Here is a 115343-nt window from a genome sequence, read left to right on the forward strand (position 1 = left end):
CTCACTTTGGCGCAGTTGTGGTATCAGGTAGGTTGAGTGGTAGACATACAGCGTCAGATCCCTGTCCCGCTCCTGATCCAGTACGCGCGCATAGTCCTCGTAGGCTGAGTCCAGTCCTTTCTCGATAACGCCCTTGATCAGGGTTGCTGGAATGTTGCCGGGGTCATTGCGCAAGGCCAGCTCCGCAGACTCCGCCGTGGCCGCAACCGTGGTAGCGAAGTCGGAATAAATGCCCATATACCCAAGACAGAAAGCCAGGTACCCATGCGCGCTCCAGTAGTTTGGATCCAGTGACAGCGCCTGTTGGAAGGCCGCCATTGCCGCGCCAAAATTCTGCTGGCTGGGATCCTGAAATGCGTAGCGGCCGCGCAGGTTCAGGTTGTAGGCATCCACATTCTTGGTGTCAGAAATAATAATGGGGCTCTCGTCCAGGGCCAGCGGACCGCGCAGGGCAACCACGAGTGAACGGGCCAGGTTTTCTTCGATGTCGAAGATGTCCTGGAATTCGCTGTCATAAGAGTCAGACCAGATCTGGAAGCCGGTTTCTACGTCGGTCAGCTGCGCGGATACACGAAGCCGCGCATCCTGACGGCGAATACTGCCTTCCAGGATTTGTCGCACGCCCAGCGCAGTACCGATCTCAGTGGCATCCATATCGCGGTACTGAGCGGCAAAAGAGGAGGTACGACTCGCCACCTGCAGACCGCCGTTTCGCGTGAGTCCATTGAGTACGGCTTCAGCGATGCCATTGCCCAGATACTGGTTCTCACCGCCTTCGCTGAAGTCGATAAAGGGCAGCACGGCCAGGGACGCTTCATCCACTAGTTCACTTTGCGCAGCGGGCAGTGAATTGCTGGTGCGCCGGTCGCCGAAGTCGAGAAAGAACAGGCCAATAACAATCAGCAGGGCGGCGACGATTAGATAGTCGGGTAGTGTGGCGGGCAGGGGTTCGCCCTGATCTTCCAATTCATCCGCACGTTTGATGCCGTCCGGTGTAATTTCGAAGGCCCACGCGATGATGAGAGCGATAGGGAAAAATAAAACCAAGAGCAGGGTCATGGTTTTGCCAATCCACTCGGGGGCTTCGAACATCGGCAGAACATTGGCCAGTATTTCGATCAGCACCCAGCCCACAGCGACGTAGATGCCGGCGATCCGAAATACGTGCCTGCGGCGCATCTCGCGCCAGAAGCTCATCATTGTTCAATACCCCCAGTGGCGCAGTCTGCGCTTGAACAAAAGCCATCTCAAGACTAACTTTCTTACCCAACAAATGCTATGTAGGTTTGTACACAACAAAACCAGGCGTAGTCCAATTGCAGGAGCACAGACGCCTTATCGCCAAACTACAAGGAAGCTTTGCGATGCATGTGTTGGGTAAGTTGGGCCTTTGGCTCATGGTTGCGGGAATCATTGCATTGGTTGCGATGAATTCGTTGTTCAGTCGCAGACGGATGTCACACGACAACGGTATGGTGTGCAGGGCGCGGATTAAAGTGCTGGATGATGTGGCGATTCCACCCAGCGCATTTTTCGCGCCGGGAAAGGAGTACCCCTGTCGATTCAGGCATGCGTCGGTGTCCTTTGCCGACGATGCGCGACTGGTAGTGCGCAGCGCCTCGCTCAAATTCTCCGATACTGATCATCAAAGCCCGTTGGACATCATGATGAACACGGGCACGGCCGGGCCTTTCTCCAATGCCTGGCACTTTCTCAAGTTTATGATTGCCACCATTCGTGGACGCGAGAAGCACATCAAACCGTATCTGGACCAGTACCCGGACCTGGCTAAGGGCATTACCCAGTCCATCTGCTACCCCGACACCTTTGCGCTGTTGAATTATCACAGTAAGACGGCACTGGGGTATCGCGACAGCAATGGCAAGGACTGGTACATCAAGTTCAAACTTGCACCCTGGGATAGGGGCCCCGACCGCGGCAGGCCGACCGACGAGGAGCTTGAACAGTTCTGGCTGCAGGCGCCCAAGGAGGGTGAAACACGCTCTCGCAACTTCCTGAAAGATGAATACCGCAGGCGCATAAAGCAGGGCCCGGTGAAATACCACTTGCAAGCACAGTTTCATCCCGTGACCCCGGGTGAGGACCGCATTGTGTTGGATTGCGGCGTGGCGTGGGACGAAGAAAGTCACCCCTGGCAGGACCTGGCCGAGGTTGAGGTGTATGAGGTGGTGCCTACCGATGAGGGCAATATCACCTGGTACGACGTGAACAATCACCCTCCCAATATGTACATACCGGAGGCGCAGTCCATTCTCGACCCGGCATCGATTAACTACCTGCGAGCCAAGGATGGTCTGGCAAAGCGCGCGAGAATGCAGGGCTACCAATGGTTTGGGCAGCTGCCACCACTGGTGGACGATCGGCAGGGCGGCCGCTGTGCACTGCCGCGGATCTGCTTGCCGGCTGACGAACCTGACGCCACGTCTGAAATGCGTGCTGATGAGTTAATCAGCCAGCGCGACATTTATGTGTTCAAATCCGATGACGGTTTACCGCCCTACGCGAAGTACTTACCGAAGAACGAAGAATTCACCACGGCAAAAAGCCGCGGGATGATTAAAACCATGGGCTACGGTCTGCTTAATGGTTTTATCTCTGAGTTTGAGGAGATCTTTGAGCGACGCCGTTCACTGGCCACCTTCGACCGCCACTACCCCCTATGGAAAAAGCCACCGGTCAGTGACCGCTTTGGCAGTGACCTGGAGTTCGGTCGCCAGCGCATGAACGGCGTCAATCCGGTACTCATCAAACGTTGCACGCGTTTACCGGACAAGTTCCCGGTCACCAATGACATGGTGAAGCCGCAGCTCGACGAGGGCGATACGCTGTCCAAGGCTGCACGTCGTGGCAGTCTGTATTTGTTGGACCACGAGGCTGTCGGGGGTATACCGATCAAGAACGGGTATCTGGCGGTGCCTATCAGCCTTTTCTATTGCAATGGGCGGGGCCAGCTTGTGCCGCTTGCGATTCAGTTGGAGCAACAATCAGGCCCGGATGTGCCCATATTTACGCCCAATGACCCCTACTGGTTGTGGACCACGGTGAAGGCCTACGTGCAAGCGGCCGATGCGCTATATCATGAGGTGGCATCTCACCTGTTGCGCACACACATGGTTATGGAAACCTTTGTGGTGGCCACTCACAGACAACTGCATCATCGCCACCCGGTACATCAGTTACTGCTGCCGCATTTCCACGCCACGCTTGCCATTAACCACTCTGCCAGAAGTGTCATGCTGGCGCCTGGCGGGCCTATCGACAAAACCCTCTCACTGGGCGCTGCAGGCTGTATGGAGCTGCTGAAATGCGAATACCAGAAGTGGGATTTCAGTCAGTGTCATTTGCCCTCGGACCTCAAAAATCGGGGTGTAGATGATGTCAAAAAATTGCCGCAGTACTTCTACCGCGACGATGGCCTGTTGATCTGGCAGGCGCTAGATCGATTTGTGGGATCAGTGCTGGCCCACTGGTATCCGGATGACGCGGCACTGGCTAGTGACGCTGAACTGCAAGCCTGGATTGCCGAACTCGCCGATCCTGAAGTGGGTAAGGTTAAGGGCTTGCCTGAAGGCGGTAAGCTCACGCAGCGTGATTCACTGCAACAGGTGCTCACCGCAATTATCTTCACCTGTACAGCGGAGCATGCCAGCGTGAATAACGGGCAATACGATATGTTCGGCTATCCGCCCAATGTGCCCGGTTCTATGTATGCGCCGTACCCCACCAGCAAAGCCAATGCCATGAGCGAGGAAGACTTTGTTGCCTGTCTGCCCAACCACGGCAAGTGTGATGCGCAAATGCAGATGGTGTATTTGTTGAGCCAGCCTACGCGCTGGCAGATCGGCAACTTTGAACAACCATACTTCCACGGCGTGCAGCAAATCTGGCACATGGTGAAGGACTTTCGCGCAGAGCTGGCGAGCATTTCTGCCACCATTCAGGAACGCAATCGCGGGGTGGAAGTCCCCTATCGATACCTCGATCCTGTGCAAATAGGGGAGAGCATCGCAATCTAGACTGCGATGCTTGGGGTTAGCTTGCTACGCGGAGGAAGTGCACGCTGAAGAGTTGTTCGGCATCTATCCAGGTATGCTGGTGTTGCAGGCCTGCCTGTCGCGCAAGTGCAATGAAGTCTTCCTCCGCGTACTTGTAGGAGTTTTCTGTGTGCAGCGTGTCACCTGACTCAAAAGTGATGGTTTGACCCTCGCTGGATTGTGACTGGGCGGTTAACGCTTCCAGGTGCATCTCTATGCGGCGTAGGTCCTCGTTGTAGAAAGCCCGGTGCGCGAACTGCTGTGGGTCGAAGCTGACGGACAATTCGTGATTCACCCGTTGGATAAGGTTGCGATTGAACGCCTCGGTGACGCCGTCGGTGTCGTTATAGGCGGCGTTAAGTCTTGGCGTCGATTTGTGCAGGTCTACGCCGATGATGGCAGCACCCTCCGGCTCCAAAACATCGCGCACCTGTTTCAGGAATCCGCAGGCCGCTTCCGGTTCCAGGTTGCCGATGGTTGAACCCGGGTAGAAAATCACGCGCCGCCCCGGCGGCAATGCCTTTGTGAAATCCCAGCTGCGATTGAAGTCCGCGCAGACCGCGTGCACTGATAGCCATGGCATATCCTGCGCCAGGGAGCGGGCTGATTGCTGCAGAAAATCGGCTGATATATCAACGGGCACAAATACCTTGGGTCTTATTGCCGGTAGTAACAGCCGCGCTTTCTCGCAGCTTCCGCTTCCCGGTTCTATAAGGACACAGTCAGGGCCGCAGAGGTCAGCGATGCCTGCGGCGTGATTTATCAGCAGCTGCTTCTCGGTCCGTGTTGGGTAGTATTCCTGCGTTCGGGTGATCGCATCAAACAGCTGTGAGCCAGCCTCGTCATAGAACCACTTGGGGCTGATGGTTTTTGGCGAAGCCACCAAGCCCGCGAGTAGTTCGGCGCGACCATCACCGGCACTGGGGTGATAGTCGGTGAACCGGTAATTGCCGGCACTGCGCGGGTCACTGGTCATGCGCATCTCCATTGAGCGCGCCCGAGTGCGCCAGGCGAATGCCGCTAAATTGCCAGCGATCGGGTGGGTAAAAGAAATTGCGGTAGGAACTGCGCAGGTGATCACCTACCGACACGCAGGAGCCTCCGCGCAAAACCCACTGATTACTCATAAATTTGCCGTTGTACTCACCGATGGCTCCGGAGGCCGGATTGAATCCGGGGTAGGGGCTGTACGCACTGCTGGTCCATTGCCAGCAGGCACCGTAAAGCTGATCGAGGGCCTGGCCGTTCTGAGCGGGGGCAGGGTGCAGGTATCCCTGTTCTATACCCGTGGGCACTGCGTTTGCCTGGTTCGCCGCGTATTCCCATTCTGCTTCTGTGGGCAGACGGTAGCCCGCCCAGCGGGCGTAGGCGTCCGCTTCATAGCCGCTCACGTGTGTCACCGGCGCCTCAGGGTGGCGTGGCTGCAGGCCATAGAGCGTAAACTCCATAGCCACTCCATTAACCTCGCGCCAATACAGCGGTGCCTCCCACGCCTGTGTTTGCACGGTGGTCCATCCATCGGCAAGCCAGAACTCCGGGCTTTGATAGCCGCCTTCGGCGACGAACTGACCGTATTCGCGATTGGTGACAAGGCGTTGTGCCAGGGCAAAAGGCTCTATCCATTGTTTGTGCGCGGGCAATTCGTTATCGAAGCAAAAAGCATCACCCCGGTAACCGATCGTTTCCAGGCCGCCATCATAATGATCAAAGGCGAGTTCATCGGCGTGGGCTGCCGCAGCAGTTTGAGGTGGCTCAGCAAAAGCGGGATAGAGTGGGTTAAAGGCAAAGGAGTATTTGATATCCGTGTACAGCAACTCCTGGTGCTGACATTCGTGCTCAATTCCCAAGCGGGTGCGCTCAGCGATCTGCTCGACGTTAGCGCTATCCATGGTGTGCAGTAGCTGAAGCATGGCGTCATCAACTTGTGCACGGTAAGTCAGTATGTCGGCCACGGAGGGGCGAGACAGTAGGCCACGCCTGGGGCGGGGGAACTGCTCTCCCACTCCATTGTAGTAGGAGTTGAACAATACCTCGTAGCGTTCATCGACACTGGTGTAATCGGTGGCGAAAGGCTTAAGCAGGAAGGTTTCAAAAAACCAGCTGGTGTGCGCAAGGTGCCACTTGGGTGGGCTGACAAAAGGCTCTGCCTGTAAGCCGTAGTCTTCTGCTGACAAGCCTACGCACATGGCCCTAGAGCGCGCACGGGTAGACTCAAATGCTCTAATGAGTGCTTCCACGTTCACAGCGGCTCTCTCGCTTTTTCTACCAGACCACCAATCCAAACCTGTTTATCGTCCAGGCGGCTGAGCAGTAGTCCTCCGCGGGGCGAGCATTGGTAGGCGCACAGGGTTTCTGCGCCGCGATGCTTGCGCCAGTACGCGGCCAGTAACCTTAGGGCCGAGCCCGTGGCGCTGTCCTCGGGGTTACCGTACTGCGGCGCAAAGTAGCGCAGCGCAATGTTGGTCTGAGTGCTCGTGGTATCCAGCAGGCAGGTGGCAATTATTGCACGCTGTGTGTGCTTGGTAAGATCGCCGTCTGGAGCGGTCAGTGACATCAGCGTATCCAGATCCGTGTATTCAAGTACCAGGTAGCCCTGATCGGGGCCACTGGCCTCTACCCGTACCGGTGCTTTGCCCAGCCGGTCAATCATCCAGCGATGTGTATTGCCTTCTTGGAGAGACGCGAGAGGCATTGCCACCCAGAACGTGTCGCCCTCACTGTCCACCTCGAAACGGCTGTTGCCCATATGCAGTGTATTGACGCTTGCATTAGAGTCTCGCCAAAAGGCGGCAGCACTCAATAAACCGTGTCCGCATAGCGAAATAGCGTTGCCGCGTTGCTGGCAGTCGACCTGCGCACGGTTGTCTCCCAGGTGCTGTGTGTGGCACTCGGCGAGATTACTGCTTGAAGTTGCTACTTGTTCGGTCGGCGCGGAAAACACTGCACAGGGGTTGCCTCGCAGTGCTCGCCCCTGCCAGGGCGTTTTTGCCACAAAGACGTTGTAGAGCGAAGCTGATGCTGTGGGGTAAGAGATCAGATCGTCCCTGATGTGATGTTGTTAGTTGTCAGACTAGCACTTTTTTGTGATAAGGCGCGCACTCAGGCCGGGATATCTCTATCCATTCAGCGTGGCTTCAGGTGTTGGGGGATTAGCCCGCGCTCGAGCAGCTCAAACAGCAGCTCCACGGCAATTGCCAGTAATGCCGCGGGGATGGCGCCTTCCAAGATCAGGCGCGAGTCGTTCAGGTTAAGCCCTGTGATAATCGGTTCGCCAAGGCCGCCGGCACCCACGAAGGCGGCTAGGGTGGCAGTGCCTATGCTGATAATGGCCGCGGTTTTCACTCCCGCCAGTATCGCCGGTAACGCCAGGTGCAACTCCACCTTGAGGAGTTGCTGGCGCCGACTCATACCCATACCGCGGGCCAGTTCCTTCAGTGTAGGATCGAGGGCAAACAACCCTGTGAGCGTGTTGCGCACGATGGGCAGCAGCGAGTAGAGGAACAGCACGGTGATGGCCGGCGCTAAGCCAAGCCCCATCACAGGTATCAGCAAGGCCAGTAAGGCGAGAGCAGGTATGGTCTGTAATAAGCCGGTGACGTATAGCAGTCCTCGCGCCAGCTGTTCACGATTTGCAACAGTAACAGCGAGCGGTATGGCTACCAGGCAGGCCAGCGCCAGGGCTGTCAGGGTCAGCTGAAGATGCACAGCCGTATTTCGTGCCACCCTGACCATCAACGTATCTCGCGCAGTGGCGTTAGAGGCTATATTGATTGTCTTCAAAAATTCACTGGCGGCCGTAGCAGGGGATACCTTGTCAACAGCGACGCGCCGGTTGAGCGCACGCATGGTGGGTTCATCCAGAGCGCCTTCCAGCGTCTGCAGTACCTGCGCAGCGTTGTCTGGTAGCTCCCGATTGGCCAGCAGCAGCGCGTCGTACCGTGGGAAAAATTCGCGATCATCCGTAAGCAGGCGCAAGTTGAAATTGTCCAGTTCGCCGTCGGTGGTGTAAGCGTCGGTGATGTCTATGCTGCCGCCGCTTAGCGCGCCATAGGCGAGCGCGTGTTCAAGCCCCACTGTTGCCTGTGTCAGTCCGTAGTGGCGTTTGAGCGCTGGCCAGCCGTCACCGCGATTCAGGAACTCATGGGAAAACCCTGCTGACAGGTCCGGATGTTGCGCCAGGTCGGATATCTGCGTCATTCCAAGCGCCTCAGCGGTCTCCTCCGTAACGGCCAGCGCATAACTGTTATTGAAACCCAAGGCCGCGACACTGACGAGGGACTCTGCTGCAAGCGCCGCCGGCAGTTGCTGGACGCTGAGGTTTCGACCGGAATAAATAGCTTGTAGCAGCGTGCCCGAATATTCCGGGTAAAGATGAATCTCGTTGTTCTTAAGCGCCTCCCAGGTGATCAGGGTGCCACCCAGGCCCAGCCGTCGTTCCATCGTGAAGCCATTTGCCTCAAGCAACTGTGCGCTGATCTCCGCCAGAATGAAGTTCTCAGTGAATGGCTTGGAGCCCACAACGATGGTTTGAGCGCTGGCATCAGCGGGGTAATGCCAGAGCATTGATGCCAGCATAAGTACCAGAGCCAGCCAGGAACGGCCACGCCGGTAAATGCCCGGACTATTCACTGCCAGCATCCAATAACTGAGCCAGAACCGCCTCTGGCGCCTGCCCGGGAAACTGCGCCTCGATCTGTGTTCGAGAGCGCTGCTTCACGATACGTCCGGCGTCCATCACTACCAGGTGTTGCGCCAGCGAGAGGGCTTCGCGGCTGTCATGGGTAACCAATACCGCAGTTGTTGGCTCGGCATCAAGCATGACAGAAAGCTGGTGTTGGACATCGGTCCGTGTGATGGGATCGATAGCGGCAAAGGGCTCATCTAAGAGCAGAATATCCGGCTTCAACATCATTGCCCGGCACAGGCCTATCCGCTGCTGTTGCCCGCCGCTGAGCTGATGGGGGTAGCGCTCCAGTAACTCCGGATCGACATGGGCCAGGGTGGTCAGCGTACTCACGCGATCCTGTATGTCTTCTGCGGGCCACTGCTCTAGCTCGGCCATCAGTATGATGTTGGCCCTTGCGGTCAGGTGGGGGAAGAGTCCGCTGCCTTGCACTGCATAGCCAATCCGTCGGCGAACTTTCGTCAAATCAGCCTGCGCCAGATCCTCGCCCAGGGCGTATACACAACCGCTGTCCGGCTGCAGTAGTCCGTTGCACAGCTTGAGCAAACTGGATTTGCCGCAGCCACTGCGCCCGACAATGGCGGTTAAGGCCGCGTTTGGGAAGTCGACACTGACATCGTCCAGTGCAGTGACATCCCCGTAGCGCTTGTTCACTGAAGACAGGGACAGCTGAGGCATGGCGCCATGTAAACACGAAGCCACAGTAATTGGCAGGGTTGGGGCCTTCTTCTATATTGGCGATTGAACGCGGAGGATTGCGAATGAAGATCACGGTTAATGGAAAGCAGCGCACGGTGGATGTCGAACCCGACACGCCACTGTTGTGGGTACTGCGCGACGAATTGGCGATGCGCGGCACCAAGTTTGGCTGTGGTGCGGGTCTGTGCGGCGCCTGCACAGTACACATGGATGGCAAAGCCATGCGCGCCTGCGTATTGCCCGTTTCGGCGGTAGGTGATGCCGAGATACGCACCATTGAAGGACTCTCTGAAGACGGTAGCCATCCGCTGCAGCAGGCATGGGCCGATCATAATGTGCCCCAGTGCGGTTACTGTCAGTCTGGGCAAATCATGAGTGCTGCCGCCTTGTTGGCCGTCAACGCGATGCCCAGTGATGAGGAGATCGATACGGCCATGGCGGGCAATATTTGCCGCTGTGGTACATACCCACGGATTCGTGCGGCCATTCGTCAGGCTGCGGAGGCAGAGCAATCATGACTGTCCTCGAGAAAATCAGCCGACGCGACTTCCTTAAGGCAACAGGCGTCTCCAGTAGCGGGCTATTGATAGGCGCTGCGCTGCCCACCACGCTACGAGCAGACGTGTTGCAGCGCCCTTCGGGCGATGCGCTCAACCTTTTCGTTAGTCTGCGTGAAGATGGCACCGTTGAGATTATTGCCCACCGCTCTGAGATGGGCACGGGTATACGCACCAGTCTCCCGCAGGTGGTTGCGGATGAAATGGAGGCCGATTGGGATCGCGTGACCGTCATCCAGGGATTGGCAAGCGCCGACTACGGCAGTCAGAACACTGATGGTTCGCGCTCTGTACGCAACTTTTATACGGTGATGCGACAAATGGGCGCGGCGGCACGCAGTATGCTGGAATCATCGGCTGCGCAGCGATGGGATGTGCCTGTTTCTGAATGTCGCGCTAGTAACCACCGGGTAGTGCATAGTGATGGACGCAGCATTGGCTTTGGCGAGCTGGCAACGTCTGCCGCAGAACAGCCGCTACCTGCGCTGGATAGCCTGCCCCTGAAGTCTGCCGCTGATTTTCGCTACATCGGTAAAGACGTGCCCTCTGTCGATCTCGCTGATATGACGACTGGCGCGACCACCTACGGCGTCGATGTTGCGCTGCCCGGGATGTTGTATGCCTCCATTGAGCGGCGCCCGGTGATGGGTACATCGATCGAGAGCTTTAGCGCCGATGCTGCAAAAAAGGTGCGCGGTGTAGTGGCTGTAGAAGTGATTAAAGGTACCGATCCCAATGGCTTTAAACCCATCGAGGGCGTTGCTGTGATCGCCGATAAAACCTGGTCGGCGATAAAAGGGCGTCAGGCACTCGCTGCCACCTGGACGGACAGTGCCCATAACAGTCACAGCGCAGATGTCTATTTGGACGAACTGATGGACGCGGTGTCCAGCAAACCCGGCGTGGTCGCCAGAGAGCGCGGTGATGTCGATGCTGCATTGGCGGCGGGCAAGCGCGTTAGCGCCAGCTATCGCACGCCTTACCTGGCACATGCGTCCATGGAGCCCCCCATGGCAACCGCCTACGTGACGGAGCAGGGGTGCGAGGTTTGGGCCTGTACTCAAACGCCCCAAGCCACGCAGCAAACCGTGGCGGAGGTGCTGGGTCTTGCGCCTGAGAAAGTTACCGTGAACGTGACCTTGCTCGGCGGTGGCTTTGGGCGCAAGTCCAAACCTGATTTCAGTGCCGAGGCCGCGCTGCTGTCACGCGCCGTTGGTAAACCGGTGCAGGTCGTGTGGACGCGCGAGGACGACATTCGCCATGATTATTTCCACTCCTGCTGTGCCCAGCATTATGAGGCGAGCATTGACGAATCAGGTGCGGTGACAGGCTGGCTGGCGCGGCAGGCCACACCGCCCATAGACACCACCTGGGACGCCTCCGCAGATTTGATGAGTGACGGTTCCCTGAGCCAGACCTTCGGTAGCATTCCATTCGCAATTCCCAACCTGCGCCTGGAGGGGCACCGCGCGCCGGCCCATGCCCGCATTGGATGGTTGCGCTCGGTGTACAACATTCCCTTCGGCTTTGGTGTGGGCAGCTTTGTCGATGAATTGGCTCACGCCGCGGACAAGGATCCCGCGGCATTCTGGATCGAGCTTATTGGTGAGGACCGCCTGCTGGACTTCGCCCCCGAGGGCTTCGAGTTCAGCAACTACGGTAAGCCACTCAGCGAATATCCCTACGATACGGCACGGTTCAAGGGCGTGATCCGTGAACTGACTGAAACTATCCCCTGGGGTGAATCGTTGCCCGCGGGGCAGGGGTGGGGTATCGCCGCGGCGCGCAGCTTCCTGAGTTATGTTGCCGTGGCCTGCAAAGTGTCGGTTGAGGGGGACCAGCTGAAGGTTTTGGAGATGCACAGCGTGATCGACGCCGGTCTGGTTGTGAATCCTGATCGCGTGCATGCCCAGATGGAAGGCGCCATGATTTTCGGCCTCAGTCTCGCACTGATGGGCGAGATTACCTTTGAGGGCGGCGAGCCGCAGCAATCGAATTTCCATGACTATCCCGTGGCACGCATCAACCAGGTTCCGCGCGTCATACGCAATACCATTACGGCGTCGGATGCGCCGCCGGCGGGGGTCGGCGAACCCGGTGTGCCGCCAGTAGCGCCGGCTATCGCGAACGCGGTGTTTGCAGCAACGGGCAAGCGTCACCGCACCTTACCGCTGAACAAGGCGTATCGGGTCTAGTACAATTGCCCCCTGAACTTTCAGGGGGAATGGAATGAATCCGCTTTCTTGGGGCCTGGTGCCCCAAATTCTGCTGGGCGTTGTGCTCGGCGCGTTGATGGGTGTTATTGCACCGGCTGCAGCAACCGACATCGGTCTGCTGGGCCAACTGTTCGTGAGTATGCTGAAGGCTGTCGCGCCATTACTGGTGTTGCTGCTGGTGATGTCCGCAATCGCCAATCGCCACGAATCCGGTAACGATGGGCGTAAGGCATTGGGTGTACTGGCCCTGTACCTGGTTGGTACTGTCAGCGCCGCGGTAGTGGCTGTTGGATTGAGTCTGCTCTTCCCTCAAACACTGGCGCTAACCAATGTGGCAGAGGGCAGCCCGCCCATCGCTGTGTCTGCTGTGTTGGCGGATGTGTTGTTCAAATTGGTGGATAACCCGATCAATGCGCTGCTCACCGGTAACTTCCTGGGATGCCTGACCTGGGCGATTTTGTTGGGGATCAGCTTTCGTCGCGCCTCCGATACATTCCGCAACCACCTGCAGACCCTGGCCGACGGCGTCAGCGATATCGTGCGCTATGTGATCCGTCTCGCACCACTGGGCATCTTTGGTCTGGTTGCCTTCACCGTGGCTACCACAGGCCTTGAGGCGTTGCTCAGCTATGCCAGCCTGGCGGCCTTGTTGGTGAGCGCAATGTTGATTGTGGCGCTGTTGATCAATCCCCTGGTTGCTTTTGCGGTGACACGCCGCAATCCTTACCCGGTTATCCTGCGTTGCTTGCAGGAGTCCGGCGTCACTGCATTCTTTACCCGTAGCTCGGCCGCCAACATCCCCGTGAACCTCAATTTGGCTAAGCAGTTAGGTATCAGCGAGGAGCTCTACAGTGTGACTATCCCGGTAGGTGCAACGGTGAACATGGCGGGGGCAGCGATCACGATAACAGTGCTGACGCTGGCCGCTGCCAATACCCTGGGTATCGAAGTGTCGCTAGTAACTGCGCTGGTGCTGTGCGTAATTGCCGCACTGTCTGCCTGCGGCGCCAGCGGTGTGCCGTCCGGCAGCTTGCTGCTGGTGCCCCTGGCCTGCTCATTGTTTGGCATTCCGCTCGATGTTGCTATGCAAGTCGTTGCAGTGGGCTTCATTATCTCAGTGATTCAGGACTCGGCCGAAACCGCGCTTAACTCGTCCACTGACGTGGTCTACACCTACGCAGTGGACAGCGCGGGCACTAAGGATTGAGCGGTGGCGGTTTCTGAACAGCAGCGAGCACAGGTTGCGCGACTAATCGGACGCGAGCCCCGTGGACTGGAGGCAATACCGGTGTCGGATGATGCCGGTGTTCCGCGCGTTATCCGCGTCGCCTCACTGGTGGATGGTAAGCCGTTTCCCACGCTGTTCTGGCTGGTGGATGCCGACCTTAACTACCGCATCGACGTGGTGGAGGCGGGCGGGCTGATCAAGCGGCTGCAGCAGCGTATCGACGAAGATCCTGAATTGCAGGCAGGCATGACCGCCGATCATCAATCGCACATACGACTGCGCGACAGCTTCATCACCGAAGAGCAGCGTCAAGCTCTAGCGGACGGGGGGTTTGCCAAGGCGTTGTCTGGCCGTGGTATTGGCGGTATCGCTGACTTTACGCGCATTCGCTGCCTGCATACCTGGTACGCGGCGCACCTGGTGGAGCCCAATACCGTGGGTCAAATGCTGGACGCTTACTGGCAGGCAGGGCAGCAACAATGATTGCTCGATGGTTGATTATCGTTGCCTTGATAGTTCTGGTCGGCTGTGGCGACGCCACAGAGAGTCAGTCCGGGGGCAAAAAACAGTTATTGCCCAGTGACCCCCTGTTGTCCTCCCTGTATCAGCGCAGTTGCCGAAACTGCCATGCCATCGTTGCCTCGGGCGCGCCTCAAACGGGCGATGCGCTGGCCTGGGAGCCGCGCCTCGCCAAGGGGATATCGGCGTTGGTGGATAACGTCATCGCTGGCTACGGCACCATGCCGCGCGGGGGATTGTGTCCGCAGTGCACCCGGGAGCAGCAGGCCGCATTAATCGAATTTATGGCAACACCCGCCCAGCCCGCTAACGCAGGGGCTTCCGAGTGAAAGCGATTGCACAGGATGTGCTCCAGCATCTGAGCCGATGGCTGAATGAGGAAAATGACCAGCCGGTCTGGTTGTGCACCATCGTGGCTACAGTGGGTTCCTCACCCCGGCCCGTGGGCGCCATGTTGGCCTGCAATCACCGGGGGGAACAGGTCGGTTCCCTTTCGGGTGGCTGTGTGGAGGATGACCTGCTGGCGCGGCTCGAAGCAGGGACCCTATCCGCAGAGCGCCCTACGATGATTGAGTACGGTGTGACTGCCGAAGAGAACGAACGTCTGGGTTTACCCTGCGGCGGCCGTCTTCATGTGCTGGTTGAAACCCTGTGTCACAGTGATCTCGATTGGGTCGAAGCCGTGTTACAGGCGTTGGAGGCTCGTCGTTGCGTTCAACGACAGTGCTCTCTTGCAAACGGCCATAGCGAAGTGAGCAATGTGCAACGCTTTCATCCGCTGAGCATGGATGAGAACGCGTTGACTCAGTGCTTCGGGCCCAGCCAGCGAATGTTGCTGGTGGGAGCGGGGCAACTCTCACAGTCGCTGGCTGAACTGGCGACGGCTATGGATTATGAGGTCATTGTGACCGACCCACGTCAGCGTATGCTGGACGCCTGGGAAGGTCCCGATGTGCAGCGTCAGGCGGGAATGCCAGATGATGCGGTCAGAGCGCTGGCAGATGACGATCACAGCGTCATTATCACCCTGACGCATGACCCTCGCATTGACGATATGGCGTTGATGGAGGCGCTTGAGACGCGTGCCTGGTATGTGGGTGCCTTGGGATCGGCGCGCACAACGGAAAAACGGCTACAGCGACTGCGCCAGCTCGACGTGCCTGAGTCAGCAATCGATCGCTTGCATGCGCCGGTGGGTCTGTCTATCGGCAGTAAAACCCCGGTAGAGATCGCGGTGTCCATCATGGCGCAGGTCACACAGCTGCGTGTGGCCCGCGAGCGCAGTGAATGACGGCTGGCATCCTCTTGTTGGCGGCTGGCAACAGTCGTCGTTTTGGGGATGCCGATAAGCGCGAAGCGCTATTGGCCGGAGAAACCCGCTTACTGGACGCAACGCTGAGCCGGTGCGATGCCAGCGGGCTGCCGCTTCAGGTGTGCCTCGGCGTCAATGATCAGGTATGGCTGCAAGAGCTTTCCCAACGCGGTGTGAAGGCAATGACATGCTCGAGAAGTCCTGAGGGTATGGGCGCTACCCTGTCACAGGGCGTGGCGCAGGTAAGCGACTGGCAGACCGCGCTGGTGATGCTGGCGGATATGCCGCGCATTACTCCCGAGACGTTGAGGGCGGTGGCCGAGCAGGCTGCTGTTGATCGCATTGTGGTGCCCGTTTTTAAGGGACAGCGTGGACACCCTGTGGCGTTTGGAGCCCGATTCTTCGGCCAACTGCGAACCCTGACGGGCGATGTGGGCGGGCGGCAATTACTTCGGGCCCACGCACGGGCGGTTATGGAATTGGCGGTCGAGGATGAGGGTGTGTGTCTGGATGTTGATACGCCGGCGCAGCTGGCCGCGCTGAACGCCAGGAACTAAGCCCGGCAAAAATAGGCCCGCTGCATTCGCGGTGGGGCAATAATCCTCACAGCACCGTGGGCAGGTCCTGCGTCCAAACCAGGTTCAGGTCACGACTGGCGTAGCACCAACGCTCAGCGGAGCGCACAATGGTGTCTTCGTAGCGAATGCCCATATCCAGTTTTCGCTGGGTGCCATCGCGTTCGTAGATATGGCTGGCAACGCACCAGGTTTCCCCCTGGTACCTATCATCGATCCAGTCTCCAAACTGATTACCGACCAGGTGAAATGTCGCTGAATAGTCATTGAGGATGGCGAGGCTCGCGATAAATTCATCACGGGAAGCGGATCCATAGCCGGGACCCTGCAGAGTGAATTCGGGCACCAGTATTTCTTCCAGCCGTTCAAACGCTCTGTCGTCGACGAAGCGGGCGTATTGCATGGCGAGTTGCTGTGGCGCTGTGTCCCGGGTCGTATTCATTTGTCGTTTCCCATGTGAGAAGGGGGCGTGCTTAATGCCATCGCCCCTGATTGTGACTGATACCTGCATTGGTGGTTGGCCACAGGTGCAGCACCGGTTTGCAAAAATTGGTGCCGCTAGAGCTTCCGACCCAGGCGCTTCTCAACCAGCTTCTTTTCCCAGTCGGTCCATCCAATCCGGATGACCTCAAATGCAATCAGCCCCTGCACTACAAGACCCGCGCCGACGCCCAGAAATACCCATAAAACAATGTCGGTATCGCCAAAGAACCAGCCATCAAGTGCGGCGATGGAAAAGACCAACGCAAGAATAACGAAGGCTGTCAGACCCTCATAGAATTCCTTGACCCGTTTGGCGTAACGGATGGCTTCTCGTTCATCGTCCTTCAAGGTGGGGGTGGGTGCCGCCGGGTGATCTGCAGCCTGCGGAGTGGGGGTTTTGGGTTCTAACTCAATGTGCGTCATATCGCTGTCCTCGGGTAAGAAAGTGGAAACATCTACCTCGAATACAGACGCCAGCGCTTTGGCCGACTCTAGACTGGCACTACCGCCGCGCTCAAGGCGCTGGATGGTTCTCACGCTGAGACCAGAGAGTGTTGCCAACTGATCTTGCGACCAGCCCTGTTGCAGTCTGAGTTTTCGGACGATCACCGGCTTGCTCCTGTTCGAGGTCGGGCCAGCATGGCGAGTGCTGCGGATAGCTGCCACGACAGCGGCCTGACGTCCACCTGACATTGACCTGACACGTCAGGCAAACAGCATAACAATCAACGGGTTAGAGTGGCCAGAGGAAAACGACTTGAGGGGTTGATCCATCGAGACCAACGGCTGGGAGAGCTAAGGGTTTACAGTGAGGGGGGTGGTTGGCGCCGGTAAGTTCAGGCGCCAACCTGTCAGCATCACCGCGTTAGAACTGCGGCAACAGCACGCTGTCGATGATCCAGACCAAACCATTGTCAGTGCGAACGCCGGTGCAAGAGACTTCAGACTGGTTCACGCGAACGCGACCGTTGTTGAAATCAAAATACACGTTGGCACCCTGGAGCGTGGGGCGCTCTACCGCGGTGAAGTGGAAACGAGGATCACGCAGTCCAGGTGACACGTGGTAGGTCAGTACGCTGGTCAGCAAATCGACATCACCGCCGATCGCATTGAGCACTGGCTCTGGAATGGCAGCGAATGCATCGTTAGTGGGCGCGTAGACGGTGATGTCCTCAGCAGTAGCCAGTGTCTCAGCCAAGCCAGCCGCCGTTACCAAGTCAACCAGTGTGCTCAGGGCCGGGGTAGCAACCGCTGCATCAACGATAGTGCCGTCGAATGTCACGGGTGCAGCCTGCAGGCAGGCAGCGAAGCCGTTAGCTTGCGCCTGTGTGCCAACAGTGGCGCTCGCGGCCATAACCAGTGCGGCAGAAAGTGATTTGAGTTTCATGTGTTTTGCTCCATGCAAGTAGGGGTAAGCAACCGGTCCCAGGGGGGCGGGCGTGGGTTGTATGAAAACTACGAAACGTTCTTTCGTGTGGATTCAGCACGCTCTGATTTGGCGCGTGCACAATAACTGCATTGAAAACAGTGGCTTATGTGGCTGCTCTAAGTGCAGGTCGAAAAATGACCAATGCCTGTCCATATTTAGGCGGAGGAAAACCAGGACTCTTTTCGGCGATACTGTGAAATATAACCCAGCAGAGGTAGTCCGCAGTGCCGGTCACTGCCGTAACCTTTGCAGGAGTAACTGGAGGGGTGCCCCCGGGCAGGCTTTGCTTAAGGAACGATGGCGATGGCAGTAGAACAGAAACAGGATCTGGAGAGTCAGGAAGGCAGTACGATGAGTGTGTTTGAGCGCACCTTCCACAGTGTGCTTGATGCGGGCCGGGAGATCCTGGCGCGCCGTCGTGCGGTCGCCGCTCCCGAGACATCCATTGACGCCCTTGTAGACAGCTGTGCAGCATTACTTGAGCACCGCGGTGAGGCCTCTGGTCTCGCGCTGGCCAGTGAGATTACCGCGGCGTATCAGAATCTCCCCGAATCCGACCGGCTGACTTTTTTCCAACAGCTTCTCACGCGCTTCGGCGTCAAGCGCGACGACGTACTCGATGTCGTAGAGCAATACCGCGGTGATGATGACTTCGAGCACCTGGCCGCCATTGCCCGTGCGGTAGAGGCGCCCCGGGTGAAGCTGTTCCGTCGCATCAACATGGCCCCAGAGGGCACGGCCACACTGGTGGCGATGCGTGGTCATCTGCTAAAACTGCTGCGTTCTAATCCCGAGCTGCGCGCCGTCGATGCAGACCTCAAGCACCTGTTCGTCTCCTGGTTTAACAAGGGCTTTTTGGAGTTGCGGCAGATCAGCTGGGACTCGCCTGCCGCAGTACTCGAGAAGATCATCGATTACGAAGCCGTCCATGAAATCAATGGCTGGTCTGATCTGCGGAGCCGGCTCAGCAGCGACCGCCGCTGCTTTGCCTTCTTCCACCCTGCGTTGGTGGATGATCCACTGGTGTTTGTAGAGATAGCGCTGACCGAAGACGTGCCCGGCGCGATACAACCCCTGCTGCGCCAGGATCGCGATACCAATAGTCAGGATCGCCCGTCGACGGTGGTGTTCTATTCCATCAGCAATTGCCACCCGGGTCTGGCCGGCGTCTCCTTCGGTAACTTCCTGATCAAGAACGTGGTCGAGGAGTTGCAGCGGGAAATGCCCTGGCTGAAGACTTTCGTCACTCTGTCGCCCGTACCCGGCTATCGCAAGTGGTTGTTAAAGGCTGACCTCAGTGAGTGGATCGATGCTTCGCTTGAGGGTGCCGTGAAAGAGCCCGCGGGCGCGGTGATGCGCTCTGAGGTGTACGACGCGCACCTGAAGTTGTGTGCGCACTACCTGTTGAACGAAAAATCCGGAGACGCACCGCGTGATCCGGTAGCGCGTTTCCATTTGGGCAATGGGGCTCGCCTGCACCGCATTCATGGCGGGGCCGATCTCTCGCCCAAAGGCCGAGAGCAGTCAGCCGGCATCATGGTGAATTATCTGTACGACCTCTCGAAGATCGAAGTAAATCACGAGGCATTCTTCGATCAGGGCAAGATCGTTGCCTCGCGCGGCGTGCAGAAAATGGTCGGTTAGACGTCGGGCTGCGTCTAGCGCTCACTGCCCAGAATCAGGGCGTTGGATATTCCCGGCGCCTCATACATGGTCCAGTGCCCGACGCCGTCAAGCACATGGAAATCACAGCCGCCGGGTGCGTCACTGAACAGCACTCGACGTTTTTCCAGGGCGTCGCGCCCGCCTGCAGTTGCATCCTCGCTTCCCCATATGGCGCATATGGGTACTGCCACTTGCTCCAAAGTCACAAGCAGGTCATCGGTACCGGCCAATCCGCGACTGCGAAACCGGTGTTTCGCTAGATTTTCTGAGTGAATACGAATGGCATTGATGTCGATCTTGTGAGGGTCGGCGATCATTAGGCGGGCCAGATTTTCCCGGTGAGTCACTGCTGCCTCGTCAAAGGGCGTGCCGGGCGCTGGCAGCGGCAGCAAATCTACCTGATGATGCAGGGCCCCGCAGCCGGCCGCGCCTATCACCGTTAGACGCTGGCATTGATGCCGGCAAGCAGCGGCCAGGCGCGCGCCTATCATGGCGCCAAACGAAAAAGCAGCAATCTCAAACGTACCCTCGGACAGACCAACACCGGCGAGCGAATGACGTAACAGGGTGGTGAAGTGTTCCAGTGTCTGGGGCTGTGGCATATCGCCGGATTCACCCAGACCGGGGAGATCTACCGTCCACACCTCCCGGCTCACACTCAGCGAAAGCAGGTTTTCCGCCCAGTGGGTCCAGCTGCCGAAGCCGCCGTGGATGAGAATCAGGGGTGGTGCCTCGGGGTTGGCTGGCGTCGGGACGGCGGCATCAGCACCTGACCACTGCCGCCAGGCAATACTGGTGGTCTCTACCGCCACCACATGCAGGCGGGAGCGTTCGGCCAGCTCCCTCAGATAAAGCTGTGATGGGCTCATGCGGGTTTACGCAGTCGTTCGAGCGCACTGGAGAAATCGCGGCTGCCATTGCCCGCCGCCTGGTGTCCTTCGTACAGCGATTGAGCCAATTGCCCCAGAGCATTATCTACCCCGGCATCCTTTGCAATGTCCATGGCAAGTCCCAGGTCCTTGACCATCAGGTCAACCATGAACCCGGGTTGGTAATCATTGCTGGCGGGCGCGTTCTCCATCACCCCGGGGTACGGGTTGTATACCTCCAGCGACCAATTGCGGCCAGAGCTTGCCAGCATGATCTCCGATAGTACGGCAGGATCCAGGCCGTTGCGCGCACCCATCTCCAGCGCCTCACAGGTGCCCAGCATATGAATCGCGAGCAGCATATTGTTGCAGCCCTTTGCGACCTGACCCGCGCCGTGGGGGCCGGCATGAAAGATATTCTTGCCCATGGCTGACAGCAATTCGCGCGCTTTCAGGAAGGTCTCTTCGCTACCGCCGCACATGAAGGTCAGGGTGCCGGCTGCCGCCGCTGCAACGCCACCGGATACTGGCGCGTCCATGAAGCCGATGCCCATTGCCTCTGCAGCGGCACCGACCTCTCTGGAGGTGGCTGCATCGATAGTGCTGCAGTCCAGCACAGTAACGTCACTGTTCAGTTGCGCGAGCAAGCCAGATTCGCCCAGGTAGGTCCCGGCCACATGCTTCCCCGCGGGTAGCATTGAGACCACATACTCGACGCCGTCAGTCGCTGCCGCCGCCGACGCGGCCACACTTGCGCCCGCGGCTTCCAGCGCCTCACAGGCCTCGGTAGACAAATCGAAGACGCAGACGGAGTGTCCCGCGGCCAGCAGGTTTTTAGCCATCGGGCCGCCCATGTTGCCTAAGCCGATAAACGCAACTGAAGCCATAATGCTTGTCTCTTTTTCTTTTTCTGGTTCATGTGGTGGCAGGGAGTGTACCCCGAAGGGCGGGGGTTCTGGCAGCCGTTCCGGCAGCGGCGCAGCACTATCTCCCTGGGTAACGCTGCAGTGCGCCAGCCGTTTAGCTGAGATCCGCCAGTGGATTGCTGTCCCAGGGGCTGGTGAAGAACCCCGCCAGCAGGTCCTCCGGAACGTCTCGAGATGCAGCGAATGTCCAGGCGGGATTCCTGTCCTTGTCGATCAACAGGGCACGAACGCCTTCAGCGAATTCGGGGTAGCGCACCACGTTGGTGGCCAGTTGAACTTCCGCCTGAAACACTTCGCGCAGCGACGCATGCCGGGTTTCCCAAAGCTGCCTGGCAATCCACAGCGCCGCCAGTTTCGAACCTTGCGCCAGACTATCGCGCGCGCGTGATAGCCAGCTGTCGTCGGTATCCAATGCCGTTATCTGATCGATGACATCGTGAATACTATCGCCGTCGCATAATTGGTTGATTACCGCCATGTGAGGTTCAACCTGGCCTTCAGGTTTGTCGCTTTCGCTGGCGGCGGCGAAGGGGCGCAACGCCGCATTCACAAGGCCGTGGTTGGTGTCGGCCTCGTTGCTGTATGTCGTGGATAGCAGGGCGTCCAGGACGGCCGCCTTGTGCTCGTTGGCAATAAAACGGTCTGCAATGCCGGTATAAAGTGCGTCACTGGCATTGATAGAGGCCCCTGTAAGTGCCAGAAACAAACCTGCTTCACCGGGCATGTGGTTCAGGAACCAGCTGCCGCCAACATCAGGAAACAGGGCGATGGTGACTTCGGGCATTGCTATGCGCGTACGTTCGGTGACGATGCGGTGAGAGCAGCCGGCCATAACGCCGAGTCCGCCGCCCATAACGATGCCGTGGCCCCAGCAGATTATGGGCTTGGGATACGTATGCAGCGTGTAGTTCATGCGGTATTCGCGTGCGAAGAACACTTCTGCGTAATCGCAGGGGCCGCCGGGCGTTGCTACGGCGGATGCGTGCAGAGCCTGCACATCACCGCCCGCGCAGAAGGCCTTTTCACCTGCCGCATCGATAAATACTGCGCGAATATCATCGTCGACCAGCCAGCTGTCTAATTGCTGCTGCAGCAGGTCTACCATTTCCAGCGTGAGTGAATTAAGCGTGGCTTCAACACTCAGCGTCGCGCGCCCGACTTTACCGGCACCAGCCGTCAGCTCTTCAAATAATACAAGTGCACTCATTAACGGTTCTTCCACTCTGGGGCGCGTTTCTCCAGGAAGGCATTAACCCCCTCGGCCTGGTCTTCGGTCGCAAATAGTTCTACAAACTTATCGCGCTCCGCCGGCAGCGCGGCGCCGATCGCTGTGTCGCGCGCGGCGTGGATCAACTGCTTCGAGTAGGCGACGGAAATGGGGCTCTGCAGCGCTGCCTGCTCGGCCAGTGCCAGGGCTCGCGTCAGCGATTCGCCATTGGCGACCACTTCTTCCACCAGACCAATGCGCTCGGCGGTTTCCGCTTTGACGCGTTCCCCGCAGAGAATCATTTTCTTTGCCCAGCCTTCGCCCACCAGCCATGACAGGCGTTGGGTGCCGCCTGCGCAGGGCAGAAGACCAACCTTTGCTTCCGGCAATGCCATCTGCGCCTGATGCTCTGCCACACGCAGGTCACAGGCCAGCGCCACCTCCAGGCCACCACCCATGGCGAAGCCGTTGATGGCGGCAATCGAGACTCCGCGGAAATCCGCCAGAGCTTCAAACGCGGCGCCAAAAGCATCGGCCATTTCACGCGCAGTGTCCGGGTTGCCGTCGGCAAATAGTTTGAGATCGGCGCCGGCAGAGAAGAACTTGTCGCCAGCACCGGTTAGCACTAGGGCGAAAACAGAGCGGTCGGCATTCAGTGCCTCAACGACCGTGCGCAGGCCAGGGAGGCTTTCGGTGTCCCAAGTGTTAGCTGCGGGGTTGTCGATAGTGATCAGGGCGGTGTGCCCGGTGATCTCGACCTTCAGTTTGTCCGAGGGACTGATGCTCATTGAATAACCTCCAGTGCGCCATCCATCAGCAGACGGCGAGAAATAATAACGCGCATGATCTCATTGGTGCCCTCGAGAATCTGATGCACCCGGGTATCGCGCACGTGGCGCTCCATCGGGTACTCGCGGATGTAGCCATAGCCGCCAAACAGCTGCAGTGCGTCGTTGCATACCTCAAAGCCCACATCGGTAGCGAAACGCTTGGCCATCGCACAATAGGTGGTGGCCTGGCTATCTTTATTGTCCAGTTTGCTGGCTGCGAGGCGCACCATTTGCCGCGCGGCGACCAGTTGCGTCAGCATATCCGCCAGCTTGAATTGGGTGTTTTGAAAGTCTGAAATGGCGCTGCCAAACTGCTGACGCTCTTGTACGTAGTCAGTGGCTTCCTTCAACGCTTGCTGTGCAGTACCGATGCTGCAGGTGGCGATGTTGATGCGGCCGCCGTCCAGGCCTTCCATCGCAATGGCAAAGCCCTGGCCTTCATTGCCCAGGCGATTTTCCACGGGTACGCGCACATTGTCGAAAGTGACCATGCGGGTAGGTTGGGCATTCCAACCCATCTTCTCTTCTTTTTTGCCGTAGCCTACGCCTGGTGCATCCGCGGGAATCAGCAGAGCGGTCACACCTTTCGGTCCCGCCCCACCGCTGCGTGTCATCACAACCAGTACATCGGTCTCGCCGGCGCCAGAGATAAACACCTTGCTGCCATTGACGACATACTCGTCGCCCTCGAGCGTGGCGGTAGTGCGTAGAGACCCTGCATCTGAGCCCGCCCCGGGTTCCGTGAGGCAATAGGAGGCGAGTTTGGTGCCCGCTACCAGCTCGGGACACCACTGCTCGATGACGGCATCGGAGCAGTAGCGACCGATCATGCTGGTTGCCATGTTGTGGATGGTCAGAAAGGCGGTGGTGGTGGTGCAGCCTTTAGCCAACTCCTCAACGATGAGGCTGGCATCCAGCCTGGACAGTGCGAGGCCGCCGGCGGACTCCGGGGTATACACCCCCATGAAGCCCAATTCTCCGGCTTGTGCCAGTGCTTCCTTAGGGAAGTGGGATGTGGCATCCCACTCGGCGGCGTTAGGTGCCAACACGCCTTCCGAGAAGGCGCGGGCGCTATCGATAAATGCGAGCTGTTCGTCGCTGAGTGAGAACTCCATGCCCTGTCTTAATTGAACTTGGCCATCACTGCATCGCCGAACAGGTCCTCATCACTGGGTATGACCTTCGTCTCTGTCAGTGGTTTGGATACCCACGTCTCGTTGATCAGGTCACGCCAGGTGATGTTGTTGTTAGTGGCGTTGCCGCCCCAGCTGCCACAGCCAAGCGAGAAGGTCTGTCGCATGCCATTCCACAGGTTGCCGCTGTTCGAAGCCGCCTGCGGCTGGTTGACCATGACACGCGAGGTACGCGTCTGGTCGGCGTACTTCATGATGTTGTCATCATTGTACGAATAGATGCCGCAGGAGTGACCCTGACCCTGGTAGGCCTGAATGCTGTTGGTTAGCTCGATAGCGTGATCAATGTCCTTCACGCGGTACAGCGCCATAGTGACGGAGAGCTTCTCACCGCTGAAGGGGTGATCGGGACCGGTACCCGTCTCTGGCACGATGAGGAACAGCTTGCCCTCGGGCAGTTCGATGCCGGCCATACCGGCAATCTTGTAGGCGGGCTGGGCCACGATGGCGGTGTTCAGGTGGCCGTCTACCCAGATAGTGTTCTGCAGCTTGAGCTTTTCTTCGTCGTTCAGAACGTAGCCGCCCTCATGTTCCAGCTTCGCGACCATCTCGTCGTAGATGCTGTCGAACAGCAGTACGGAATTGTCTGACGAACAGGACGCCGCCAGATCCAGGGTCTTGGAGACGCGGATCTTTTCGGAGGCCTCTTCAAGATTGGCGCTGTCGTCCACGGTGATGCAGGCGTTGCCCACACCTACACCCAGCGCGGGTGTGCCGCTGGAGTAGGCCGCATGCACCATGGGGCCGCCACCAGTGGCCAGCACGCGGTCGCACTGACGCATTAGTTCATTGGTGGTATCCAGGCTGGGTGTTTCGATGGCAATCACCAGATCGGCAGGTGCACCGCAGCGCTCGATAGCGTCGCGCATGTAGTCAACAATCTTTTTGTTGGTCAGCTTGGCGCGGGGGTGCGGCGCGATGATGATCGCGTTGCGGCCCTTCACGGCAGAAATAGCCTTGATTACGGGCGTCGCTTCGGGGTTGGTGGAAGGCGACAGTGCACCGATTACGCCAACGGGCTTGGCGATCTTGACGATGTTGCGCTCGGGCAGTTCCTCGATAACCCCCACTGATTTGTCATCGATGATGTCCATCAGTGTTGCGCGCGTCTTGCGGTGGATCTTGAGGTACTTGCCTTCATAGTTGCCCAGCTGGGTTTCTTCCACGGCGAAATGCGCGATTTCCTCGGCGCGGTCCTCGCGTGCCACGGTGTATACCATGGCGCGAATCAACTCATCGACCTGGTCCTGGCTGTAGTCTGCGATAGCTTCCTGTGCAACGCGTGCGCGCTCAATCAGGACGGCAACTTCCTGTTCGGGGGTCATGGATTCGGACATGGTGTACCTCACGGTGAATTCGGTCAAAAAATCGGCGGAATAATACCATTACGGGCAAAATCCCGACAGGGATCAGCCATACCCCCAAAGGAGGAGGCAGGGTTTATCGCAGCCTATTGGCTGCGATTTTTCACCGCGTTTTCCATGAGCTTGAAGATGCGTCGATACTCATCCAACCACGACTCCGGATGCACAAAGCCATGGGCATCCAGCGGGTAAATGGCGATCTCGAAATCCTCTTTCTTCATCTCGATGAACTTCTGCACCAGCAGTACCGAATCCTGGAAGAACACGTTGTCGTCCTGCATCCCCGCGGCGATTAGCAGGGGCTTGTTGAGGCCGGCCGCATGATTAATGGGCGAGCTCTTCTCATAGGCCACAGGATCCACCAGCGGGGTATTCAGAATGCGAGCGGTATATCCGTGGTTGTAATGCATCCAATCCACAACGGGACGCAGCGCTGCGCCGGCGGCAAATACTTCAGGGGTACGGAACAGGGCCATGAAGGTCATAAAGCCACCGTAAGAGCCGCCGTAAATCCCGATGCGATCGCGATCAACGCTGTAGCCATCGGCGAGAAAGTCGACCCCGTCCAAATAGTCTTCCAGCTCCGGGTGACCCATCTGCCGGTAGATACTGGTGCGCCAGTCGCGCCCGTAACCCTCGGAGGCGCGGTAGTCCATGTCCAGAACTATGTAACCGGCATCAGCCAATACCGTGTGGAACATGAACTCGTGGAAATAGTAGGGCCAACCCATGTGTGCGTTCTGGGTGTAGCCAGCGCCGTGCACAAACATCACCGCCGGGTAGCGCTTCGCCGGGTCATAGTCGCGTGGCAGGTAGAGCTTTGAGTAGATGGGCGCTTCAACGTGAGAGGAGGGGACCTCCACGATTTCCGGTACCACCCAGTCAACAGTCGCGAAAGCTTGGCTCACGGTATCCGTCAGCTGTTTGAGTGTGCCGCTGCCGTCGGCCGCGCCCAGGTACAGGTCGGGATGTCTGTCCATTGACGAGCGTGTGATCAGCAACTGCTTGCCGTCTGGCGATAGCGCCGCTGTGCTGACGCCGTCGATGTCGGCGACGCGCTCCAGCTCACCGCCAGAGGCCGCTACGCGAAAGATCTGCCAGTTCCCGGGATGGCCGCGATTACCTTCCAGATAGATGTACGACTCATCCGGCGCGACAATCGGGTTTCGCACCACAAAGTCGCCGCGGGTGATGGCGCGCACCCGGCGAGCATCGACCGTGGTGGTGTAAAGGTGTGCATAGCCTGATTCTTCGGACATCAGCCACAGTGTGCTGCTGTCCTGAAACCAACCGAAGTCGTTGTAAGCCCAGTTGATCCAGGCCTCGTCATTGAGCCGGTGTTGCAGCTGCAGCTCGCCTTCAGCATCCACAGTGGCCAACCAGCGATCCTTGTAGTCAGCGGCGAACAGCATGGCCGCCAGCGTGTTGCCATCGGGGCTCCACATCACCCGGATGTCGTTGATGCAACGATCATCGTCTTCCAATTGTTTGGCCACGGCGTCTTTGTCTGCCCCCTTAGCCACATGCCAGTCCAATGCTTCGCGGCGAAGGGTCTTGAAGGGATCGGATGACATACCCGGTAGTTCTGAGGTCTCGATGGTACTTAGCTCGCCATCGGTCACGTTTAACACTAGAAGATGCAGCTCGGGGTAGGCGTTAGCGCCGACACGTGCTCGTAGCTCTCTTGTGCTGGTGTAGCCGTCTTCGGTCACATAGTTCGGCATGATGCCGGCCCTGCCGGAATCTGCTCCGGCGTCTCGCACCACTAGGGCGAGCTGTTGTCCGTTGGGCGACAAGCTGCGCTGTACCACCTCATATTTATCGTTCAGATAAACGGGGTGGGGTAGCGAGCCCCGGGCGCGGCGCTCCTCGTCTTTCACGGCGCGTGCGCGGCGGCTGTCTTCAACAACGGTGGCGTAGCTGCGTTGCTGCTGCTCGCGCAGCACATTGAACTCTGGCTCGGCATCCGGGTCCTTGCCCGGTGCGATGTTTGTCACCTGTCGTAGCTGCCCGTTATCCAAACCGTAGGCGAAGAACTGTCCACCTGCCAGAAAGAAGAGTTCACTGTCATCGGCGCTGAATAGTGGTTGTGACTCATCCGAAACGGTACGCGTAATGGCCTTCACGTCGCCGGAGCCAAGCGCCTTAAGCATAATGTCGCCATGGTGTACCCAGGCGACATGAGTTCGATCCGCGGAGTAGACCTTCGCCCGCCCGGAATCCTCGGGCAGCTCTGCACGGTCTACTTGCTCGGGGTCTGATCCATCCAACGCCAGACGGTAATAGTCGCGGATATCCTCGCCTTCGCGTTTCTGCTGGTAGTAGATCGCACTGCCATCGTCCGCCCAGTAGGCGTTTTCAGGCGCATTCCCTATCCAGTCTGGGTCGGACATGACCCGTTCAAGGCCCGGTGAAGTTGCCGCCATAGCCAACAACGGCAGACCAGTGGCAATCAGTGCCAGGCCCTGGCGTGCGAAAAATGAAGTCACAGTGTTCTCCTAATCCAAAGGGCGAGCGCTGTGCAGGAACGCCCACGAGGCGTGCTATATTACGCGCCCGCCGCGGCCTTGTCCCCGGAGTAGAACTGTTGAGAGCGCGACTAATGCTATTGAACACTGATGACCTGAGAATCCAGAAAACCAACGAGTTGATCTCGCCGGAGCAACTGATCGGCGAGATTGCCGTGAGCGATGAGGCAGCAGCAACCGTGTCGGCGGCGCGTCAGACCATTCATCGAATTTTGACTGGCGAGGACCCTCGCCTACTGGTCATCGTAGGCCCTTGTTCGATTCACGACCCCGACGCCGCCCGTGACTATGCGGCGCGCTTGAAGGAGGCGGCTGCCAGACACGCGCAGAACCTGTTTGTCGTTATGCGCGTGTATTTTGAAAAGCCCCGAACTACCGTGGGTTGGAAAGGACTGATTAATGATCCTGATCTCAACAATACATTTCAGATTAACAAGGGGCTGCACCTTGCGCGGCAACTGCTGTTGGATCTGGCGGACATGGGCCTGCCGGCGGGGACGGAGTATCTGGATCTGATCAGTCCGCAGTATTACGCCGACCTGATCTCCTGGGGTGCCATTGGTGCCCGTACAACCGAGAGCCAGACCCACCGTGAACTGTCGTCCGGCTTGTCTTGTCCCGTGGGCTTCAAGAATGCGACCGACGGTGATATCCAGATTGCGATCGATGCCATTAAGTCCGCGTCTCAACCGCATCACTTTCTGTCAGTGACGAAGCAAGGTGGCTCGGCCATCTTTCAGACAACAGGGAATGAGGACTGCCACATCATCCTGCGCGGTGGAAAGCACCCCAACTACGATATGTTTTCCGTTGATGATGCCAGCGCCATGCTCACAGGTGCAGGCTTACCCGCGCGCATTATGATCGATGCCAGTCACGCGAACAGCCGCAAGATTCCCGCGCGCCAGATTGACGTCGCGAGCGATATCGCGACCCAGGTAGCCCGTGGCAGTCGCGCTATTTTTGGCGTTATGTTGGAGAGTAATCTGGTGGAAGGGCGCCAGAACGTGGTGGCGGGGCAGCCTCTTACCTACGGGCAGAGCATCACCGACCCGTGCATCAACTGGATAGACACCGAAGGTGTTCTCGCCGAGTTGTCGCAGGCCGCGGCACAGCGGAACGGCCGCTAGCGGTCACCATACTAAACCAGTGACCACCGGCTCCGGTGGTCCGCTGGTCGCCTGCGTCCCCGCGCGGTAGCGTTGCTGCAAACGATAATAGGGGAACACACCATGCACCTGGGCTTCAGTTCGATGAACACCGCCGATGATCCGGCGCCGGGCCTGCTGGCCAAAACGCTGGAAGACGCGGGGTTTGAATCCCTGTGGTACGGCGAACACAGTCATATTCCCATGTCCCGTCGAACGCCGTATCCGGCCGGGGGTGAGCTGCCCGAACCTTACAAGAAAATGATGGACCCCTACATCTCGCTGATGGCGGCGGCAGCGGCCACCAGCACCTTGAAAGTGGGCACCGGTATTGCGCTGTTAATGGAGCGGGAGCTGTTCTCCCAGGCGAAAACCATTGGGACTTTGGACAGACTGTCCAATGGACGGGTGCTCATTGGCTGCGGTGTCGGGTGGAACGAGGAAGAGTTTGAAAACGCTACCTCACTGCCCTGGAAGCGCCGCTACCTGGCACTCAAGGAAACGGTTGCAGCGCAGCGCGCCCTGTTCACTGACGAGGCGCCGGAGTACCACGGTGAGCTCGTCGACTTCGACAAAGTCTGGTTTGAACCCAAGCCGGTGCAGGCCGGTGGCCCGCCGGTTATTTTCGGTGCAATGGGCCCATTAGGGGTCAGGCACACGGCACAGTGGGCCGATGGCTGGATGCCGGTTGACGTAGCGATGGGCGATATACCGGCGAGCATCGCTGATTTCCGACGGCAAGTGGAAGAGTTCGGTCGTGACCCGGATGCTGTGGAGATCACGCTGGTGGTTATGGCTCCCGTGACCGCGGATTTGCTCAAGTCTTATCGGGATATGGGTATACACCGCTGCAACATTGGTGTGGGCATGGAGAACTGGGATAAGCCCGAGATCGTCATGCCCATGATTGAGAACTTCGCCAAGCTGATTCCCGAATTATAGCGTCACTGCTTACGGGCACGCTCGCGCGCTGCGGTCATCTGGTCGAGGCTGGTCAACATTTCCACGATGTGTCTGTCCTCGTTAAGAATACTAGTCTTACAGACGTCAAGCACCAGAGCCTGCGCTTAAGAGTCGTCCAGTTGCCCATAAAACAACCAGTCTGTGAGAAGCGCCGCCAGACGCAGATGTGGGCCGAATGTCGGAGTCGCGGTTTGACAGGTCGGGTAGGGTGAGGTGTTGGGAGCAGCATTCCCCCGCGCATAAGCAGAGGACAATAAAAAAGGGCGACCGAAGCCGCCCTTGTCTCAGTCGTAGGAGAAACCTCAACTAGCCTCCACCAAAGCGGTACTTCAATGTCACACCGTAAGTGGCTTGATCGCCGCGCGTGACTCGGTAGCCCTCTGAAGGGAGCGGTCCACCTACCGCAGCCGCAAAGTCGATAGAGCCGTTGTCACGATTACGTGAACCCTCCTGTAGATACTCCTCATCGAAGATGTTCTTGCCCCATAACATAACTTCCCAGCTCTCGTCAGCAGCGGTTATGCCGATCATGGCATTGATCAAGGTGTAGTCATCTGCCTTGAGGTCGGGATCAAGATCGGGGAAGAAAAAAAGCTCGTCGCGGTAAGCGACCTCACCACGAACCCACCAGGTAATGCCGTTACTAAAGCTATCTGTCCAAGTAGCGTTGATGTTGGCCGTCCACGGGCTGTTGTAGTTGAGATCTGCGCCAGATAGATCCTGGGTGCCGGTAACGGGATCACAGGCCTCGCGCTGATACTGCGCGCGTAAACACTCTGCATCTGCAAAGTCATCCCAGGTGGCATCGATATAGGCTAAATTGCCGTCGACCAGTAGATTCTCAGTCGCCAGCCACTGGAAATCAGTTTCTACCCCCCAAATCTCCGCAGAAGCCGCGTTCAGGATGGTATTGCCGATACCTTCTTCGTCCTGAACCTCGACCTGGTAGTCGTCATACGTCTGGTAAAAGAGCGCACCGCTCCAGTTGAAGGTCCCCCCAAATCGGCCCTTGAAGCCCACCTCGAAATTATCAGCAATCTCTGAATCAAAAGGGGCTGGGCAGAAGGGCTCGCCGTTATCTCCATCTTTACAGACGTCATGGCCGCCGGCTTTGAAGCCGCGGTCCCATCCTGCGTAAACAGAGAGGTCGTCGGTCAGGTAATAATTGGCTTTGAGTGTGCCGGTGACCTCGCTCCATTTGTCTTTCTGGCTGGGGATGTCATCAGCCCATTGGGTAGTAGGTACAAACGGTGAGTTCAAGTCTGCGATTGGTCCCACGCCAAGCAGTTGGCCTTTGATATCGTCTTTTTCGACTTCAGACCAACGCAAGCCGAAGGTCAATTCCAGTCTATCTGACACCGTCCAAATGTTGTGGTTGAAGATCGCGATTTCTTCATTGGTTTCTCTAATATCCGAAAGGCCTGCAGACTTGATGATCAAGGGCCCTGTCGGAAGAGGGAAAACACCAATAGCCTGCGAGAAAGGCGTATAGTTGTCTAGCTCTGTATCACCATAGAAGACACCTATCAGAGAGGACCAATCGTCAGACTCGTAGCTTAGTCGGAGCTCCTGGGTGAAACTTTCTGTGTCCAGCTCGTTGATGAAGTCGTTCAGGAAATAGGGACCGTATGTGGTGTCTGCTGTCTTAAACCCGTCAGGTGTTAGCTCACGCCCGTCCGCAATGAATTCCCAATCCTGCCACCCTGTTACGGAGGTTAAAGACCATTCGTCGTTCAGCATCCATTCCACGTTTAGGTAAACAAACTCGGTGGTGGCATCTCGCTCAGGAGGGTTGCTGTGGTCGGTTATATCATCGTAAGGATCAATCACGTTGAGCAGCGAGTTATCAGGATTTAGGCTGGCATCCAGCGTCTGATAGAGGTCACCGTACTCCTGCGCAACCGCTGTCGCACCTACCACGGTGCTGTCATGAAATTCGTAGCTGAGGATCGCGCTGAAATCAGCGCTGGGTTCGAACAAGACCCTGATCCGCCCGCCATCTTTGTCGTACTCGCCTTCCTCGCCGCCGGTGATGATGTTGTCCACCGTGGCGTCGCGCTCATTGTGATAGTAGCTTCCTCTGATAGCGAAGGTATCGCCCAGCGGCAGGTTGCCACCTACGCGGTACTCGGCGAGGCCGAGATTGCCAAAGTTACCTTCGATATAGCCGTCGACACCTGCCGTGTCAGGGCGACGTGTGGTCATCGCGATAGCCCCGGAAGATACCTCACGGCCGAACAGCGTTGACTGTGGTCCCTTCAATATCTCTATCCGCTCGATGTCCGACAGGTTGTTAAACGCTGTTTCAATTGATGCCAAGGGGACATCGTCGATGAAAATACCAACGGAGGGTCGGATCGCAGGTGCAAACGAGTTATTCCCAACACCGCGGATACGAATAATACCGCCAAAACCATCCTGGCCGCCGTTGATATTGACGCCTGAAGTGATCTTACCCAGATCCGTGAAATTGGTTGTGTTGGTTTGTTCCAGCATCTCCGCTGAAATAGCCGCCACGGAGGCAGGTACGTCCTGGATCGTTTGCTGCCGTTTCTGCGCTGTCACGATGACTTCTTCCAGCATTTGCTGTTGGCCAAAAGCCGGTGATGCCATGACTAGCGCTGATGCGATTGCGGTCCTGCGCAGGACGCGCGGAGTGAGTCGTGGATAACCCATACAGTACACCTCGTTGTTATAATAGAGATCGTGCGTGACGCGATTCTTCCCTGACCGGTTCACACGTATTCGTTATTTTCTCTTATACCCACCGGGGTGCTCTGGTGGGCATCTCTACCTCTGATAATACCGATTTGGCGGTCGGTGTAAATTTAATCAGGGGGGGGATTGTGGCGAGGAGGGGCCGCGCGCCGCGCAATGCCCCCGTGGTATATCAGGCTGTACCTCGTGCACAGCCTACGATGGACCTTACTGCTGGGGTTGCTGGTCCAGCCAGAGTACGAACAACTTATACAGGATAGAGAGTACGACGGCACCGGCAAACAGACCAATAATACCAGACGCGACCATGCCCCCGATGGCACCGATCAGGATCACTGGCATGGGTATATCCACGCCGCGACCCATCAGAATGGGTTTGAGGACATTGTCACTGGCGCCAGCCAGTAGTGACCAGACAGTGAAGATGATCGCGGGTGTTGTGTCGTAGGCAGAGAATGCGTAAGCAATGATGGGTAGCACCACAATCAGTGCGGGTAATTGGGCAATAGCAAGGAACAGTACGACGGCCGTCCAGATGGGCGCGCCCGGAATGCCCATGACCACAAAGCCGATGCCTACCAATATCGCCTGAATGACAGCGACACCTATGACTCCCTTGAGTACGGAGCGCACTGTCGCCACGGCCAGGGAGGCCCATTCGCCACCCGGCTGCAGCCCCCCCACACGCACGAAGAACCGGTGTGCCAGGCGTGCGCAACTCTCAGCATAGGCCATAAACCCGCCTGCGACGGCGATCGATACGACAAAGAGCAATACACCAGCGAGGCTGTTACCCACACGCTTCAGTAAGCCAGAAGTGTATTCCTGTATTTGCGGTGCCGACTTCAGCAGGACAGATTCCAGGTCCGCATTGGCGGAAGCCCAAGCGCTATAAAGCTTCTCGCCTACAAGAGGTAACTCGGCAATTTTGGGGGAGGGCGGCGGCACCTGCAGGGTGCCGTCCTGAATGGCAGTACTCAAGCCCTTCACGCTACCCATCAGCGCTTCTGTCACCTGCCAAGTCGGGATCACCAGCGCTAATATGAACAGCAGGCTCACCAGAGTCGCTGAGAGGCCCCGTTTGCCGCCCAGCTTTCCTTCAAGCCACTTCACAAGAGGGAAGGCGGCGATGCCAATAATCGCGCCCCAAATAATGGGTACGGTGAACGGCTTGATGATGTCGTAGGACATCGATAGCAGTATCAGCAGCAAACCAATACGCAGGAAGGACTCCACCATGTTGCGCACAAACAGCGGGTCGAAGGGGGCGCTCTGCTGCCCCTCGGGGGTCTCATTACTCATTGCGTGCTATTCCTGTAGATGCTGAAACATCGCAGTCTTATTAGATGTAATGACTATGAGTGTGCGACTCACTCAGTCGTCTTGTTCCCGTGAATTCGCCCTGGCGCCGACCATGGTGGCGACAACGACCGCCATATAAAACGCACCCGAGATTGCGGCCAGTATAGTCACCACCTGCGAAATAGGTTCAGCCGGGCTTATATCCCCATAGCCCAGACTGGTCATCGTCACGAAACTGAAATATACGGCAATGGAAAAGTTGTCGGCATAGTCCTGCGCCTCGATGCCGCGGAAGGCGTCGGGCGAGAAATGGAGAATGATCAGGAAGACGGTAGACCACACCAGGCCGATAAGCAGGTACATGGCCAGGGCGCCTACCATGATATTACGATCAATGCGTTTGCCTGACAGCAACACCCGGCGTGCGGCAAACCAGGATTCACCCAGGTAAAAGACTAAAAGAATAAGCAGGCTTGGGAGTGTGCGATCAAAAAGTCCTGTCGATTCTGCGCCAGCCACTGTTGCGATCCAGGCTACGACCAGGAACATCACGAAGCGGCGCCACTGGGTGCCGAAGTTGAGGCTCATGAAGGCAACGATAAAGGTGCCAAGGATAATGATATTCAGGAAGGTGTGCCCCATGCCGCCGGGCAATTCTTCCTGAATCGCTGCTGCGACCAGTAGCACGATCAATGCCATGGTCAGATAAATAAAGTTGTTCTTCTCGTGTATCTGAAGCATTGTCTCCGAGCCCTTCTGGCTGACAACTTAACGCTATTGAAACACAGCGAGCGTGCTTTCTCCTATGTCGAGTTGCCCGGTTCAGGCGCCCGCCTGTGCTATCCTCACTCCACCAGTTCAAGGCCGTCAATTCATGCGTTACCGAGTTAGCCGAAGTCAGTCCCTAAGCGCCGTTGCTCAAGCTTTCTTGCTGCTGCTTGCCCTGCTTACCGGCGCGAGCGTGTACGCGGAGAAGGCTGTTGATGAATCAGAAATTAATGAGCGCGTACAGCAACTGGATCGCACCATTGAGCGCGCCGGACTGTTGCAGAGTGAGTTGGACGTTGCCATACCGGCCGACAAGACTGCCCTTGAGTATCGCCTCGATGAGACATCGATTGAGGCCCTGAGGCTCATAGACCAGATTTCGGTGGGCATGGCGCAACTGCCCGAGGGCAATATCACACGTAACGCTTTGATGGAGCGATTCAGTGGGGGGCTGTTGGGGCTTGAGACAGCCCTGTTTGAGCGCCTCGAGAATCTCAACAAACGTATCCAGGATGCGGAGAGCATATTCATTGAGAGCAGTGGTACCGACCGAGTAGCCTCCCAGGCGTTCAGCTTTAATCTGAGAACCCTGCGTGTTCGCTACTACGGCGCTCTGGTCGACGTCATACACAGCCGCGAGGCGCTGGCGCTGGGTGTGGATGACTTGGAGCGTGTTGTTGGCCAGCGGTTACGACAGGAGGCGGAGCGCTCGGTGGCGCGCGTCGAATTGGCCGCTGCCGCATTTGCCGAGGTCAATCGCAGGCTCTCCGCAGGTACCGGCAACGCAGACCTGAGCTCGGCGCTCAGTCAACTCAAGATTAATCGTGATTTTCATCTGTCTATTCTGAGTGCGCTGGTTGACCAGATGGACCGTCTCGACTTGAATGTCGCCTCCTATCGCACGGTGATTGTGCGTGAAAGCAATATTGTCTCAGTGGGTTTGTTTGAGCAGGGTGTGCTCAGCCAAATGCTGACGGAAGGCTGGGCTAATCTGCGAGATGCCATCGTCAAAGGGGCGCCTGATACCATTTTGCAGCTTCTCATCTTTGTCATCATTCTGCTGGTTTTCCGATTGATTTCGCGTGTCACCAAGCGGGGCGTTGAGGCCGCGCTCGAACGCTCGAATACAAAGATGTCTGCCTTGCTCAAGGATATCCTGATCTCCGGTGTCGGCGGCACGATTATGATCTTCGGCATCATGGTCGCCCTGTCCCAGATAGGCATCACGTTGGGCCCAATGCTGGCTGGCTTGGGTGTTGCGGGTTTCATTGTGGGCTTTGCGTTGCAGGACACCTTGGGCAACTTCGCCTCTGGCGCGATGATTCTGATTTACCGCCCCTACGATGTGGACGACTTTGTCGAGGTCAACGGAGCGGCCGGCCTGGTGAAAAAAATGAACCTGGTGTCTACCACCATTGTCACTTTTGATAACCAGACTCTGGTTATTCCCAATAGCAAAATCTGGGGCGATGTAATCAAGAACGTCACACACCAGCGCGTTCGTCGCGTGGATATGGAGTTCGGTATCAGCTACGGCGACGACATCGAGCATGCCGAGCGCGTCCTGAAGGAAGTGCTCGACGAGCACGATTTGATTCTGCCCAAGCCGGAGCCTCTTATTGTGGTGAACAGTCTGGGCGACTCCTCAGTCAATATCGCAGTGCGCCCCTGGGTGCGCACTGAAGACTATTGGAAGGTGTATTGGGCGCTGACCAAGCAGGTAAAGATGCGCTTCGACAAAGAGGGTATCTCGATTCCCTTCCCACAGCGCGATGTGCATCACTACTCAGAGGACAAGAACAAGTACACGGGCGAGCGCGTCTAATACTCCCAGCCTATGCCCGTGGATACGCCGTAGTCGACTTGGTTGCCACTATCGGCCTTGTTATCGTAGGTTGCCCAAGCTGACACATCCCAGAACAAATCTTCGATGATCTCCCAGCGTATGCGAATGTCTGTGTTACTGCGCACACGCCCGGACTCCGTAAGGCTAGGGAACAAGGCGCCGGTCAGCGCAATGTCCATCTCCGGCGTATCGAACTGCCAGATGGCATACTCGCTGGAGATGAACAGTTCCAGCGATTGATCAGTGCCACTGGACTCTACCTGGCGCTCGGTCAGCGCCTGCAAACCAAAAGCGCCGCTGAATCGGTGGCGGTTGTTGTCGATAAAATATCGACCCAGCCCGGCGCCGACGGTGACGCGCCGGTCCAGACCCAATTCGTCGTTGTATTCCAGGTTGCCATAGAACAACCGGTACAGGCGTGCCCTGTCTGTCCACACCCGTCGTGCCAAGTCCACTCTGCCGCTGCTGGTGTCCTCATCCAGTGTGTTGGTGTTAACAACACGGCTGGTGAGCGAGGTCCGACTGTTCTCGTTCTCGTAGCCGATCTCGGTGTTGAAGGTGATCGACTGAACCGAACTGGCTTTGGTGTAGTTGTAGTTGGCCGACAAATAGACGTCGAGTCTATCTATCCACCGCTCCTCAATGGGGCGCAGTTCAACAATCGCGAGGCTATCTACAGAGTGGTCACCGTAGAGGTCTTCTACAACCAGCTCGCCGGGTCGGGTGTCGGAGTTCATTGTGCCGTAGTGACGTCGACCGTCACTGAGTCGTATTTCGTAGTTGTACTTGCTTTCCAGGCGCGCGATCTCTTGCCACTCGATTTTTAGGGTGCCCATGGCATCCGTGGACAGTTCGAGAATGCCGCCGAAGAGGGATTTGATCTCACCGGTAACGGTGTCACCGTTGTAGAGCGTAACGACATCTGTTTTGCGGCTAACGGCCTGTGCGGGCATGGCCAATGGCACGAGTAACAGGCCGGCCAGCAGAATTCTGATTATTTTCACCGAGTGCTCCAGCTTTGCCTCACAGCAGTTGATACAACGATCGCCCTAGCAGGATTTATAGCTACCGTGCAGCGTTGTGTCCTTGCAGTATAAGCTAGCCTGAGTGCTTCCAAAATGAGAGTAGCAGGCATTGGATAACACGTGACGAAACCTGTGCGACGTTGTATCGCCGGGAACTTGCGTGCTGGTTGAGGGGGGCGGGCTTTACGCCAGCCCCGAAACAGCATCATGGTTATCGATTGCGGCCTAATTTTTCGTGCGCGTCTACCCACTCATTAGTGCCCGTCTCTTTGTCGGTCCGCGTGGCGGACACAAGAGAAAGTTCGCCAGCAACCACCAGGCCAGCGGCAATCTCCAGCAGCTTGTAAGCCTTGCCCTTTCCATAACACCCCATGAGTTCCAGACATTCGCGCTGCGTGGCAAGGCCGGTGCCGCCGCCAAAGGTCGCCATGATGAGGGCGGGCAAGGTAATGGAATAGTACAGATCCCCCGCCTTGGTGACGTAGCTATAAACGCTGCATTGATTGGCCTCGCCAATATTGGCCATGTCCTGCCCAGTGGCCATGAACAGTGCGGCCAAACCATTCGCTGGGTGTGCGGCATTATTCGAGGCGCCACTCATGTAGGCCGCGAGGGTGTTAATACCATGGCTGTTGCGTAATTGCTCGGGTGTGGTTCGAAGTACGTTCTCGAGCACGGTCTTCGGCAGGGTTATCTCGGCAGTTACTTTCCGGCCGCGTCCCTTGAGCGAGTTGACGAAGGAGGTTTTCTTCTCCGTGTCCAGACCACCGGACAAGCCATAAGTGCGCAGCTTGGGATAGTTGGCTCGAATCCACTCGCATACAACAAACGTCGCCTTGCCAGTCATGTTCTGACCTGCAGCGTCGCCGGTGGAGTAATCGAAGCGCGTAAACACCATGTTGTGGTTGGGGTAGATCTCGATCTCCAGCAGCTTGCCGACCGAGGTTGTCGATTCAGCTTTCGCCTTCAACAGTTCGAAGTTGTCTCGCAGCCACTGGGCGAAATCACGACCGTCCCGGGCATTCTTAAACATGAAAACAGGGGCGCGCTGCATCGCTTCGCTCACCACGGTGGTTGTTACGCCGCCGGCTTCGCGAATCACGCGCATGCCGCGGTTATAACTGGCAACCAAAGTGCCTTCTATCGTGGCCATGGGTACGTAGAACTCGCCCTGTGCGTGTTCGCCATTCACCACCAATGGGCCGGCAACCCCGATGGGAAGTTGCGCCACGCCAAACAGGTGCTCACAGTTACCTTCCATTGAAGCCGGGTCGAAGGAAAAGTGTTTGGTGTGCTTGAGTTGAGCGCCGGACTTCCCTTCCAGGAAACGCTGGCGTTCCTCGATCATGGCGTCGGTGTAGTCGTTGTCGCTGCTGCGGGGTATTTTCGCGCTCATGGGAGTTTCCATTGATACGGTTGAGTCCGACACACCATAGCGACCCCGCTGAATGCAGTAAACCGCAGAACTGCGGCGTGCCCCCCGACAAAGGAGTTTAGTCGGCTTGGCGATAGATGAGGCAGATGCGACGCTGGCACCCGGTGGACTCGATCGTTTGCCGCTTGCCGCACGGTTCTGCCAGTTGAACCTGAGAGGGCAAACTCACGACCGCAGCACCGTATAAAAGCTAATTGCCGTTGCTGATGTTGTGGCGCCAGTGGCAGCGGTCTAGTCTCGACAGTTTTACGGAGACGGGGATAGGCGTGACACTGGTCGTAGAAGAGCTACTGGCAGCAGCCCGTGATGAGACGGGCTTATCGAATTTTGGCGATAACGGCTTTGTGGAGCCGCTGCAGCGCCTGGTCGATGCACTGAACACTGAGGCCCGAATGAATGATTTTGGTCGCATGCGTGCACAGATGACCCTCAATGCTGGCCTCACAAACCGTCTCAAGATTGAAGACTATATCGACGCCCATCCGCAGGTGCTCGAGCAGTCGATAGAGCGGCCGGTATTTATTGTGGGTTTACCGCGCACGGGCACTACTGCGCTGCATCATATGCTCAATGCGGATAGATCGAACCTCACCCTACGCCTGTGGGCGGCCCAGAACCCGGTCCCCCCGCCCGAAGCGGCCACCTATGAGACTGACCCGCGTATCGAGCAGCAGCGTCAGGGCGTGGCCCTCACGGAACAGTTCCTACCGGGCTTCCTGACCACGCACTTGCTTGAGGCTGAGGCCCCCGACGAGTGCTACATGCTGCTCAACCGTAATTTTATGTCGGTGGAGTATTCTGCCCTCTATCACATCCCCAGCTATGCCGATTGGCTCTACGCCAACCTGGTGAAGGCGGGCAGTTACGACTATCACAAGCGCCAGCTTCAGCTGCTGCAGTCGGCCAATCCGGGCAAGTGGGTACTCAAGGCGCCTTACCACCAGTTGGGTCTGCGTGAGATTCTTCGTCTGTACCCGGATGCCATCATTGTGCAGACCCACCGAGCGCCCGAAAGCTTCGTCGCCTCGGGGTGCAGTTTCAGTGAGCTGCTGCGCCGCAGCGGCAGCGACGCTATTGATAAGCATGAGATTGGCCGGGACTGGATGACCATGCTGCGCATTTATACGCAAACGTTTGAGTCGGATAGGGCGGAACTGGAGCCCCAGCACCCCGGTCAGTTCCTCGATATCTGCCATGATGATTTTGTTGCAGATCCGTGGCCGCACATTGAGGCGGTGTATGGCGCGCGCGGCGATCAACTGACATCTGAAGCTCGCGCTGGTATGCAGGCGTGGCTGGACGGGAATCCCAAAGGTAAACACGGCAAGCATGAGTATACGCTGGCAGAGTACGGTATCAGTGAGGATGAGGTGGATGAGCTGTTTGCCAGTTACAGTGAGCGCTATGGGCTCTAGAAGACGCGTGAGGAAAAAGTGATGAGTGATACAACGTCAGAACAACGAGTGATGGATGGGCGCGCCTGGGAGGAGTTTTGTGACGGCCTCAAAGAAGCGGGACAGCTGGTGTTCAGGGAGCAGGCGCCGGCCAATGCGTTTGACCGTGCGGAGGGTTATCGCTACCTGGCGCGGATGACGCGCGCAGGCCTTGAAAGCTTTCTAGAGGCAGGCGACCCCGGTTTCCCTGACCTGCGTTGCCCGGTTCACGAGACGATCAAGATGGGCGCCGACAATCCCGACAACTACTACCAGAGTGCACCCATTGATCCCGAATACGATTACAAAATAACGGGAACGCGCGGCACCGTGGACTACCTGGGATTTGGCACCGTGATTAACCGCTACAGCTCGGGTGGCGGCATGAAGACTGACGGTTTCCTCGACTCTCGCGAGATAGATCTGGGTGAGGGGGGTGAGATTGAGATCATCGTCAGCCAACAAGAGCAGCCCGGGAACTGGTTGCGTATGGGGCCGGAAACCAACGCCATCAATGTCCGGCAAACCTTTCAGGACAGACGCAAGGAGCGTCGTGCGGAGATCAAGATTCAACGCATAGGTGCTGAAAATGAGCGCCCGGCGCCACTTACGCCTGAGAAGCTCGACAAGGCGTTGCAGGGCACTGTGCAGTTCCTGAAAAACACAACCGGGTTGTTCGCGGGTTGGGCAGAAGGCTTTTTGCCGACAACTAACGAAGTGGCACCGGCAGATCAGGGCTTTTGCCAGGCTATCGGTGGCGATCCCAACATTTACTACTTCCACAGTGCCTGGTCACTGGCTGATGACGAAGCGCTGGTGATCGACGCGCCTGACATCCCCGATTGTCAGACCTGGAATTTCGTGCTGCAGAACTGGTGGATGGAGTCGCTGGATTATCGACACCACACCGTACATTACAACACGCACACGGCCAAGTATCGCCAGGACGGTGCCGTGCGCATCGTGGTTGCCCATCAGCAGCCGCCTGGCGACGATAACTGGGTGGAAACAGCGGGTCATAATCGCGGTACCCTGTGCTGGCGATGGATAGGCGCTGAGCGTCATCCGCCGGTGAACGCCAAGGTGGTGAAGTTCAGCGAGCTTTGATCCGCCGGGTAAGTTGGCGGCGTATTGATCATCGCTACCAAACCCTGCCCAGAGGACTGTATGAATAAGCAACATTACGCCGCATTGAGCCTGGTCGCGGCCTTTGCCATGAACCCGATAATCTCGCTGGCCGAAGAGGACGAGGCCAGCACTTCCGAGGAGGAATCCAAACCCGCCGCTGAAGCCAAGGTGGGCTATTTTCCCTTGGAGGTGGACCCTCGGGAATTCCTCTCGACGATTCAGTTGCCTGAGGGCTTCAACATCAGCATTTATCGCGACGGTATTGAAGCCGCGCGCTCGCTCGCCGTCAGCGACAGCGGCGCCGTGTTTGTGGGTAGTCGCACAAACAGGAAGCGGGAGCGTATCGGTAAAGTCTACGCCGTAACGCCCGGCGAAACTCCCGCCGTAGGCGGAGACGTGAAGGTGATAGCCTCAGACTTAAACGTGCCCAATGGCGTTGCATTGCGCAACGGCGATCTGTACGTGGCAGAGATACACCGCGTTATCCGAATGGATGCCATCGAGAACAATCTGGATTCGCCACCCGAGCCCGTGGTGATCAATGACAGCTTCCCGGAAGAGTTTCACCACGGCTGGAAGTACCTGCGTTTTGGTCCTGATGACAGATTGTATGTGCCCATCGGTGCGCCCTGTAACATCTGCGAGCCCGAAGCCCGTCAGGGCACCATCGTCTCACTGGCCGCCGATGGCACGGATGAACAAGTACATGCCTATGGCGTGCGTAACTCGGTCGGTTTCGACTGGGACCCGGCAACCGGAGACTTCTGGTTTACCGATAACGGCAGGGATCTCTGGGGGGACGACACACCGCCGGAAGAGTTGAACCACGCCCCGGTGGCTGGCGCCCACTTTGGTTATCCATACCGCTATGGCGCGGCGCTTGTCGATGACAGCTTTGATACGGAGCTGACTGACGAGGCGTTCACCGGTGCCGCACTGGAGTTTCCGGCACACAATGCGTTATTGGGCATGCACTTCTACACCGCACAGCAGTTCCCCGCTGACTATCACGGCGACATTTTCATCGCCTCGCACGGTTCCTGGAACCGCGAGCAGCCCGATGGTTACAAGCTGTTCAGGGTGCGTATGGCTGACGGTGAAGCGGTTGCCTGGGAAGAGTTCGCCACCGGTTGGCTGACGGAAGAGGGCAAGTTTTGGGGCCGTCCCACGGATGTGGCCATCGGAGCGGACGGCGCCCTGTTGGTGTCAGACGATTTCAATAATTTGATCTATCGCATCAGCTACGGGGATTCGTAACAGGCGGGAACGCCTTGACCACCTCGCGCAGCAAATCCCAGCGGTCAAACCCCTGTTTGCCGTAGTCTAGGCCCCGTCGCACGATCACCAGTTCGTGTGACGGCGCCACGATCACGAACTGCCCGCGGTTGCCCGCAGTGCTGTAGGCGTCGCCGGGTACCTCAGCCTTGCGCTCATCAGGCACCAGCCACCACTGGCCGCCATAGTCGTTGCCGCGCACCGCAGATGCGGGTGCTGGTGTGCGTGAGAATTCGATCCATTCCTCGGATATTAGCTGCTCTCCCTGCCATTTACCCTGGTTGAGATAGAGCAGGCCGAAGCGCGCCAGATCGCGCGCATTGGTATACACCTGGCTGGAAAAAATAAAGTCGCCGAATCGGTCTGTGCTGGCCAGCGTATTGTGCATGCCGATCTTGTCGAAAAGCGCCATACGCGGATAGTCGAGATACGCCTGGCCTGAGCCCAGCGCGCGCTTTAGTGCGCCCACGGCCAGCAGCGTGTCGTAATTCTCATAGTCCCAGAAGGTACCGGGCTGCGTGATAAGCCCTCTGTCGCGCATGTCTTTCTCAGAGCTGGCACCGGCCCAGTAGGAAAGGTCGGATCCGGTGGCGTACTCCATGTTAAAGCTGTCGATAGGGTATAAGCCGCTGCTCATGTTCAGGGCATGGCGCAGGGTGATGGCATCACGGGGGTCCGGTGCGTCGTGAGGTAGCGCGGGCAGCCATGTCTCGCCCAGCGACTCATCCAGTGCCAGGTTGCCTGCGTCTACCTGCATACCGATCAAGGTCGCCACTATGCTTTTGGCAGTGGACCAGGTGCGCGTGCGTGTCGTCATATCGACGCCGTCGGCATAGCGCTCGTACACCAGTTTGCCCCGGTGCACGATCAGCAGACTGAGGGTGTCTTGCTCATCGGTGTCGCGCTCAAAGGCCCAGTCCGCTGCGGCGGAGAGCGCCTGGGCTGATACATCGGCATCCGGCGCGATATCGCCGGTGAGGTCACCCTCGGGCCAGGGAATGCTTGCGGCTGCGGGCGATGTCGCTGGTACCACCAGTTCTGGCAACGAGCCGATGTCGGCCTCGCTCATATCCGGTGCCATAACGACACAGCCGATGCCTTCTCTGAATGCTGCACCGATGGCAACACCATCGTCGCCACCACCTACGTTGACGTAGCCTAGCTTTGTATCCACCCGGTAGTTGCCGCCCTTGGCTGTGCCGACTACCTTGCCCGCCAGGTAGGCCAACTCCTGCGCAAATACCTGATCCAGTGAACGCTTGGACGTGAACAAGCCGTTGCAGGTCAGCACCGCCTGCACCCCGTTGCGAATCATTTGCCGGTTGGCGCCGAAGTAGTCGTAATCCTCGGCGTGTGCGAGCGGCACGCCAATCGTCAGGGCGCAGAGTAGGGGAGCGACGAGGCGCATGGGAGTCTCCTTGACAGTGAGGTGTTGGCTGGAGGCACCCTACCATGCGGGTGGGGGCGCGCCCGGCGATACGATGTTGGTTCTAGTGAGTGGCGTCGTCGCCCCAGATGACTTTGAGGCGCTGATCGCGACCGCAATTCCAGCGGTAGTATTTGTAGCGAACAGGGTTCTTCAGGTAGTAGTCCTGGTGGTATTCCTCCACCGGCCAGAACCGGCTGGCAGGTAGAATCTCTGTGACCACGGCCTGGTCCGGGAAGCGTGTTTTAACCGCTTCAAGTGACTGCTTAGCCAGATCGGCCTGGGATTCGCCCTCGACGAAAATAGCCGCCTTGTACTCAAAACCTTTATCGCAGAACTGTCCGCGATCGTCGAAGGGATCGATATTGACCCAGTAATGATCCAGCAGTTGCTGGTAGGTAACTACCGCGGGATCGTAGGTGATCAGTACGGCCTCGTAGTGGCCCTGGTGATTGCCGTTATAGGTCGGGTTCGCGAGTGTGCCGCCTGTGAAGCCCGAAATAACATCGATCACGCCGTCCATGTCCTGGTAGTCACTCTCCATACACCAGAAGCAACCGCCGGCGAAGACCGCCGTTGCCTGCTCTGCCTGCGTTTGGCCGCAAAGCAGCAGTGCGGTCACGAGAATAAGGATTTTTTGCATGTGTCTGTGTCCTGGTTAAGTGGGTCTGTGAGACCACGTCGGTTCGCAACGGTTCACCGCGGCGTGCCAGATGACTGTCTATACTGCCATCAATACAAAGCAGATCAGGCCTGTGGTACGGCAAACATTATCATTTGCGCCGATGGCACATGGAACCGTCCGGAAGAAGATCTGGAGCGCGACTTTCCCACCAATGTACTCAAGTTATCCCGCGCCGTCAGACCGGCCAAGGCCTCGTGCCAGCAACAGGTGTTTTATGACTGGGGACTGGGCTCCTATCACGCGCAGGCCGTGGCGGGAGCGACCGGGCGGGGCATTCATAAGAACATTCTGGATGGCTACCGGTATCTGGTGCAGAACTGCGCGCCCGGGGACCGCATTTTCCTGGTTGGCTTCAGTCGCGGCGCATACACCGTGCGCGCCCTGTGCGGGCTGATTAATAACTGCGGCATTCTCAAGCGCACCGAGGCCCGGCGTGTCGAGCAGGCCTTCGCGCTCTACAAGAGCCCCTCCCAGGCCAACCACCCAGAAGGTGAGCGCGCAGTGGAGTTTCGCCGCCAGTACGCGCATCGAAGCCGCAAGGTCGCCTTTGTCGGGGTTTGGGATACTGTCGGCGCATTGGGCATACCCTTTAGCCTTATGGGGCTGCTGGATCGGCACGATGAGTTCTATGACACCAAACTCGGTCGCAACGTTGAGGTTGCCAGGCATGCACTGGCTATAGATGAGCAGCGCGAAGACTTTGAGCCGACGCTGTGGAGCGCACGCAGCGGCATGGACATCAAGCAAATGTGGTTCGCTGGCGTACACAGCGATGTTGGAGGCTCATACGGCCCCGATGATTCCGGCAATGAGGCCTCAGATGCACCGCTGGCCTGGATGCTGGATGAGGCCAGGGCACAGGGCTTGCAGTTGGAATCACACATTCGGGACGGCTTGACCGATGGGGCCGCCGGCGCCTTGCATCGCTCCAGGCGACACGTATACCGATTGCGCAAACCCCTGCACAGGCCGCTGCAGGTCCAAGGTTGTGAACTGTTGATTCATCCCAGTGCGCGCGCCCGCTACGAGCAGGACCCCGGTTACCGCCCCAAGAAACTGAAGGCGCTACTGGAGCAGGCCAGTTGGTCTGAATTGCCCGTGAGGGGTTAGTGAGCGCTGCTCCTGAATGAGCCGGAATTGCTGCCCAATTGAGCAAGAGCGAGCAAAATGATGCGCTTTGCTGTATGATGGTGGATTTTCACCAGCAGTAAGGCAGTTTTATGGCCGCAAAGCCACAACGAGCTCCGCTCACCCGCAAGTCCTCTTCCAAGAAGAAACAGCCCGCCGCAGTAGAAACCTCAGAATCGATTGATGAGCAGGTTCAGGCGTTCCTGAAGTCCGGCAAGAAAATTGAAGTGATCGAGTCAGGCATCAGCGCTCAACCGACTCTTGCTAAGCCCAAGTCGGCCCCTGTTCGCGAAGGCCGCTAACACCCTAACTCACTGTTCAAGTGCATCGGCACGGGAGGCGAAAGCGCTCCCGTGACCGAGTGTGCGCGCCCTTAACCGAACTGGTAGAAGGCGATCTTGTTGCCGTCTGCGTCGCGCACATAGGCGCCGTAGAACATGTCCGGGATACGTTGTCCGGGTTCGCCATCGCAGCTGGCGCCCAGCGCTATCGCCTTGTGGTAAAGCGTATCGACCATCTCCTTTGAACCTGGGTTGATGGCGACCATATTGCCGTTACCCGGGTGCGGCGCATCCTCGTCGTAGGGAACGCAAACGGCCAGCATGGGGCTATCCATTCCTGCACCGATGAATGCGATGCGGTCCATGTCGATCAATACCGACGCCCCCAGATCTGCCAGCAGGTCTGAATAGAAGGCCTTCGCCCTCTCCATATTCGTAACGCCCAATGTCACGTATCCAATCATGTGTGTGTCCTCAGTACAGGGTTGTGGTTGAACGCCCGGCCGTATGGCGGGCGATGGGTTATCTTAGAGTCAGTTGAAATTGCCGATTACCAGTGGTTAGTGCCTGGCTCGCCTTTAAAGGGGCCGGCTATGGCATCGGTGACCCACCCGCCATAGAAGCCGCCCGGTTGCGCTCTCACCGTTTCGCCATTGACCGTGCAGTGTAGCCTGCCGGGGTAAAAGGAGAGGTAGCCCGCCAGGTCCGAAAAAGCGGGTGTGGGATCGATGTAGGTCCAGGCAATCACTTCACCATCGCCGTCCGTCAATGCGAAATAACTGGCGGCCCCTTTCCATTCGCACCAGGAGCTCCCGGCGACCTCTGTGAGCGCGGCCATGACGATATCATCTGGCGGAATGTAGATGGTAGGGGGCGAGGCGGTTTCGAGTACACGCACACTGCGGCCGGTATCTGCGATGAGGGTGTGCGCACTCATCACGCGAACCCTGTGGTCACTGGCAACCAATGCAGGTGGGCGCGGGTAGTCCCAAACAGATTCCTGATGGGGCTTTGGCTCATCGGCAAAAGCCGGCCGCTGCTGCCCATGGTATTGCCACATACGATTATCTCCTATGCGCAAGCATCACCTTGCAATTCAAGCTGTCGTACCAGACCGCTCTGCGGCCGCACGATCGCTTGCAGTGCCGCTCGTGTGTTAGAGAATACGCATACGACCACCGCGGGAGATCAGTAGGATGATCACAGACAGCACAGTGAGCTCGGACGAGATTCTTATTCATGCACCTATTAAACTGGTTTGGGAAATCCTCGTTGATTTTGGCAACTATCGCGCCTGGAATGATTTCTGCCCGAAGTGTGAAGCCGAATTGACGCTGGGATCGCCCATTACCATGCAGGTGGATCTGGGTTTTGGGCTGCAGGAACAGGTGGAATACATCTGCCGAATCGAGCCACCGAGGGCCATTGCCTGGAAGATGAACACCCAGCCGGGCGACCCCGTGCACGCCCTGAGAACGCAGACACTGGAAGCTGTGGATGATGCGACTACCCGCTATGTGTCCATCGATGAGTTTTCCGGTGAGGGCGTACCTATGATGATGGAGACGCTGGGTGCTGCCGTTGAAACGGGTTTCAACCAGTGCGGCTATGGGCTCAAGAAGTACAGCGAACAGCGGTACGCGGCACAGGCCGCTGAAGGCTCAGCGAAGACATCGGAAGGGGAGAAGCAATGAGTGCGCAAACCACACACCAAGATGAGGTGCTGTTGATAGAGGCCCACGATGATGTTGAGTGGGTAACCATGAATCGTCCTCAGGCCGCGAATGCCATGAACGAGGCGCTGATTGTGGCCTTGTTAGAATACTTCGAGGGGTTGCGACACCGTCAAGGCGTTCGCATTGTTGTGTTGCGCGCCAATGGAAAACACTTCTGCGCCGGCGCGGATCTGAGCGGCGGTGCCTTCGACGATGAGAGCCGCAGTCCTCACAACGTGTGGCGGGCCCAGCGGCAGATTAGCGATATTTATCGCGCAATGCGCCGATGCCCTCAACCCATCATCGCATTGGTGCAGGGCGCTGCCTGCGGCGGGGGGTTCAGCCTGGCGCTGGCATCGGATATCCGCATCGCTGCTGAGAGCGCGAAGATGAATGCGGCCTTCATCAAGATTGGTCTTACCGGCGCCGACATGGGCAGCAGTTATTTTTTGCCGCGACTGGTGGGCAGCGCCGTCGCCTCTGAACTGTTGCTGACCGGGCGTTTCATACATGCCCCGCGCGCACTGGCAACAGGACTGGTGTCGGAAGTAGTCCCGGCTGATACGCTGGCGCACGCGGCACAGTCCTATATTGATGACATGCGACGCACATCCCCCATGGGGCTGCGCCTCACCAAAGAGGCGATTAATACCGCACTGGATGCCCCAGGCCTGGATGCGGCACTGGCGATGGAAGACCGCCACCAAACTTTGTTGATGATGACGGAAGACAGTCAGGAAGCTGCGCTGGCTTTCCTGGAGCAGCGAGAGCCTGCTTACCAGGAGAAGTAGCGCTAGTGGCAGGTAAAGCCGCCGTCGATCACCAGTTCTGAGCCGGTCATGTACTTCGATTCAGCGCTGGCAAGGAACAGGCAGCCGTTGGCGATATCCACGGGTTCACCCATGCCACCCAGTGGAACCTGCTCATCCAAGGCCTTTGCCATGGCGAGCTGCTCCTCTTCAGACACTTCGGCGAGTCCGTTTTCAAGCATCGGTGTCAGTATGAATCCCGGGTGCACCGAATTGACGCGGATGTTGTAGCCCTCGCGGGCGCAGTGCAGTGCGGCGGATTTGGTGAAAATACGTACGCCACCTTTACTGGCGTTATAGGCGGCAATGTTAGGTTCGCCAACGATGCCCTCTATGGATGAAATATTGATGATGGAGCCACCGGTGGATTTCATGCTGCGCACCGCGGCCTGTGTTCCCAGAAAAACCGCATCCAGGTTAACCGCCTGTGTTCGACGCCAGCTGGTCAGGTCGGCCTCTTCAACATTCCCGCGCTCCACAATGCCGGCATTGTTCACCAGCACATCCAACTTGCCATGGGCTTCGAGCATTTTTACCCGCAAGGCCTCCCATGCGGTCTCATCAGTCACGTCCTGATAGTGATGCTCGGCACTGTGTCCTGTCTGCACAATGTGCTCAGCTACAGATTTGGCGGCGTCCGCATTGATGTCAGTAACAATGACGTGTGCGCCTTCTTCGGCGAAGCGGATACAGGTGGCTTCCCCGAGGCCGGAGCCGCCGCCGGTGACCCAGGCGACCTTGCCTTGCAATCTACTGCCCATGACTTACTTTCCTTGTTGCAGAGTGTGATAACCGGTCAGCCTTGCTGCTAACCATTCCCTTGCTGACTCCCACAGCCAGCGATCCAGCAAGCTCCAGACGCGTGACTGGGCATCCATGAAGTATCCGGTGCCCCGTCCTGCGACAATTCGATCGATAGTGCCAGCCACATCCTCTGGCAGCACGGGAATATCGCCACTGCCACCCAATCCCAAAGCCGCCGCTTCGCCCATAGACGTTTTCACAATGGGCGGTTTAATGCAGCTGACCCGAATGCCGTGTTTGCGCCACTCCAGAGCCAGCGCCTCGGTGAAGCCGTTGACGTAAAACTTGCTGGCGCTGTACACCGCCAGCGTCGGTATGCCGTGTACGCTGGATACGGAGCAGAGGTTTACCAGCACCGAACCTGGCGTGGTTTTTAGCGCAGAGAATCCAGCTTGGGCAACCCGCGTGAGCCCCAATACGTTGATATTAATCATTCGCTGGCAGTCTGCGTCCGCCATATCGGCAAACTCGCCTGAGCTAAGCACCCCCGCATTGTTGATCAGTGCATCCATCCGGCCGCCGCTGTTTTGCATGAAGTGCTCAATCATGGCGCTTACCGAGTCAGTCTCTGTGACATCGCAATGCGCACCAAAACAATGGGACAGCGCCGGATCTTCAAGTACCGCAGCTACGGCTACCTGGTCGATATCGTAAAGGCCGACTCGCCACCCCAAGAGTGCAAAATGTTTCGCCGTTGCCAGGCCGATGCCGCCCACCGCGCCGGTGATTAATAGGGTTTTCATGCAAGCTGCTCCTGTGCTTTCTGTGCCGCCTGAGTGTAGCCCAGCCCGCGTTGCGTCACATCGTCCGCCAAAGAGGCAGATGCGGTTTGTCTGCGCCGGGTTTATGCTGCTGACCCGAGCCAATGATGGAGCACCGATGATGTTTGAAACGCTGCTGTATGCCGTGGAGGCGCGCGTCGCAACGATCACGCTTAACCGACCCGAACGCTTGAATGCGATCAATGATCAGCTCCCTGGCGAACTACGTTATGCAGTGGAGATGGCCGACGTCGATCCGGATGTCCACGTCATTGTGCTCACCGGTTCTGGCAAAAGGTTTTGCGGGGGCTACGACCTGGCACATTACGCCCAGCGTGAGGGTGAGATACCGGGCAGCCAGTCAATGCCATGGGATCCCACACTGGATTACCGCAGGATGTCCCGCAACACCGAGGATTTCATGAGTCTGTGGCGCTGCCACACACCGACGGTGTGTAAGATTCATGGCGCGGCATCCGCCGGTGGCAGCGACATAGCCCTGTGCTGTGATTTGATTTGATTGTGATGGCCGATGATGCACGCATCGGCTACCCACCTGCGCGCGTGTGGGGCATTCCACCACGATGATGTGGGTGTATCGACTGGGTCTGGAGAAGGCCAAACGCATGCTATTCACTGGTGACCTTGTTATAGGAAAAGAAGCTGCCGAGATGGGGCTTGTGCTCAAATCGGTACCCCGCGATGAACTGGACGCGGAAGTGGCTGCCCTCTGTGATCGCATCAAGGGCGTGCCGCGCAATTAATTGATGATGAGTAAGCTCAGCGTCAACCAGGCCTATGAGAATATGGGGCTGTCCAACGCGCAGATGATGGCGAATCTATTCGACGGCGTTGCGCGCCACTCTCCAGAGGGTCTGTGGTTCAGAGAGCGGGCGCAGGAAGTCGGGTTCAAGCAAGCGGTGGCTGAGCGGGATTCCGGGGAACCCATTGCGCCGGAGGCCAGCAAGCGCCCGCTGCCCCCCGAATAACGCCGCAGCGTCAAGGTCGCTTATTGCGACCCTAACAGCGCTTCGCTGACGCCTGGCACCTCGCCGCTACCGGCCATGACTTTCAGGCTGGAGGCCGTGAAGGCATTGCCAATTGGCTGCGAGCGGCCGCCCAGGCACTGGGCCAGGAAGCTCTCGGTAATCGCATTGAAGGCCATATTGTTTTCTGGCTTCTGGAAGCCGTGACCCTCATCCGGGAACAGCACATACGTCACAGGAATGCCCTTGCCCTGCATCGCTTCAACAATCTGGTCGGACTCGGCCTGCTTCACCCGCGGGTCATTGGCGCCCTGTCCGATCAGCAGGGGTTTGCTGATGGCATCCACGTAGTTGATGGGTGAGCGCTCGTTCAACAGTGCCGCGCCTTCCGGTGTCTCCGGATCACCCACCGCCGCGATCAAAGTACGACGGAAGCCTTCCCAGTAAGGGGGAATGGAAGCGAGCAGGGTGTTCAGATTAGACGGGCCGACGATGTCCACACCGCAGGCAAAGGTATCGGGGGTGAAGGTCAGGCCCACCAGGGTGGCATAACCCCCGTAGCTGCCTCCCATGATGGCGACCTGGGATTTACGCGTGATGCGGCGCTTGGTCGCCCATTCAACGGCATCAATCAGGTCGTCATGCATCTTGCCAGCCCATTCCAGATTGCCGGCATTGGTAAATGCCTTGCCAAAGCCGGTAGAGCCCCGAAAGTTCACCTGTAAAACAGCGTAACCCCGGTTTGCCAGCCACTGTACGGTGGGCGAATAGCCCGCGCCGTCCCGTGCCCAGGGGCCACCATGTACCAGCAGGACCATGGGCACTGGCTGCTCAGGTCGGCCATTGCCGTCCGGGTCCGTGCCCAGGGGTAGTGTCAGGTATGACACCAGGTTTTTGCCGTCCCGACTCTCTATAAAGACATTGCGCTTGGCCGCCAGAGGCAAGCCTTCAAGGTCTTCGTAGGTTGTGAACAAGTCGGTCAGGGTTTGGGTGTCGCGGTCATACACGGCGTAGCGCGCCGCGGCATCGGAGGCCCCTACATAGACGGTCCACTTCTCGCCATCCAGCGTTGTGGACAATATGTCCACATCACCGCCGGCGGCGTCTTGCAGGATCTGGAAGTCGCGAATGTAGCGTCCGTCCTGCACCTCCCACTGGCGCTGGTGAATGGTCGCCGCCACAGCGATCAGTTCATGAGTGCGCGGGTGAATCAGCGCATCGCTGATATCGGCATTGTCGGACATCGCCAGTGTGTTGGCTTCGCCGGTCTCAATATTGATGCGCACCAGTGCTCCAGTGTCGCGGCCCCGACTGTCCAGGGCGTAAAAGCTGTTGTTATCAGCGCCAAAACCAACAATGCCGGTGGTGTAGTAGTCCTCGGCGGCAATCTCCATCAGGGGTTCCCAATCCTCGCCCTCGCGGGTGTAGAGGTTGGCCCCGCCGCTCTCGGTCTGCTCCTGGGCCAGACGCACCTGAAGGTCATTGTCGACGTAAACGGCGCTGAACCCTTCGTTCTGTAGCAGCAGTTCCCGCTTTCCAGACTGCAAGTCGACGCGGTAAATGTCGTGCCAGCGTTGGTCGCGGTCGTTCATGCCCACAATGACCACACCCGGGTGGTCCTCACTCTGCGCGATGACCTCCGCGCGCACACCGGGGTAGGGCGTGAGGTCCTTGATCTGGTTGGTTGCCAGGTTAATGCGGTACAGGTGAAAGTTCTCGTCGCCATTCTGGTCCTCGATGTACAGCACACTTTCGCTGTCCAGTGCCCAGAAGTGGCTGGGAACGCCGCGGCCTGTGTTGCGAGTGACCGGCCGGGCTGCGTTGATGTCGCCGGCCGGTGCGACCCAAATGTTCATCACACCGTCCAGGGGTGCCCGAAAGCTCATCATTTCACCGTTAGGGCTGAGTCTGCCCTGGAAACGGGTGGGGTTGCCGAACAGTATCTGGCGGTCGATCAATTCGATCTCGGGGGTGGTGGCAATCTCTTGTTCGGGCGGTGCGCTGGTACAAGCTGCAACGAGAATGGCGATGGCGGCTATCAGGCCCGCCAGGGCTGAGCGTTGATTGAGCATGCGTCGATCCTTATGGGAGTCGTATGTGGTCTGCGATAGGGCGAGATCTTTCGCCCACCGCCACTCATCATAGACCACCATCGAATCGCTGGCAGCACAGTGTGGGGCGATATTTCCCGAAAGCCGGTTCAACTAATCGTCGACAGTGCGTTGACCTGTTGTGTTGGCGCTTTTAGGGTCACTCTCTTGCCGCAGAATATTCGAGAAATAGAGATTTGCCATGAATGAGTTACAGGGAAAGACCGCCGTCATTACTGGTGCCGGCTCAGGTATCGGTGCGGGCATTGCCCAGGCTACTGCGGCCGCGGGTATGCGCGTTGTGGTTGCCGATATCGACACTGAACGCGCCCAGTCGGTGGCTGATGAGTTGAGTGCTGGTGGTGCAGAGGCAATTGCCGTGCAGGTGGATGTCAGTGATTTGGCATCAGTGACGGCACTGCGCGAGCAAGCCTATGAGGCGTTTAATGAAGTCCATCTTCTGTGTAACAACGCAGGTGTCTGGGTGGGCGCGATGATGGCGGACGCGGACATCAAGGACTGGCAATACCAGATCAACGTCAACCTCTATGGCGTTATTCACGGGGTTAAGACCTTTCTCCCCGATATGCTTGCCCGTGGCGAAGGTCACATCGTTAACACGGCCTCTTTGGGCGGGTTGATATCGGGACCGCCCGAAGGCCTCTACTGCACGACCAAGTTCGCAATTGTCGGCCTGTCCGAATCGCTGCTGATGGAGGTCGCTGATAAGGGTGTTGGGGTTTCGGTGCTGTGTCCCGGACTGGTGAACACCGATCTCATCACCCAGTCAGAAAAGGTTCGTCCGGCGGCGGTAGACCCCGGAGTGCGCCATGATCAGCCCGCGCCCGACGTGGCGGCGGGCTTGTCGCCGGCAGTCGTGGGCGAGCGCGTAGTGGACAGCGTAAAAGACAATAATTTCTACATCATTACCCACGATGATTACCGTGAAGTGATCGAGATGCGACACGCGGGCATCTTAGCTGCCGTGGATGATCATGCACGGCGCTACGGTTCTACCAGCGGCAGGACCTTCTGAATACCATTGCCTCGCTGCCCGGTTCGAACCGGGCTAGGGCTCAGTTGCTGCTGGCGTGGGCTCTGAGAGCTTCCTGGGCGACAAGCAAGGCAGCACCGGAATCTACGCGTGAAGAGTAGGCTTCAATGAACAGCTTTCCGACCACGGTGCCATCGGGCGCGATAACTATCATGCCTGGATGTGGAATCCCGTATTGGCTGTCTCCCTGCGAGTAGTCCTCATTGAGGATGCCCAGGGTTTTGAAAGACAGCGCATTCAGATCAGACAGCACGGGAATCGTGATGCCGTGCTTCTCAGTGAAGGCCAGCTGTAGTTCGGGGGCATCATAGGTAATGGCCACCAGGCCAATGCCGGCGGCATCGTAGGCTTCCTTGGTTTCCTGCAATTGCACCAGTTGGCGCATGCAGTAGGGGCACCAGTCGAACGAACGGCTGGCAACCAGTACCGTGCCGCGATCACCGGCAAACTCATCCAGCAGCGTGATCACTCTGCCCTGATAGCTGGCCTGTAAACCGGGGAATCGAGAGCCAACGGCTGGACCCGGGTCGAAATCATCGGTGTCTGCCGGCACGAACATGTTTTCTGTGATGGTGTCGTAGGCGGCGTCCTTCAGCGGAGTCTGGAACAGGTACAGTGCGACGCCTGCCACCAGCACAATTAGCGCCAGTGCAATGAGAACTTTTTTCATCCGGGCTTTCCCGCTTCGATCGTTTGCGCCAGTGTAAACAGGCAGGGCTGTAACGTCAGTAGCGGTAGCCATAGGCGCGGGCTTAACAGTATGCTTGGCACTGGTTTCTGGGCCATCGGGTGCCATGTACGAACAACTGCTGATCTCAGCGCTCTTTATCTGGCTACTGTGCAGTCTGATATTCACCGATTGGCCGGCAGTCTGGGTGTTTGTTGCAGCCATGCTGGGTAGCTACTTCCTCGGCCTTGTCTCCACCGGTGAAGTGTTGGACAAGGTGTCTAACACCGGGCTGATTACGTTAGTGCTGTTACTGCTGGTGTCCATTGGTCTGGAGAAGCTGTCCTGGTTGGACAAGTTGTCCGGTCGGCTGATCACGCCGGGCTATGTGGCCAGTCTTCTGAGGCTGGGTTCGGTGACCGCGGTGTTTTCGGCCTTCGTGAATAACACGGCGGTCGTAGCCACACTTGCTCACACGGTGCGCAGCAACAAGTACCATGCGCCGTCCAGGCTGCTCATTCCCTTGTCCTACGCCGCGATTCTCGGCGGCACCATGACATTGATCGGTACCTCCACCAATCTGATCGTGAGCAGTTTCCTTGAAGATGCCACGGGTATGGGTCTGGCATTCTTCGACTTTCTCCTGATCGGCGCCTGCGCCACCGTGCTTGGTATGCTGACGCTGTTGCTCAGCGCGCGCCTGTTACCCGAGCACGGCAATGGGCGTATCGATATCAATGAGTACCTGATTGAGGCTGAGGTGTCAGAGGACTCCCAGCTAGTGGGTAAGAGCATCACTGCTAATCAGTTGCGCGACCTGGAAGATCTGTTCCTGGTGGAGATTGTTCGGGGCAATCGCCTGATCTCCCCTGTGGCTCCTCAGGAGATTCTTCAGCCCGGTGACAAGTTGATCTTCTCTGGTGATATCAAGCGCCTGGCGGTGCTGGACGATTTCGATGGCCTAAAATTGTTTGCCATGGATGAAGGGCTCCTCAGCGAAAACATGACCGAAGTGATTGTGATGCCCAATGCCGCGGTTGAGGGTCAATCGATTAAGGACAGTGGCTTCCGCTCCCTGTTTGATGCGGCGGTCGTTGGCATGCGTCGCGGCGGTAAGCGTCTATCGGGAAAGTTAGGCAGCATTACACTCCAGGCGGGTGACAACCTGGTTCTCGCAGTGGGCCCTGATTTCAATAACCGCAAGAACCTCGACAAAAACTTTGTCGTTATCGATGACGCAGTGACCGGTGCCGGTGTGACCACGGGTCAGAATCTTTTCGTGACTGCCGCCCTGGTGGGGGTGGTGTTACTGGCTTCAATGAACGTACTGCCCCTGATTAAAGGGTTGGCTTTCCTGCTGGTTTCCATGTTGGCACTGGGCATGGTGGGTGGCTCGGAATTGCGCCGTCGCTTTCCTTTCGAGTTGTGGTTGATCATTGGTTCGGCACTGACATTGTCTCAAGCCTTGAATAACTCCGGGCTGGTGGCGCTAGTGGCAGACTTCCTGCACACGAATCTGGTTAACTACGGCCCCTGGGTCGCTTTGGCCGGCGTTTATCTGGGCACCTTAGTGCTCACTGAGACCATGACCAATAATGCTGCTGCTGCATTGGCCTTTCCCATCGCGTTTGGCCTGGCCGAGAGCTACGGTTTGAATCCCATGCCTTTCGTGATGGTGGTTGCCTACGGCGCCAGCGCCAGTTTTTTAACGCCCTATGGCTACACCACGAATCTCATGGTTCAGAACTTGGGCCATTACACGCTGCGGGATTACTTTCGCAGTGGCCTGCCATTGTCACTCGTGTACTCAGCGGTGGTGCTCCTACTGGTACCGGTGGTGTTCCCCTTCGATGCGGTGCCACTCGCCAAATAGCTGAACTGGCCCCTCACTTTAAGCGCCGATAACGGTAAACCCGCTCTGGCTGAGCTAGTCTGTGACTACAGACTGTCTTTGGGGAGAATCCGGTGGGACGCTTAGCCGGCAAGGTGGCCATTATCACCGGCGCCAGTCAGGGTATCGGGGCGGCAACTGCACAGCGTTTTGCCGAGGAGGGCGCACAGGTCGTGCTTGCCGCGAGACGGTTGGATGCGCTGGAGGCCCAGTGCGCTGCCATTGCTGCGGCGGGTGGCGAAGCGATGGCTGTGGCGACTGACATTGCCGACGAGTCAGCCGTGGCGAATCTGGTCCAGTCCTGTTGTGAGGCCTATGGCGGCATTGATGTTGTGGTTAATAACGCCGTGCTCGCGAGGCCAGGCCTGATAAGCCAGGCTGACAGCGACACCTGGCGCAGTAACTTTACCGTGAGTCTGGACGGGGCGCTTTTCCTGATGCGTGAGGCGTATCCTGCCTTGAGCGCCAGCAGCGGTGCGGTGGTGAATGTTGCCTCCGTTTGCGCACTGCTGGGTACGCCCGGTATGGCGGCCTACAGCGCTGCCAAGGCGGGTATGCTTGCCCTGAGTCGCAATGCTGCGATCGAGTGGGGCAAGCAGCAGGTTAGGGTGAATAGCGTCATTCCTGGTGTATTCCTGACCCCGCCTACCGAGGGCTTGATGCCCGATGAAGCCAGTCAGGCAGCCACTGCCAGGAGCGTGCCCATCGGGCGCATAGGGGATCCTGTCGAGTGCGCCAATGCCATATTGTTCCTCGCCAGTGACGAAGCATCCTACATCACCGGGGCAGAGCTGGTGGTCGACGGCGGCAGGACGGCGGAGTTGAACACGGGCACGGCGAGTTTCGAATGAGCGACGATACACTGCTACAGCGGCTTGACCGGCTGGAGTCTCTGGATGCGATACGGCAGCTGGTTGCAAAGTATGCTCTGTCGCTGGATATGCGTGACCTCGATGCCCATGTGAACCTGTTTGCCGCTGACATCAGGGTCAGTCGTGATCGAGTGGGCCGGGCTCATCTCAAACGTTGGCTGGACGATACGCTGCGGCAGCAGTTCACAGGCACCTCACATCACCTTGGCAACCACATCATTGAGTTTGATGACCCTGACCATGCCCACGGCGTGGTCTACTCCAAGAATGAGCATGAAACACCGACAAAGGCGGGTGGCAGCGAGTGGGTCATCATGCAGATGTTGTACTGGGACAACTACGAACGTATCGACGGATGCTGGTACTTCCGGCGCAGACTGCCCTGTTACTGGTACGCGACGGACATCAACAAGCCGCCGGTGGGTGATGACAAAATGCGCTGGCCAGATCGCGAGCACTATGAGGGCGCTTACCACGAACTTTGGCCCAGCTGGAAAACGTTTTGGGCTAATCCACCGGGTGATGACGAACCCCAGGTCGCAGAACCCGCCCCCTTGGAGATGTTCCTGCAAACCATGCGTCGCGGTGCGCCAGACCCCAGCATTCGTGTGAGATAGGGCCTAGCGGCGGCGCTAACCCATTTTCGCGGTGGGTTCGAGTTTTATAGCCCTGCGACGTGCTCGATGTACGGCAGATACTTCACGTAGATGTCAGCATCTGGCCCGGCACCGCCCTCGGCAACGTCAGCGCCCAGGGTCCACAGAGCGTACTGGCCTTTAGAGCCACCGAAGGGGTCTACGTAGTACTGGTATCTATTGCCCCATGGGTCTGTGGGTACGGACTCGATAAAGGCTTTACCACTGGCGCCAGTGAGCACGCTCTGCCAGTCGGCGTCGCGGGGGTAGTACCCCAATTCACTCACCGCAGCCTCTAGCGCCTCACTCAGAGCAGTGAGGTCCGAACGGACTTGCATCAATGCGGTGTTGGACGATTCTACCGGCCCAATGCCCAGTTCAATCTGTAAGCTACTGGCTGGGTCTTCACTGCAGTAGATCGCGGTATCCAAGGGCTTGGCATAGGGCATCGCATCCTGGCCCACGATAACAAAGGGTCGCGGGCGGTTGCTTCCGCCGTAATCGTCTGCGGTTTCATACAGGCCGCAGACGACCTGCCCGGGGTAATAAGCGACTTCGCTTAAGCTGGAGTAGGAGCGAAGGGGTAGGGCATTCATGATGAGTTGCCGGGCCTCGTCGATACTGAGAGGCTGGGCAGCACAGCCGCCCAACAGGGTAATGGCACACAATGTGTAAGCCGCAGTAACTACCGCGCGGATCATGGTTTGGCTCCTGAATCTAGCGAAGGCATTATCCCCGTGCCCGTCAGGCTCGGCAAGATGGCTTAGCGCACGGCGCCGCCGCCATCCACGGATAAGATCTGCCCGGTGATAAACGATGCTCTTTCGCTGCACAGAAAGGCCACGGCCTCGGCGATTTCGCTGGGCTCGCCCAGCCTGCCCATCACGGCAGACTTCTTCAGCCGCTCTGCGATTGCAGGTTGTTCCTCAAAATACTTTTCCACGCCAGGTGTGCGAATCACCCCAGGTGATACCGCATTTATGCGTATGTTTTGGCTACCGTATTCGGCAGCCGACGACTTGGTAAGGATGTTCACGCCACCTTTGGCCGCGGCGTAGGCAGTGTTGTAGGCCTGGCCGCGTAGGGACGCATTAGATGAGATGTTCACTATGGCGCCGCCCCCGCCGGCCAACATGGCGGGGATTTCGTGTTTCATACACAGCCAGGTATTGGTCAGGCACATCTCCAGGGTTTGATCGAAGACCTCCCTCTGATACTCGTGTATCGGACCGGAGCCATGGCTTAGGGCTGCGCTGTTACAGGCAATGTTCAGACCTCCGAAGGCGTCTACTGCTGCCGCGACCATGGCTTCTACAGCGGGCTCGTCACTGACGTCACAGGGTTGGAATTGAGCGCGGCCTCCAGCGTTGTTGATCAGTTCACAGGTTTCCTCACCGGCGTCTCGGTTTACATCAGCCACCAGAATGGCCGCGCCTTCCCTCGCCAAAACCTGTGCGATGGCTCTGCCGATACCCTGGCCTGCGCCGGTTACAATTCCCGATTTTCCCGCCAGAAGTGTTTCGCTGTGTGTCGTCATAAAAGTTTTCCCGCCGAAGATCGATTCACGGTAGAGCACCGAACGACAGTCGCAAGCTACCGCTGCATAAAGCAGGGTATGGTCAACATTGTTGGTGTCAGTGGTGAGGCTCCGCTTTGCGCAGGACACGCCGCCTCAGTAGAATCGGGTAAGAGTTGACGTAGTGACCATTATGAGAATAAACGAATACCTCAGCAAAGAGGACGTGGCGCGGTTCACCGGCAAGAGCGATTTGCGCGCTTGGGCGCTGTTTCTAGCCAACTGGTTATCCATCATCGTTACCTTCGCAGTCGTGGGCCTGTACCCGAACGTGTTCACTGTGTTGGTCGCCTGGTTGCTACTGGCGGGCAGGCAGCTTGGCTTGTCGGTGTTGATGCACGATGCGGGGCACCGCACCCTGTTCAAGACACCCTGGCTCAATGACGTCATTGGCCAGTGGTTCTGCGGCCTACCCGTATTCAGTGATATGCCCAGCTATGCGCGGGGACACCTGCAGCATCATCGCAAGGCGGGCACCCATGATGATCCTGACTTGCCGAACTATGCCGCCTATCCGGTAAGCCGAGAGAGCTTCAAGCGCAAGGTGGTGCGTGACCTGTCCGGGCAGACCGGGATGAAGCTACTGATTTATATCGCCAAAGGCGCCTCCGGCATTATCAGTCACGAGCAAAGAGACAGCGCCAAGCCCTTTCTGCAAATGCTGTCAGTGCAGCTGGTCATGCTCATTGCGCTCGCAGCGTTCGGCATTGCCTGGGTATACCTGATCTGGCTGGGTGCCTTCCTGACAACCTTTATGCTGGTCATCCGGGTCCGCCAGGTGGCAGAGCACGCCGCCGTGCCCGATCTCTACGATACTGATCCGCGCATGAATACCCGCACCGTGGAAGCGCCCTGGTGGCAGCGCTGGCTCTTTGCACCGAACGGTGTGAACTTCCACATGGAACACCATTTCATGGCCAGTGTGCCCTGTTACCGTCTCAGTGCCCTGCATGAACACCTGCGCAAGAAGGGGGCCTTGGTCGGCGTGCCTGTGTTCAAGGGCTACGGTGAACTGCTGCGCCACGCGGTGCCAGCCTGATCAATAAGCCAATAAACAACACGATGCGTACCCTGCATGCGGCCGCCGCAGTAGCGTGTACGACACTGCTGGGAGCCGCGCCTGCCTGCGCCGAAGGCTTTGATCAACAGGTTGAAGCGCTGATCCGCCCGTTGTCTGATGCTCTCGCAGGGGCCGTTTTTTACCCCATCGATATAGCCGGCCAGCCGTTCCCATTGATCGTTTTGTGGTTGGCCGTGGCCGCTGTCTTCTTCACGCTCTATCTGGGCTTCATCAATGTGCGCGGATTTGGCCTTGCTATCCGGCACGTGAAGGGCGACTTCCATAATCCGCAGGCCCGTGGAGAGATATCACATTTTCAGGCCGTGGCCACGGCGGTCTCTGGCACGGTGGGTATTGGCAATATCGGTGGCGTGGCCGTCGCCATTGTTGTTGGTGGGCCCGGCGCTGCCTTCTGGCTGATCATTGCCGGCCTACTCTCCATGTCGACCAAGTTGGTGGAGTGCACGCTGGGCGTGAAATACCGACGCTACAACGCTGACGGGTCAGTGTCCGGCGGGCCCATGTACTACCTCGAGCAGTACTTGGCAGACCGCGGCCGCCCCGGGCTCGGTAAGTGGTTGGGTGGTTTTTACGCCCTGTCCCTGGTAGTGGGCTGCCTGGGTATTGGCAACATGTTCCAGTCGAATCAGGCCTACGTACAGTTCGTTGTTATCACAGGCGGTGAGCAGAGTTTCTTTGCCGATAAAGGGTGGCTCTTCGGTATTGCAATCGCCCTTGCGGTGGGTGCCGTTATCATTGGCGGCATTCGCTCCATCGCCCGTGTCGCGGCGCATATCGTGCCTTTCATGGGTGTGCTGTATGTGATCTCAGCGGTGATCATCATCGCCATGAGCTATCAACACATCCCCTATGCGATCGAGTTAATTGTCTCGAGCGCATTCAGCGTACAGAGCGTCACCGGCGGGATGATTGGCGCCATTATCGTGGGCTTTCAGCGAGCCCTGTTTTCCAACGAGGCCGGTATTGGCTCTGCGTCGATAGCCCACTCGGCTGTGCAGACCAACGAGCCAGCCTCTGAGGGGCTGGTGTCCCTGTTGGAGCCCTTTATCGATACCGTGGTTATCTGCACGCTGAGCTCGCTGGTGATCGTGACGACCGTATACCCCCATGGTTTGATGGATAGCGGCCTTGAGGGTATTGCACTGACCTCGGCGGCCTTCGCACACCACATCAGCTGGGCGCCGTACCCGCTGGCGGTGGCGGCACTGCTATTTGCGTTCTCAACCAGCATCTCCTGGTCGTACTATGGCCTGAAGGGCTGGACCTACCTGTTCGGTGAAGGGGCCTTAACGCAAAACCTGTTCAAGGTAGTGTTCTGTGGCTTTATCGCCCTGGGATGCATGATCCAGCTGTCTGCCGTGCTGGACTTCTCAGACGCCATGATCTTCCTGATCGCTATCCCGAATATCATCGGGCTTTATCTGTACGCGCCGGAAGTGAAGCGTGAGGTCAACGACTACATGCGTCGCGTACGTAGCGGTGAAGTGCCGCTGGCGGGCGAAAATCAGTAAGGCTTATCACCGTCGATGGTGATGCGCTCCATGCGCCGGTAGGCCGGAAAGTAGTCGTTGACCGGTTTGTGCTGTGTACTGCGGTTGTCCCAGATTGCGATGCTGCCCGGGCGCCAATTGAAGCGAACACTGAACTCCGGCGTCTGGATATGCTGGAACAGGAACTGCAGTAGCGCATCACTTTCGCTGCGGCGAAGACCCTCGATGTGTGTGGTGAAGAGAGCATTCACGAAAATGACCTTCTTGCCGGTTTCCGGGTGTGTGCGTATCACGGGATGCCGCACCGGAGGGTTGGTGGCCACTGCATCGGCCAGGCGTTCACGCCCACCGGGTTCTGCCAGGCTCTCCCGAAAGCCGTGACTGAAATCGTGTACAGCAATCAGGCCACCCAGAAAAGACTGCATGGGCGCGGAGAGCGCGTCGTACGCAGCGGTCATGCTCGCCCAGAGTGTATCTCCGCCGCGAGCAGGGCATTCGACGGCTTTTAGCACGGTGCCCAGGGGCGGGTGCTCGCGAAAGGTCATGTCGGAATGCCACTGTTCTATTTTACTGGGCTTTTCAGCGCTGGATTCCAGTATGGTGACTGCGGGATGACCCGCAACCGTGTCATAGGCGGGGTGTTGCTGCAGTGGGCCGAAGCACTGTGCCAGATCCGTTTGCTGCTGCGGTGAAATTGCCTGCTCGCGGAAGAAAATCACCTGATACTCATTCAGTAACTTCCGCAGCTTGCGCACGGTGTCATCGTTCAGCGCCTGGCTGAGGTCAATGCCACGTATCTCTGCACCCAGCGCGCCGGCAAGCGGCGTGATGTCCAGCATGGTTGCTTCCCAAATTGATTCAGCCGGCGAGTCTAGCACCCTTTTTGGATCGGATGGGATGGAAACTGGTCGCTACGGTCGTGTTGTTAGGCGCACGGTTTCTTCACACTACAACCGTCTGTTGAAGCGATGTCGCGAAGATGGAGGTGCACAATGCAGCGTTCCAATTTGAGTGTTCAAGCCATCGTTCCGGCGCGATCGAAGTGTTCGCGCTCACGCCGGTGGCGCCATGGCCTGCTGGTGGGTTTGCTTGTGGGCACGGCAGCTCAGGGAAGCGCCTCAACGCAGGGGCTGGCCAGTAACAGCGCGCTGGTCACCTGCTCCTCCGGGGGGCTATCCGCGGGCATGCTGATACTCATGCCAGAGGATGAGCCGCCTTCGGGGAGGGTGCGGTGTGCGCCGCGGTTCGCTCACTGGTAGTTGCTTTCGAGGGGCGTAGGGCGGCGCAGACAGTGGCCCGGCTTGCGGCTATAATGCGCGCCGCCTCATAGCCCATACGGAAACTGGCTCCATGGACTTCACCCTCAATCCCAGTATTGATCTCGATAACGTTGCTGCGGTCTACGCGCAGGACCGGCGGGTACGCTTGACCAATATCCTGCCCCGCGAGCAGGCCGAAGCGTTGTCTGACTACCTGGCGAACAAGACGGCGTATCGCCACGCCTTTGTTCTGGACGGCAAGTTCGGCGATGTGTCGGGTGCGGAGTTGCAGCAGTTGCCGGAAGAAGACCGGGCGCGGCTGATACAGGGTGTACTTAAGCAGGCGTCAGAGGGGGTTGGATTCTGGTACGAACGCCGTGCAGTGAATGCCACCGACGATAACCTGCTGGGGCAGTTTCAGCGTTGGCTGGCCAGCCCGGAGATGCATGCGACCATGGGGCGCATTACGGGCCAGGAAAACTACGGCAGCGCCGTCGCGCAGGCCACTCGGTTTAATCGCGGCGACTTTTTGACGCGGCATCAGGATGTCGTGACGGAAGAGCAGCGGCAGGTGGCATTTGTGTTTAATCTCTCTCCGGCATGGCACCCGGACTGGGGCGGTTTGCTGCAGTTTTTCCAGCCAGATGGTACGCCCCGCGAGGCTTGGTCACCTGACTTCAACACACTGTCTTTGTTTGACGTAGGCCACGTGCATTCAGTGACCTGTGTGAGTCCTTTTGCGCCGGCACCCCGGCTGGCCGTCAGCGGCTGGTTCCGGCTGCGCTGATTAGCTACCTGCGGTCGCGTCAGTGCCGACGGGTAGGGTGGCACTGACTCGCAATCCAGCTCCGGTGTTGGTGGCCGCCAGACTGCCGTTGTGCTGCTCTATGGCACGCTTGGCGATGGATAAGCCCAATCCATAGCCGCCGGTTTCACGGGTTCGATTGCGATCCACGCGATAAAGGGGATCAAAGATGCGCTCTAACTCTGATTCGGGTACGCCCGGTCCACAGTCTTCAATGGACAGGTGATAGTTCCCTTCGATGCGTCGCAAATCCAACGTGACCTGCGTACCAGATGGTGTATGGCTCAATGCATTGCGTACGACATTTTCAAAACACTTTTGCAACAAGTCGCCATGGCTCAATACCACCGCCTCATCGAGATCGGTAAACAGTGCGACGCGTTTGTCTTGGGACTTGCCTTCGAAGTCGGCGTCAGCGGCCATGTCCTGGAGTAGGGGCACAAGGTCGATGTGCGTATCCAGCGTGAGGGAGTCTGATTGGCTGGTGAGCAGTTGCCCGATCAGTTCGTCCAACCGCTCAGTTTCCTGCTCTATGCGCTTCAGGTATTGGCTATCCGGTTCAGGCTGCTCCTGAGCCAGCGCCAGGGCGATACGCAGCCGCGCCAATGGCGATCGCAGTTCGTGGGATACGTCCTGTAGCAGACGTTTCTGCCCCTGTATGCGTTGCTCCAATTCGCTGGCCATGTGATTGAACTGCCGCGCCAGCTCATCCGCTTCATCGCCACCACTGGCGGCTACGGGTATTCGCGCGGACAAGTCACCTGCCGCAAGCTTGCCCGCGGTGCTTTGTAGCAACTTTACGCGACGGGTCAGCAGCCGGGACAGCAAATAGCACACTAAACCGCTAATCAGGATCGCAATGGCAATGCGTAGCAGTGGATTGGCACCAAGCGTAGCAACCACAGCGCGGGGTTCCGGGAAGGCGATGACCGCTGCCATGCGCTCCCGCTCACCGCGAAACAGAGTGTGAGCAACGATTTGTCCCTGCGGGCTTTTCAGCATCGCCCGTCGCTTACTAGGAGATAGCTGGCGAGCAGCGCGCATCACTTGCGCGGGGACTTCCCTGTCCAGTAATTCCAAACCGTCCCTGCGTAGCAGGTAGATATCGATACCGTGTCGCTCAGAAGCGCGCTCTACAATGCCGGGCAATCTAGACAGGGGCTGGTTCTCAAGAGAGTAGATCAGCCGCAGCAGGTAGCGCGGCGGTGGGCCATCCTTTCGCAGTTCTGTTTGACCCCCGGGTAGCTCGTCGAAGTAATTGGCCAGCAGAATCCAGCTGCCCAATATGGACACCGAGATGAGCCAGAAGCCCAGGAATACCTTGATAAACAGGCGATTAGGCATGTCGGTTTACTGCGGCTTGATTATGCATGGGTAAAGATATCTCAAGCCTGCTCGGGCGTGCTGCTTGAAACCAGCTGGTAGCCGGCGCCTCGCACACTGAGAATGATGTCGGGTTTACCCTCTTGCGCCAGCTTGCGTCGAATCTTACTGATGTGCACATCGATACTGCGGTCGTAAGCGCCAAGGGGGCGGCCCAATGCTTCGATGCTCAAAGTGTCCTTATCCACAATTTGCCCCGCGCTGCGCAGCAGTAGCTGCATAATATTGAACTCTGCGCTGGTGAACTCTACGGGGGTGCCCTCGACCGTCACCTGCCGGGTGCCGGGATTGAGAACTACACCGTCAACGTCGAGCTGGTCGGGTTGAGGAGCATCAGCACTGCGCCGAAGTACGGCTCGCAGCCTGGCGGCCAACTCGCGCGGATTGCAGGGTTTGGGTAAGTAGTCGTCAGCGCCCAGTTCCAGACCGAGTATGCGATCGGTATCTTCACCGCGCGCGGTGAGCATGATGACAGGAACCCGGCTGGATTCCCTGAGTTTGCGCAATACTTCCAAGCCCTGCATGCCGGGCAGCATGATATCCAGGACGATGGCATCGGGCGACGAGCCAAGTGCCGCGCTCAGGCCTTGCGCACCGTCGTGCTCTGCGCTGATGTTAAAACCTTCCAGTTCGAGGAAAGTACCCAGTAGCTCACACAGCTCCTGGTCATCATCAATGATAAGTATCTGATGGGTCATGGGAGTAGTGTCGCGGTACCACTCGGCAATGTCACCCCATCGTTACCACTCCTCAGCTTTGTTTACATTTCTTTACGTCGGCCTAGAGTTCCTGAACCAGCAAGCCGCTGTCTTCAATCCGGCTTAAGTCTGCGTCGCGTTGCTTGGGGTTGGTGATCACAGCCGTGCTGGCATTCTCGGGGGTGAGATACTCGCTGGCTACGCGGCGTACATCATCCAGCGTGACCGACAGTATCTGCTGACGGAAGCGCTCCCGCTGCGCATGGCTGCGACCGAATAGGCCATTGTGGAAGTGTTGCTTGGCTTCACCGGCGGGAGAACTGGGTTTATCCAGGCTACCCACCACACCCAGAATGGCTTCTTCCAGCGGCTGTGAATCCAGATTTGTCTCGGCGATCCAGGCAATGCTGGCGTCGAAGTCTGCCAGTGTGTCCCAGAAGCGCGGATCGCGGTATGAGTAGAAGCGGAAGGCCGCTATACCGGAGTCCTGACTTGCGCCACCGCCATAGGCACCACCCTGTTCACGAATAGCACGGTGCAGGAAGCCATTACGCAGTATGGCACCCAATACGGTGAGGGGTGCGGCATCCGGGTGGCCAACGGGAACCGTTGGGTAGGCGCGGGCACAGAAATTCACCTGGGTGTTGGTTACCCACAGTTCATTGCGTGCTTCCCTGATCGCTGTGGGTGTCCACAAATCTGCGGAGCCATCCACACTGCTACCCGGCCAGCCCGCAAGAGCAGATTCTGTAACCGAGTCCATGTGCTCCGCCTCTGCAATGGCCAGGAGTTGTACCGGCATATCCGCCACGCGCTTGTGCAGGTCGGTGAACTGCTGCGACAGTGCCGCCAGGGCATCCGCTGAGCGTAAGTCTTCGTCGAGCTTACGCACACTGCGTATGCCGGCGAGGCCTGTCAGCTGGTGATTCAGTTGCGCCAGTGGGCTCATGCCCGCGCAGGCTGCAGCCATTGCCAGGCCGTGCCCATTGCCAGTAACGGACTGTTCGCGTCGTGCCCGTTGCTGGCTGATCATATCGCGGATTCGATCGGTCTCTTCGAAAGTTACGCTGTATAGCGTGTCGCGCATCAGGGCTATTTGTTCGCCGCTGTTGGCTGCCAGAGCTTTAGAGGACAATACTAGGTTTGCCGTCACTGCCTGCTCGCTGTTGACATCGCCCCGCATGGAGGTAAAAGCATTGATTGATCCGACGGTGGCCGATTGTCGGTTCTGGGTTTCCAGGTAGCTGCCGCCGTTAAGGCCCAGCTCTGTCATGAGGTTGGTGTAGTAGGGCATCAAGGCCTGTTGGTCAGCACTCAATTGCGGCAATGCCGCGATGGCCTGTTGGTACACCAGCCCGTTGGTGCCCTGTGCGTAGCGCGTGAGTGTGACTCCGTTGCGCTCTGTCTGTTCGCAGGTCAGCTCCGGCAGGGTGGCAGGCACATCCGCCAGGGTCACCTTGGGAAGAATGCTCTCATCGTCTACCTGGGCCTGACGTTGTTCCAGTTGGTGCGCCAATTCGATAACGCGTGCTTTCTCGTCGCTGTCCATCTGCGAAGCTATGTCGGCCAGACGCGCGCGCTCGGACTCGTCGCGTTGCTGCGACAGCGACTGGTCGGGGGACATCACCAGAGTCACCCGGTGTGGGTTCTCCAGCAGCAGTTTGCGCGCCAGCCTGGGAATAAAGTCCGGCTCTTTGATTTGCTCGCGCAGCTCGGCGATCACCGGGTCGAGGTTGAGAACTGCAATAGGGTCGCTGTAGTGCGTGGCGCAACCCAACGACTGCAGAATCAGCTGCAATCCATAGGGGTAGCTGTCGCCGCTAATTTCACGCTGGTGCAGTTCCAGTTGGTGCAACACGGCTTCCACACGTTCCTGCGCGACACCGTCCCTAGCAAGGTCCTCAATCACCTGTAGCACCTGAGTTTCAAAAGCGTCGCGGTGCTCGCTTTCGCTCCCTTCAATGCCGCAGCAAAACACCATTTCGCGCATGGAATCCTCGAGCCCGCAGAGGGGGGAGGGGGCTAGGCCTAGTTCGGTGGTTTCCAGTAGCCGCTGCAGGGGGCTGGCGCTGTTTTCCATTAATACGCTTGAAAGCAACTGTGCTTCCAGCAGGGCTTGCAGATCGCTGCTCTCACCAAGCAGCCAACCCATCACAATGTGGGTTTTCTGGGCCGTGCTGCCGGGTTCATCGAACGCGTAACTGTCGGCTATTTGCAGGGGCGAAGCGATACGCTGCTCCGGAGCGACAGCGATTTTTTCCTCCAGTCGCTCAAACTTGGCCAGCGCCAGCTCTTCAAATCGGGCTTGGTGTTCGGTGGCAGGTATATCCCCGAAGGTCATGAAGATGGCGTTACTGGGGTGGTAGTGCGACCGATAGAAGTCTGATAATTCGTCGTAAGACAGATCGGGAATGTGGGCTGGGTCGCCGCCACTGTTGTAGTGGTAGGTGCTGGTTGGGAACAGGTGTTCACACAGGACCTGCCACAGTGTTGAGCTCACTGAACTCATAGCACCCTTCATTTCATTGAACACCACGCCTTTGAAGACCAGATCACTGTCCGGATTGTCTCGCTCGGCAAACTCCACGCGATGGCCTTCCTGGGCGAAGTCCAGTGGATCCAGGCGCGAGAAGAAGACGGCGTCCATGTAGACATTGAGCAGGTTGTCGAAATCCTTGCGGTTTTGGCTGGCAAAAGGATAGGCGGTCCAGTCGGAGCTGGTGAAGGCGTTCATGAAGGTGTTCAGGGAGCGCCTGAGCATCATGAAGAAGGGGTCCCTTACGGGGAAGCGCTCGCTGCCGCAAAGCGCGGTATGCTCAAGAATGTGCGCAACGCCCGTGCTGTCATGAGGCACCGTGCGCAGTGCGACCAGAAATACGTTTTCGGGGCTGTCTGATGCCAGATGGTAGTGCACCGCGCCCGTGGCTTTGTGCTCATAGTGCTCGACTGTCAGGTTGAGGGAGTCAATGCGGGCCTCGCGCAGTGCGTCAAAGGCAGGGTGGGCGCGTAACGGGGATGCAACAGCCTGATTCATAGGGTGCTCAAACAGAAAATGAAGAGCGCGCTATTCTAGCGCGAATTGACGCGCTGTTGGTGTGAATCAGGGTGTGAATCAGCTGTGTGGTCGGGTGAGCAGGGGCGGCGGCGTGCTGGCTGGCTTCAGTTCAATGCGGTAGAGGTAGGGCCAGCGTTTGCCCGTCACCCAGATGCCCCCATCCCGGCGGTCAAAGGCGATCCCGTTCAGCACATCTGTGCCCTCACCATACTCTTCGGCGGGCAGCAGCCCGGAGAGGTCGATACTGCCTGTTACGTTACCCGTTGCCGGATCGATAGTGACTATCCGATCACTTTGCCAGACGTTGGCCCACACCTCGCCGTTAATCCACTCGAGCTCATTGAGCAGGCTCACCGGGCGGCCCGATTCTGTCACCTCAACAGTGCGTGCCAGCGAGTAGTCGCCGGGATTGACTACGCGCAACAGGTTGCTGCCATCGCTGTAGATCAGCTCTTTGCCATTATGGGTGATGCCCCAGCCCTCGCCGGGCAGGCGGAAGAGCTCCAGCGGTTCCAATGCCTCGCGTTGGTAAACCAGGCCCAGGCGGGCGCGCCAGGTGAGCTGGTAAACCCTGTCATTGAGTACAGTAACCCCCTCGGCAAACAATCGTGGATCCAGTGGGCGCTCCAGTTCCAGCTCGCCGCTATCGAAGTCGTAGCGACGCAAGCGCGACTGGCCGTACATGCCGGAGCTGAGATATAGCTTATCCCCGACAATCTCCAGCCCCTGCACGAAGTTGTCCCGCGTCTGCGGTTTCCTGTCCACCACCGTGAAGTCCCACTGCGTCTGCGCGGCGACCCCGCAACTCATCAGTGCAATAAGCAGTGCAAATCGGAAAACGGGCATATCAGCAGCGGTTTCTTTTCAGGTCCCGCACCAGGAAGCGCGCCGGGGCGAGATTGCGGTGAAAATGGCGGCCAAGCGGCAAAGGCTCGCCGCACAGTTGTGAGGCAATGAGCTCACCGCACAGGGGAGTTGAGGTAAGTCCACGAGATCCGTGCGCGGTGTTTACAAAGAGACCGGGAATCACAGGCGCCTTGTCGGTTTGAACCAGCTTGGCATTATCGCGAAGCCCTGCGTAGGTTTCCAGAAAGGCGGTTCTGTCGGGCAAGGGGCCCGCAACAGGCAGATAATCCGGGCTGGCGCAACGCAGGGCAGCGCGCCCCCCAAGGCTGGCAGTGTCCAGCTGATTGAGCGATTGCGAAAGGCCAGGCAGGGCTTTCGCGAGTGTTGCCAGATTGTACTCGTGATCATCCCGCGTCACGGTGGTGTCTGTATTACCGGGAGCGAAGCTTGCGCCGATGCAGTGTTGTCCATGGCGTGGCGGGGAGATGTAACCCTCGTGGCACATCACACTGCGTAATGAACGGGTTTGGTCAGCGGCGGGTAGCTGCGTGGTTTGGCCGCGGATGGGTTGCAGCGGTAGCCAGGCAGCCTGCGCAAACTGGTTGGTGGATACGCCACCGCATAACACCAGGGCGTCCGCTTCAAATATGCGCTTGTCGCCGGTCTCTACTTGCCAGCGCCTGACGTTGCCGGCTGAGGCAGTCACTTGGCCGCAGCCTGACTTCACGGTGATGCCAGCGCCGCTTAGCATTGCTTCGCAAACGGCCGGCGGGTGTAGCCAACCTGAATCGGGGAACCAATAGCCGGCCATGGGCTGCTCTATTCCCAGCAACTCACTGGCGGCTTCTGCCGATACCACCGAAGCAAGGCGGTGCGTACCTGCCAGTTTATCGGTGAGGTACGCCATATCTTCAGTAGCCGTACTCTGTTGGAAGTACCCGCATAACTGACCGTCCTCGCCGGCTTTCAATGCACCCGCACCGAACAGGCGGCGATACTGTGCAATGGCAAAGGTGTAGCTCTGCAGAGCGAAATCCGTGAGCGCAGAATGCTTGCGGGAAAGCCGCGTGTAGATAACGCCCTGGGCGTTGCCCGATGCAGCGCTGGCGACGGTGTGCTCCTCCAACACGGTCACGTTGATGCCGCGCCGTGCAAGTGCAGCGGCAGTCGAAGCGCCAGCGAGCCCAGCCCCGATGACGATTGCCGTTCGGATCCCCGGCTCCGGCTGTTGTGATATGTCCCAGGGCGTTATGCCTTTCGTTGTGGCTCGCGGGGTCCCGGGCGGCGTGGGTTGCGATGCTGAATCCTCGCCGGATGTTGCACCGGGTGGGGCTAATACAGCACGCAGACTGTCGCGCTTATGGCCAAATCCCGCGACCTTTTCAACATTGAAACCGGCTTCTGCCAGCCCCCGGCGTACGCTGCCTGCTGCGGTAAATGTTGCGACAGTCGCACCGCGGCGGCTGAGCGCAGCCACCGACCTAAAGAGGTCCGGCTGCCACATGTCCGGATTCTTTGCTGGCGCAAAACCGTCCAGATACCAGGCGTCAATCCACGGCCTGTCGAAACTCGCCATGTCGGCCAGCGCTGCGCTGGCATCTTCGACCCAGATATCCAGTGTCACCGCGCTCTCTTCAAAACTGAGCCGGTGCTGCCCGCGCAGGGCCGGCGGCCATGCCGACAGCAGCTGTTCACTGAGCGGTGTCAGAGCCTGCCAGTGCGACAGGGCCTTGGCGGCATCAGCGTGAACAAGCGGGTGGCGTTCAATCGATACAAAGTGAAGGCGAGGGCGCGGCTGAGGTATAGCTCTCCAGGCAGCCCAAGTCAGCAAAAAGTTAAGGCCAGTGCCAAAGCCGGTTTCTGCTATCGCGAACTGCTCTGGGCTCGCGCCCAGCCGTTCGGCAATCCGATTTCCCTCGAGAAAGGTGTAGAGGCTCTCGTCCAGACCCTGACCTCGCTGGTAATACACATCATCATACTGCTGGGCGCGGGGCTCTTCACTGGCGGACCAATTGATGTCTGCAGTGGCGGCGGGCGCCCAGGGCTGGTTGTCTCGCTGAATCACGGTAGTAGAGGGCAAGGCATGGACCCGCGATGATAGCAGCACGGCATGATGGGGTGGGCATCTGGCGCCGCGCTGGCGCAGGGTTTAGACTGCCGCGCCCGCAGGAGGTAGAAAACCATGGCCCAAACCCAACGTACATCGATGTCGCAGGAACAGTTTCTGACCATCGCCGTGAACCTGATTAACCGAACCCTGCTGGAGGCGCAGCGAACAGAAGCCAAGCAGCTGTTCAAGCAACTCTCCCGAGGCAACGTGTTGCCTATTACCCAGGTGCGACTGGAAGACGAGTCGCTGGTGCGCTTCGATCTTGCCCTGGACCACAGTGAATTCGTCGGCAAGCTGAATTTTGGTGCCTTCAGGGGCAGTGTGGCGGTGCTTTTGGCGAACCTTGCCAATGCTGTTCAGGAGGGTCAGACCATTACCGTCTTCAGCGCGGAGCAGGACACAGAGTCAAAGATGTTCGGCATTACCGCGGCCACGGAAGAAGACGGTCAGGCCAATGTGATGGTGCTGGGCAGTGAGGCAGGTGGCGATCAGGCGCGCGTGTTGCTGCGCCTGATGTATTTGGATCCCAAACAGTTCACCGAGCAGGCGCAGGCCTAGGCGCCCAGCTGGGGTTTCGTCTACCTGTCCAACCCGGCAACGGTGATCTCGGGCAGGGCGGGTATGGCTGCCGATGCTGCCTCGGTGGCAACCATCACTTCAGAGGTGCCGGTCACAACGGCCTTGCCGTTCTGATTGGTGACTTTGCAGTCCAGCGTCGCTTTATTGCGCCTGTCCTCCTTCTCGGCAACGGTCATGGTCACGGTCACCGTATCTCCCAGCTTCACCGGGCGCAGAAACTTCATGGTTTGACCCAGGTACACCGTGCCCGGCCCCAACATCTTCATTGCCACGCAGGCTGAGATAAAGGCGCCCGAGAGCATACCGTGGGCAATGCGCTCCCCAAAGGCAGTACCTGATGCATAGCCCTCGTCCAGGTGGAGCGGGTTGAGGTCCCCCGATACTTCGCTGAATAAGACCACATCGCGCTCGGTCACTGTGCGGGTGTAGGTGGCACTATCACCGATCGCGATCTGGTCGTAGGTGACCGTCGTCAGGCTATCCATTCTTTGCTCCCTTTTCGTTTGCGCCAGCATACCCTAAACCGCGTTTTGCTTGGCTGGGCAAGGCTCTGTAAATAGCGTATGTTCGCCGCTTGCAAGCAACCGATAGTCAGGAAAGACAGACCATGGCTGAGGCCTCCGCAGAGATTCATGACCTGATCCGTATAACCAGCGACGCTCTGGGTATTGCTGCTCATGCTGACAGTGCGCGCTTCAGCGATGTGAACGCGGTGATCAACCATGCCTCTGGGCTGTTTGCTGACAAACCTGCCTTCAGTAGTCTTGGGCACAGTCTCACTTATGCCCGGCTTGATGAATTCTCGGGCCAGTTCGCCAGCTGGCTGCAGAACCATACGACGTTGGAGCCCGGTGACCGTATCGCCATCCAGATGCCCAACCTCATCCAGTACCCCGTGGTGCTTTTCGGTGCCCTGCGGGCCGGCATGGTCGTGGTTAACACCAATCCGCTGTACAGCGAACGGGAGATTGAGCACCAGTTCAATGATGCCAATGTGAAGGCACTGGTGGTGCAGGCGAATGTCGCAGCCAATACCGCGGCCGTGCTGCCTCGCACTGGGGTCAAGCACGTGGTGGTCACTGAGCTTGCCGATCTCCATCCCTTGCCGCAGCGACTGCTGATCAATACGGTGACCAAGCACGTCAAAAAGTTGGTGCCCCCGTTTTCTATCCCGGGTGCTGTCGGCCTTCGTCAGGCCCTGGTAATGGGGGCGCGAAAGCCCTATTCAGCGGTTTCTGTGGAGCGTAATGCACTCGCGATGTTGCAGTACACCGGCGGTACAACCGGTGTCGCCAAGGGCGCGATGCTTTCGCACGCTAATCTTGTCGCCAATGTGATGCAGGTGGATGCCATTTTCGAGACCCACGATTTTGGCGATGAAAATCTGGTGATGGCGCAGCCGCTGCCCGTGTATCACATTTACGCCTTTATGACGTGCGTCTACAGTATGGTGCGCGGCGGGCATCTGGTGTTTATTCCCAACCCCCGCGATCTGGACTCCATTGTCAAAGTCATGAGCAGTTATCGTCCCAGCCTGTTCTGCGGCCTGAATACCCTGTTTCTCTCCCTGTGTAACCACGACGCCTTCAAGGCCCTGGACTTCAGCCACCTCAGGGTCACCCTGTCCGGGGGGATGGCACTGACCCACGCTGCCGCCGAGCAGTGGCAGGCCATCACAGGCTGTGAAGTGTCCGAGGGCTACGGATTGACGGAGACTTCGCCGGTGGTTTCCACCAATCCCGGTAACTGCAAGCGCATAGGCACCATCGGCATCCCGGTGCCCGACACCGAAGTCCGTATCCTGGATGACGACAATGTGGAGTTGGGTGTAGATCAAGCCGGTGAGCTTTGTGTCCGTGGGCCGCAAGTCATGCTGGGCTACTGGCAACGGCCAGATGAAACCGCCAAGGTGATGGACAGTGAAGGTTGGTTTCGCACGGGCGATGTCGCCAAACTCCGCCCCGACGGTTTCTTGCAGATTGTTGATCGCAAGAAAGACATGATCGTTGTGTCTGGATTCAACGTGTACCCCAATGAGCTAGAGGATGTGCTGTACCAACATGACGATGTGTTGGAGTGTGCCGCGGTGGGTGTGCCCGACGATAGCTCTGGTGAAGTGATTAAAATGTTTGTTGTCAGCAAGTCCGGCACCCTCACGGCCGACGAGGTGAGAGAATTCTGCCGCCGCAGCCTGACGGCCTATAAGGTGCCTCGTTTGGTCGAGTTCCGTGACGAATTGCCGAAAACCAATGTTGGTAAGATATTGCGTCGAGAACTTCGAGACTCTGCCTGACATCACCTGGTAAACCTCTGTGAGTAGTACCAGCGCGCCTCTGCGCGAAATTCCGGACATCAGCTTTCCGCCCGAGCTGCCCGTCAGTGAGCGGCGGGAGGACATTGCTGCGCTGATCAAAGAGCATCAGGTGGTGATTCTGGCCGGCGAGACAGGCTCGGGAAAAACCACACAGCTGCCCAAGCTGTGTCTGTCGTTGGGCCGCGGCCTAAATGCACGAATTGGTCATACCCAACCGCGCAGGTTGGCGGCGCGTGCCGTTGCCCAGCGTATTGCCCAAGAGCTGGGCTGTGAGTTGGGGTCGGTGGTGGGCTACCAGGTGCGCTTCAACGATGAAGTCTCCGATGCCACCGCCATCAAGTTGATGACGGACGGCATCCTGCTCAATGAAATGCAGCGTGACCGGGATCTAAAGGCCTACGACACGCTGATTATTGATGAGGCGCACGAGCGAAGCCTGAATATTGATTTCATTCTGGGCTACCTCAAGCGCTTGCTGCCGCGTCGCCCCGACCTCAAAGTGATCATCACCTCCGCCACCATTGATGTGGAGAGTTTCTCCCGACACTTTGACGATGCACCGATTATTGAAGTGTCTGGCCGCACCTTTCCGGTTGAGGTTGCCTATCTAGGCGAGCCCGAAGACCGTGAAGAGGGGGTTTATGCCCAGGTAGAACGCACGGTTGATGAGATTGCCGCAGGCCGCTACGGCAAGCGCGGCGATACGCTGGTTTTTCTGCCCGGCGAGCGTGATATTCGAGAGCTTGCCAAGCGGTTAAGACACCACGAGGCGATCGACGTACTTCCCCTTTATGCGCGCCTGAGCGCAGGCGAGCAGGCCAGGGTGTTTCGTGGCACCGGTAGTTCGCGCATGCGGGTAGTGCTTGCCACCAACGTTGCTGAAACGTCAATTACCGTGCCAGGCATTCGCTACGTGATTGATCCGGGTGATGCTCGCATCAGCCGTTACAGTTACCGCTCACGGCTGCAACGGTTACCCATTGAGCCGGTCTCCCAGGCCAGTGCGAATCAGCGTAAAGGTCGCTGCGGGCGAGTGGCAGAAGGTGTGTGCCTGCGACTTTACAGCGAAGATGATTTCAGCAGCCGTCCGGAGTTCACCGACCCCGAGATCCATAGGACCAATCTCGCCGCCGTTATCCTGCGCATGCTGGAGCTGGGGCTTGGCGATATCAATCGCTTCCCCTTCGTGGACCCGCCCGACCCTCGAATGGTGCGTGACGGGTTTCGTCTTCTGCAGGAACTGGGTGCTGTCAGTGCGCGAAACAAGCTGACCAATCTGGGGCGCCGCATGGCGCGGCTGCCCATCGACCCCAGTCTGGCGAGAATGGTGCTGGCGGCGCAGGGGCAGGGATGCCTCGAAGAGGTGTTGGTTGTCGCCAGTGCCTTGTCCATTCAGGACCCACGCGAGAGGCCCTCGGATAAGCAATCCCAGTCTGATCAGTTCCACGCGCGCTTCAAGCATCCCAAATCTGATTTTATGGCGCTGTTGAATCTGTGGCGGTACTACGAAGAGCAGCGTCAGGCGCTGAGTCAGAATCAGTTGCGCAAGCTGTGTAAGCGCGAGTTTCTTGCGTATTTACGGATGCGTGAATGGCGGGACGTGCACACCCAGCTGACGATTGCATGTCGGCAGCAGGGCATCAAGGCCAAACGGGAGCTGCCCGAAAAAGAAAACTACGACGGTACGCACCGCGCGCTGCTGGCAGGATTGCTCGGCAATATCGCCCAGCAGGATGAGGGACGAGAGTTCCTGGGTGCGCGCAATCGTAAACTGCAGATATTTCCCGGTTCCTCGCAGTACCGTAAGCCGCCCAAATGGATCGTGGCTGCCGAGATCGTCGAGACCAGCAAGGTGTTCGCCCGGGTTGTGGCCGCTATAGAGCCCCACTGGGTGCTGGACGTGAATCCGGAGCTACTCAAGCATCATTATTACGAGCCACGCTGGCAGCCACGAGCCGGCCGGGTCGTGGCCTGGGAACGTATTGCCTTGTTCGGACTGACTGTCAGCGATCGCCGGTCGGTGCACTACGGCCCCATTGATCCTGAAACCTCGCGGGAAGTCTTTATCCGAGAAGCCTTGATTGCGGGACGCTACAAACGGCCACCTGTTTTCCTGCGCGCCAATCTCGCGCTGGTTAAGGAGGTGGAAGACCTTGAGTCGCGCACACGCCGGCGCGACATATTGGTCGATGAAAACGTGCTCTACGCGTTCTATGAGGAGCGCCTTCCCGCCACCCTCTATACCACGCGGCAACTCGCTAGCTGGTTGAAGCGTCACGCCGCTCAGGCGAAGGCGCTAGAGATTGATCGCGGATTGCTAATGGCAAGAGATCCCGGCGCAGAACTGGGACAACAGTTTCCCGACAGTCTTGAGTGGGAGGGTACGAACTACGCGCTGAGCTATCAGTTCGAACCGGGTGGCGAGTCCGACGGCGTGTCGGTAACGATTCCGATTGCGCTGCTTAATCGCGTTCCCCGCTTTCGTTTCGATTGGCTGGTGCCCGGCTTGTTGCGAGACAAGTGCATCCAACTGGTGAAGGCGCTGCCCAAGACCCAGCGCAAGCACCTGGTGCCGGTGCCGGATATGGTGGACCGCGCACTGTCAGCTCTGACGCCCGATAACACGGACTTACTGGCTGCACTGGCTGAGCAGTTCCGCCGAATGGCGGGTGTGAGGCTGGCACCCTCTGACTGGCAATTAGACAAGCTGGATAGCTACTACCGCATGAACCACCGCATCGTCGATGCGCAGGGCAAGTTATTGGCTCAGGGCCGAGATCTGGATGCGCTGGTAGGCCAGTTTCGTGATGGACAGCCAGAGGAGGTGGCCACCCGGCCCGACAACAGTCCGGCCCGCGACGGCATCAGCCAATGGGATTTCGACGAATTACCCCTGCAGTGGCAATTCAGTCAGGCGGGCGTCGATATCGTCAGCTACCCCGCTCTGGTGGATAAACAAGAAAATGTCTCGATCACCCTGTTTGACTACGCTGACGATGCATTGCTTGCTCATCAGCAGGGTGTGGCACGGTTGGCCATGCTCAGTCAGGGGCAGGGTGTGCGCTACCTGCGCAAGCAGTTACTCAGGGGGAATGACTACAATCTGGCGCTGGCCGGCAGTCAGCTGGACAGGTCGGCGTTGATCGATGACATGATTGCGGCGGTCTGCTTGCACGTCCTCGGGACGGAGCTGCCCAGATCGCGACAGGACTTTGAGCAACATATGACGGAGCTGCGTGCACAACTGGTGCCCCTAGTCACGGAATGGGAAAAGACGCTGTTCAATACCCTGCAATGCCTTGCACAGGTTCGCCAGCTGATGGCGGGGCTGCCTAAGGGTCAGTATGGAGATAGCCTCGATGATGTGAACGTTCAAATTTCGATGCTGTTTGCGCCGGGCTTTATCACCCGCGCTGGACATGAGTGGTTCTCGCAGTATCCGCGTTACGTAAAAGCGCTGGTGAACCGGCTGCAGCGATTGAGCGGGCAATACGACAAAGACCAGAAGTACACCCATGAGCTCGAAGCGCTGACTCTGCCTCTCACTGAATTACTGCTGCAGCGCCCCGGCGCGATGCAACTGGCCGAGCCTGTCTATCGCTATGCATGGATGTTGCAGGAGTTTCGTGTCTCACTATTTGCCCAGAACTTGGGTACGCGCCAGGCGGTGTCTACCAAGCGATTGAAGGCGCAATGGCAGGCGGTTACGGAGTGGCTGGCGGTCAATCCGCGCTGAATCGGAACCGGGACGTTCTTCGCTGTCAAAGCTCCCAATGTGCGGTGCGCCGAGGCGCCTGAATAGGGGAGTGCTTCACTTTGACAAACTGTGAATTATTACCAATGCTTATTCGCGTGACAGGAAACTTCACAGGTACTCACCGGTCATAGGTACCACGAACGCTGTCCGGGTTGTCCGGGATTCGTTATCAAGCAGTAAAACATGATTAGATGTACCAATAGAGTAACTACAGGGAACTGAACATGGCTCAATCAAAGAAACCTCTGGCTGCAGCGCTTGGCGCGGCATTTCTGGCAACGTCTCTCTCGCCCCTGGCGTCGGCCGATGTAAACCCGTTCTCAGCCCAGCAGCTCAGCGGCGGCTACGACCTGGCGAGCTTCGGCGGTCACGCTAAAGACGGCGAAGGCAAATGCGGTGAAGGCAAGTGCGGCGAAGGTAAATGCGGCGACGAAAAAGCTGAAGGCGAAGGCAAGTGTGGCGAAGGCAAGTGCGGCGGCGACAAAGCTGAAGGCGAAGGCAAGTGCGGCGGCGACAAAGCTGAAGGCGAAGGCAAGTGCGGCGAAGGTAAGTGCGGCGGCGCCTAAGCGATGGCTGACAACAACCGGGAATTCCGCGGCGCGGGTCTCGGTCTCAGGCGGGCCCTTCTGGGCCCGCTCTCGTCTATGGCCGATGAGGCTGTCGACTTCATGGAGTTAGCACCCGAGAACTGGATTGGTGTGGGTGGCCGCTTTGGGCGTCAGTTAAGAGCCTTGGCGGAGAAGCACACCATCGCGTTTCACGGGCTCTCTCTTGATGTTGGCGGCCCGGACCCCATCGACACTGACCTGGTAAAGGCGGTGCGGAATCTGATGTCGGAGCTTCAGGCCCCGATTTACAGTGAGCATTTAACGTACTGTGCGGCAGAGGGGCATCTCTATGACCTGTTGCCCATACCTTTTACGGAGGAGGCCGTGCACCACGTGGCAGCGCGCATCCGCCAGGTTCAGGACATTATCGGTGAGCCCATAGCACTGGAAAATGCGTCTTACTATGCGCAAGCGCACCACGACATGACGGAAGCGGAATTCATCACGGCGGTGCTGGAGGAGGCGGATTGTGGGCTTCTTTTGGACGTCAACAACATCTATGTAAACAGTATTAATCACCGCTACGACCCCGTGGCCTTTTTGGACTCGCTGCCACTGGACCGGGCGCGTTACATCCATATTGCAGGGCACTTCGACGAAGCGGACGACCTAAAGGTCGACACCCATGGGGCAGACATCATCGACCCCGTATGGCGCTTACTCGATCAGGCCTATGAGCGCGTTGGACCCTTACCCACTCTGCTGGAGCGTGACTTTAACTTGCCGCCCCTGTCGGAGTTGCTGACCGATATCGAACGCATACGCGCGGCTCAGTCGGCTGCGATTGGCAACGAGGCGCTGCGGGCATGAGCGCGAATAGCAACTTAAAAGCGCAGCAGATGGAGATGGCCAGTTTTCTGCGCGATCCCGAGCATAATGCACCGCCTGCCGGCATCGAAGCCCGGCGATTGAAGATTTACCAGGACCTCATTTACAACAATATTGAGGGCTTTATCAATAGCGGCTTTCCCGTGCTGAAAAGCCTATACGACGATTCGGACTGGCATGCGCTAGTGCGCCGCTTCATAGACGGACACCGCTGCCACACGCCATACTTCCTGGAGATTAGTCAGGAGTTTCTCCACTTTCTCACCGAAGACTACGAGCCTCGTGACTGCGATCCGCCGTTTATGGCTGAGTTGGCACACTACGAATGGGTAGAGCTGGGTTTAGACGTTGCGGAGGATGAAATCCCGCAGGACTGCCCTGAGGCCGACGTGTTGAGCCTGGTTCCCCGCTTGTCGCCCGTGGCTTGGGTGTTGGCGTATATATGGCCGGTTCATGAAATTGGGCCCGGACATCGACCGTCTCAATCGGAGCAACCCACCTTTTTGGCGGTGTATCGCGACCGCGAGGACAAAGTGCGCTTTATGGCGCTGAACCCTGCCATGGCCAGGCTGCTGGAGCTGGTGCGTGACAATGAGGGCGAATTGGCCACAGCACTTGTGGCGCAACTGGCAGCAGAGCTTTCCACAACCAACGAGGCTATCGCGCAGTTTGCCAGCCAGGAGCTGAACCAGCTGCGCTCCTCGGGCATAATTTACTGCGAGCCCAAGTCGTAGCAAAATAGCGGCCGCCAAGAGACTGAACGTCATACATGCCCCGTATTCTTTTTATCATTATCCTGCTGTTTTCCCCGGTACCTGCTGCACAAGAGGTGCTGGAGCCGGAGGAAAACGTTGATCCATTGGAGTGGTTCAATCGGCCAATGTTCGCCGTTAACGACCAACTGGATCGCTTCCTGCTCAAGCCGGTGGCAACGGGTTATGATTTTGTGATGCCGGACCCGGCGCAGCGCGGTGTAGGTAATTTTTTTGCCAACCTGTATGACTTTAACGCTGCCATTAACGCGGTGTTGCAAGGCCGGTTTTTGGGCGCCGCACAGGGCGGTGGGCGTTTCCTGGTGAACTCCACCGTTGGGCTGCTGGGGCTTTTCGATGTCGCAACACCCCTGGGAATCCGGCCGTATCGCACCGACTTTGGTCACACCTTGGCGATATGGGGCGTACCCGAAGGGCCTTATGTGATGGTGCCCTTGTTCGGGCCGCGAACCTTCCGCAGCGGCACAGGTACCATTGTGGATACTTACACCTCGGTCCCCACCTATATCGATAATGTCGCCCTCCGGAACTCCATCTGGGGCACCGAGCTTATCGATGGGCGTGCCCGCTTACTCTCCGCCGATGAGCTGATCAGCGGTGATCGCTATATCTTCGTCCGTGATGCCTATATTCAACAGCGCCGCGCACTGGTGAATGACGGGGAAGTTGAAGATAGCTTCTCCGATTTTGGGGATGATTGGGACGACGAAGAGTTCTGATACCCCGGCCGTTAATGGGGCCGTTTTCAAAAGTGTGAATTCTTACCAAACCCGTCTGCGACCGGTTGTTTGACCGTGGCGTTGGGCGTAACGTGCCCGGAAATGAACAGTGGATATCGCCAGATGACGGTCAATGGCAATGTCCTCGTCATCGATGATGACGCCTCGCGCGCGCAAGAGCTGGCCCAGCTGGTGCGAGAGGGTGGCTACAGCGCCAATGTGGTCACAGACGTGAATAGCTCACATTACTCCCTCAGCACCGACAGTGAGTTGGACGTTATCCTGTGTGAGCTCAACCTCAAGGACGTATTCTGGAACGACGCCAGGCAAACTCTGCGTGAGATGGATGTGCAGGTACCTGCCATCATGTTCAGCGATGAGGCGGAGTCTGAGCGGATGATGACGGCGTTGCGCCTGGGTGCCAGCGATTTCTTCGTGCGGCCTGTGGAAGATCCTCAGGCGCTGCATGAGTCTATTGCTCGCTGTGTGCGTCAGCGGCAGATGCGGCGCGAGCTTCAGGATTCCCGGCAGCGGCTGGAAGCGGCCAATCTCGAGTTGCGAGGTACCGTCAAGGTGCTGGAACAGGACCAGCAGGCGGGCCGGCAGGTGCAGCTGGCGATGCTGCCCGAGTCGCCCATGGTGAGTGGCGACTTTGTGTTCAGTCACACAGTCATTCCCTCTTTGTACCTCAGTGGCGATTTTACCGACTACTTCACTGTGGGCGACCGCTACGTCACATTTTTTATGGCCGACGTGTCTGGCCACGGTAGCTCCTCGGCGTTTGCGACGGTGCTTTTGAAAAACCTGTTTGCGCGCAAGCGCTCGGATTTTCTGCGCAAAAACGACGACACTATTCTCAGCCCCGTGGGTATGCTGAAGCGGGCAAATCACGATCTGTTGGATCTGGATGTGGGGAAATTCGCAACCATGGTGGTGGGCGTGCTGGATCTGGTGAATAACAGCCTGCGCTATAGCGTGGCTGGGCACCTTCCACAGCCTGTGCTGATGTCCTCCGAGGGGGCACGCTACCTGCGCGGGGAGGGCTCAGCGGTGGGCATCATGGTGGATGCCCACTACGAAGAACACATGCTTGAGCTGCCCGCTCGCTTTACGCTGGCCCTTTTTTCCGATGGCATATTGGAAATTCTGCCGCCGCAAAGCCTGATTGAAAAAGAAAAGTATTTCCTGAACGTATTTGACGAAGCGGCAGAGTCACCTGAAGTCCTGGCGCATCGGTTGGGATTAAATACGGTGGAGACTGCGCCCGACGATATCGCAGCGTTGTTTATCAGCAAGCGGGGCGAAGATGTCTGAGGGGCGCGTGCTGGCGGCCAGCCACGATGGCGCCTACGTTATTCGCCTGCAGGGTGATGTGCGCCTGACACTGTGCACAACGATCGACGATTACATCCAGCACATGTTTGATGACCCTGAGTTTGCCAGTGTCTGGGTGGATTTGTGTGATGCGCAGGGTATTGATAGCACGACGCTAGGCCTATTGGCGAAACTCGCTATTCGAACCCGCGAACAGTTTGGCTTCAGCCCCGCTATTTACTCCTGCGAACCTGGAATCAACCGACTCCTAAAAAGTATGGGCTTCCAGCGGCTCTTTGAGCTGCATGAAGAGTCCTGCCACAGCGACGACACCGTCACCGACATTCCTGTGGTTGATGGCAGTGAGGCTGCGGTGCGCGAGAAAGTCATAGAGGCTCATCGTATTCTGATGGATATCTCGGATGAGAACCGCGCGAAGTTTCGTGATCTCATGACCGCATTGGAGCGGGGTTAGGGCGCAGCGGCGAGTTTGCTGCGAATGTAGTCCTGATGGGGCACATAGGTGAGTTCGGCGACACGCCGAATCAAGTGCTCTTCGTACTTATCCAGGTTGCTATCAGCGTAGGCCACTTTCCACATCAGGTCGATGAGCGCGAGTTTTTGCGCAGGGGTGTAGTGGTCATTGATAACGCGCGTGAATTCGTACAGCGACGTGGCCTCGTCGGCGCGCTGGTTGGCCAGTGTCACCAGTTCTTCAACCTGAGCTTTCGACAGCTGAAGTGTGTCGGCCAGCAGGCTTCTCAGCGCCACCTCTTCAGCTTCATCCCGATGAAAGTCTGCGCGAGCGGTTTCTATCAGCAGTGCCGCAGCGGCCAATTGCGTAGCTTGGCTGGCGTCCTCCGGCGAAGCCGCCTCAGGTAATTCAAATAGCGAGAGCAGCGACTTGATCATTGCCCGGCAATCACCTGTTCCAGTGTGATTTGGTCGGCGACGAAATTGCGAATCCCTTCAGCGAGTTTCTCTGTCGCCATCGCGTCCTGATTCAGTTCATAACGGAACTGTGACTCATCAGGCGGATTGAGCGAATCGTCTGAAGCAACTTCTCCGACACCCAGTTGCCGGGGCAGGGCAGTGCTGTCGTTACTCAACTCCTCCAATAGTGCCGGACTGATAGTGAGTCTGTCGCAACCGGCCAGTGCTTCAATCTCACCGACATTGCGGAAGCTGGCACCCATAACCACGGTGTTGTAGCCGTGTGCCTTGTAGTAACGGTAAATACGCGCAACCGATTGTACGCCGGGGTCGTCCTGTGGCGTGTTGATTGCGAGGTCTGTGTTGGCCTTGTGCCAATCCAGAATACGACCCACGAAGGGCGAAATCAGGAATACGCCGGCGTCGGCGCAAGCTTTCGCCTGGGCGAAGCCGAACAGTAGTGTCAGGTTGCAGTTAATGCCTTCCTGCTCCAACTGGCGGGCCGCCTGTATCCCTTCCCAGGTTGAGGCAATCTTGATCAGGATGCGGTCGGGGCCTATGCCCGCTTCTTCATACATGCGAATGATTTTGCGTGCGCGTGCGATGGTCGCATCGCAATCAAACGACAGCCGGGCATCGACTTCCGTGGAAATACGCCCGGGAATCAGGGCCAGTATTTCTCGGCCCACATCCACGGCGAAGCGGTCGCAGCAGTTAGCCAGTTGTTCGCTGTCGCTGCCGCCCTGATCACCGGCCCATGCTTTGGCTTCACTCAGCAGCGTGGCGTAATGAGGCAGAGATGCGGCTTTGAGCAGAAGCGACGGGTTGGTAGTTGCGTCCATGGGGGTGAAGCGGGCAATAGCCTCTATATCGCCGGTGTCTGCGACGACATCGGTCATTGCCTTTAACTGCTCCAGCTTGCTGCTCATGTTCGGGTTCCTATGACGGTGATGACATTACGCAACCGCAGGGGGGCGCGTATGTTCCAGTGTTTCGCGTACCAATTGACAGGCGGTTGTGAGTACATTGATGCCCGCGTCTGGCTTGTAGGCATTTTCGCTAAGATGACGCCTGAACTTTCGCGCACCGGGCACGCCCTGGTACAGGCCCAGTATGTGACGCGTGATGTGGTTCAGGTGAGTGCCTTTGGCCAACTCGCGCTCTACGTAGGGAAGTAGAGCGCCTACGACATCATCTCTGCTGTGTGCAGGGTTGTCCATGCCGAACAGTCGTGCATCGACCTCCGCCAGTCGCCAAGGGTTGTGGTAGGCCTCTCGGCCCAACATAACACCGTCGACTTGCGCCAGGTGTGTCTCGCAGGCTTCCAGTGTGGTGATGCCCCCGTTAATCACAATCTGCAAATCGGGGAAGTCCTGCTTTAGACGATACACCCAGAGATAATTGAGCGGCGGTATCTCGCGATTTTCCTTGGGGGACAAACCATTGAGCCAGGCTTTGCGCGCGTGCACGATAAAAACCTCACAACCCGCCTCAGCAATCGTCGAGACGAAATCCACAAGCTTGCTGTAGCTCTCCATATCGTCAATGCCGATACGGTGCTTGACGGTTACGGGTAGTTCGCAGGCATCGCGCATCGCCTTGACACAGTCGGCGACCAGTTGTGGTTCTGCCATCAAGCAGGCACCGAAGCGGCCAGACTGCACTCTATCGGAGGGGCATCCACAATTGAGATTAACCTCGTCGTATTCCCACTGCTCGGCGAGCTTCGCACATTGCGCCAGTTCCCCGGTATCCGAGCCGCCCAGCTGCAGCGCTACCGGATGCTCATCCGCGTTGTAGTGCAGGAAGCGGTCGCGGTCACCATGCAGCAGCGCGCCGGTGGTGACCATCTCTGTGTAGAGCAGGGCCTGGCGGCTGATCAGTCGCCAAAAGTAACGGCAATGATGATCCGACCAATCCATCATCGGCGCTATGCAAAAACGCCAGGGTGATGGCTGATCTGTCTGTGGGGTTTGCGTATTCACGGCAAGGATGTCTGAACGCTGTCTGGCCAGTTATCGAAACGCGAATTCTAGCGAGTTTCCGCGCGCTTGTACCGTACGCGGTGTCTGCCCGCGCTGCGAACAGTGTTTCTGTAATGCAATGGGCGGCGTGCTCGCCGTTGCTGGGCGGGGCACGGGGTGTTCGTTGAACGCAAAAAGAGGCTGGCTATATACTGCTGTGCTGCGATAAATGACAACAAGAAGTGAAGGCACGGATTCGAGAATGACCCCAGAGAAGATGCAACTCACGGATATAGACCCCGAACTGCAAGGGGCGTTCTCAAAGATGCCCAACCTGCGACTGGATCGAGCCTGGGTGAGATGGCTAGTGCGTTGCGTGATGCGCCTGCAGCGCAAAACCCCGAAGCATCCGCAGGTTGAGTTTTCCAAACAGGCGCTGGGTGCTGCCGATATCCGCGTGTATAAACCGAAGTCCGGTGGCACTGGCGCTGGCCTGCTGTGGATTCACGGCGGCGGGATGATCATGGGCGATGCCAGCATGAACGATGCGGACTGCCTGCGCTATGCGGCAGAACTGGGTCTGACGGTGGTATCGGCCAACTACCGTCTTGCACCCGAGCACACGTATCCCGCTGCCATCGATGATTGCTTCGGCGCCTGGGAGTGGTTTTTGGAGAGCGCCGATCGCTTGGGTGTTGACCCCGCCAGGATTGCGATTGCCGGGCAGAGTGCGGGTGGTGGGCTTGCCGCTGCCCTATGCCAACGTATTGCGGATACGGGTGGGCACCAGCCTGCGGCGCAGCTGCTGATCTATCCCATGTTGGATGACCGTACTGCCACGCGCGAAGACCTCACGGCGATAGAGCACATTCTCTGGAACAACAGCAACAACCGCTACGGCTGGTCTGCCTATCTGGGGCGAGAAGCGGGTCTTGAAGACCTCGCTCCAGACTGGGCGGTGCCTGGCCGGCGTGAGTCGTTGGCCGGTTTGCCGCCGGCCTGGGTCGGCGTGGGTGACAAGGATCTATTTCTGGACGAAGACCGAGTGTACACACAGCGGCTGCGCGAGGCTGGCGTGCCTTGCGAGTTCCTTGTGGCGCCGCTGGCACCCCACGGGTTCGATGGTGTTGCGCCAACTGCGGCCGTGTCCCGCGACTTTATGAAGTCGTCCGATGCATTTTTGAAGCGGATATTAGGCATAGCCGAGTGATACGTCTGCCTCGCTGGGGTGTATTAACACGGTAAATACTGAAGGAGTGAGGTCATGACGGAATCAGTACTGTTTTTCGGGGCCGGATCGCCCGACGGCTTGGGTGGCGCCCTGGCGCGCAAGTTTGCCAGCGAAGGGCAGCATGTCATAGTGACGGGGCGCACCCTCGAGAAAGTACAGGCATCCGCCGATCTTGCGTCAGAGGACGGAGGCAGTTGCGAAGCGCTGGCTGTGGATGTAACCCGGGAAGAGGAGGTTGGCGCGGCCTTCGATCTCCTCGAGCAGCGGGGACATTCTGTCGCTGCGATCATCTATAACGCCGGCAGCAATGCGATTATTCCCTTCGAGGAGCTATCGGCCTCACAGTTTGAATCATTTTGGCGCATCGGGTGCTACGGCGCTTTTTTGGTGGCCAAGCGCGCGATGCGGCTGTTAGCTGCCCAGGGGCAGGGTTCTTTATTGTTTACCGGAGCCTCAGCATCCACGCGCGGTAAAGCGAATTTTGCGCACTTCGCATCCGCCAAGGCCGGACTGCGTAATCTGGTGCAGTCATTGGCGCGCGAGTATGGCCCGCAGGGTGTGCACGTGGCCCACGTGATCGTTGATGGCGTAATCAATGGCGACATTCTGCGCACGCGCTTCCCGCAATACCTCGAGCAGGTCGGGCCGGAGGGCTCGCTGGAACCGGCCGCTATTGCCGATGCATTCTGGTATCTCCACAACCAGCCCCGCAGCGCGTGGACCCATGAATTGGATCTCAGGCCGTTCAAAGAGAACTGGTAGGCCGGGGAACGTTGTGCGTAATCGAATTCTGTTAACAGCCGCTGGCTTGTCTGCTCTGGTGGTTGTGTTGCATGAGGTGGCCGGTGCGCCGATGGTGCTCCCCCCACTGAGCGAGGCAGGACTGCCACCGGAGGTTGTGGCGCTGCATCACTTCAGTTGGCACGCCGGCAGTGTGTTGGGCTTGCTGCTGGCGGCGCTGTTTTTTGTGGCAGCCCGTCGCGATGGTATGCAGGTGGTGGCGCGAGTTGCGACTTTCGCGGCCTGCGCCTTGGGTGCGGTTGCCGTCTCACTGGCTGTTACATTGTCGGACGCGCTTTGGGGCACGCCCGCGCCGTATGTCTGGTGGGCGGTTGGCGCACTGGGTGCCATCGGGAGTCGAACCAGTTTTGAGTGATAACCGCATCGACACCGATCATGATCAAGACCAGTTGAGTGAAGGGCAGGTCATACTGCTGGCCGTGGTGGCGGCGGTAGTAACGGCTAACGCGTATTACATACATCCGATCATTGCGCGGGTAGCTGAGAGCTTCGAGGTACGAGATGCCTGGGTAGGTCTGGTGCCTGCGGCTAATCAGATCGCCTTGGCGGTGGGTATTTTGCTCCTCTTGCCGCTGGGAGATCGCCTGAGTAATCGACGTATCATCACGTTATCACTTAGCGTGCAGCTCATTGCGCTTATGCTGATGGCAGTTGCAGAGTCATTTGCGGTGTTTGTCGCGGCGTCCACCGCGTTAGGATTCTTCACGATTACGCCCTACATGCTGCCGGCCTACATCTCCAAGCGGGTACCGGTTTCCAGAATCGGCCATGTGACCGGAGTGCTCACCGCGGGCATCATCACCGGCGTGTTGTTGTCGCGCACGCTGTCAGGCGTTGTCGGGGAGTATTTGGGATGGCGCATTACCTACTGGATCGCGACCGCACTCATGGTGGTTGCCTTATTCGCACTTCGGCGCATGCTCGACGATAAAGTGGTTACCCGTGGCACGGTGGAAACCGGTAGCTATTGGCGTCTTATCGGCACTATGTTGACCTTGGCGCGGCAGCATCCGCGGGTGCTGCTCTCCGGGTTTATCCAGGGACTGAGCTTCGGCATTTTCCTTTTGGTGTGGATGGGGCTGGGACTTCACTTCACCAGCCCCGAGATGGGCTTCGGCGTTGATGACGTGGGTTATCTGGGCGCCTTCTCGATTGTCAATGCCTGGACAACACCGCGACTGGGTCGATGGGCCGATCGTGTGGGGCCCGAGCAGGCGCGCATTGTGGTCGCGCTTTGGCAGATGTTCGGTATTGGCCTGCTGTGGCTGGTGGGGGCCAACTTCTGGTGGCTTGCCGTTCCTATCATCATCATGAGTGTGGCGGGACCTATGGTGGATGTGGCCGGCCGCATGACCTGCCTGGTCGGCGACCCCGCAGTGCGCACGCGGTTGATGTCGCTGTTCATCACGCTGATGTTCCTCGGCGGCGGTATCGGCAGCTGGGTGGGTACCATCGCGTACGACATCGGCGGTTGGGGATTGAATGTGACCTTGGCGCTCACCTTCTCAGCGGTGATTGTGCTGCTCTCGCTGCTGGCAAAGCGGTGGTACGCGCCATCCTGACGATCGCACTCTGACGGCGACATGAACTTTACGCCTGTGTCACTGCGAGACCTGGTACTGAAGCCTTGTGGTCGCTGCTACCCTAGGCATCGCGAAGAGAAAACTTTGGTTTCAAGGGATTGAGAGTTCAAGGGAGGGTAATTCATTCATGAAGTGCTCTGTTTTCATTGCTGCAAGTGCAGATGGCTAGATTGCCACCCTAGGCGGAGGCGTCGAGTGGCTGGATGCCGCCGGCAATGCCGAAAATGGTGATGGCACAACCATGGGAGACGGCGGCTTCGCTGACTTTCTGGGTACGGTGGACTGCCTGGTTATGGGGCGTAATACGCTCGAAAAGGTCGCCAGTTCTAACCTTTCCCCAGAGGAATGGCCGTACAGTGACTTACCTGTGTATGTACTTAGCAAAACGCTCTCAACGCTTCCTTAGGGATTGCCCGACACCGTGAGCCTGTTCTCTGGTGCTATTCCCGAGTTGATTGAGCGGTTGGAGGAGGGTGGCCTGCAGCACGCCTATGTCGATGGTGGCGCCACGATCACCTCTTTTCTCGATCATGGCTTAATCGATGAAATCTGCGTCTGGCAGGCACCAGTTCTGCTGGGTGGTGGACTTCCCCTGTTCGGACAACTGGGAAGCGCTGTCAGACTAAAAGGAGCGCATGCCACCGTGTTTTCTAATGACTTCATCCAGTGGAGATGTTCGGTAATTAAAGATCGCACCGCCGCAGGTTAATCGTCGGCTTGGCGTGCCTGCAATCGAGTCTGATAGCATTCACGCAAGTCGCTTAAGCATTAAGTGTTTTAGTAAGAATCCACAAGGAGGTGGTTGTTGGGTAGACATACCTCGTCAGGCGAGCGCTTCTTGGCCATAGTGATGGTTGCTTGCTGCTCGCTTTTGGCAGCTTGCAGTGTCAAACAGTCAAACTGCACCACGACGCCGGATCTGACGGTCGAGGTGGTGAAGGCGCTCTATAACGACAATGTCAGTGCACTCATCGCCGGCGCTTCACTGAGGCGCTTTTATCCCGCGTCACAATATCCAACGACGTTTCCAACACGGGATGACTTCCTCGTCGCTGCGATGGATATTGATCCAACTGATGAGACCCTACTGCAATCCCTCCACGTCTTTTGCAAATCTACTGAGGGCGTTGACCCCCAAACCCGCAAAGAGCTCTGCACTCAAATACCGATTCATGCACTGGCAGAGCTCAGGCCCGACAATGGGCTTTACCAGGCCTTCCTCGCCGTTCTACGTGTGGAAGAGGGCGATAATGATGGTGCGCTCGAGTACATGGAATCCGCTGCCCGTTCAGCCAACTTTGACGAGGGCTTTTTCCGTCAGGCGCTGAGTTTTGTGCCTGTCATAGACAAATACTTGCCAGGGCATCGCGCCTGTTCGCCTGTACTGGCTTCGAGCATCGCCGCTATGAACCTGCCGGAGTACCAAGGCATTATTGAGGTTTGCAAGCCGCGGGTAACGACAGACGAGCGCTGGCGCGAAGCTTGCCTCGATGTTAGCCGGAATATGGAAAAGCACGGCAAGGGGTTGGTCACCACGCAGGTAGGGTTAGGGCTCCACGCAGTGTTGCTCGACCAGATTCAACAGACAGACGAGGCGCAAGAAGTGCGTATGCGTGGAGATGAAAATCGCAATATTGCCAGCGACTACGGCCACAGCGCTCATGGCCGCAAAAACTCGAGAGAGACGGGTCTTCGTTTCCTGACATATGCTGAGCAATACGGCGAGCTTGAGGCTATGAGGCGTCTTTCAGACCGCCAGTGATTTGGTCAGTAGCGCTCGCCAGATAAAAATCATCCTCGACATGAGTGTTGGCAAAAATGAAAAATCTTAACTAATCGATATTTGGGCTCGCTGCAGCGCTGATCTTCTGTTACTCGGGCGCCATGGCCGCAGGAAAGATGGATAGTCAGAATATTTTTTCTGGTGCGCTGTCAAAAAGCGCTCCGATACACATACATCCTTTCAGTACTTCTGAGGCCGATTTGGGCAATCCAAAGTTTCGCGACACAGCGAACGCGATGGTGAAATCAGCCCCTCACCTCTTGGCCGCCGACATTGTTGAAAGCCTGCGCGATGCAGGGTTTACCTCAGTAACGCTGGATGAATCGGAAGGTGACATACCCATAGATGCTTTAAACGTGACTGGAAGGTTCACCAGGCTTGACCCGGGTCGTCAAAACCTCAGGGTTTGGATCGGATTTGGTACCGGTGAGAGTAAGGTATGTGTTTCTGGTGAGGTCGCTGACCCAGATGGCAATAAGCTCGCCGATTCTGCCGATTGTCGAAACGGATTGGGATGGGGTTCGAGTGGCCCGCAGGCAGACAAGGGTGCCGAGGTTCTTGGGGAGCGAGTGGCTGGATTCCTGATTGACTGGGCCGACTCCTAGGATCTTGAATGTTGTGCGGCGTCCTAAACCGTATCGGCGCTATAGATTGGCTGACTTCGCCGACAACTTGCTGACGGTCTATGCTTGTTGACGACCCTAACAGCAAGCGGAGTAGGCGATATGGAAGTGACGGCCGCCGATAAAATCAAGGATCGATTCTCAACCGTTCAAATCACGATTGTCAGTATCTTCCTCGGCCTGGCTATGGAGGATCTGTTCAGCAGGTTCTCGTCTATCGAGAGCCCTAGCTTTTTTGCCTATGTAATACTGGCGCTAGTTTCGCTGCTCGTTATCAATCTATGGGTTTCCTACTCCAGCATGGCGGTTTGTATCCGCCTTGTGCCCAAACCCATGGACGCGTTTATGGTGTTTGGCTCGATCATGGGTCTGTACATTCTAAATTTCATGATCACCCGGCCTGCTTACGAGTTCTTTTACGTGCACGGAGTCTTCAATCTCGGCGCCGCACTTGCGACTTTCTACAACGTTCACAGGGGGTTGTCCGACGACACAATCGATTACGATCCGGCCCTATTTAGGCCTGTTTATGCGCTGAATGTGGCAATTTTCATACTCAGTATGGCTGTTGGCTTAGTGCTGCATCTTCATCTTGTCGGTCAAGTACAAGAGGCACTGTTGGCTAGCATGGTTCTCATATGCCCTCCTGCGTGGTTATGGGTTTTCTGGGTTAACTTTAAGCAGGCGTTTCCTGTCTTTGCTCAATAGAAAATGTGCCCAGCATCAAGCTAGCGGGCTCTGCCGGTATAAACTTGCCCTTCGCGAAAAGCCGAACCTCGGTCTACGCTTATCCGAGTTAAGGATAATCTAGGGGTCTACAGGTGAGCTGGGACGCAATCGGTGCCGTGGGCGAGATTCTGGGCGCTCTCGCAGTGTTCATATCGCTAATCTATCTCGCGGTTCAGATCCGCCAGAACACACGATCGGTTAGCACGGCTGCAACACAGTCAGTACTCGAGAACTTGAATGCAGCCTTACAGATTGGCGCAGGCTCCAAGGCAAACGCCCGCGTGATAATTCTGGGAATGAATGATTTCGATGCGCTGGATCGGGATGAGCAGATGCAATTCACCCTTTGGCTATCCAGCTTTCTCCGGACCTTGGAACTCGCGCACATTCACTACGAAAGGAAATTGATCGACGAAGATGTGTGGGCAGGTTTCGAGGCCCAGTTCGCCGCTATCTTACAGTCGGATTCCGCGCAGCGGATATGGCAGGAGCGCCGAACCATGTTTGGAAAGCGCTTCAGAACATTTATCGAAGATCTACCCACCAACCCCGGCGTGCCAACGCACAGTGACTCCAGCCAGAAACTGTTTGGCCTGCGTCAGGAGCCCTAGAAGGGAATCCGCATAGCTGACACTCTTGATTACGCAACGTCCTGACGCTGCGTTTTCGCCTGCGTTCCCGGGCGTCGCCGTATTACAGCTTCTCTAACACCAAGGGCAGGTCATCCATCGGCTTGGCGAAGGGGAAGTTCTGGATCTTGCTGGGGAACTGTCCCTCTTTCGCGAAACGGATGCGGTAGGTCGAGAGCAGCTGCGCCAGGGTGCATTTAAACAGCATGTCGGCGAAGTGCAGGCCAATGCATTTGTGAGCGCCGCCACCGAAGGGGGCCCACAGGAAGGGGTGCTGCTTGTGCTCCTCCCTGGCAAAACGATCCGGATCGAAGACGTGAGGGTTGGTCCAGTACTCGGCCATGCGATGGGTGTACAGCGGCGACACCTGGATCATTGTGTGTGGCTCCAATTCGAAATCGCCGAGCTGCACGGGCTTTACGGTGCGCCGCATGAGCATGGGAACTGGCGGATTCATGCGCAACACCTCTTTGAATGCGTGATCCAGATTGGGCACGTTCTTGCCCAGATCGTCATACTCCAGCTCCGCGCGGCCCAGGCTTGCGGTTTCCTCGCGCAGCCGCTCTTGCCACGCCTGATCGTTCGCCAGGTAATAGGCTGCCATGGTTAGCGCGCTTGTGGTTGTATCGTGCGCCGCCAGGAGCAAGAAGATCAAGTGCTCACCCACGACTTTCTCGGAGAAGTAATCACCGTCTTCGGTGGTCTCATTGGCGAAGAAAGTGGCCATGTCCTTACCGTCTTTGCCGCGCCGCTCCGGCGTCAAATTGAAGAAGAACTCCTCAAGTTTGCGCCGTCCGTTCATGGCCTTGTGATAGGTCAGGCCCGGCCAGTCGCGGCGGATCAGTGCCACCGTCCCTTCATTCATATCCAGGAATGCCTGATTGAGGGCGTCCGTTTCCGGGCCATCCAGGTCCATACCCAAAAATACTTTGGCGCCCACATCCAGCAGCAGGGTTTTTACATTGGGATAAAACGTAAAGTCGCCAGGTGTATTCCAGCTCGCTAGCTGCTGACTGATGATGGGCTGCATCAGGTCGACATAGGTCCGCATGGCGTCGATCTTGAAAGCAGTTTGCATGATGCGCCGGTGGAACTTGTGCTCCTGGAAGTCGCGCATCAGCAGGCCGCCGGCAAAGAAGTCCCCCAGCGGTGCGTCATAGCCCATGCGCGCCGAGAATTCCTGTTTTGAATCCAGCATCAGCTGCTGAATAAACTCCGGTCCCAGCGCCACCACCATGCGCTGAAAGGTGAGGCTGGACTTAAAGACAGGGCCATACTGTCGGTAGGCCTGGTCCAAGCTATCGAAAGGCGCGGTGATGAAGCCGAAGGTGTTGCCCAGTAAGGGCAGTCCGTAACTGCCGGGGATGTGTGACAGGTCGCGGTTATCTTTGTGCTGGACGTATTCAGGGGCTGCAGCTTCCATAGTTACCTCGGCAAAGCTATAGACTAATAGGCATTAGTTTGGAGTATAACCAAGGTACGAAACCCTGACCACATCGGTTCAATACCGGCCAGTGAGGGCCAGTAGTGGTGAATATCGACACACGTCTGCTTAGCTGCGCTGATGCGGCTAGAAACAGGTGAAGATAACGATAAGTGAAGGTGTTGGACTGGCCAGTATTGCTCGTCGAAGTAAGGCCGCTGACACTTCAGAATCAATCCGCTTGGGTAGCTGTTGGCGTACTGGATTTAGCGCAATCCGCTGGCTAAGCTGCCGCTCTTCCACTATCCGGACGCCCCCTATGCTTCGACCTATATCTTTCGCCTTTCTCATGGCCCTGTGCACCGCGGTCACCGGGCTACGCGCTGAAACTGCTATGCCGGTGAGTTTCTCTGAGGTGACAGACCTTGCGGTGACTGAGGATTACCAAACAGTGCGCTATGGCGATGCACCTAGTCAGTTTGCTGAACTGTGGTTACCCGATCACGTGCCCGCACCGGGCATTGTGCTGGTGCACGGTGGTTGCTGGCTGAGTCAGTACGGTGTAGACCATATTCGTCCGCTGGCATCTGCGCTGGCGCAGCAGGGTTATGTTGTCTGGGCTCCTGAATACCGCCGTGTTGGGGAGCCCGGTGGTGGTTGGCCCGGCACCTTTCACGACATTGCTGTTGCAATTGAGGCATTCCCGGAAGCGGCAGCAGCGGCACTGGATGCTGATCGTATAGCGTATGCCGGCCACTCTGCCGGTGGCCATCTGGCGCTTTGGGCCGCAGCGAGGCAGCCCGGTAGCGACAGCTCACCGGCCCCGTCGAGTGTAGTGGCGCCCAAGGCTGTGCTGGGTTTTGCCGCGATTACAGATCTGGAGAGCTACGCGCGCGGCGATAACAGTTGCCAGCAGGTGGTAGTCGACCTTATGGAGGGACTGCCCGAGGATCAGCCGGCGCGTTATAGCGACGTGTCACCGGCACGCCTCACGTATCCGGCGCCACCTGTGCTGATCCAGGGCGAGGCAGACCCCATTGTGCCGGCCGCGCAGGCTGCGGCTATCGTGGGTGCCAAACGCGTGAGCATCCCTGACGCTGGACACTTTGATGTTATTCATCCTGATACGGCAGCCTTCGCCGTGCTCCTGAATGCCATAGGCGAGGCGCTAGCCCCATGAGTACAAACAGTCTTGAAGCGCTGGATTCAGCCGATGCATTGGCACCGTTGCGAGCACAGTTTGATCTGCCGGCGGGCGTGACTTACCTCGATGGAAACTCACTCGGGGCATTACCGCGAGCCGTGCGTGAGGCGTTAAATCAGACGGTCGACACGGAGTGGGGCAGTGACCTGATCGCCAGCTGGAACAAACACCGATGGATCGATTTACCGGTGACCGTTGGCGAGGCCATAGCGCCGTTAGTGGGTGCCGCACCCGGGCAGTTGGTCTGTTGTGACAGTATTTCCGTCAATCTCTTTAAGCTCCTCGCAACGGCGCTGGCACTCAGGCCCGGGCGTCGTGTAATCCTGTCGCAGGGTGATAACTTTCCCACCGACCTGTACATGGCGCAGGGTCTGGAAAGCCTGTTGGGGCAGCAGCGCTGTGAGCTGAGAACGGCCTCCAGTGACGGCTTGCTAGAGGCGCTGGATTCAGACGTGGCTGTGATGATGCTGACCGAGGTGAACTTCCGCACCGGGGAGAAGCACGATATGCGTGCGCTTACGCAAGCCGCGCACGATGCAGGTGCACTGGTACTGTGGGACTTGGCACACAGCGCCGGTGCGATGCCGGTTGCACTGGATGCCTGCAATGTCGATATGGCGGTTGGCTGCGGCTACAAGTTTTTCAATGGCGGACCGGGTGCGCCCGCCTTCCTGTATTTGGCCAAGCGTCATCAGAACGCAGTGCAGCAACCGCTCACGGGCTGGATGGGGCATCGTAACGGTTTTGAGTTCTCCCCGCAGTACACGCCGGGTGTCGGTGTCAGCCAATACTTGGGCGGTACCCCGGGAGTATTGGGTATGCGTGCGCTGCAGGCGGCGCTGTCGCTGTTTGAATCGGTGTCGATGTCGGCCGTGCGCGACAAGTCATTGGCTCTCACCGAGACATTTATGGCACGGGTGGCGGAACAGCCATCCCTGGTAGCCTTCAAATGCCTGACGCCCGTAAGCCCCGAGCAAAGAGGCTCGCAAGTTTCCCTGGCGCACCCCGAGGCCTTCGCCATCTCGCAGGCCCTGATTGATCGGGGCATCATCGTCGACTTCCGCGCACCCGACATAGTCCGCTTCGGTTTTGCGCCCCTGTACAATCGCTTTGCGGACGTGGCGAAAGCCGTTAGCGTATTGGAAGACGTGATGGAGTCGCGCCACTATGAAGATCCCAAGTATCAGGTGCGCGCCAAGGTGACGTGAGGGCAGGGGTATGCATTACATTTTTGAGGTGCGAATCAGGCCAGACACCGACTACACAGCAGAGGACTACGCCGAAGCCTGGGAGCGAGCCAGTGCCTATATCCAATCGGCGGCGGGTGCGCAGGGCACACGGCTGCACCGGAAAATTGGCGATCCCAGCGTCCTACTGGCCATAGCCACATGGGAATCAAAAGCAGCCCGTGATGCGATGGAGGCCAAGCTGCCCGATGCCGTAGCCGACATTATTGCGGAGCAAACCCCTCACGTTGATATTCATTTTTTGGGTGAGTTTGAATCACCCGAGTGGGAGGTGTTGCCGCCCACGGCATAAGCAGGGGGTTTGTTAAGCCCGTGTAAAGTTGGCCCGCTTGGCCTACACTCAATTCGCGTTCGGTCGCCGCCAGGAGGGCACAATGACAGCGCAAATGCAGGAAGCAACACCCAGACGAGCCGCCACGGTCTCCCTGGACGAACAGCGGGTCAAACGCATCGTTGCGGGCATCCGCGCCGAAGACCAAAGGCTGCGCGCCAAATACCCCATCCTTCAGCGTCAGAACGCCATCGGCCTGTCCATATTGCTGTTTTCGCTGGCAGGCATGATCGCCAGCGGACTGGCCTGGTACCTCGGTTATCTCTCGGCTTGGATAAGCATCCCTCTCTCTGCACTGTTTGCATCGCTGTCCCATGAGTTGGAGCACGACCTGATACACCGGCTGTATTTCCGCAAGCAGCCGCTGGTTCAGAACATCATGATGTTCGTGGTGTGGGTGATGCGCCCCAATACCATCAACCCCTGGTACCGTCGCGATATCCACTTTTTGCACCACAAGGTCTCGGGTAACCCGGAAGACCTGGAAGAGCGTCTGGTGGGGAATGGCATCAGGAACCCCATCCTGCGACTCGTTGTCATGGCCGATTCCTTCATGGGCATCCTGCTACGCGTGCGCGTATTCCAGCGTGAGACGCCGAGATTTGGTTTGGTTGAAATTGTGAATGCCTCGTTTCCGGTCTCAACGATGTACTACGTGTGCTGGTACGTGTTCCTTGGCTACCACGCCGTTATGGGTGGCACCGCGCTGCTGGGTGTATCGCTGTCGCTGCCCGCATGGACGGCCGAGGTGATGTCTGTGCTCAACCTTCTTGTTGTCGTTGTTATAGCGCCAAACGTGCTGCGCGCCTTCTGCCTGAACGTGATTACCTCCTACATGCACTACTACGGTGGTGTGTCTGGTTTGATGCAGCAGACGCAGATCCTGCGCCCCTGGTTCCTGTGGCCACTGCAGCTGTTCTGTTTCAACTTCGGGTCCACTCATGCGATTCACCATTTCGTGGTGAACCAGCCGTTTTATCTGCGACAGATGGTAGCGGGTGCGGCACACCGGGTGATGCGTGAAAACGGCGTGCGTTACAATGACCTTTCCACTTTTGTGAGCGGCAACCGATACCAGGCGATTCGGCACTAGCGCGCTCACGCAGCGATAGGAAGCCACTATGAATCCTCTGGGTAAGGTCGCCATTGTCACCGGTGCCAGTTCCGGCGTGGGCGCAGAAACTGCCGTCCAACTCGCAGAGCTCGGTGCCAGCGTTGTTATCAATTACGCCAATACACTGGCCGGCGCGGAGGAGACGCTTCGTCGAGTAGAGGCTGCCGGTGCCAAGGGTGTGATTTGCCAGGCCGATGTCAGTGATGAGGCTCAGTGTCGTCATTTGGTAGAGACGGCGGTGGCCGAGTTTGGCGGCGTCGACATTCTGGTGAACAACGCGGGCACCACCACCTATGTGCCCCATAAAGAACTCAACAATCTCAGCGACGAAATCTGGGAGCGCACCCTGGGCACCAACCTGATGGGGCCGTTCTATATGACGCGGGCGGTGGTGCCCGAGCTGATCAAACGTGGGGGCGGGGAGGTTGTAATGACCTCCAGTGTTGCCGGACTCACCAGTAATGGAAGTTCCATGGCCTACTGTTGCTCCAAGGCGGCTCTCAACAGTATGACCCGCAATCTTGCCAAAGCACTGGGCGAGCACAACATTCGGGTGAATGCGATTTGCCCGGGTCTGATCGACGGACGCTGGGCGGCCGAAGGGTGGGGCGAGGCCTGGGAAGATATCAAGGTGTTGGTTGAAGGCCAGACCCCATTGAGCGTCATTGCTACCCCCGCCGATGTCGCGCAGAGTCTGCTGTCTGTGATTACCGGCACCGATGTGATGACCGGTCAGATCATCACGCTGGATGGTGGCTTTACCATAAATTGATGCAAGCTGTGCACGCAGACGATAAAGACGTAGCGCTTGAAGTTATCTATCGCGACGATCGACTTATCGCGATCAATAAGCCGTCAGGGCTGTTGGTGCATCGCAGCAATATTGATCGGCATGAAACGCGCTTCGCGTTGCAGTTGTTGCGTGACCAGATAGGCCAGCGGGTGTATCCCGTGCACCGGCTGGATAAACCCACTTCCGGCGTGCTGCTATTTGGTCTGGATTCCGAGGCCGGCGCATCACTGTCCGGCCAGTTCGAGCGACGCGAGGTGCGCAAGACCTATCTGGCGGTGGTGCGTGGCTATTGCCCCGAGGGTGGGGAGGTTAATCATGGCCTTCGGGATAAGGCGGACGGTTATGCGAGCGCGACGCGGGAGCAGCTCGCTAGAGAGGCCATTACCCGCTTTCAACGCCTTGGGACGGTTGAGCTGCCCTACGCGGTGGATCGCTATCCCAGCAGTCGTTACTCCCTGGTGCAACTGCATCCCCTAACGGGCAGGAAGCACCAACTCAGACGGCATATGAAGCATATTGGCCACCCCATCATTGGCGATGCAAAGCACGGTAAAGGGGTACACAACCGCTTCTTTAAACTGCGCTACGGTTGCGACCGCCTCTTGCTGGCCTGTACGGGCATGGTCGTAACGCATCCTGACACCGGCAACCCCGTTGTTCTTGACGCACGACCCGGAGAGGACTTTGAGCGGTTGGTTCGGCAACTGGGCTGGGCTGATGCTTTAAACACAGCCGTATCCCGCTGATACAGCCTATGAAAGAAACATGAGTGCATACTTCGACCAGGAAGGGTGCCAAAACTCGGATCAGGCAAAGACTTATACCCAGTTACAGCCGGGTCCCGAGCGCAGTAGCCCCGATATCGATGCAGACTTTGACGTTCTGATGCGCGATGGCTATGTCATCATCGAGGGCCTGCTCAGCCGGGAGCAGTGCGCTACCATCAAAGCTGAGGGTCTGTCGTTGTTGGACAAAACAGGGCGTAATGCCTTTGAGGGGTACAAGACCCAGCGTGTTTACGACCTGCTATCAAAAACGCGGATCACGGACGCCCTGGCTACGCACCCTCGCATCATGGGGCTGATGGATAAGTTCTTTATGCAGGGTTATCTGCTGTCGCAAAGCCAGGTGATCAATATTCAGCCCGGTGAAGCGCTGCAATCGCTGCACTACGATGACAACTGGTACCGCATCCCCAGGCCTCGCCAACCGTTGGGCGCCGCTACGGTGTGGGCCATTGATGATTTCACCGCGGACAATGGCGCCACCGTTGTTATCCCAGGGAGTCACCAATGGGATGACCAGCGCCAGGGTAAACCAGCCGAAGCCACACCGGCGATTATGCCCGCTGGCTCGGTCGTGTTCTTCCTCGGTACTACCTGGCACGGGGGTGGTGAGAATCGGTCGGGTAATGCGCGCTTCGGCATTACTCATCAGTACTGCGAAGCCTATGTACGGCAGCAGGAGAACTACCTGCTGGAACTGTCGAAAGATCGCGTGCGTGACATGACCCCCGAACTTCAATCACTGGTGGGCTACAACATTTACGGGCCGTTTATGGGGATGGTGAACGGCATGCACCCTTTGCGGTTGATTAACGACTAGCGCGCACTGTCTCGCTACTTGCGACCCTCGCTTAAGTGCCGTCTTCGCCCCGGAGAAAACTCTCTATACTGCTCGTAGAAAATCAATAACACCAATAATGCCGATGCGCTGAGGATTGACCGTGAGCGACACCCTGTTTTCTGACCTGCTAGTGATCGATTGTGCGAGCTTCATCGCCGGACCCGCCGCCGCAACCATGCTGGCCGACATGGGGGCCAGGGTCATTAAGGTAGAGCCTCCGACCGGCGATGGTTACCGGCTGCTCAAACACCTGCCGGGGCTACCGCAGGGAGAAACTAACTACCCCTGGCGGCACACCAACCGCAGTAAAGAAAGCCTGTCGCTCGATTTGAAGAACGCTGAGCAACGCGCGTCGCTGGATAAGCTGATCGCCAAAGCCGATGTGTTCGTCACTAACTACCCCCTGGGTGTTCGCGACTCGCTCAACCTGCATTACGAAGATATCAAGGCGATCAATCCGTCGATCGTCTACGCCTCATTTACGCCCTACGGTGAAGAGGGGCCCGAGGCGGCAAGCACCGGATACGACGCTACCGCCTGGTGGGCAAGGTCTGGCTTGATGGACGCGGTGAGGGCAACCGGTGATACGCCTCCAGCGATTTCTATGCCCGGCATGGGCGACTATATGTCAGCCAATGCGCTGTACGGTGCCATCGTGACAGCGCTATACCGCCGGGAGAAAACCGGTGAGGGCGGTCGCGTCGGTAGTTCTCTAATGGCGAATGGCCTGTGGAGCAACGCTGTGTGCGTGCAGGCGGCGCTGGATGGTGCCGATACCAGTAAGCGACTGGAGCGTCACAAGCTCAGTGCCTTTTCCCAGACCTATCGGTGCAGTGATGATCGCTGGTTCTTGCTGACGGTCTTGCCGCAGGTGCAGGAAAAGGTTTGGCCTGCGTTAGCCGAGTGTTGTGGACACCCGGAGTGGATCACGGATGAGCGTTTCACGACGATAGAATCGCGCCGCGCCAACAACGCAGACCTCACCGCGGCGCTTGAAGCCGTATTTCTCGAGCACCCCTGGTCCTATTGGGAGCCGCGAATGGTCGAAGGGCACATCACCGCGGGCAAGATCGCGCGCCACAGTGATCATGCTGTGTGCGAGCAGGCGATGGCTAATCAGATGTTGGTGGGTTTTGAGGCTGAACAGGGCCAGCTCACTATCAACAGCCCATTTTACATTGATGGTGTAGAGAAGGTGTCACCGCGTGAAGCCCCCGAGGTGGGGCAGCACAATGCAGCGCTGTTCGCGGAGTTTGGCCTGTAAGCTGTGTACAGGGTGTGACTGTGAAAGCAGCCTTGTGTTGACAGGGCTGCGTTTACTTCGCGCCCTCAGCGGCATCAAACGTGACCTTATGTTTGATCTCGACACGCACCGGCAAGGCATAGCCTGGGGACACCTGCACGTGCCCGGGTGCATTGCAGCTGATGGTTTGGCCGTCAGGTAGCTGTAGGCTAACCAGCGAATGAGCACCCCTGAAATCCACGCTGGAAACCACCAGCTTGCAATTACTGGTTGCATCCACAATCACGTCATCGGGTCGCAGCAACACCTCCAGTTCACGGGATGACGGCAACTGCCCTAGCGCGCTGGCGAGTTCTGTGACAGGTGTTTTGGCACCGCCGGTACTATCGGTGCTAACGCGCAGTAATGTGCCCTGTCCGATGAAGCCAGCAACGAAACGTGTTCGTGGTTGGTGATACAACTCGTAGGGGGATGCGACCTGCTCGACGTTGCCGTCATTCATCACCGCCACTGTATCTGCCATGGTGAGAGCTTCCTGCTGATCGTGTGTCACTAATACCGCGGTCACGTTGCTTTCTTTCAGAAGTTGCGTCACTTCCAGCGCCAGCTGTTCACGAAGGCTGGTATCCAGACTGGAAAACGGCTCATCCAGTAACAGGATGTCGGGTGAGGGCGCCAACGCACGGGCAAGGGCGACCCGCTGCTGCTGCCCACCGGAGAGTTCGTGGGGCATTGCGCTCGCCCAGTCCCGCATACTCACCAGCTCCAGAAGTCTTTCGACGGTGGTCTGGCGATCGTTTGCATTCAGTGCCTGTAGTCCGAAAGCGATATTGCGACTGACACTCAGATGGGGAAAGAGGGCAAAGTCCTGAAACACCATGCCAATGCGACGCTGTTCGGGAGCTACCTGCAGCGCGGGGCTGCTGACCAATGTCTCACCCACTTCGATAGTGCCTTCACTGATGGATTGGAAGCCACTGATCGCGCGCAGTAAAGATGTTTTGCCGCAACCGGAGGGGCCCAGCAGGCAACCTATCTCGCCCGCTTCAAGGCGCAGACTGGCGCCCTGCACGGCGGTAACGTCGCCATAGCAGACGCTGGCTTTATCGATACGCAGCGACTTACCCATGCTGCTTTTCCCCCTCGGCGATAGCTCTAATGAGCAGGATGACCGGAATCAAACCAATGATAACAATGGCGAGCGCCGGCAGCGCGGCGTCTGTGAGGCGCTCGTCAGAAGCCAGCTCATACGTGCGTACGGCCAGCGTATTAAAGTTGAATGGGCGCAGTATTAAGGTTGCAGGCAGTTCTTTCAGTACATCCACGAATACCAACAGAAGTGCGGTGAGCAGGCTGCCTCGCAGTATGGGTAGGTGCACCCGCCGCAGCGTGGTACCTGCGCTTGCACCCAGAGTGCGTGCGGCGTCGTCCAGCGTTGGCTTTACCCGGGATAGCCCCGATTCAACACTTTGGAGGGAAACCGAGAGGAACCGCACGGCATAGGCAAACACCAGTGCGAGCAGGGTGCCAGAGAGAAGCAGCCCGGTGCTGGTGTCGAACCATTCCCTGGCCAGCGCATCGACCCGATTATCCAGCCAGGCCAGTGGAATGAGCACACCTACCGCAATGACCATGCCGGGGACGGCATACCCCAGGGCTGCAAGGCGCACCGCCGAGCGCTCTATCAGACCCGGTGAAAGACGCTGGCCGTAAGCCAATAGCAGCGACAAGCCCAAACACACCACGGCGGTGATGCTGGCCAGCGAGAAACTGTTCCACACCAGTTGCAGGAACTGATCATCCCAGGCACCGCGCCAGTGATTGATCGCCCACATCAGTAACTGCATGGCCGGTACCAGGAAGCCGGCGAGCACTATCAGAACCAGGGCGCCGCAGCACAGCGCTGAGCGCCAACCTGACAATTGGGTGCGCTGCGCACGTCGCTGCGATTGGTGGTAACGCATCCGTGCCCGTGAGGTGCGCTCTACAACGATCAGTACCAATATAAACAGCATGAGAAGCGCGCTGAGTTGCGCAGCAGTGGTCAGCTCACCCATGCCGTACCAGGTGCGGAAAATGCCGGTGGTAAAGGCGCTGACACCGAAGTAGTCCACGGTGCCAAAGTCTGCCAGGGTCTCCATCAGTGCCAGGCTCACGCCTGCCACGATAGCCGGGCGCGCCTGGGGCAGGGCGACCCTGAAGAACACCTGAGTTGGCGAGCGGCCCAGGCTGCGTGCAGCCTCGCGCATGGAGGCCGATTGCTCCATGAATGCAACCCTGGCAAGCAGGTACACGTAGGGATACAACACCAGTGACAGCATTGCGATGGCGCCGCCCAAAGAGCGAATCTGTGGGAAGTAGTAGTCGCCATAGCCCCAGCCGAAGTTGTCGCGGAGCGCGCTTTGCACAGGTCCGCTGAAGTCCAGTAAGCCCGTATAGGTGTAGGCGATGATGTAGGCTGGCATCGCCATCGGTAACAGTAGCGCCCAAACCAGCGCACTGCGCCCTGGGAATTGGTAGGCCGTGGTTAGCCAGGCGGCACCGACACCCAATACGGCCGTCCCTGCGCCCACACCCAGCATGAGCAGAGCAGATGTGCCCAGGTAATCGACGATAACTGTGTCCAGCAGGTGTCGCCAGGTGTCTGAAAAGGGAAGGGCCAGTGAGGCCGCGATGATGATGATCGGCAGCATTAATAATGCGGCCGTGATAACCAGCATCACCGGCCATCGGGAAAACCCGACCCCGGCTGTGCTGCCGGGGTTAGTGGATAGTGCCTGGAATAGTGTCTGGATTAACGCCAACCGGCCCGGTCCATCACCTTGACGGCATCAGCATTGAGGCGGCCCAGTTCTGAAACCGGTACTTCGTCGGCCTTGAATGTGCCCCAGGCGGCGAGAACCTCGCTGACCGGGATGCCATCACGCACTGGGTACTCATTGTTGGTTTCCGCGTACCAGCGCTGACTTTCGTCATTGGCCAGGAACTCGATCAGCTTTACGGCATTCGCCGTATTCTTCGCAGACTTAGTGACGCCGGCTCCGGACACATTGACATGGGTGCCGCGACCGTCCTGGTTGGGCCAAAAGATACCAACCTTGGCCGCTGCTGCCTGCTGCTCAGCATCACCGGAATTGATCATGCCGCCTAGGTAGTAACTGTTGACGATGGCCACGTCACACTGGCCTGCCGCCACAGCCTTGATCTGATCCCTGTCTCCGCCCTGTGGGGGGCGGGCAAAGTTAGCCACCAAACCTGTTGCAAAACTCTCAGCAGCGGCTTCGCCTTCGGTGGCGATCATACCGGCGATCAGTGACTGATTGTAAATGTTGCCGGAGGAGCGGATGCAGACTTTGCCCTCCCATGTGCTGTCGGTGAGCGCTTCGTAGGTGCTGAGCTCCGCGGGATCGACCCGATCTTTAGCGTACACGATGGCGCGGGCGCGCACGCTCAGTGCATACCACTGCCCGTCAGGGTCCCGCAGGTGGCCGGGGACTTCCGACATGAGCAGCTCTGAGCTGACGCTTTGCAGCACACCGGCTTCCTCAGCGCGGTAAAGGCGCCCGGCATCGACGGTTAGCAGGATGTCGGCCGGGGAGTTCATACCCTCACTGCGCAAACGCGTCAGTAGGGCATCGCCCTTGCCGGTGACCAGATTGATCTTGGTACCGGTTTGCTCGCTGAAACGGTCCAGCAAAGGCTTGATTAACGCTTCCTGGCGCGAGGAGTACACATTGACCTCGGCTGCGAGTGCGGCATTGCAGATGACGCCAGTCAGGGCAGTGAGGGCAGTGCCCAAAATGCGAATCAGTTGGGTTGGCATGGCTTCGTCCGATTCAGGTTGAAAGGAATAGTTATTATTCTCAATTAGCGGGTTATAGCAACCGCAATGATATACGCTGTGTCTACGCACCGCGACGGAATTGTCTCTATCTAGGCGCTCCCGCAGAGCCTCTTTCACCACGCGCGACGTGTGCGAGTCAGACTGGGTTAGCGGCACGTCGCGCAGCCATACGGTAAACTCACTGAAAATCTCATTGAACAGCAATGCATATGATCGAATTCGCTAAAGGGGTTTCAGCAGCGGCGTTGATGCTGTCACTCACCGCCTGCTCGCCCGATCCGGTATTACCCGCTGGAACTTGTGCAAACGCTTTGACGGATGATGAGCAGCGCGCCGGCTGGACATTGCTGTTCGATGGGCAGTCACTGGCGCAGTGGCGTACCTTCGGCAAAGACGAAGTGGATGACGGCTGGGCTATCGAGGGAGGCTGCCTGACTCGAGTGGGCTGGGCGGGTGACTTGATCACCCGGCAGCAATACAGTGATTTTGAGCTGAAGCTGGAGTGGCGGATTTCCGACGCGGGAAATAGCGGTATCTTTATTCGGGGTGATGAGTCTGGCGATGCCATTCATGAAACTGCGATGGAGATGCAGGTACTGGACAACGCAGGCCACTGGGACAGGCACGACCCCACCCACCGGGCGGGGGCCTACTACGATATGATTGCGCCGGCCGAGGATACCAGTCAGCCCGTGGGCACATGGAATGCCGTGCACATCATTGCGCGTGGCCCTTATGTAGAGTTCTGGCTCAATGGCCAGCAGACCGCTGCATTTGAGCAGGGTAGCGAGGCCTGGCTGGCGCTCTACCAGCAAAGCAAGTTTGCGGACAGGCCTGCCTATGGCTCATTGCTGAAAGGCCACATCGGCTTGCAGGACCACTGGGATAAGGTCTGGTACCGGAATATTCGCCTGCTGGATACCTCGGCTGGCGAGTAAGCCGCTACGCTCCCGCGATTGAGTCACACTGCCGGGCGCTCGCCGCGCGTTGCTCAGGGCTTGTTGAGATCCCAGTCGTATTCGTACCGCACTTTGCCGGCCCAGCCGCGTACTTCCTCAGCTGAACCTTCGGGCGCATAATCGGCAATCCAGGACAGCACCGCGGCTTTGCTATCACCAAAGTCCTCGTCAAACCATTTGAAAATGGTGGACACGGTGATGGCCTCGTCTTCAATAGTGAGACCTCGCGGGTGAGCGAGGAAAGCGCGGGCAGCGCTGTCCATCAGGGCATCCAGATTGTTAGCGGTAAACGGCACGGCCTGTAGATCGGGGCAGCCGAGGCTGGCGCAATTGACGGCAAAGTGCACCCGCGCATCACGGTACAGCGGGCGAAGAATTCTGTGTTCTATGTCGTTCAACGTGAGGGCCACACCATCCACGGTGACCAGTTCGCGATTCCAAGGCCCCAGGCTGAAAAAACCATCCTTGATGTCACGGATGCTGGCAACGCCGGGGTTGTCGACAATCAGCGCCACGGTCAGCGCGTTGTAGAGGTTTATCCAGTACGCCTGCTGTTGTTGAGCGGTAAGCCGCAGCACCGGCTGTGACGCGAGGTAGTCTACATAGCTCTGCAGCTGTTGACGGTCCGCGCTGGTGACTGCCGCATAGTCGAACAGGTAAATGCCCGAGTCGGTGCTTGTGTTGAGATAGCGCGACAGAACGTTGGCCCAGGCGCTGTGATCGAGCGTTATCGTCGCCACATCGGCAGCAGGGCGCCAACGCTCCCAGGCCTCGGATTTGGGCTCGAACAGGGCTCTCGCTGGTAAGGCTGTTACCAGCAGGAGTGCAAGCATGATGCAGCAGCTCACCGCTTTGCTGGTGTGGGTGTTGCGACGTCTGCCGTTCATGTTCCTTTTACCCCTGATAAAGACTATGCGATCGCTAAATGTGTCAAATAGTTCCCAACTGCCATCGTGGACCATCTACAGAGATGCAGGGTATTTCCCATCTCTAGGTCTACGACCTTCGTTAATGCGGTGCCACCATTGTTCGACATATACGCGACCGCTCGACCTCAAACCGGTTTCTGTTAGTGCAGAGGTAGCCCCTGGAGATGGCGCACGCGGCAAGTTAAAAACCGTTTGGACCGTTAGATTCCCAATCAAACGTCAAAGCATAATCGTTTGTAATGCGAACCACATGTTATTCGCGCATGAATCAGAATCGATGCTGAATTAAACACGCTCTCCGTCGTTTTGAGGCATTAATGCTCCAACAAGAAAAGCGTCATCTAAATCCGCCACGCTTATGTCCGTATCTCTTAAGTTCGCGCCGCCTAGGTAGGTGCCACTAAAATTTGCCCCGCTTAGTTTGGCGCCAGCGAGATTGACGCCACTGAGATTTGCATCGCTCAAGTCGGCGAACATCAGGTTGGCGTCACGCAGGTCTGCGCTGCTGAAGTTGGCTCCAATGAGTTTGGCAAAGCCTAGATTGGCGCCGCTGAGCTGGGCACCACTGAAATTCGCTTTAACGAGAGTCGCGTTGTTTAGATCAGCACTTGTGAGGCTGCCACCCGATAAGTTGCAGCTACACAGGTTGGCAGATGCCAAGTCCGCACTCGACAAGTCTATGCCCTTTAAGTCCGCCTCTTCGAGTGTAAGGCCCTTCAGGGATACGCCATCCTCGCACAGGTCCTGTAACGCGAGGAATCTGGCATTACTCGTTTTAACGTGAGCCGCGTGATCGATAGTGCTCCAAGCGTGGTAATGGAACTGCTTTTTACGCTCCGGTGTCTCACGTAGGTACAAAAAAAGCGCAAGTAATAAACTTAAAGGATTAGCAAAAATGGCCACCGATCGCATCTCAGGAAAGACGAAAGACAGCGATATGAGTCCAACGCCGATGACAGCCCAGAGTCCTACAAGGGTGGAAAATCGAACAGAGTAAAACCAGTGAGTAAACCTGTTCTCACTCCTTGGACGCGGAGAGCTCGCCGATGATTCCTTATCGCGATTTTGGCTAGCGTATGGGATTTTTGAATCAGTTAATTTGGGGGCGCTAGCTGAACTGGCGGTGGTGCCGGGAGCATCGTGCGCGCCATCAAGCATCAGCGTAATTACCTGCTCAATCGTTTCCGACCATGCGTCGGCTATATCCTTAGACCACGCTGTTCCCAAGAATCTTTCAAGCGTGGCCAGTAGGGCTTCTCCCACTAATGGGTAGCTTTCTGCGGTCGCACCGTATGCGATATGTTTCTTGCCCAGTGGCAGCAGTATTTTCTCGATCTCACCAGGTTGCCGTATATTCTCTACCAAGAGAACGAGGGCAGCATGAAGCTTTTTCCCCTGCATTTTGATGTCAACGCTCTCAAACAAGGGGCGAAGATGTGAGTTTCGCCGAAAGAGTTCGTTGTAAAACGCCTCCGTGAACGCTTCGTAATCTTCACCTATTTGAGCGAAGCTTACCTGCACTAACTGTGCGGTATCGGCGCTGCCGGAATTGCTTACGTACTCATATGACGTAGGCATTACGTTGGTTATTTGTTCGGGTACAGCGATACCCGCACCACGGAGCATAGTTGCGGTAACGTCCCTAAATGTATTTTCCCAAGCCCGGCTGAGTTCAGGTGTCCAGCGATCACCGAGAAAGAGTTGCAACGTTGCGGTGATACTCTTCCCAACCTTAGGGAAAGCCTCGGGAGTGGCGCCATAACCGACGTGTTTTTCACCCAGAGGTAGCAGAACTCTTTCAAGCTCTTCGGGGTGGCGTAAGTTCTCAACAAGTAAAACGAGCGCGGCGTAGAGCTTGCTACCTTGCCGGTCCATGTCTGTATTTGAAAAAAGCGGCTCGAGCTCGGGGTAATCCTTGAACAAGCGAGTATAGAATGCGTTAGAGAACTCCGCTTTGTGAATTTTAACCCTCTCAAAGCTATCTTCGATCAGGTCTATTTCCGCTCTGTCTCTTTGCAACGTGGTATACCTTTGTCGTCCTTGAATAGCGATGTTCTATCACATAACCGGCATTCACACTTCGTCAGGGTTTTAGTCATTGAATTGGTATTTCTCCTCAAGCTAAATCACGAATGTCTAGTGACGTTGTATTCGTGCCGGTCATATGCTGGAGATAGAACTCAGTGAAGCATACCTCTAAATTGTTCAAAGTCATCTTATTTAGATGACGTGCTACAGCCCACTTTTTTACGTATAACCTTCGCGACGGTTTGTGAGGTTGCCAGCAGTTTCCCGTCCGTATCCCGGAGCTCTCCCTCCAGGAAAGCGGTTTTGTAGGCCGCCTTGGTGATCTTACCGATAGCAATCAACTTGCCTGCACGCGTTGCCTCAAGGTAACGGGTAGTGATTTCCAGGGACGACAGATTGACAATGTCCTCACCGAGTGCAAACACGGCATGACTCATCGCTGCGTCCAGCATGGCTGTGACAAAGCCCCCCTGAACAATGTCCACGGAGTGACAAAAATCTTGAGAGACATTGAACTCGAAGGTGCAGGTTTGAGCTTCGAGGTCGATGGCGATAACCCGGCCGCCCAACATCTCGATAAAAGGCAGCGTGTGTTCATTAAGGCTATCGACGATCGGTTGTGTTTCCACAGAGTCTCCCTGCGTAGTCTGGGTGAAAATGAAGTGATTGGCCGCCGCTGACTAAAGACCGTCAAGCGGCGTGCCCTGCTGTTCAAGAAGGGGTCTAAGTTCACGATAAGCTGCCGGCGTCCGGTTCAGCGGTATGGCCGGGAACAGGTGGTGGACAAGATGGTACTCCATGCCGGCAGACAATACGGTACCTACCGGTGATTTCCAGCCTCGCGTGTCCTTGTAGCGCCCCTGGTCCCGCATGGGATGATGCGGCGCCCAGGAGAGGGTGACCGGAATGTAGATGCCGGCGATCTGACGCGGTACCCACCAGAGCAATAACACCTCCATGGCCATACCGTTCCAGGCCATGACCGCCATAACCAGCCAGCCAATCCGGGTGACAATCAGCGCCTCAGTGACCAGCCGCGTCTTCTCGGCGGAGTCGGGCAGCACGCCATCGGCGAGTCCTCCAACCCGGCCGGGCTGTTTGCTCAGGTAGGCGTTATACATGGCACCCCAAATCGTATCCGCACGCATATAGATATCCGGGTCGCGCTCATCATGATTGGTGTTCGCATGGTGTTTGAGATGGATGGCCCGATGCAGGCGATAGGGCAGCAGGATAGGAAAAATTGAAAGATGCCCAATGGTTTCGTTGAGCCAGCGCCAGCGTGTATTTGGCCGGCCAATATTGCCGTGCTGGGCCTCATGGCTGGGGAGGTAGCTATAGCACAGAATCACCGTTGCCAGCAGACAGCCCAGCCACATTGGGATGAACCCCAGGTGCACCAGGGGGAATAGCGCTACCCAACCCAGAAAGCCACCCAGGCCCCATATCACCATGAACCAGGGAAAGGGCCCGATATACTTTTGCGCGATGGCGCGTTCTTCTTTCATGCTCATAGCCAGCGGCCTCGCAGCAGGGCAATGACGCCCCAGCTCCCACCAACAACTAGCGAGGCCGTTAACGACGGCAGACCGAACACCTGTGTATAGCCCAGGTTCACAAGAACGCCATTGAGCATGGGCGCGAATAGCAGGAATCCAAAGAACACAGGCCCCAGCGCCAGTAGTCGGGTGAGTAATGTCTCCATACGCTATTCCTTCACTCCGTGTCAGTGGCGGTTTTTCTTAACGATTGCGGCCAAGCCGCTCGTGCGCATCTACCCACTCATTCACGCGGGTTTCTTTGTCCACTCGAGTGGCTGCGCCCAGCGATAACTCACCCGCCACCGTTAATGCGGCTGCTATCTCCGCCAACTTAAGCGCCTTGCCGGCACCGTAGCAGTCCATGATCTCCAGGCACTCTCGCTGTGTCGGCAAATTGGTGCCGCCACCATAGGTAGCAAGAATCAGTGCGGGCAGTGTGATGGAGAAGTAATAATCGCCGGCACGTGTGACCTTGTTGTAGGTGGTGCACTGATTGGATTCACCGATGTTGGCGATGTCCTGCCCAGTCGCGAGATACAGCGCTGCCAGGCCATTGGCGGGATGAGCCGCATTGTTGGATGAGCTGCTGAGAAAAGCACTCATGGTGCTGATGCCTTGCCCGTAGTGCATTTGCTCCGGCGTGATGCGCAGGTTGTCGATCATGACCTGCCGTGGGATGGTGATTTCCGCCGTAACCCGGCGTCCGCGCCCCTTTAGCATGTTGACGGAAGAGGTCTTTTTCTCGGTGTCGAAATTACCTGACAGCAAGTAGTGCGACAGGGCTGGGTATTGCTTACGAATCCATTCACAGGCGAAGAAGGTGGCACGGCTGGTCATGTTCTGGCCTGCGGCATCGCCTGTGCTGTAATCGAAGCGCGTGAAAATCATGTTGTGTGCGTGATAGTTCTCGATCTCTATCAGCTTGCCCACTGACGTAGTGGATTCTGCCTGCGCTTTGATGGCCTCAAAGTTGTCGCGCAGCCAGAGTTGGAAGTCACGGGCATCCCGTGCGTTGCGGAACACGAATACGGGGGCTCTCTGCATGGATTCGGCAGACACCGTGGTAATGACACCGCCCGACTCGCGGATGACTTTCATGCCACGGTTGTAACTGGCAAGCATGGTTCCTTCCACGGTTGCCATGGGTACAAAGAACTCGCCAGTGGCGTGCTCGCCGTCGATGAGCAGTGGGCCTGCAATACCGATGGGAATTTGTGCCACCCCAAACAGGTTTTCGATGTTGCCGGACATGGCCTCGGGATCGAAAGAGTACTGACGGGTGTGGTCCAGTCTGGCCGGGGTGTTCTCCTCGATGAACGACTGGCGCTCAGCAATGATTTCGCTTGAGTAGTCGTCCGGGCTGCGGGGTATGTTGGCTGACACAGGGTGCTCCTGGGTGAAACGGGTGAGGGCTGTAAAACTACGCCCCACGCACTAGCAGGTCAATGCGTTGGTCTTTACGACTGCGATGAAGACTTTTACAGTTTCCGATCATCAGAAATATAGGAAATGTATCCATGCTGCGTCTTTTATTCGTTGCCGCGCTGTTGTTGTCATACCGCGCGTTTGCTGCCGATCCTTTGAGCTCGGAGCCACCGCTGGATGAGGCTGCGCCTGCCGCGATTGTTGAGCTAACAATGACCAGCGATGGATCACGTATGCCGGGCCTAGCGTACCTGGCCAGCGGCGCCGGCCCACACCCCACCTTTGTCTTGCTACACGGCTTTCCCGGTAATGAGAAAAATCTGGACCTGGCTCAGGTGATGCGAAGGGCAGGATTCAACGTGGTTTTTTTTCACTACCGGGGCGCATGGGGTGCAGAGGGTGATTACCGCGTTACCCAGCTCCCTGATGATGTGGCTGCTGTATTGGCTTACCTGAGAGAGCCTGACAACGCCGAGAGCTTGCGCATCGATACCGACAAGCTGTCTCTGCTGGGACACAGTCTGGGTGGATGGACAGCGCTGGCCACCGGTAGCCGTGATTCAGATTTGCAGTGCATAGGCGCCATGGCGCCGGGCAACATCGGTCAATGGAAAGCCGGGGTTGCCGCAAATGATCCCAGTGCTACCCGTTTTCTGGATTACGCCGATACACTTTTCATGTTGAACAATTTCGACAGCGCAGTGTTGAAGCAAGAGCTGGCGTCAGCGCCCATGGAGTCGCTGGATATTGAAACATTCGGACCGCAACTTGCGGGCAAATCAGTGCTGATGGTGACAGGCGATACCGATCCGGTAACCCCCGGCGAAACCATCATAGTGCCGGCAGAGAAGGCTTACTCGGCCGTCGATAATCTGAAGGTGCGATCAATGATAATCAGCGGCGACCACTCGTTTTCCTGGAGTCGATTGGCCCTGTCGCGCATCGTGCTGGAGTGGGCAGACGCGGACTGCCGATAGTCAG

The 115343-nt window shown here is 57.7% G+C and carries 108 protein-coding genes (1 of these 108 only partly in view); 57 read left to right on the top strand and 51 right to left on the bottom strand.

The annotated features are described in order from the left end of the window. Window positions 1–1200, bottom strand: the 5' portion of a protein-coding gene (locus IE089_RS02450) for a tetratricopeptide repeat protein (protein ID WP_189474836.1). 591 nt of this gene lie to the left of the window's left edge; the window shows 1200 of its 1791 coding nt (coding positions 1–1200); the start codon lies at window positions 1198–1200; the stop codon falls past the left edge of the window. A 164-nt stretch (window positions 1201–1364) separates the two neighbouring features. On the opposite strand from IE089_RS02450, the gene IE089_RS02455 reads away from it, so the two are divergent. Beyond that, complete coding sequence (locus IE089_RS02455; RefSeq protein ID WP_189474838.1) at window positions 1365–4037, top strand: lipoxygenase family protein; 2673 nt, start codon at window positions 1365–1367, stop codon at window positions 4035–4037. A gap of 16 nt (window positions 4038–4053) precedes the next feature. On the opposite strand, the gene egtD is transcribed toward IE089_RS02455, so the two are convergent. From egtD to IE089_RS02480, 5 genes are all read right to left on the bottom strand, one after another. Further along, window positions 4054–5031 carry an L-histidine N(alpha)-methyltransferase gene (gene egtD, locus IE089_RS02460; RefSeq protein ID WP_189474841.1) on the bottom strand — a complete coding sequence of 326 codons (978 nt, stop codon included), beginning with the start codon at window positions 5029–5031 and terminating at the stop codon, window positions 4054–4056. Then, entirely contained in the window at window positions 5021–6298 is a 1278-nt protein-coding gene (gene egtB, locus IE089_RS02465) for an ergothioneine biosynthesis protein EgtB (protein WP_189474843.1), read from the bottom strand. The genes egtD and egtB overlap by 11 nt, the downstream gene beginning before the upstream one ends. Next, window positions 6295–6855, bottom strand: a complete 561-nt coding sequence (locus IE089_RS02470; RefSeq protein ID WP_189474845.1) for a PhzF family phenazine biosynthesis protein — start codon at window positions 6853–6855, stop codon at window positions 6295–6297. The genes egtB and IE089_RS02470 overlap by 4 nt, the downstream gene beginning before the upstream one ends. A 323-nt stretch (window positions 6856–7178) precedes the next feature. Beyond that, a complete protein-coding gene (locus IE089_RS02475) occupies window positions 7179–8693 on the bottom strand; it encodes a glycine betaine ABC transporter substrate-binding protein (protein ID WP_189474847.1) in 1515 nt (504 codons plus the stop codon). Continuing rightward, the gene (locus IE089_RS02480; RefSeq protein ID WP_189474849.1) at window positions 8677–9417 is read right to left on the bottom strand and encodes an ATP-binding cassette domain-containing protein; all 741 of its coding nucleotides are present in this window, start codon (window positions 9415–9417) and stop codon (window positions 8677–8679) included. The genes IE089_RS02475 and IE089_RS02480 overlap by 17 nt, the downstream gene beginning before the upstream one ends. A gap of 83 nt (window positions 9418–9500) precedes the next feature. On the opposite strand from IE089_RS02480, the gene IE089_RS02485 reads away from it, so the two are divergent. Genes IE089_RS02485 through IE089_RS02515 form a run of 7 tightly spaced genes read left to right on the top strand, consistent with a single transcriptional unit; the run spans window position 9501 to window position 15827 of the window. Continuing rightward, window positions 9501–9956, top strand: coding sequence for a (2Fe-2S)-binding protein (locus IE089_RS02485; RefSeq protein WP_189474851.1), 456 nt, complete (start codon window positions 9501–9503; stop codon window positions 9954–9956). Next, the gene (locus IE089_RS02490; protein ID WP_189474853.1) at window positions 9953–12190 is read left to right on the top strand and encodes a xanthine dehydrogenase family protein molybdopterin-binding subunit; all 2238 of its coding nucleotides are present in this window, start codon (window positions 9953–9955) and stop codon (window positions 12188–12190) included. Before IE089_RS02485 ends, IE089_RS02490 begins: the two co-directional genes overlap by 4 nt. Before the next feature lie 34 nt (window positions 12191–12224). Further along, entirely contained in the window at window positions 12225–13418 is a 1194-nt protein-coding gene (gene sstT, locus IE089_RS02495) for a serine/threonine transporter SstT (RefSeq protein ID WP_189474854.1), read from the top strand. A gap of 3 nt (window positions 13419–13421) precedes the next feature. Further along, window positions 13422–13922 (top strand): DUF501 domain-containing protein, encoded by a 501-nt coding sequence (locus IE089_RS02500; RefSeq protein WP_189474856.1) that lies wholly within the window; start codon window positions 13422–13424, stop codon window positions 13920–13922. Further along, window positions 13919–14287, top strand: coding sequence for a c-type cytochrome (locus IE089_RS02505; RefSeq protein ID WP_189474857.1), 369 nt, complete (start codon window positions 13919–13921; stop codon window positions 14285–14287). Before IE089_RS02500 ends, IE089_RS02505 begins: the two co-directional genes overlap by 4 nt. After that, window positions 14284–15249: an XdhC family protein gene (locus IE089_RS02510; RefSeq protein ID WP_189474859.1), complete on the top strand. Its 966-nt coding sequence runs from the start codon at window positions 14284–14286 to the stop codon at window positions 15247–15249. Before IE089_RS02505 ends, IE089_RS02510 begins: the two co-directional genes overlap by 4 nt. Beyond that, on the top strand, window positions 15246–15827 hold the full coding sequence (locus IE089_RS02515; RefSeq protein WP_189474861.1) for a nucleotidyltransferase family protein: 582 nt from the start codon (window positions 15246–15248) through the stop codon (window positions 15825–15827). The genes IE089_RS02510 and IE089_RS02515 overlap by 4 nt, the downstream gene beginning before the upstream one ends. Before the next feature lie 46 nt (window positions 15828–15873). On the opposite strand, the gene IE089_RS02520 is transcribed toward IE089_RS02515, so the two are convergent. The 3 genes from IE089_RS02520 to IE089_RS02530 all read right to left on the bottom strand — a co-directional run bounded on the left by IE089_RS02520 (window position 15874) and on the right by IE089_RS02530 (window position 17715). Beyond that, entirely contained in the window at window positions 15874–16287 is a 414-nt protein-coding gene (locus tag IE089_RS02520) for a nuclear transport factor 2 family protein (RefSeq protein ID WP_189474862.1), read from the bottom strand. A 116-nt stretch (window positions 16288–16403) separates the two neighbouring features. Further along, a complete protein-coding gene (locus IE089_RS02525; protein ID WP_189474864.1) occupies window positions 16404–16937 on the bottom strand; it encodes a helix-turn-helix domain-containing protein in 534 nt (177 codons plus the stop codon). A 256-nt stretch (window positions 16938–17193) separates the two neighbouring features. After that, window positions 17194–17715 carry a fasciclin domain-containing protein gene (locus IE089_RS02530; protein ID WP_189474866.1) on the bottom strand — a complete coding sequence of 174 codons (522 nt, stop codon included), beginning with the start codon at window positions 17713–17715 and terminating at the stop codon, window positions 17194–17196. Window positions 17716–18060: 345 nt separating this feature from the next. On the opposite strand from IE089_RS02530, the gene IE089_RS02535 reads away from it, so the two are divergent. Next, window positions 18061–19401: a malonyl-CoA decarboxylase gene (locus IE089_RS02535; protein ID WP_189474868.1), complete on the top strand. Its 1341-nt coding sequence runs from the start codon at window positions 18061–18063 to the stop codon at window positions 19399–19401. Between the two features lie 14 nt (window positions 19402–19415). On the opposite strand, the gene IE089_RS02540 is transcribed toward IE089_RS02535, so the two are convergent. The 7 genes from IE089_RS02540 to IE089_RS02570 form a co-directional block, all read right to left on the bottom strand. Beyond that, window positions 19416–20291, bottom strand: a complete 876-nt coding sequence (locus IE089_RS02540) for an alpha/beta fold hydrolase (protein WP_189474869.1) — start codon at window positions 20289–20291, stop codon at window positions 19416–19418. Then, on the bottom strand, window positions 20288–21178 hold the full coding sequence (mmsB, locus tag IE089_RS02545) for a 3-hydroxyisobutyrate dehydrogenase (RefSeq protein ID WP_189474870.1): 891 nt from the start codon (window positions 21176–21178) through the stop codon (window positions 20288–20290). The genes IE089_RS02540 and mmsB overlap by 4 nt, the downstream gene beginning before the upstream one ends. 133 nt (window positions 21179–21311) lie before the next feature. Beyond that, complete coding sequence (locus tag IE089_RS02550) at window positions 21312–22424, bottom strand: enoyl-CoA hydratase/isomerase family protein (protein ID WP_189474872.1); 1113 nt, start codon at window positions 22422–22424, stop codon at window positions 21312–21314. Further along, window positions 22424–23212, bottom strand: coding sequence for an enoyl-CoA hydratase (locus tag IE089_RS02555; RefSeq protein WP_189474874.1), 789 nt, complete (start codon window positions 23210–23212; stop codon window positions 22424–22426). The genes IE089_RS02550 and IE089_RS02555 overlap by 1 nt, the downstream gene beginning before the upstream one ends. Beyond that, window positions 23209–24369, bottom strand: a complete 1161-nt coding sequence (locus IE089_RS02560; RefSeq protein ID WP_189474876.1) for an acyl-CoA dehydrogenase family protein — start codon at window positions 24367–24369, stop codon at window positions 23209–23211. Before IE089_RS02560 ends, IE089_RS02555 begins: the two co-directional genes overlap by 4 nt. 8 nt (window positions 24370–24377) lie before the next feature. Next, window positions 24378–25784 (bottom strand): aldehyde dehydrogenase family protein, encoded by a 1407-nt coding sequence (locus tag IE089_RS02565; RefSeq protein WP_189474878.1) that lies wholly within the window; start codon window positions 25782–25784, stop codon window positions 24378–24380. A 113-nt stretch (window positions 25785–25897) separates the two neighbouring features. Beyond that, window positions 25898–28300 carry a prolyl oligopeptidase family serine peptidase gene (locus IE089_RS02570; protein ID WP_189474880.1) on the bottom strand — a complete coding sequence of 801 codons (2403 nt, stop codon included), beginning with the start codon at window positions 28298–28300 and terminating at the stop codon, window positions 25898–25900. A gap of 113 nt (window positions 28301–28413) precedes the next feature. Between IE089_RS02570 and IE089_RS02575 the strand changes: the two genes are divergently transcribed. Then, on the top strand, window positions 28414–29469 hold the full coding sequence (locus tag IE089_RS02575; protein ID WP_189474882.1) for a 3-deoxy-7-phosphoheptulonate synthase: 1056 nt from the start codon (window positions 28414–28416) through the stop codon (window positions 29467–29469). A 102-nt stretch (window positions 29470–29571) separates the two neighbouring features. Further along, window positions 29572–30429 carry an LLM class F420-dependent oxidoreductase gene (locus IE089_RS02580; RefSeq protein WP_189474884.1) on the top strand — a complete coding sequence of 286 codons (858 nt, stop codon included), beginning with the start codon at window positions 29572–29574 and terminating at the stop codon, window positions 30427–30429. A gap of 327 nt (window positions 30430–30756) precedes the next feature. Here IE089_RS02580 and IE089_RS02585 read toward each other — a convergent pair whose 3' ends face one another. From IE089_RS02585 to IE089_RS02595, 3 genes are all read right to left on the bottom strand, one after another. Then, a complete protein-coding gene (locus tag IE089_RS02585; protein ID WP_189474886.1) occupies window positions 30757–33063 on the bottom strand; it encodes a TonB-dependent receptor in 2307 nt (768 codons plus the stop codon). 312 nt (window positions 33064–33375) lie between these two features. Further along, window positions 33376–34470 carry an AI-2E family transporter gene (locus IE089_RS02590; RefSeq protein WP_189474888.1) on the bottom strand — a complete coding sequence of 365 codons (1095 nt, stop codon included), beginning with the start codon at window positions 34468–34470 and terminating at the stop codon, window positions 33376–33378. 72 nt (window positions 34471–34542) lie between these two features. Continuing rightward, window positions 34543–35211: a potassium channel family protein gene (locus IE089_RS02595; protein ID WP_189474889.1), complete on the bottom strand. Its 669-nt coding sequence runs from the start codon at window positions 35209–35211 to the stop codon at window positions 34543–34545. A gap of 133 nt (window positions 35212–35344) precedes the next feature. On the opposite strand from IE089_RS02595, the gene IE089_RS02600 reads away from it, so the two are divergent. Then, window positions 35345–37063 (top strand): mechanosensitive ion channel family protein, encoded by a 1719-nt coding sequence (locus IE089_RS02600; protein ID WP_189474890.1) that lies wholly within the window; start codon window positions 35345–35347, stop codon window positions 37061–37063. Here the strand turns inward: IE089_RS02600 and IE089_RS02605 are convergent. Both IE089_RS02605 and IE089_RS02610 read right to left on the bottom strand, forming a co-directional pair. Continuing rightward, window positions 37060–38088 carry a DUF481 domain-containing protein gene (locus tag IE089_RS02605; RefSeq protein WP_189474891.1) on the bottom strand — a complete coding sequence of 343 codons (1029 nt, stop codon included), beginning with the start codon at window positions 38086–38088 and terminating at the stop codon, window positions 37060–37062. The genes IE089_RS02600 and IE089_RS02605 overlap by 4 nt on opposite strands. A 232-nt stretch (window positions 38089–38320) precedes the next feature. Then, complete coding sequence (locus IE089_RS02610) at window positions 38321–39505, bottom strand: hydroxymethylglutaryl-CoA reductase (protein WP_189474892.1); 1185 nt, start codon at window positions 39503–39505, stop codon at window positions 38321–38323. 305 nt (window positions 39506–39810) lie between these two features. Between IE089_RS02610 and IE089_RS02615 the strand changes: the two genes are divergently transcribed. The 3 genes from IE089_RS02615 to IE089_RS02625 are packed head-to-tail and all read left to right on the top strand — an operon-like array spanning window position 39811 to window position 43362. Next, window positions 39811–40959, top strand: coding sequence for a sulfotransferase family protein (locus tag IE089_RS02615; protein WP_189474893.1), 1149 nt, complete (start codon window positions 39811–39813; stop codon window positions 40957–40959). Window positions 40960–40980: 21 nt separating this feature from the next. Beyond that, entirely contained in the window at window positions 40981–42084 is a 1104-nt protein-coding gene (locus IE089_RS02620) for a DUF1214 domain-containing protein (protein WP_189474895.1), read from the top strand. A gap of 60 nt (window positions 42085–42144) precedes the next feature. Beyond that, entirely contained in the window at window positions 42145–43362 is a 1218-nt protein-coding gene (locus tag IE089_RS02625) for a PQQ-dependent sugar dehydrogenase (protein ID WP_189474897.1), read from the top strand. On the opposite strand, the gene IE089_RS02630 is transcribed toward IE089_RS02625, so the two are convergent. Both IE089_RS02630 and msrA read right to left on the bottom strand, forming a co-directional pair. After that, the gene (locus IE089_RS02630) at window positions 43343–44788 is read right to left on the bottom strand and encodes a serine hydrolase domain-containing protein (RefSeq protein ID WP_189474899.1); all 1446 of its coding nucleotides are present in this window, start codon (window positions 44786–44788) and stop codon (window positions 43343–43345) included. The genes IE089_RS02625 and IE089_RS02630 overlap by 20 nt on opposite strands. An 82-nt stretch (window positions 44789–44870) precedes the next feature. Beyond that, the gene (gene msrA / locus IE089_RS02635; protein ID WP_189474901.1) at window positions 44871–45449 is read right to left on the bottom strand and encodes a peptide-methionine (S)-S-oxide reductase MsrA; all 579 of its coding nucleotides are present in this window, start codon (window positions 45447–45449) and stop codon (window positions 44871–44873) included. 63 nt (window positions 45450–45512) lie between these two features. Here msrA and IE089_RS02640 point away from each other — a divergent pair, with 63 nt between their 5' ends. Beyond that, window positions 45513–46601: a T6SS phospholipase effector Tle1-like catalytic domain-containing protein gene (locus tag IE089_RS02640; protein ID WP_229802544.1), complete on the top strand. Its 1089-nt coding sequence runs from the start codon at window positions 45513–45515 to the stop codon at window positions 46599–46601. A gap of 110 nt (window positions 46602–46711) precedes the next feature. Next, window positions 46712–46921, top strand: a complete 210-nt coding sequence (locus tag IE089_RS02645; protein ID WP_189474903.1) for a hypothetical protein — start codon at window positions 46712–46714, stop codon at window positions 46919–46921. Between the two features lie 71 nt (window positions 46922–46992). Here IE089_RS02645 and IE089_RS02650 read toward each other — a convergent pair whose 3' ends face one another. After that, entirely contained in the window at window positions 46993–47364 is a 372-nt protein-coding gene (locus tag IE089_RS02650; RefSeq protein WP_189474905.1) for a VOC family protein, read from the bottom strand. Window positions 47365–47450: 86 nt separating this feature from the next. Continuing rightward, window positions 47451–47960, bottom strand: a complete 510-nt coding sequence (locus IE089_RS02655) for a DUF427 domain-containing protein (protein ID WP_189474907.1) — start codon at window positions 47958–47960, stop codon at window positions 47451–47453. A 136-nt stretch (window positions 47961–48096) separates the two neighbouring features. Between IE089_RS02655 and IE089_RS02660 the strand changes: the two genes are divergently transcribed. Together IE089_RS02660 and IE089_RS02665 are read left to right on the top strand one after the other, a co-directional pair. Next, window positions 48097–48594: an SRPBCC domain-containing protein gene (locus IE089_RS02660; protein WP_189474909.1), complete on the top strand. Its 498-nt coding sequence runs from the start codon at window positions 48097–48099 to the stop codon at window positions 48592–48594. Continuing rightward, the gene (locus IE089_RS02665; protein ID WP_189474910.1) at window positions 48591–49406 is read left to right on the top strand and encodes an enoyl-CoA hydratase/isomerase family protein; all 816 of its coding nucleotides are present in this window, start codon (window positions 48591–48593) and stop codon (window positions 49404–49406) included. Before IE089_RS02660 ends, IE089_RS02665 begins: the two co-directional genes overlap by 4 nt. Window positions 49407–49408: 2 nt before the next feature. On the opposite strand, the gene IE089_RS02670 is transcribed toward IE089_RS02665, so the two are convergent. Together IE089_RS02670 and IE089_RS02675 are read right to left on the bottom strand one after the other, a co-directional pair. Beyond that, entirely contained in the window at window positions 49409–50185 is a 777-nt protein-coding gene (locus IE089_RS02670; RefSeq protein WP_189474911.1) for a glucose 1-dehydrogenase, read from the bottom strand. Window positions 50186–50188: 3 nt separating this feature from the next. Then, window positions 50189–50971 (bottom strand): SDR family NAD(P)-dependent oxidoreductase, encoded by a 783-nt coding sequence (locus IE089_RS02675; protein WP_189474912.1) that lies wholly within the window; start codon window positions 50969–50971, stop codon window positions 50189–50191. Window positions 50972–51107: 136 nt separating this feature from the next. Between IE089_RS02675 and IE089_RS15750 the strand changes: the two genes are divergently transcribed. The 3 genes from IE089_RS15750 (at window position 51108) to IE089_RS15625 (ending at window position 51978) form a co-directional block, all read left to right on the top strand. Next, a complete protein-coding gene (locus IE089_RS15750; protein WP_268247972.1) occupies window positions 51108–51509 on the top strand; it encodes an enoyl-CoA hydratase-related protein in 402 nt (133 codons plus the stop codon). 64 nt (window positions 51510–51573) lie between these two features. Beyond that, entirely contained in the window at window positions 51574–51753 is a 180-nt protein-coding gene (locus tag IE089_RS15755; protein ID WP_268247974.1) for an enoyl-CoA hydratase-related protein, read from the top strand. A gap of 3 nt (window positions 51754–51756) precedes the next feature. After that, entirely contained in the window at window positions 51757–51978 is a 222-nt protein-coding gene (locus IE089_RS15625) for a hypothetical protein (RefSeq protein ID WP_229802545.1), read from the top strand. Between the two features lie 20 nt (window positions 51979–51998). On the opposite strand, the gene IE089_RS02685 is transcribed toward IE089_RS15625, so the two are convergent. After that, window positions 51999–54047, bottom strand: coding sequence for a S9 family peptidase (locus IE089_RS02685; protein ID WP_189474913.1), 2049 nt, complete (start codon window positions 54045–54047; stop codon window positions 51999–52001). A 220-nt stretch (window positions 54048–54267) separates the two neighbouring features. Here IE089_RS02685 and IE089_RS02690 point away from each other — a divergent pair, with 220 nt between their 5' ends. Continuing rightward, window positions 54268–55101 carry an SDR family NAD(P)-dependent oxidoreductase gene (locus tag IE089_RS02690; RefSeq protein ID WP_189474915.1) on the top strand — a complete coding sequence of 278 codons (834 nt, stop codon included), beginning with the start codon at window positions 54268–54270 and terminating at the stop codon, window positions 55099–55101. Window positions 55102–55141: 40 nt separating this feature from the next. Here the strand turns inward: IE089_RS02690 and IE089_RS02695 are convergent, their stop codons facing one another. Then, window positions 55142–55789 carry a redoxin domain-containing protein gene (locus tag IE089_RS02695; protein ID WP_189474916.1) on the bottom strand — a complete coding sequence of 216 codons (648 nt, stop codon included), beginning with the start codon at window positions 55787–55789 and terminating at the stop codon, window positions 55142–55144. Between the two features lie 124 nt (window positions 55790–55913). Between IE089_RS02695 and IE089_RS02700 the strand changes: the two genes are divergently transcribed. The 3 genes from IE089_RS02700 to IE089_RS02710 all read left to right on the top strand — a co-directional run bounded on the left by IE089_RS02700 (window position 55914) and on the right by IE089_RS02710 (window position 59166). Beyond that, a complete protein-coding gene (locus IE089_RS02700; protein ID WP_189474918.1) occupies window positions 55914–57659 on the top strand; it encodes an SLC13 family permease in 1746 nt (581 codons plus the stop codon). Window positions 57660–57751: 92 nt separating this feature from the next. Next, a complete protein-coding gene (locus tag IE089_RS02705; RefSeq protein ID WP_189474920.1) occupies window positions 57752–58528 on the top strand; it encodes an SDR family NAD(P)-dependent oxidoreductase in 777 nt (258 codons plus the stop codon). Continuing rightward, window positions 58525–59166 carry a nuclear transport factor 2 family protein gene (locus tag IE089_RS02710; protein ID WP_189474922.1) on the top strand — a complete coding sequence of 214 codons (642 nt, stop codon included), beginning with the start codon at window positions 58525–58527 and terminating at the stop codon, window positions 59164–59166. Before IE089_RS02705 ends, IE089_RS02710 begins: the two co-directional genes overlap by 4 nt. 44 nt (window positions 59167–59210) lie before the next feature. Here the strand turns inward: IE089_RS02710 and IE089_RS02715 are convergent, their stop codons facing one another. Continuing rightward, the gene (locus IE089_RS02715) at window positions 59211–59885 is read right to left on the bottom strand and encodes a type II secretion system protein GspG (RefSeq protein ID WP_189474924.1); all 675 of its coding nucleotides are present in this window, start codon (window positions 59883–59885) and stop codon (window positions 59211–59213) included. A gap of 62 nt (window positions 59886–59947) precedes the next feature. Next, on the bottom strand, window positions 59948–60721 hold the full coding sequence (locus tag IE089_RS02720) for an SDR family NAD(P)-dependent oxidoreductase (protein WP_189474926.1): 774 nt from the start codon (window positions 60719–60721) through the stop codon (window positions 59948–59950). 172 nt (window positions 60722–60893) lie between these two features. On the opposite strand from IE089_RS02720, the gene IE089_RS02725 reads away from it, so the two are divergent. Together IE089_RS02725 and IE089_RS02730 are read left to right on the top strand one after the other, a co-directional pair. Further along, the gene (locus IE089_RS02725) at window positions 60894–61799 is read left to right on the top strand and encodes a fatty acid desaturase family protein (protein ID WP_189474928.1); all 906 of its coding nucleotides are present in this window, start codon (window positions 60894–60896) and stop codon (window positions 61797–61799) included. A 23-nt stretch (window positions 61800–61822) separates the two neighbouring features. Then, window positions 61823–63352, top strand: a complete 1530-nt coding sequence (locus IE089_RS02730; RefSeq protein WP_189474930.1) for an alanine/glycine:cation symporter family protein — start codon at window positions 61823–61825, stop codon at window positions 63350–63352. On the opposite strand, the gene tauD is transcribed toward IE089_RS02730, so the two are convergent. Continuing rightward, a complete protein-coding gene (tauD, locus tag IE089_RS02735; protein WP_189474932.1) occupies window positions 63346–64170 on the bottom strand; it encodes a taurine dioxygenase in 825 nt (274 codons plus the stop codon). The genes IE089_RS02730 and tauD overlap by 7 nt on opposite strands. A 511-nt stretch (window positions 64171–64681) precedes the next feature. On the opposite strand from tauD, the gene IE089_RS02740 reads away from it, so the two are divergent. Next, window positions 64682–65377, top strand: a complete 696-nt coding sequence (locus tag IE089_RS02740) for a 2OG-Fe(II) oxygenase family protein (protein ID WP_189474934.1) — start codon at window positions 64682–64684, stop codon at window positions 65375–65377. Here IE089_RS02740 and IE089_RS02745 read toward each other — a convergent pair whose 3' ends face one another. The 5 genes from IE089_RS02745 to mnmC form a co-directional block, all read right to left on the bottom strand. Then, on the bottom strand, window positions 65378–66739 hold the full coding sequence (locus tag IE089_RS02745) for an ATP-binding protein (RefSeq protein WP_189474936.1): 1362 nt from the start codon (window positions 66737–66739) through the stop codon (window positions 65378–65380). It abuts the gene before it with no gap. Between the two features lie 41 nt (window positions 66740–66780). Next, window positions 66781–67476, bottom strand: a complete 696-nt coding sequence (locus tag IE089_RS02750) for a response regulator transcription factor (RefSeq protein WP_189474938.1) — start codon at window positions 67474–67476, stop codon at window positions 66781–66783. 82 nt (window positions 67477–67558) lie between these two features. Then, entirely contained in the window at window positions 67559–70510 is a 2952-nt protein-coding gene (locus IE089_RS02755) for an insulinase family protein (protein WP_189474940.1), read from the bottom strand. 78 nt (window positions 70511–70588) lie between these two features. Next, on the bottom strand, window positions 70589–71377 hold the full coding sequence (locus tag IE089_RS02760; RefSeq protein ID WP_189474942.1) for a glutaminyl-peptide cyclotransferase: 789 nt from the start codon (window positions 71375–71377) through the stop codon (window positions 70589–70591). Between the two features lies 1 nt (window position 71378). Then, window positions 71379–73457 (bottom strand): bifunctional tRNA (5-methylaminomethyl-2-thiouridine)(34)-methyltransferase MnmC2/FAD-dependent 5-carboxymethylaminomethyl-2-thiouridine(34) oxidoreductase MnmC1, encoded by a 2079-nt coding sequence (gene mnmC, locus IE089_RS02765; protein WP_189474943.1) that lies wholly within the window; start codon window positions 73455–73457, stop codon window positions 71379–71381. Window positions 73458–73559: 102 nt separating this feature from the next. On the opposite strand from mnmC, the gene IE089_RS02770 reads away from it, so the two are divergent. After that, window positions 73560–74045 carry a hypothetical protein gene (locus IE089_RS02770; protein ID WP_189474945.1) on the top strand — a complete coding sequence of 162 codons (486 nt, stop codon included), beginning with the start codon at window positions 73560–73562 and terminating at the stop codon, window positions 74043–74045. 20 nt (window positions 74046–74065) lie between these two features. Here the strand turns inward: IE089_RS02770 and IE089_RS02775 are convergent, their stop codons facing one another. Further along, on the bottom strand, window positions 74066–74551 hold the full coding sequence (locus IE089_RS02775) for a MaoC family dehydratase (RefSeq protein ID WP_189474947.1): 486 nt from the start codon (window positions 74549–74551) through the stop codon (window positions 74066–74068). 122 nt (window positions 74552–74673) lie between these two features. Here IE089_RS02775 and IE089_RS02780 point away from each other — a divergent pair, with 122 nt between their 5' ends. From IE089_RS02780 to IE089_RS02815, 8 genes are all read left to right on the top strand, one after another. Continuing rightward, window positions 74674–76359, top strand: a complete 1686-nt coding sequence (locus tag IE089_RS02780) for an AMP-binding protein (protein ID WP_189474949.1) — start codon at window positions 74674–74676, stop codon at window positions 76357–76359. A 19-nt stretch (window positions 76360–76378) separates the two neighbouring features. Further along, the gene (gene hrpA, locus IE089_RS02785; protein WP_189474951.1) at window positions 76379–80116 is read left to right on the top strand and encodes an ATP-dependent RNA helicase HrpA; all 3738 of its coding nucleotides are present in this window, start codon (window positions 76379–76381) and stop codon (window positions 80114–80116) included. 245 nt (window positions 80117–80361) lie between these two features. Continuing rightward, window positions 80362–80703: an HvfA family oxazolone/thioamide-modified RiPP metallophore gene (locus IE089_RS02790; RefSeq protein WP_189474953.1), complete on the top strand. Its 342-nt coding sequence runs from the start codon at window positions 80362–80364 to the stop codon at window positions 80701–80703. A gap of 3 nt (window positions 80704–80706) precedes the next feature. Beyond that, window positions 80707–81555: an HvfB family MNIO-type RiPP peptide maturase gene (locus IE089_RS02795; RefSeq protein ID WP_189474955.1), complete on the top strand. Its 849-nt coding sequence runs from the start codon at window positions 80707–80709 to the stop codon at window positions 81553–81555. Then, window positions 81552–82307 (top strand): HvfC family RiPP maturation protein, encoded by a 756-nt coding sequence (locus IE089_RS02800; RefSeq protein ID WP_189474956.1) that lies wholly within the window; start codon window positions 81552–81554, stop codon window positions 82305–82307. Before IE089_RS02795 ends, IE089_RS02800 begins: the two co-directional genes overlap by 4 nt. Window positions 82308–82342: 35 nt before the next feature. Beyond that, window positions 82343–83065 carry an MlaA family lipoprotein gene (locus IE089_RS02805; RefSeq protein WP_189474958.1) on the top strand — a complete coding sequence of 241 codons (723 nt, stop codon included), beginning with the start codon at window positions 82343–82345 and terminating at the stop codon, window positions 83063–83065. A gap of 102 nt (window positions 83066–83167) precedes the next feature. Next, a complete protein-coding gene (locus tag IE089_RS02810; RefSeq protein ID WP_229802546.1) occupies window positions 83168–84379 on the top strand; it encodes a PP2C family protein-serine/threonine phosphatase in 1212 nt (403 codons plus the stop codon). After that, complete coding sequence (locus tag IE089_RS02815; protein WP_189474960.1) at window positions 84372–84854, top strand: STAS domain-containing protein; 483 nt, start codon at window positions 84372–84374, stop codon at window positions 84852–84854. The genes IE089_RS02810 and IE089_RS02815 overlap by 8 nt, the downstream gene beginning before the upstream one ends. Here IE089_RS02815 and IE089_RS02820 read toward each other — a convergent pair. Genes IE089_RS02820 through dusA form a run of 3 tightly spaced genes read right to left on the bottom strand, consistent with a single transcriptional unit; the run spans window position 84851 to window position 87297 of the window. Continuing rightward, entirely contained in the window at window positions 84851–85291 is a 441-nt protein-coding gene (locus IE089_RS02820) for a tellurite resistance TerB family protein (RefSeq protein WP_189474962.1), read from the bottom strand. The genes IE089_RS02815 and IE089_RS02820 overlap by 4 nt on opposite strands. Beyond that, on the bottom strand, window positions 85288–86241 hold the full coding sequence (gene tal, locus IE089_RS02825) for a transaldolase (protein WP_189474964.1): 954 nt from the start codon (window positions 86239–86241) through the stop codon (window positions 85288–85290). The genes IE089_RS02820 and tal overlap by 4 nt, the downstream gene beginning before the upstream one ends. A gap of 27 nt (window positions 86242–86268) precedes the next feature. Beyond that, window positions 86269–87297, bottom strand: a complete 1029-nt coding sequence (dusA, locus tag IE089_RS02830; protein ID WP_268247975.1) for a tRNA dihydrouridine(20/20a) synthase DusA — start codon at window positions 87295–87297, stop codon at window positions 86269–86271. Between the two features lie 241 nt (window positions 87298–87538). Here dusA and IE089_RS02835 point away from each other — a divergent pair, with 241 nt between their 5' ends. From IE089_RS02835 to IE089_RS02875, 9 genes are all read left to right on the top strand, one after another. Then, window positions 87539–88486 (top strand): alpha/beta hydrolase, encoded by a 948-nt coding sequence (locus IE089_RS02835; RefSeq protein WP_229802547.1) that lies wholly within the window; start codon window positions 87539–87541, stop codon window positions 88484–88486. A 54-nt stretch (window positions 88487–88540) separates the two neighbouring features. Continuing rightward, entirely contained in the window at window positions 88541–89269 is a 729-nt protein-coding gene (locus IE089_RS02840; RefSeq protein ID WP_189474967.1) for an SDR family NAD(P)-dependent oxidoreductase, read from the top strand. A gap of 13 nt (window positions 89270–89282) precedes the next feature. Then, complete coding sequence (locus IE089_RS02845; protein ID WP_189474968.1) at window positions 89283–89663, top strand: hypothetical protein; 381 nt, start codon at window positions 89283–89285, stop codon at window positions 89661–89663. Next, entirely contained in the window at window positions 89656–90870 is a 1215-nt protein-coding gene (locus tag IE089_RS02850; protein WP_229802548.1) for an MFS transporter, read from the top strand. The genes IE089_RS02845 and IE089_RS02850 overlap by 8 nt, the downstream gene beginning before the upstream one ends. A 442-nt stretch (window positions 90871–91312) precedes the next feature. Continuing rightward, window positions 91313–91600, top strand: a complete 288-nt coding sequence (locus tag IE089_RS15630; RefSeq protein WP_229802549.1) for a dihydrofolate reductase family protein — start codon at window positions 91313–91315, stop codon at window positions 91598–91600. 96 nt (window positions 91601–91696) lie between these two features. Next, window positions 91697–92653 carry a hypothetical protein gene (locus IE089_RS02860; RefSeq protein ID WP_189474972.1) on the top strand — a complete coding sequence of 319 codons (957 nt, stop codon included), beginning with the start codon at window positions 91697–91699 and terminating at the stop codon, window positions 92651–92653. 137 nt (window positions 92654–92790) lie between these two features. Continuing rightward, window positions 92791–93279, top strand: a complete 489-nt coding sequence (locus IE089_RS02865) for a DUF4410 domain-containing protein (protein WP_268247976.1) — start codon at window positions 92791–92793, stop codon at window positions 93277–93279. A gap of 120 nt (window positions 93280–93399) precedes the next feature. After that, window positions 93400–94005, top strand: a complete 606-nt coding sequence (locus tag IE089_RS02870; protein WP_189474976.1) for a hypothetical protein — start codon at window positions 93400–93402, stop codon at window positions 94003–94005. Window positions 94006–94118: 113 nt separating this feature from the next. After that, entirely contained in the window at window positions 94119–94637 is a 519-nt protein-coding gene (locus IE089_RS02875; protein WP_189474979.1) for a hypothetical protein, read from the top strand. 82 nt (window positions 94638–94719) lie between these two features. On the opposite strand, the gene IE089_RS02880 is transcribed toward IE089_RS02875, so the two are convergent. Next, window positions 94720–96078, bottom strand: coding sequence for a cytochrome P450 (locus IE089_RS02880; RefSeq protein ID WP_189474981.1), 1359 nt, complete (start codon window positions 96076–96078; stop codon window positions 94720–94722). A 319-nt stretch (window positions 96079–96397) separates the two neighbouring features. Between IE089_RS02880 and IE089_RS02885 the strand changes: the two genes are divergently transcribed. The 8 genes from IE089_RS02885 (at window position 96398) to IE089_RS02920 (ending at window position 103657) form a co-directional block, all read left to right on the top strand. Continuing rightward, window positions 96398–97258 (top strand): alpha/beta hydrolase family protein, encoded by an 861-nt coding sequence (locus tag IE089_RS02885; RefSeq protein ID WP_189474983.1) that lies wholly within the window; start codon window positions 96398–96400, stop codon window positions 97256–97258. Further along, window positions 97255–98490 (top strand): kynureninase, encoded by a 1236-nt coding sequence (gene kynU, locus IE089_RS02890; protein ID WP_189474984.1) that lies wholly within the window; start codon window positions 97255–97257, stop codon window positions 98488–98490. The genes IE089_RS02885 and kynU overlap by 4 nt, the downstream gene beginning before the upstream one ends. A gap of 10 nt (window positions 98491–98500) precedes the next feature. Further along, window positions 98501–98821, top strand: coding sequence for an antibiotic biosynthesis monooxygenase family protein (locus tag IE089_RS02895; protein WP_189474986.1), 321 nt, complete (start codon window positions 98501–98503; stop codon window positions 98819–98821). Window positions 98822–98903: 82 nt separating this feature from the next. Continuing rightward, window positions 98904–99953, top strand: coding sequence for a fatty acid desaturase (locus tag IE089_RS02900; RefSeq protein WP_229802550.1), 1050 nt, complete (start codon window positions 98904–98906; stop codon window positions 99951–99953). Window positions 99954–99981: 28 nt separating this feature from the next. Then, window positions 99982–100746 (top strand): SDR family NAD(P)-dependent oxidoreductase, encoded by a 765-nt coding sequence (locus IE089_RS02905; protein ID WP_189474988.1) that lies wholly within the window; start codon window positions 99982–99984, stop codon window positions 100744–100746. Continuing rightward, window positions 100746–101513, top strand: coding sequence for a pseudouridine synthase (locus tag IE089_RS02910; RefSeq protein WP_189474990.1), 768 nt, complete (start codon window positions 100746–100748; stop codon window positions 101511–101513). The genes IE089_RS02905 and IE089_RS02910 overlap by 1 nt, the downstream gene beginning before the upstream one ends. A 19-nt stretch (window positions 101514–101532) precedes the next feature. Further along, a complete protein-coding gene (locus IE089_RS02915) occupies window positions 101533–102372 on the top strand; it encodes a phytanoyl-CoA dioxygenase family protein (RefSeq protein WP_189474992.1) in 840 nt (279 codons plus the stop codon). Between the two features lie 121 nt (window positions 102373–102493). Next, window positions 102494–103657, top strand: coding sequence for a CaiB/BaiF CoA transferase family protein (locus IE089_RS02920; protein WP_189474994.1), 1164 nt, complete (start codon window positions 102494–102496; stop codon window positions 103655–103657). A gap of 52 nt (window positions 103658–103709) precedes the next feature. Here IE089_RS02920 and IE089_RS02925 read toward each other — a convergent pair whose 3' ends face one another. The 3 genes from IE089_RS02925 to IE089_RS02935 are packed head-to-tail and all read right to left on the bottom strand — an operon-like array spanning window position 103710 to window position 107459. Then, complete coding sequence (locus IE089_RS02925) at window positions 103710–104765, bottom strand: ABC transporter ATP-binding protein (protein ID WP_189474996.1); 1056 nt, start codon at window positions 104763–104765, stop codon at window positions 103710–103712. Then, entirely contained in the window at window positions 104758–106440 is a 1683-nt protein-coding gene (locus IE089_RS02930) for an ABC transporter permease (RefSeq protein ID WP_229802551.1), read from the bottom strand. The genes IE089_RS02925 and IE089_RS02930 overlap by 8 nt, the downstream gene beginning before the upstream one ends. Beyond that, entirely contained in the window at window positions 106431–107459 is a 1029-nt protein-coding gene (locus tag IE089_RS02935; protein WP_189474998.1) for a Fe(3+) ABC transporter substrate-binding protein, read from the bottom strand. The genes IE089_RS02930 and IE089_RS02935 overlap by 10 nt, the downstream gene beginning before the upstream one ends. 230 nt (window positions 107460–107689) lie before the next feature. Here IE089_RS02935 and IE089_RS02940 point away from each other — a divergent pair, with 230 nt between their 5' ends. Then, window positions 107690–108418, top strand: coding sequence for a 3-keto-disaccharide hydrolase (locus tag IE089_RS02940; RefSeq protein WP_189475000.1), 729 nt, complete (start codon window positions 107690–107692; stop codon window positions 108416–108418). A gap of 53 nt (window positions 108419–108471) precedes the next feature. Here the strand turns inward: IE089_RS02940 and IE089_RS02945 are convergent, their stop codons facing one another. The 6 genes from IE089_RS02945 to IE089_RS02970 form a co-directional block, all read right to left on the bottom strand. Beyond that, the gene (locus IE089_RS02945) at window positions 108472–109326 is read right to left on the bottom strand and encodes a DUF547 domain-containing protein (protein ID WP_189475001.1); all 855 of its coding nucleotides are present in this window, start codon (window positions 109324–109326) and stop codon (window positions 108472–108474) included. A gap of 327 nt (window positions 109327–109653) precedes the next feature. After that, the gene (locus IE089_RS02950; protein WP_189475003.1) at window positions 109654–111387 is read right to left on the bottom strand and encodes a pentapeptide repeat-containing protein; all 1734 of its coding nucleotides are present in this window, start codon (window positions 111385–111387) and stop codon (window positions 109654–109656) included. 197 nt (window positions 111388–111584) lie between these two features. Then, window positions 111585–112025, bottom strand: coding sequence for a PaaI family thioesterase (locus IE089_RS02955; RefSeq protein WP_229802552.1), 441 nt, complete (start codon window positions 112023–112025; stop codon window positions 111585–111587). 51 nt (window positions 112026–112076) lie between these two features. Then, window positions 112077–112904: a fatty acid desaturase gene (locus IE089_RS02960; protein WP_229802553.1), complete on the bottom strand. Its 828-nt coding sequence runs from the start codon at window positions 112902–112904 to the stop codon at window positions 112077–112079. Window positions 112905–112906: 2 nt separating this feature from the next. Further along, window positions 112907–113101: a hypothetical protein gene (locus tag IE089_RS02965; protein ID WP_189475007.1), complete on the bottom strand. Its 195-nt coding sequence runs from the start codon at window positions 113099–113101 to the stop codon at window positions 112907–112909. Window positions 113102–113138: 37 nt separating this feature from the next. Continuing rightward, the gene (locus tag IE089_RS02970; protein WP_189475009.1) at window positions 113139–114320 is read right to left on the bottom strand and encodes a hydroxymethylglutaryl-CoA reductase; all 1182 of its coding nucleotides are present in this window, start codon (window positions 114318–114320) and stop codon (window positions 113139–113141) included. Window positions 114321–114454: 134 nt separating this feature from the next. Here IE089_RS02970 and IE089_RS02975 point away from each other — a divergent pair, with 134 nt between their 5' ends. Continuing rightward, complete coding sequence (locus IE089_RS02975; RefSeq protein ID WP_189475010.1) at window positions 114455–115339, top strand: alpha/beta hydrolase family protein; 885 nt, start codon at window positions 114455–114457, stop codon at window positions 115337–115339. Window positions 115340–115343: the final 4 nt, after the last annotated feature.

This window comes from Parahalioglobus pacificus, assembly GCF_014652275.1.
Classification (GTDB): Bacteria; Pseudomonadota; Gammaproteobacteria; order Pseudomonadales; family Halieaceae; genus Parahalioglobus; species Parahalioglobus pacificus.

Excerpts from the sequence above, each read along its gene's own strand:
- IE089_RS02455 (WP_189474838.1), top strand. The coding sequence starts at position 1,365 with ATGCATGTGTTGGGTAAGTTGGGCCTTTGGCTCATGGTTGCGGGAATC.
- egtD (WP_189474841.1), bottom strand. The coding sequence starts at position 5,031 with ATGACCAGTGACCCGCGCAGTGCCGGCAATTACCGGTTCACCGACTAT.
- IE089_RS02475 (WP_189474847.1), bottom strand. The coding sequence starts at position 8,693 with ATGCTGGCAGTGAATAGTCCGGGCATTTACCGGCGTGGCCGTTCCTGG.
- IE089_RS02480 (WP_189474849.1), bottom strand. The coding sequence starts at position 9,417 with ATGCCTCAGCTGTCCCTGTCTTCAGTGAACAAGCGCTACGGGGATGTC.
- IE089_RS02485 (WP_189474851.1), top strand. The coding sequence starts at position 9,501 with ATGAAGATCACGGTTAATGGAAAGCAGCGCACGGTGGATGTCGAACCC.
- IE089_RS02490 (WP_189474853.1), top strand. The coding sequence starts at position 9,953 with ATGACTGTCCTCGAGAAAATCAGCCGACGCGACTTCCTTAAGGCAACA.
- sstT (WP_189474854.1), top strand. The coding sequence starts at position 12,225 with ATGAATCCGCTTTCTTGGGGCCTGGTGCCCCAAATTCTGCTGGGCGTT.
- IE089_RS02505 (WP_189474857.1), top strand. The coding sequence starts at position 13,919 with ATGATTGCTCGATGGTTGATTATCGTTGCCTTGATAGTTCTGGTCGGC.
- IE089_RS02515 (WP_189474861.1), top strand. The coding sequence starts at position 15,246 with ATGACGGCTGGCATCCTCTTGTTGGCGGCTGGCAACAGTCGTCGTTTT.
- IE089_RS02520 (WP_189474862.1), bottom strand. The coding sequence starts at position 16,287 with ATGAATACGACCCGGGACACAGCGCCACAGCAACTCGCCATGCAATAC.
- IE089_RS02530 (WP_189474866.1), bottom strand. The coding sequence starts at position 17,715 with ATGAAACTCAAATCACTTTCTGCCGCACTGGTTATGGCCGCGAGCGCC.
- IE089_RS02535 (WP_189474868.1), top strand. The coding sequence starts at position 18,061 with ATGGCAGTAGAACAGAAACAGGATCTGGAGAGTCAGGAAGGCAGTACG.
- IE089_RS02540 (WP_189474869.1), bottom strand. The coding sequence starts at position 20,291 with ATGAGCCCATCACAGCTTTATCTGAGGGAGCTGGCCGAACGCTCCCGC.
- mmsB (WP_189474870.1), bottom strand. The coding sequence starts at position 21,178 with ATGGCTTCAGTTGCGTTTATCGGCTTAGGCAACATGGGCGGCCCGATG.
- IE089_RS02550 (WP_189474872.1), bottom strand. The coding sequence starts at position 22,424 with ATGAGTGCACTTGTATTATTTGAAGAGCTGACGGCTGGTGCCGGTAAA.
- IE089_RS02555 (WP_189474874.1), bottom strand. The coding sequence starts at position 23,212 with ATGAGCATCAGTCCCTCGGACAAACTGAAGGTCGAGATCACCGGGCAC.
- IE089_RS02560 (WP_189474876.1), bottom strand. The coding sequence starts at position 24,369 with ATGGAGTTCTCACTCAGCGACGAACAGCTCGCATTTATCGATAGCGCC.
- IE089_RS02565 (WP_189474878.1), bottom strand. The coding sequence starts at position 25,784 with ATGTCCGAATCCATGACCCCCGAACAGGAAGTTGCCGTCCTGATTGAG.
- IE089_RS02575 (WP_189474882.1), top strand. The coding sequence starts at position 28,414 with ATGCTATTGAACACTGATGACCTGAGAATCCAGAAAACCAACGAGTTG.
- IE089_RS02580 (WP_189474884.1), top strand. The coding sequence starts at position 29,572 with ATGCACCTGGGCTTCAGTTCGATGAACACCGCCGATGATCCGGCGCCG.
- IE089_RS02585 (WP_189474886.1), bottom strand. The coding sequence starts at position 33,063 with ATGGCATCACCGGCTTTTGGCCAACAGCAAATGCTGGAAGAAGTCATC.
- IE089_RS02590 (WP_189474888.1), bottom strand. The coding sequence starts at position 34,470 with ATGAGTAATGAGACCCCCGAGGGGCAGCAGAGCGCCCCCTTCGACCCG.
- IE089_RS02595 (WP_189474889.1), bottom strand. The coding sequence starts at position 35,211 with ATGCTTCAGATACACGAGAAGAACAACTTTATTTATCTGACCATGGCA.
- IE089_RS02600 (WP_189474890.1), top strand. The coding sequence starts at position 35,345 with ATGCGTTACCGAGTTAGCCGAAGTCAGTCCCTAAGCGCCGTTGCTCAA.
- IE089_RS02610 (WP_189474892.1), bottom strand. The coding sequence starts at position 39,505 with ATGAGCGCGAAAATACCCCGCAGCAGCGACAACGACTACACCGACGCC.
- IE089_RS02620 (WP_189474895.1), top strand. The coding sequence starts at position 40,981 with ATGAGTGATACAACGTCAGAACAACGAGTGATGGATGGGCGCGCCTGG.
- IE089_RS02625 (WP_189474897.1), top strand. The coding sequence starts at position 42,145 with ATGAATAAGCAACATTACGCCGCATTGAGCCTGGTCGCGGCCTTTGCC.
- IE089_RS02630 (WP_189474899.1), bottom strand. The coding sequence starts at position 44,788 with ATGCGCCTCGTCGCTCCCCTACTCTGCGCCCTGACGATTGGCGTGCCG.
- msrA (WP_189474901.1), bottom strand. The coding sequence starts at position 45,449 with ATGCAAAAAATCCTTATTCTCGTGACCGCACTGCTGCTTTGCGGCCAA.
- IE089_RS02645 (WP_189474903.1), top strand. The coding sequence starts at position 46,712 with ATGGCCGCAAAGCCACAACGAGCTCCGCTCACCCGCAAGTCCTCTTCC.
- IE089_RS02650 (WP_189474905.1), bottom strand. The coding sequence starts at position 47,364 with ATGATTGGATACGTGACATTGGGCGTTACGAATATGGAGAGGGCGAAG.
- IE089_RS02655 (WP_189474907.1), bottom strand. The coding sequence starts at position 47,960 with ATGTGGCAATACCATGGGCAGCAGCGGCCGGCTTTTGCCGATGAGCCA.
- IE089_RS02660 (WP_189474909.1), top strand. The coding sequence starts at position 48,097 with ATGATCACAGACAGCACAGTGAGCTCGGACGAGATTCTTATTCATGCA.
- IE089_RS02665 (WP_189474910.1), top strand. The coding sequence starts at position 48,591 with ATGAGTGCGCAAACCACACACCAAGATGAGGTGCTGTTGATAGAGGCC.
- IE089_RS02670 (WP_189474911.1), bottom strand. The coding sequence starts at position 50,185 with ATGGGCAGTAGATTGCAAGGCAAGGTCGCCTGGGTCACCGGCGGCGGC.
- IE089_RS02675 (WP_189474912.1), bottom strand. The coding sequence starts at position 50,971 with ATGAAAACCCTATTAATCACCGGCGCGGTGGGCGGCATCGGCCTGGCA.
- IE089_RS15750 (WP_268247972.1), top strand. The coding sequence starts at position 51,108 with ATGATGTTTGAAACGCTGCTGTATGCCGTGGAGGCGCGCGTCGCAACG.
- IE089_RS15755 (WP_268247974.1), top strand. The coding sequence starts at position 51,574 with ATGATGTGGGTGTATCGACTGGGTCTGGAGAAGGCCAAACGCATGCTA.
- IE089_RS15625 (WP_229802545.1), top strand. The coding sequence starts at position 51,757 with ATGATGAGTAAGCTCAGCGTCAACCAGGCCTATGAGAATATGGGGCTG.
- IE089_RS02685 (WP_189474913.1), bottom strand. The coding sequence starts at position 54,047 with ATGCTCAATCAACGCTCAGCCCTGGCGGGCCTGATAGCCGCCATCGCC.
- IE089_RS02690 (WP_189474915.1), top strand. The coding sequence starts at position 54,268 with ATGAATGAGTTACAGGGAAAGACCGCCGTCATTACTGGTGCCGGCTCA.
- IE089_RS02695 (WP_189474916.1), bottom strand. The coding sequence starts at position 55,789 with ATGAAAAAAGTTCTCATTGCACTGGCGCTAATTGTGCTGGTGGCAGGC.
- IE089_RS02700 (WP_189474918.1), top strand. The coding sequence starts at position 55,914 with ATGTACGAACAACTGCTGATCTCAGCGCTCTTTATCTGGCTACTGTGC.
- IE089_RS02710 (WP_189474922.1), top strand. The coding sequence starts at position 58,525 with ATGAGCGACGATACACTGCTACAGCGGCTTGACCGGCTGGAGTCTCTG.
- IE089_RS02715 (WP_189474924.1), bottom strand. The coding sequence starts at position 59,885 with ATGATCCGCGCGGTAGTTACTGCGGCTTACACATTGTGTGCCATTACC.
- IE089_RS02720 (WP_189474926.1), bottom strand. The coding sequence starts at position 60,721 with ATGACGACACACAGCGAAACACTTCTGGCGGGAAAATCGGGAATTGTA.
- IE089_RS02725 (WP_189474928.1), top strand. The coding sequence starts at position 60,894 with ATGAGAATAAACGAATACCTCAGCAAAGAGGACGTGGCGCGGTTCACC.
- IE089_RS02730 (WP_189474930.1), top strand. The coding sequence starts at position 61,823 with ATGCGTACCCTGCATGCGGCCGCCGCAGTAGCGTGTACGACACTGCTG.
- tauD (WP_189474932.1), bottom strand. The coding sequence starts at position 64,170 with ATGCTGGACATCACGCCGCTTGCCGGCGCGCTGGGTGCAGAGATACGT.
- IE089_RS02740 (WP_189474934.1), top strand. The coding sequence starts at position 64,682 with ATGGACTTCACCCTCAATCCCAGTATTGATCTCGATAACGTTGCTGCG.
- IE089_RS02745 (WP_189474936.1), bottom strand. The coding sequence starts at position 66,739 with ATGCCTAATCGCCTGTTTATCAAGGTATTCCTGGGCTTCTGGCTCATC.
- IE089_RS02750 (WP_189474938.1), bottom strand. The coding sequence starts at position 67,476 with ATGACCCATCAGATACTTATCATTGATGATGACCAGGAGCTGTGTGAG.
- IE089_RS02755 (WP_189474940.1), bottom strand. The coding sequence starts at position 70,510 with ATGAATCAGGCTGTTGCATCCCCGTTACGCGCCCACCCTGCCTTTGAC.
- IE089_RS02760 (WP_189474942.1), bottom strand. The coding sequence starts at position 71,377 with ATGCCCGTTTTCCGATTTGCACTGCTTATTGCACTGATGAGTTGCGGG.
- IE089_RS02770 (WP_189474945.1), top strand. The coding sequence starts at position 73,560 with ATGGCCCAAACCCAACGTACATCGATGTCGCAGGAACAGTTTCTGACC.
- IE089_RS02775 (WP_189474947.1), bottom strand. The coding sequence starts at position 74,551 with ATGGATAGCCTGACGACGGTCACCTACGACCAGATCGCGATCGGTGAT.
- IE089_RS02780 (WP_189474949.1), top strand. The coding sequence starts at position 74,674 with ATGGCTGAGGCCTCCGCAGAGATTCATGACCTGATCCGTATAACCAGC.
- IE089_RS02790 (WP_189474953.1), top strand. The coding sequence starts at position 80,362 with ATGGCTCAATCAAAGAAACCTCTGGCTGCAGCGCTTGGCGCGGCATTT.
- IE089_RS02795 (WP_189474955.1), top strand. The coding sequence starts at position 80,707 with ATGGCTGACAACAACCGGGAATTCCGCGGCGCGGGTCTCGGTCTCAGG.
- IE089_RS02800 (WP_189474956.1), top strand. The coding sequence starts at position 81,552 with ATGAGCGCGAATAGCAACTTAAAAGCGCAGCAGATGGAGATGGCCAGT.
- IE089_RS02805 (WP_189474958.1), top strand. The coding sequence starts at position 82,343 with ATGCCCCGTATTCTTTTTATCATTATCCTGCTGTTTTCCCCGGTACCT.
- IE089_RS02810 (WP_229802546.1), top strand. The coding sequence starts at position 83,168 with ATGAACAGTGGATATCGCCAGATGACGGTCAATGGCAATGTCCTCGTC.
- IE089_RS02815 (WP_189474960.1), top strand. The coding sequence starts at position 84,372 with ATGTCTGAGGGGCGCGTGCTGGCGGCCAGCCACGATGGCGCCTACGTT.
- IE089_RS02820 (WP_189474962.1), bottom strand. The coding sequence starts at position 85,291 with ATGATCAAGTCGCTGCTCTCGCTATTTGAATTACCTGAGGCGGCTTCG.
- tal (WP_189474964.1), bottom strand. The coding sequence starts at position 86,241 with ATGAGCAGCAAGCTGGAGCAGTTAAAGGCAATGACCGATGTCGTCGCA.
- IE089_RS02835 (WP_229802547.1), top strand. The coding sequence starts at position 87,539 with ATGACCCCAGAGAAGATGCAACTCACGGATATAGACCCCGAACTGCAA.
- IE089_RS02840 (WP_189474967.1), top strand. The coding sequence starts at position 88,541 with ATGACGGAATCAGTACTGTTTTTCGGGGCCGGATCGCCCGACGGCTTG.
- IE089_RS02865 (WP_268247976.1), top strand. The coding sequence starts at position 92,791 with ATGGATAGTCAGAATATTTTTTCTGGTGCGCTGTCAAAAAGCGCTCCG.
- IE089_RS02870 (WP_189474976.1), top strand. The coding sequence starts at position 93,400 with ATGGAAGTGACGGCCGCCGATAAAATCAAGGATCGATTCTCAACCGTT.
- IE089_RS02880 (WP_189474981.1), bottom strand. The coding sequence starts at position 96,078 with ATGGAAGCTGCAGCCCCTGAATACGTCCAGCACAAAGATAACCGCGAC.
- IE089_RS02885 (WP_189474983.1), top strand. The coding sequence starts at position 96,398 with ATGCTTCGACCTATATCTTTCGCCTTTCTCATGGCCCTGTGCACCGCG.
- kynU (WP_189474984.1), top strand. The coding sequence starts at position 97,255 with ATGAGTACAAACAGTCTTGAAGCGCTGGATTCAGCCGATGCATTGGCA.
- IE089_RS02895 (WP_189474986.1), top strand. The coding sequence starts at position 98,501 with ATGCATTACATTTTTGAGGTGCGAATCAGGCCAGACACCGACTACACA.
- IE089_RS02900 (WP_229802550.1), top strand. The coding sequence starts at position 98,904 with ATGACAGCGCAAATGCAGGAAGCAACACCCAGACGAGCCGCCACGGTC.
- IE089_RS02905 (WP_189474988.1), top strand. The coding sequence starts at position 99,982 with ATGAATCCTCTGGGTAAGGTCGCCATTGTCACCGGTGCCAGTTCCGGC.
- IE089_RS02910 (WP_189474990.1), top strand. The coding sequence starts at position 100,746 with ATGCAAGCTGTGCACGCAGACGATAAAGACGTAGCGCTTGAAGTTATC.
- IE089_RS02915 (WP_189474992.1), top strand. The coding sequence starts at position 101,533 with ATGAGTGCATACTTCGACCAGGAAGGGTGCCAAAACTCGGATCAGGCA.
- IE089_RS02925 (WP_189474996.1), bottom strand. The coding sequence starts at position 104,765 with ATGGGTAAGTCGCTGCGTATCGATAAAGCCAGCGTCTGCTATGGCGAC.
- IE089_RS02935 (WP_189474998.1), bottom strand. The coding sequence starts at position 107,459 with ATGCCAACCCAACTGATTCGCATTTTGGGCACTGCCCTCACTGCCCTG.
- IE089_RS02940 (WP_189475000.1), top strand. The coding sequence starts at position 107,690 with ATGATCGAATTCGCTAAAGGGGTTTCAGCAGCGGCGTTGATGCTGTCA.
- IE089_RS02945 (WP_189475001.1), bottom strand. The coding sequence starts at position 109,326 with ATGAACGGCAGACGTCGCAACACCCACACCAGCAAAGCGGTGAGCTGC.
- IE089_RS02960 (WP_229802553.1), bottom strand. The coding sequence starts at position 112,904 with ATGAAAGAAGAACGCGCCATCGCGCAAAAGTATATCGGGCCCTTTCCC.
- IE089_RS02965 (WP_189475007.1), bottom strand. The coding sequence starts at position 113,101 with ATGGAGACATTACTCACCCGACTACTGGCGCTGGGGCCTGTGTTCTTT.
- IE089_RS02975 (WP_189475010.1), top strand. The coding sequence starts at position 114,455 with ATGCTGCGTCTTTTATTCGTTGCCGCGCTGTTGTTGTCATACCGCGCG.